Raw genomic sequence first — 113,595 nt, forward strand, 5'->3', positions numbered from 1 at the left:
CCGCGCACCCGGACGACATCGAGTTCTGCGTCAGCGGCACGGTCATGCGGTGGATCGAGCACGGCACCCGCGTCACGTACTGCATCGTCACGGACGGCGACGCGGGCGGTTACGACGCACGGCTCCCGCGCCAGGCGATGGCGGACCTGCGCCGCGCCGAGCAGGTCCACTCCGCGAAGCTCAGCGGCGTCGCGGACGTCCGCTTCCTCGGCTACCCCGACAGCTTCGTGGAACCGAGCGTGGAGCTCCGCCGCGACCTGTGCCGGGTCATCCGCGAGGTGCGCCCGCAGCGGGTGATCATCCCCTCCCCCGAGATCAACTGGGCCCGCGCGGCGGACCTCCACCCGGACCACCGCGCGGTCGGCGACGCGGGCCTCCGCGCGGTCTACCCGGAGGCCCGCAACCCCTTCGCGCACCCCTCCCTCCTCAAGGAGGAGGGCCTGGAGCCGTGGACCGTCCACGAGCTGTGGCTGATGACGGGCCCGACGCCCAACCAGTACGTGGACGTCACCACGGTCTTCGACCGCAAGGTGGAGGCCCTGCGCATCCACACCTCGCAGACGGCCCATTTCGACGACCTGGCGGGCCTGTTACGGACCTGGCTCGCCGAACACGCGAGGGCGGGAGGCCTGCCGCCGGGCCGGACGGCGGAGGCCTTCCAGATCGTCCGCATCGACTGAGCGACATCTGTCACGACCAGGCCAACCCGACCCGACAGGACGCAGAGCGGCTGTACCGGCCCGGTAAGGTGCTCGCTGTTGTTTTGGCGAGAGACGGTGCCGCGGGGGGATGCCAGGTGAGCGGGACACGACACATATCGGGTGATCGGCGTACGGCCGGAGGGGCGCTGAGGGCCTTCCTGACCGGCTCGGCGGGGAATCCCGGTGACGAGTTCGGCCTGGCGCGCGTCGAGGACGGCCTGGTGAGCCGGCTCCAGCTCGCCCGGACGATGCTCGGCCTGGCCGCGGCCGTCGGGCTGTTCGTGGCGTACCCCCTGAGCAGCGACGGGGAGGACTACGTGCTCGGCAAGCTCCTGGAGCTGGGGCTGGCCTGCGGGATCCTGCTGGTCGGGACCGTCATCGGCATCACGGTGTTCCTCGCCGCGAGCACCCGGGACAGGCGCCGCCACTTCGCGGCGCGGCTGCACACCCCGATCCTGTCGGCCCTCGCGCTCGCCCTCGGCCCGTTCGCGCTGTGGGTGACCTTCCTGACCCTGAAGGGCGAGACGATCAACGGTGAGGACCTGAAGGGCTTCTTCGAGTCGATCACCGGCCCCGGGTGGATCTCCACGATCCTGTCGTTCCTGGTCCTGGTCGTCGGCGCGCTCGCGGCCCTCGTCGTGCTGATCGTCTCGATCCCGTACACGGTCGTCGTCGCCTACGGCTGCGTCGCCACCTGCTTCCGCGCCTCCGACGTGCACCAGCTGCTGCCGGCGCTGCTCGCGCCGCTCCTCGTCTGGTCGCTCTTCGCCTTCCAGCTGTTCAGCGGCCCGGACATCGCCGCGCCTCCGGAGGTGCTGTACGCGTTCATGGTCGGCGGCCCGCTGTCGGTGACCGCACTGTCGGTCTGGGAGGTACGGCGCCTGCGCAGCCGCCACGGCATCACGCTGCGGGTGGCGCTGGGCCGCGCGTGACACGCTCTGCGCATGCGCGTGCGTCGTGTGAAGCTGGAGGTGGGGGCCGGCGCGACGCACTCAGGCGAGGCAGAAATGACAGCGTCCGAGCAACGCAACACGACTGACATCATCCCGGAGGAGTTCGGCGGCCTGCTCGCGGAATTCCGCGGCCTGCTCGAGAAGTATCCCGATGCGGACCAGCACTTCTCGCTCGCGTACCACCCCACGGGCAAGGGCGACGACGCGGGAACGACGACTCTGACCACGACGGCGGGAAGCCATCAGCCGGTCTTCGAATGCCCGGAGATCGAACCCGGCTTCGTGGTGTGCGAGCGCGTCGACAAGCAATGACCGCCGCACTCTCCCTCTGGTCCCGGGACTCCGTCCTGTCCATCGGCTCGGTGGGCTCGGTCCTGTCCATCGGCTCCGTGGGCTCGGCACTCTCCATCGGCTCGATCGGCTCGGCCGCGTCCGTGGCCTCGGTCGGCTCCTGGCTGAGCGCCGGCTCGCTCCTGTCCGCCCAGTCCTGCTGGTCCGTCATGTCCTGGCGTTCCCGCGGCGGGGTCATGGCGGCGGGCGCGCTCACCCTCGGCGCCGCGCTCCTGCCGGCCTCGCATGCGCGGAGGCGGTGAGAGCGACGGGGAGTCTCAGGCCCCGCCCATGTACTCCACGGCGCTGTTGGCGTCCGGGCGGTTGTCCCGACCCGGCTTGCCGAGAAATCCCCAGGCGGTCTGATGGACGTCCGCGCCCACGTCGACCTGGACGCGCCTGGCCCACTCGCTCAGGGTGAGCGGACCCGAACGGGAGAAGACGGGGTCGATGACCAGCACCCCGTCCGCGGTCGTCACCGAGGCCGCGACGTGGTGGTTCCACTGGTGATCCGTGTGCAGCCGGGCCCCCGACGAGGTGGCCCAGTGCTTCGAGAGGTGGTGGGCGGCGAACGCCGGCGAGGCCTCGGCGAACGCCAGACAGATCGCGTGGGCCCGGTCCTCACAGCCGTCCTCGCCCACCTGGGCGCCTGCGCCGCCGAAGGCGGGCTGCAGTTCGGACCAGAGCGCCTGGACGTTCTCCTCGGTCGGAAGCTCCTCGGACGGGAACTCCTGCGCGAGATAGCCGAGCTGGGCGTCGAGCCTGCTCAGGTAGTTCTTCTTCGAAGGACTGTCGGGCTTCGCACTGATGAGCCGGATGGCCTCGTTCACGGTCTCCACCGACATCATGGGGGCCAGGTTCCGGAGGAGGCTGATCATCTCCAGCTTGTCCTCGGCGGCTCTCACGACGCGCTCGGGGGCGCCCTTCTCGTCCATCTCCTCGAGGAGCCCCATGGTCTTGCTCTGCTGCCTGCCGAGCAGTTCGACGTACTCCGCCGAGAACTGCTCCTCCCACTCCTCCTCGGAAGAGGACTCCATGTCCTCGGAGGAGGACTCGGCCTCCCGCAGGTGCTTCGGCTCCTCCTGCTCCTCCGCCGACGGGGACACCCTGCGCTTGCGCCCCTGCGGCGCCTCCATGCGCTGGACCGCCGCGGCGACCGCCGCGTTCCCCCAACTGCTCTGCAGCGGAGACAGGTCCGCGGTACGACCGGGCTGCAGGAGCCCCGGCCCCGCGGTCACGGCCTCCGCGCGGTCCGCGGCACGCGACGACTCGGGCGCCGTCCCCGGCTTGCGCCGCTCGTTCCGAGCCGACCTGCGCATCGACCGCTCCTTCCTCCGCCCCTTCGACAGGGGGCCTCACCATCCTCACCGCCTACGGCGGTGCGTGTCGCCGCCCGCGAGGGCAGACCTGCGGGCAATCCGGCTTCCTGCGGGCGTCAGTTCCGGCGGTAGAGGTCGACGGCACCCTCTCGGCCCAGGGCGATGGTCCGGCCGTCGGGGCTGAGGGCCACCGCCTCGGCCCTGGCCGCCTCCTTGATCATCTGCCGCTCGGTACGTTTCACGGGGTCCCACAACTGGAGCCGGTCGCCGGCCGTGACCGCCACCGTTCCGTCACTGCTGAACGCGACGGCTCTGGCGAGCAGACCGAAGCCGGTGAAGGCGGTGCGCTTGCGCGTGGCGATGTCCCACTGTTCGAGATCCTGGGCAGCGAGGCCGTACAGCTTCGTGCCGTCAGGGCTGAACGCCAACCCCTCCATCCAGCCGTCCCTGTCTTCCGGGGCGTCACGCAGAACGACCGGCGGCTTGCCCGGCACCAGGTCCGACAGCATGACGCCTTCGTCGTACGTGCCGATGGCCAGGGTCTTGCCGTCGGACGAGAACGCCAGCGCCGTCACCCCGCCGCCGTCGAACCCGTCGAGGGTGGCGACGAGTTCGCGGGTTCGGACGTCCCAGAGCCACACCGCACGCGTGGCCCCTCCCCCCGTGGCGAGCATGGCTCCGTCCGGGCTGAAGGCGAGGGTCGACACGTACTGGCTGAGGCTCTCGGGAATCAGCGGTGCCTTCGGGACCGTGAGTGTCGCGCGCACCCGTTGAGTGGTCGTGTCCCACAGCCGGATGGTGCGGTCGTTGCCCGCGGAGGCAAGGGTCGCGCCATCGGGGCTGAAGACGACGGCTCCGGCGTTGTAGGTGCCCGTGTCGAGCGTGTCGGCCACGGGGGCGGTCGCGAAATCGGGGCTGGTCCAGAGATGGACGGTGCCTTCCGCCGCCCCTGCGGCGATCGTCCTGCCGTCGGGGCTGAAGGCCAGCGACTCGATCCGCTCCTGCGGGCCGCTGAGGGTGAGGGAGGGGGTCGTCGCGAACAGCCCCTCACCGGCCTTCCCGTCCTTCCCCGCGTCTCCCTCGCCGCCCCGGTCCACGAGTTCCGCGACCGCGGGCCCGCCGACACCGACGACCACCGCGAGCCCGCCGATCAGCAGCCTGCGACGGCTGGGAGTGGACACCGAAGCGCGGGCGGGCGCGTCGACCGGCTGATCCAGCACGGTCGGGGTCCGGTTGACGGCTCTCGGGGCGTCCGGCGTACGCGGCCTCTTCAGCCTCTCCAGCCACTCCGCCGTAGCCGCGGCGTCCGGACGCTCGACGGGCGACTTCGCCATCAGCGCTGCCAGCAGCTCGGCCAGCGGGCCCGCGTGCACGGACCGGGGCGTCGGCTGGGTGAGGACGGCCACGATGATCGCGGTCAGCGACGGCCCGTCGAAGGGCGGGCGCCCCTCCAGCGCCGCGTACAGGGTCGCGCCCAGCGCCCACATGTCCGCCGGCGGCCCGACCGGTTTGCCCTCAAGCTGTTCCGGCGGCATGAACTGCGGGGTGCCGATGACCGTGTTCGTACGGGTCAGCTGTTGCGTGGAGTCCAGGACCCGGGCGATCCCGAAGTCCGTGATCACCGGCCGGCCGTCACCGCCCAACAGCACGTTGTCCGGCTTGAGGTCCCGGTGCACGACCCCGGCCGCGTGCGCGTGTCCCAGCGCGTCCACCAGCGTCGCGGCGATCTCCGCCGTGCGCTCCCACGACAGCCGGCCCTCACGGGCGAGCAACCCGGCCAACGAAGGCCCCGCCACGAACTCCATGACGATCCAGGGCGCGCCCTCGTACTCCGTCACGTCGTGGACCGTCACGATCCCCGGATGCCGCAGCCGGGCCGCGGTCCGCGCTTCCCGCTCCGTACGGGCGATCAACTCGGCGCGCAGCTCGGGCGGTACGGCCTCGAAGAGGACCTCCTTGACCGCGACCTCACGGTCGAGGACCTCGTCACGGGCCCGCCACACCCGGCCCATGCCTCCGCGCCCGACCGCCTCGACCAGGCGATAGCGCCCGCTGACCAGCTGACCCGCAGCCCCCGGCATGCCAACTCCCCCGTACGCAAAAGGATATCGACGGTATCCTTCCAGAGGTGCCCTGATCCGGTCAGCTCACCAAGTGCACCGCCAGGCCCGCGATCAGCGTGCTCGACACCAACGCCGTCGCCAGGCGGCCCCTCGGTCCCGTCAGGCCGCGACCGAGGAGTGCGCCGCCGGAGGCCAGGAACAGTTGCCAGCTCGCGGAGGCGACCAGGGCCGCCAGGACGAAGACCGTACGGTCCAGGGGGGTCGACGGGCCCTCCGGGCCGGTCGCCAGGATCAGGGCCGCGAAGTAGATCACGGTCATCGGGTTGAGGATCGTGATCCCCAGGAAGGTGGCGTACGCCCTGAGGGGGGTCAGGCCCCGCTCCTCGGTTCCGGCCGCCTGGGTCTGTGCCCGCGCCCTGTACGCCCGTACCGCCGTCCACGCCCCGCGCGCCGCCAGAGCCACCAGGACCACCGCCGACGCCCAGCGCAGCGGGGTCGTCACCGGGGCGAGCAGGGGGACCAGGGCCGAGCCGCCCAGGACGGCCACCAGGGCGTACACGCCGTCCGCGGTCGCCACCCCGAGGGCCGCGCCCGCTCCCGTGCGCCAGCCGGTGCGTGCCGTGACCGCCACCAGGTAGGCGCCCACCGCGCCGACCGGGATGGCGATGCCGTAGCCGGCCAGCAGGCCGGCCACCAGCGCGGCGCTCACGCCACGGCGGGGATCGTGCCTCCGGGGGAGCCGGGCTGCTGCTGGGAGGGCTTGAGGGCCCGGCGATAGGCGGAGCCGTCCCTCGTACGGGAGAGTTCGCCGCCGGTCACGAGGTAGCGGCGCAGCGCCGGGAAGTCCTCGTGGACGGTGAGCAGCGCCTCGTTCACCTCGCGCTCGCTGTACGCGCGCGACGGGTCGAAGAGCGCCTCCGCCAGGTGCGCGAGGAGCTGCGCCCGGCGCGGGGCCTTGCGCGGGATCGCCTTCAGGCGTCCTTCGGCGGAGAACAGGTCCGCCACGGAGGGGGCGGAGGGGGAGGCATGGGAAGTCATGCGGTGAAGGGTGGCCTCCGGCGTCCCGGCCCGGCAATGGATTTTCCGGGGCCCGCCGCTACCTCGTGATCACGTTCACCGCGTCCTGGACCTTCGGGATCGCCGTCGGCATCCCCGCCGACTGGAAGATCGGCATCGCCTTCTCCGTGAACGCGACGAACGACTCCCGCGACTCCCAGAAGTCCACGACCCGCCAGCCGCCACTGCCGTCCGGGCCCGCCGCGTGGGCGATGAAGCCCTCGGCCGGCCACCAGGGCGCCGCGTCGATCTGGGCGTTGACCTGCTCGTACATCTGCTGCGTGGCGCCCGGGAACTCGACCGTGACGATGACCGGCATGCTGGTGCTCCCGTTCTGCGTGGGCGTGGGTACTCCTCAGTCGAGCAGGACCCGCCGCCCTCCGCATCGTGACCGGCGCCGAAAGGGCTACCGGTAGATCAGCAGCTCCTGCTCCGTCGCCCCCGTCAGCTCGTACCGCGTGCCGACCAGGGGGCGGCCCGAGTAGATCCGTACGAGCGTCGCCGCGTCGCCCCAGTAGTGCGCCGGGGTGCGGCCCTCCACCGGGCCGCCGAGGACGAGCGGCTCGGCCCGGCCCGTCAGGGTGGCCACGAGCGCCGGGGTGTCCCGGCGGCGACTCGTGACCGCCAGCAGGGGCAGGGCCAGGTCCAGGGTCGCCGCCCCGCCGTACGCGCCCGGTTCGCCGAAGGCCTCCCGTACGTCGCCGGCGTGGACCCACTCCCCCAGCGCCACGGCGTCCAGCGTGCCGTCCTCCGTCGCCGCGATCACCGGGCCGGCCTCCGTGAGGCCGCGCTCCAGTTCGTCGAGGATCCGGGCCGGCGGCCACTCCTCCCGCTCGGCCACGTCGGCCGCGTTGGCCTCCGGCAGGAAGACGCCCTCCTCCAGGCGGCCCTCGACGATCCGGACCAGGGCCGCCGCGCAGTGCGCGAGGACCTGCCGGGCGGTCCAGCCCGGGCAGGCGGTGCGCAGCTCGAACACTTCCTCCGGCGTCCGGCGCAGCAGCGGCATCAGCGCGTCCCGTTCCGTCCGCAGCAGCCGGTCCGGGAGCCATGGGTCGGCGCGCATCAGTAGCGGTAGTGGTCGGGCTTGTACGGGCCGCTCACCGGCACCCCGATGTATGCCGCCTGCTCGGGGCGCAGTTCGGTCAGCCGCACGCCGAGCGCGTCCAGGTGGAGCCGGGCGACCTTCTCGTCCAGGTGCTTGGGGAGGACGTAGACGTCGGTCGGGTACTGCTCCGGCTTCGTGAAGAGCTCGATCTGGGCCAGGGTCTGGTCCGCGAACGAGTTCGACATCACGAAGGACGGGTGGCCGGTCGCGTTGCCCAGGTTCAGCAGGCGGCCCTCGGAGAGGACGATGACGACCTTGCCGTCCGGGAACGTCCACGTGTGGACCTGCGGCTTCACCTCGTCCTTCACGATCCCGGGGATCCGCCCGAGCCCCGCCATGTCGATCTCGTTGTCGAAGTGACCGATGTTGCCGACGATCGCCTGGTGCTTCATGCGGGCGATGTCCGACGCCATGACGACGTCCTTGTTGCCCGTGGTGGTGACGAAGATGTCCGCCGTCTCCACCACCTCCTCCAGCGTCGTCACCTGGTAGCCGTCCATCGCCGCCTGCAGCGCGCAGATCGGGTCGATCTCGGTGACGATCACGCGGGCGCCCTGGCCGCGCAGCGACTCCGCGCACCCCTTGCCCACGTCCCCGTACCCGCAGACCACCGCCGTCTTGCCGCCGATCAGCACGTCCGTCGCCCGGTTGATGCCGTCGATGAGCGAGTGGCGGCAGCCGTACTTGTTGTCGAACTTCGACTTCGTCACGGCGTCGTTCACATTGATCGCCGGGAAGAGCAGCGCGCCCGCGCGGTGCATCTCGTACAGGCGGTGGACGCCCGTCGTCGTCTCCTCCGTCACGCCGCGAATGCCGGCCGCCAGGGCCGTCCAGTCCAGCTTCGTGTTCTTCAACAGATCGAGGACCACGCGCAGTTCGTCGTTCTCGGCCGTCGAAGGGTCCGGGACCTCGCCCGCCTTCTGGTACTCCACACCCTTGTGGACGAGCAGCGTGGCGTCACCGCCGTCGTCCAGGATCGTGTTCGGGCCGCCGGTCGGCGAGTCCGGCCAGGTCAGGGCCTGTTCCGTGCACCACCAGTACTCCTCCAGGGTCTCGCCCTTCCAGGCGAAGACCGGGATCCCGGCCGCCGCGATCGCCGCCGCCGCGTGGTCCTGGGTCGAGTAGATGTTGCAGGACACCCACCGGACCCGGGCCCCGAGCGCGACCAGCGTCTCGATCAGGACGGCCGTCTGCACGGTCATGTGCAGCGAGCCCGTGATCCGCGCCCCGGCCAGCGGCCGGCTCGCGGCGAACTCCCGGCGGATCGCCATCAGGCCGGGCATCTCGTGCTCGGCGAGGGTGATCTCCTTGCGGCCGAACTCCGCCAGGGACAGGTCCGCGACCTTGAAATCAGGCATGAAACAGAACTCCTCGAAGTCAGAAGAGAAGAAGACGGAAAGGGAAGGGGGTCGTCTGCGCCGTCAGCGTCTGCCGCCCGCGTTGAAGTAGCTCGCCTCCGGGTGGTGCACCACGAACGCGTCCGTCGACTGCTCCGGATGCAGCTGGTACTCCTCCGACAGCTCGACCCCGATCCGCTCGGGCCGCAGCAGCGCCGCGATCTTCGCCCGGTCCTCCAGGTCGGGGCAGGCGGGGTAGCCGAGGGAGTAGCGGCAGCCCTGGTACTCCGTACGGAACATGCCGGCCATGGCCTTCGGGTCCGCGCCGCCGATGCCCCACTCGGCGCGCACGCGCGCGTGCCAGTGTTCGGCCAGGGCCTCCGCCAACTGCACCGACAGGCCGTGGAGTTCGAGGTAGTCGCGATAGGCGTCGGCGGCGAAGAGCCGTGCCGTCTCCTCGCCGATCCGGGAACCGACCGTGACGACCTGGAGGGCCACCACGTCCACCTCCCCGGAGTCCTCGGCGCGGAAGAAGTCGGCCAGGCAGAGGCGGCGGCCCCGCTGCTGGCGGGGGAAGGAGAAGCGGGTCCGCTCGCCTCCGTCCTCGTCCAGGACGATCAGGTCGTCGCCCTTGGACACACAGGGGAACCAGCCGTACACGACGGCCGCTTCGGTCAGGGCCTCCCGCTCGACCCGGTCCAGCAGAGCCGCGAGCCGGGCCCGGCCCTCCGACTCGATCGTCGCGGGGTCCTTCAGCCCCCACTGGCCCTTGAACAGGGCGCCCTCGTCCAGCCAGGGCGCGTACGCGGTGAGCGGGATGCCCGTGACGACGCGCGTGCCGAGGAACGGCGGCTCCGGTACGGGGTTGTCGACGGCCACGTCCGAGCGGCCGACCGGCTCCGGCTCCCGTACGTCGAGCACGGGCGCGGCCCGCTTCGGCACCCTGCGCTGTTTCAGCGCCGGCAGTACGGCCCCGGGCACGCCCCGCTTGACCGCCATCAGCGCGTCCATCAGGCGCAGGCCCTCGAAGGCGTCGCGGGCGTAGCGCACTTCGCCCTCGTACAGCTCGTGCAGGTCCTGTTCGACGTACGCCCTGGTCAGCGCCGCGCCGCCGAGGATCACGGGGAACTTCGACGCGAGGCCGCGGCCGTTCAGCTCCTCCAGGTTCTCCTTCATGATCACCGTGGATTTCACCAGCAGACCGGACATGCCGATGACGTCCGCGCGGTGCTCCTCGGCGGCCTCCAGGATCGCCGAGACCGGCTGCTTGATCCCCAGGTTCACCACGTCGTAGCCGTTGTTGGACAGGATGATGTCGACGAGGTTCTTTCCGATGTCGTGGACGTCTCCGCGCACGGTGGCCAGGACGATCGTGCCCTTGCCGTCCGCGTCCTCGTCGGAGCGTTCCATGTGCGGTTCGAGATACGCCACCGCCGTCTTCATGACCTCCGCCGACTGGAGCACGAACGGCAGCTGCATCTGCCCCGAGCCGAAGAGCTCGCCGACCGTCTTCATGCCGTCGAGCAGCACCTCGTTGACGATCTCCAGGGCCGGCCGTTCCGCCAGAGCGGCGTCCAGGTCGGCCTCCAGGCCGTTCTTCTCGCCGTCCACGATCCGGCGCTTCAGCCGCTCCTCCAGCGGCAGCGCGAGCAGCTCCTCGGCCTTCCCGGCCTTCAGGGACTTCGCCGTCGCGCCCTCGAAGAGTTCGAGGAGCCGTTGCAGCGGGTCGTAGCCGTCCCTGCGCCGGTCGTGGATCAGGTCGAGCGCGACCTCCACCTGCTCCGGCTCAAGGCGGGCGATCGGCAGGATCTTCGAGGCGTGCACGATCGCCGAGTCGAGGCCCGCCTTCACGCACTCGTCGAGGAAGACCGAGTTGAGGACGATCCGCGCGGCCGGGTTCAGGCCGAAGGAGATGTTGGAGAGCCCCAGGGTCGTCTGGACGTCCGGGTGGCGGCGCTTGAGCTCGCGGATCGCCTCGATGGTGTGGACGCCGTCGCGCCGGGACTCCTCCTGGCCGGTGCAGATCGTGAACGTCAGACAGTCGATCAGCAGGTCCGACTCCCTGAACCCCCACGTCCGGGTCAGCTCGGTGATGATCCGCTCGGCGATCGCGACCTTCGCCTCGGCCGTCCTCGCCTGCCCCGCCTCGTCGATGGTCAGCGCCATCAGCGCCGCCCCGTGCTCCTTGGCGAGCGCCGTGACCTGCGCGAACCGCGACTCGGGCCCGTCACCGTCCTCGTAGTTGACCGAGTTGATCACGGCCCGCCCGCCGAGCTTCTCCAGGCCCGCGCGGAGCACCGCCACCTCGGTCGAGTCGAGGACGATCGGCAGGGTGGAGGCGGTGGCGAAGCGGCCGGCCAGCTCGGCCATGTCGGCGACACCGTCCCGGCCCACGTAGTCGACGCACAGGTCGAGCATGTGCGCGCCCTCGCGGACCTGGTCGCGCGCCATCTCGACGCAGTCGTCCCAGCGGCCCTCCAGCATCGCCTCGCGGAACTTCTTCGAGCCGTTGGCGTTGGTCCGCTCCCCGATCGCCAGGTACGCGGTGTCCTGCCGGAACGGCACATGGCCGTAGAGCGAGGACGCGCCGGGCTCCGCGACCGGGGTACGGGCCGGGACGGCCGCGCCCCGCACGCGCTCGACGATCGCGCGCAGGTGCTCCGGGGTCGTACCGCAGCAGCCGCCGACGAGCACGGCGCCGTACTCCCGTACGAACCGCTCCTGCGCGTCTGCCAGTTCGGCCGGCGAGAGCGGGTAGTGGGCGCCGTCGGAGGTGAGCACGGGGAGCCCCGCGTTCGGCATCACCGAGAGGGGGATGCCCGCGTGCCGGGACAGGTACCGCAGGTGCTCGGTCATCTCGGCCGGTCCGGTGGCGCAGTTGAGGCCGATCATGTCGATGCCGAGCGGCTCCAGGGCGGTCAGCGCCGCCCCGATCTCCGAGCCGAGCAGCATCGTCCCGGTGGTCTCCACCGTGACCTGCACGATCAGCGGCAGGTCGAGCGCGCACCACTCCAGGGCCCGGCGGGCGCCGATGACGGCCGCCTTCGTCTGGAGCAGGTCCTGCGAGGTCTCGATCAGCAGGGCGTCGGCGCCGCCCCGGATCAGCCCCTCGGCGTTCTGCTGGTACGCCTCGCGCAGCGGCTCGTACGCGATGTGGCCGAGGGTCGGCAGCTTCGTCCCCGGACCCATGGAGCCCAGGACCCAGCGGGGCCTGCCGTCGGCCGCGGTGTGGGCGTCGGCGGCGGTACGGGCGATCCTGGCACCGGCCTCGGACAGCTCGTAGACCCGTTCCTCGACGCCGTACTCCGCGAGCGCGGCCAGGTTCGCCCCGAAGGTGTTGGTCTCCACGCAGTCCACGCCCACGGAGAAGTACGCGTCGTGGACGGCGGCGACGATGTCGGGCCGGGTCACGTTCAGGACCTCGTTGCAGCCCTCCAGGCCCGTGAAGTCGTCCATCGTCGGGTCGGCGGCCTGGAGCATGGTGCCCATGGCGCCGTCGGCGACGACGACCCGGCGCCCGAGCTCCTCCCGCAGGGAAGACGTCACGACAACCCCCTCAGGTGGACCAGGAGTTCGGCGGTGCAGCCGAGCCCGTACGTCGTCCTGATCCGGTCGAGGAGCGGCTCCCGGTGCAGCCGGTACTCCTGCGTCCCCACGTAGTCGAGGACGGTCGCCGCCACCGCGCAGCCCAGCTGCGCCGCGCACCGCTCGGGCACGCCCCAGGCCGTGCCGGCGAGGAACCCGGCCCGGAACGCGTCGCCGACCCCGGTCGGGTCGACCACCCCGGGCACCTCCACCGCCGGTACGGACAGGGTGTCCCCGTCCCCGTCCTCGCGGCGGATCCGGACGCCGGACGCGCCGTGCGTGGTGACCCAGGCGCCGACCCGGCGCAGGATCTCCGGCTCCGACCAGCCCGACTTCTCGCCCAGCAGGGCCGTCTCGTACTCGTTGGTGAACAGCCACCGCGCGCCCTCCACGAGCCCCCGCACCTCCTCCCGGCCGAGCCGCGCCAGCTGCTGCGACGGGTCGGCGGCGAACGGGATCCCGAGCTCGCGGCAGGTGCGGGTGTGCCGGAGCATGGCCTCGGGGTCGTCCGGGGAGACCAGGACCAGATCCAGACGCCCGGTCCGGGCGACGACCTCCCGCAGATCGATCTCGCGGGCCTCGGCCATCGCTCCGGCGTAGAAGGTGGCGATCTGGTTCTGCGCCCGGTCGGTGGTACAGACGAAGCGGGCGGTGTGGAGGGCGGAGCTGACCCGCACCGAGTCGGTGTCGACCCCGTGGTCCTTCAGCCAGACCCGGTACGGCTCGAAGTCGGCGCCGACCGCGCCCACCAGGACCGGGCGCAGCCCGAGGACACCGAGCCCGAAGGCGATGTTCGCTGCCACTCCGCCGCGTCTGACCTCCAGGTTGTCGGCGAGGAACGACAGGGAGACCCGGTCGAGCCGGTCGGCGAGCAGTTGCTCGCTGAACCAGCCGGGGAAGGTCATCAGATGGTCGGTCGCGATGGACCCCGTGACAGCGATCCGCATCCCTACACCCCCGCGGCTTTCCCGAGACCCGCGGCCTTCTTGAGCGCTTCCACGCGGTCCGTGCGCTCCCAGGTGAACTCGGGGAGCTCGCGCCCGAAGTGCCCGTACGCCGATGTCGTCGCGTAGATCGGCTGCTTCAGGTCCAGGTCGCGGATGATCGCGGCCGGCCGCAGGTCGAAGACCTCGCTGACGGCGTCCTGGATCGCCGCGTCCGGGAGCGTGCCCGTGCCGAAGGTCTCCACGAACAGGCCGACCGGCTCCGCCTTGCCGATCGCGTACGCCACCTGCACCTCGCATCGGCGCGCGAGTCCGGCAGCGACGACGTTCTTGGCGACCCAGCGCATCGCGTACGCGGCGCTGCGGTCCACCTTCGACGGGTCCTTGCCGGAGAACGCGCCGCCGCCGTGCCGGGCCATCCCGCCGTACGTGTCGATGATGATCTTGCGGCCGGTGAGGCCCGCGTCGCCCATCGGCCCGCCGACCTCGAACCGGCCGGTCGGGTTCACCAGGAGCCGGTAGCCGTCGGACTCCAGGTTGACGCCCTCCTCGGCGAGCGCCTTCAGCTCGGCCTCGACGACGAACTCCCGTACGTCCGGGGTCAGCAGCCCCTCCACGCTGATGTCCGCCGCGTGCTGCGAGGAGACCACGACGGTGTCGAGCCGGACCGGACGGTCCCCGTCGTACTCGATGGTGACCTGCGTCTTGCCGTCCGGCCGCAGGTACGGGACGGTCCCGTCCTTGCGGACCGCCGTGAGCCGGCGCGCGAGCCGGTGGGCGAGGGCGATCGGCAGCGGCATCAGCTCGGCCGTGTCGTCGCAGGCGTACCCGAACATCAGGCCCTGGTCGCCGGCGCCGCCGGTGTCCACGCCCTGCGCGATGTCGGGCGACTGGGCGCCGATGGAGACGGAGACCCCGCAGGAGGCGCCGTCGAAGCCCTTCATGGACGAGTCGTAGCCGATGTCGAGGATCGCCTCGCGCACCAGCTTCGCGATCGGCGCGTACGCGGTGGTGGTCACCTCGCCCGCGATGTGGACGAGACCCGTGGTGAGCAGGGTCTCCACCGCGACCCGGGCGTCCGGGTCGTCGGTGAGGAGCGCGTCCAGGATGGTGTCGCTGATCCGGTCGGCGATCTTGTCGGGGTGGCCCTCGGTCACCGACTCGGAGGTGAAGAGCCGCCGGCTGCTCATGCCTTCACCTGGGCCTTGAAGAAGTGCTCCTCGATCGCGGCGAGGGTACGGATGGAGTCGACCTCCAGGGTCTCCATCTGGATCGCCCTCCCGCACTGCTGCTCCAGGAGGAAGACGAACTCGACGAAGGACAGCGAGTCGATGAGCCGGTTCTCGATCAGGTCGAGGTCGTCGGCGATGTCGGACCGCTCGGGGTGCCGGTCCAGGATCCAGTTCTTCACCTGCTGCAGGCCGTCGGACATGGTGCTTCTCCTTCTAGGTGTGGGTGGGGGCTGCGATGAGCGGGGCGGCGACCGCCACCGCGTAGTCGACGTCGTGGCTGATGGACACCGTGATCTCGGTGATGCCGGTCTCGGCGGCCATCTCGGCGGCGCTCCGCCGCAGCTCCACCAGCGGCCAGCCGCCTTCGGAGCGCCGTACGACGATGTCCGTCCAGGGCAGGAACCTGCCGCGGACCCGGAGGGTCTTGAAGGCCGCCTCCTTGGCCGCGATCCGCCCGCACAGACTCAGCACGTCGAGTCCGGAGGAGGTGCGGCAGTCGGCGAGTTCGCCGGGGGTGAGCATCCGCTCGAAGAACGTCTCGCCGTACTCGGCGAGCAGCCGGCGGACGCGGGTGACGGACACGATGTCCATGCCGAGGCTCGGCAGGGCCAGGCCGCCCGCCGGCGGGGCGACGGGACGGGCCGGCACGTCAGCTCACCGGCCCGACCGCGGTACGTGCCTCCGCCACGGCCCGGGTGGCCGTGGACCAGTCGCCGTGGCGGCGGGTCAGCGCGGACAGCCAGCGTTCGAGGCCGAAGGCGACGCAGCTGGTGAACGCGGGGCCGCCGGTGGACTCCAGGGTGATGGCGCAGCGGTCGCCGAAGAAGTTGCGGTGCGTGTTGACGGAGGCGATCGCCAGGTCCTCGTACAGGAACTCGTGCTTCACCGGGGTGAGGCGGGCGAGCACCGCCTTGGAGCCGCCCTTGTCGAAGAACGGATCGCAGGCGGCCTCCTTGCGCAGCGGCAGGTCGAGCGCCGCCGCGAAGGCGTGGATGCGCTCGGTGAAGTCGCACAGGTGCGTCTCGGCGTGCTCGCGCGTGCCGATGGCGACGATCTCCCGCATACGGAAGCCGAGTTGGCGCCGCATGCCTTCGTAGTGGGTCTCCTTGCGGAAGCACCAGGAGCAGACGGTCACCAGCGCGTCGTCGGCGACCTGCCGGCCCTGGTGGTCCAGGTAGACGGCGTAACAGGACGCCGAGGGCAGGCCGAGCGCGGCGGGCTGGAGCGCGTCGCAGGGGAAGCAGCCGTTGTCGTCGCAGGAGATGCCGGAGGCCTCGCGGCGCTCCAGGGAGAGCGGGGCGGCGACGACGGCCTGGTGGGGGAAGTTGTCGTAGTAGTCGAGCCGGGCCAGGTCGGCGACCGGCAGGAGCGGGGGCATGGTCATCGGGCGGGCGCCGGCGGCCACGCCCCAGCTCTCGAAGGTGTCGTCGAGGAGCCGCAGCAGGGCGGTCGCCTCGGGGCCCAGGGAGGGAAGCCCCCTGGTCTCCCCGGCGGTCGCGGGGGCGGTCACGGTCATGATCGGTGCACCTCTCGGGTGGGAGGGCTCTGGGATGTCTGGGATGCCTGCGAGGCCTGGGCGACGCCTGTGGCACCTGGGCGATGCCTGGGCGGCCTCAGACGACGGGCAGGGTGTCGTCGGAGAAGATCCCGGTCTTCAGGAAGAAGGCGAGCGGCTTGCGGATGGCCTTGCGCTCGTACGGGCGGCGGCGCTCGTCGGCGACCAGCGCGTTGCGCAGGGCCAGCGGGTCGGCGATGCCGGCGTCGCGGTAGACGTGCGGGTTGTAGAGGGAGTTGACGCTGTAGACGACGTACCGCTTGAGGTACGCCTCGACCTCCGCGACCCGCGCCGCGGAGACCGACTCGCGCATCCGGGTGAAGAGCAGCGAGACGAGCTCGCGGCCGAAGGCGATGTGGCGGGACTCGTCCTGGTGGTGGATGCGGTTGACCTCGCGGATGGTGTGGCAGAGGGACTCGTCCTGCGCCATCCGGGTGTTGTAGTGGTCGACCAGCTCCTCGAAGAAGAGGATGCGGGCGAAGACGAGGAAGTTCTCGACCTCCGGCTCCCACGCGGAGTCGGCGCGCATGGCGGTGGAGCCGTAGATCTTGTGGCCGTAGCGCCGGCAGAACTCGGCGAAGAACCACATGTGTTCGTTCTCCTCGCCGATGAAGTGGTGGAAGAAGTCGGAGGGCACCTCGAAGCCGGGCATGTGGATCCGGCCGACGACCTCGATGAGCAGCTCGCGGATGCCGTGCACGTTGAGGCTGTAGAAGTTGATCGACTCCCACTTCGACAGCCTCTGGATCGTCTCCTCACCCAGCTCGTCGAAGTGCGGGGTGCCGTACACGGTGAGCAGCTCGGGGGTCATCCACAGCTGCTTCTCCTCAAGGTGGTCCGGCCAGTCGAACTGCTGGTAGGGGTTGTAGTACTCCTCGATGGAGCGGGAGCTGAGCCGCTCCAGGACCTCCATGAACCGGTCGGTGACGGGCAGGGGGGCGCTGACGCCCATGGGAACTCCTCGCTGAGGGTCGGGGGTGGGCCTTGTCCGGTGCGGTTACGGCCGGACTTCGTAGACCGCGTTGACCGGGGTCTCGGTGGCGCGCCGCCAGCGGGTGAAGCCGGCCTCCTCGGCGATGGCGCGGAAGGCCGTCTCGCCGGAGTGGTTGCCGAGCGCGTGCGGGCCGCGCTGGGCGACGGCCACGGGCAGGCACATCACGGCGGACAGGGCCATGAACATGCGGGCGGCGGGGGTGCGGGTGTCGATGTCGGCGGGCGAGACGTTCGACTCGACGAGCATCCAGGTGCCGTCCCCGTCGAGGGACTTGTGGACGTGCTGGGCGGCGGCGACCGGGTCGCCCATGTCGTGCAGGGCGTTGAAGAAGGTCACCAGGTCGTAGCCGGAGCCCGGGTAGTCGTCGGCGGCGGCGACCTCGAAGACGACCCGGTCGGAAAGGCCGGCCTCCTCGGCGAGCTGCCGGGCGATCGAGACGGCCTCCTCGGAGTAGTCGAAGCCGTGGACGGTCGCCGCCGGGAAGGCCTTGGCGATGAGGAGGGTGGTGTGCCCGACACCGCAGCCGACGTCGGCGACGGTCCCGCCGCCCGCGAGCTTCTCGGTGACCCCGTGCAGCGCCGGCAGCCAGTCGCGGACGAGCTTGTGCTCGTACGTCGGCTGGAAGAAGGAGCCCATGCCGGTGTCGAGGGCCGCGTCGTGCTCGGCCCAGCCGACGCCGTCGCCGGTGCGGTACGCGTCGACGAGCAGGTCCTCGGTGGCGTACAGCGCCTTGAGGGCGGTGAAGAACCCGGCGGCGAAGGTGACGGCCTTCGGGTCGGCGAGCACGGCGACATGATCGGCGGGGAGCGTGTACGTACCGGCGCTCGGGTGGCGCTCGACGTACCCGGCGGAGAGCTGGGCGTGCAGCCACTCCTCGATGTAGCGGGGGTTGGTGCCGGTCTTCTCGGCGAGCCGGGTGGCGGTCGTCGGGCCGTGTGCGGCGAGGGCCTTGTAGAGGCCGAGGCGCTCGCCGAGGGCGACGGTCAGGCCGCGGACGGCGGCGCCGGCGTCGGTGATGACCTGCTGGTGGAAGTCGTGGGCGCTCATGAGGCCTCCTCCTGTCCTTGAGTCGGGAGGTCGCAGGTGAAGAGGAAGGACCGCGGTACGCGCGGGACGGTGCGGGCCGGGACCTGGTAGGGCCAGCGGCCGAAGTCGGCGCCCTCCTCTCCGGGCTGCCTGACCTCCCGTACGTCCCAGCCGCAGTCGGCGAGCAGCGCCTCGGGCTCCTCGGTGCCGAAGAGCCAGGGATTGCCGTCCTCCTTCAGGGCGTTGAGGAAGGGGCGGGAGAGCGGGTTGTCCAGGGCGGCGCGGGAGATGACGTCGCCGAGCAGCACGGAGCCGGGCGCGGCGTGCGCGGAGAGCGTCGAGATGAGGGTCCGTACGGCCTGCTCGGGCAGGAAGAACAGCAGCCCTTCGACCACCCACAGGACGGGCTCGTCGCTCTTCCAGCCCGCCTCCTTCAGCGGTCCCGTCCAGTCCTGGGTCAGGTCGACGGGGACGGTGACGCGGGTCCGTCCGGCCGGGCGGGGCTCGTCGGCGAGCATGGCCGCCTTGGCGTCGAGGAGGGCGGGGCGGTCGAGCTCGTAGACGGTGACGCCGTCGGGCCAGGGCAGCCGGAAGAAACGGGTGTCCATGCCGGCGGCGAGGAGGACGACCTGGCGGATGCCGCGCTCCTCGACCGCCTTGACGACGGCCCGGTCCAGGTAGGTGGTGCGGATCGCGAGGAACGGCACGGTGCCGGCCCCGGCGTAGCGCTCCAGGAGCTCGAAGCCGATCCGGTCGGCGACGGTGCGCGCGTAGGGATCGGCGAAGAGCCGGTCCTCGCGCTCGGTCTCCAGGGCGCGCGCGGCGGCGGTCCACTGGGCGGTGCGGGATACGGCCTCCACAGGAGGTCCCCCTTCACTTGGCGGTTGGGAGAGGATGCGGACGGCCGTGCTCAGGCACTCACGCGCGCACAGGCGACGGGATCCTCGGCCGCGGGCATCGACGACAGACGTGCGGCCTCGGTACCGGCGGGACGGCGCCGGAAGATGCTGTGCAGGATCATGCTGAACACGGCCGTCCCGTCGGCGGCCACGAGCGTGCACCGCGGCTTGACGGTGCCGGTGGCGGGGTTGAACGGCGACGGGGTGGAGCCAAGGATCTCCACGCGGGCGGTGAGCACGTCTCCCGGGCGGACGGGCCGCAGATAGCGGACCTCGTCGATGCCGGGCGACCCCAGGCAGGCGCTGTAGGCGAGCAGTCCGTCCACGTAACGGCGCATGAAGAGCGCCTGGGTGTGGAAGCCGCTGGCGATCAGGCCCCCGAACGAAGAGTTCTTCGCGAGCTCCTCGTCCGTGTGGAAGGGCTGCGGGTCGAAGCGCCGGCCGAACTCCAGCACCTCGTCCGTCGTGACGGTGACGGTGCCCAGTTCATGGACGTCGCCGGGCCGGAAGTCCTCGAAGTAGCGCATCGCGCTTCCCCCTTGACCTAGGAGAGATCGTTCCCTGGCAACACCCAATTTACGAATGGCTCGTTCTTTTTGTCAACCCAAAAGAAGCGCTCCAGGGTCGGCCCGTCGGTCCAGGCCGCTCCGCGAGAACCCGCTCGAAGTCCCCCCACAGGTCCTCGACGTCCTCGATCCCGACGGAGAGCCGTACGAGCCCCGGCGCTATCCCGGCCGCCGCCAACGCCCGTGCGTCCAGCTCGCGATGGGAGGTGGAGGCGGGGTGGGCGACGAGGCTCTCGACCCCGCCGAGCGAGAGCGCGAGCCGGGCGACCCGTACCCCCTCGATGAAGGCCCGCCCCGCCTCCCGCCCGCCGGCCAGCTCGACGGAGAGCAGCCCGCCGCCCCCGGAGAGCACCTTGCGCGCGGTGTCGTACGAGGGATGGCCCGGGAGCCACGGGTAGTGGACGGCCGTGACGCGCGGATGCGCGGCGAACCGCTCGGCGAGCACGGCGGCGTTGGCACAGGTTTCGCGCATCCGCAGCGGGAGCGTCTGGATCCCGCGCAGGGTGAGCCAGGCGGCGAACGGGTCGGCGCAGGCGCCCAGTTCGACGGTACGGGGCCAGATCCGGCGCCGTAGCCCGTCGTCGGCGAAGACGGCGGCGCCGCCGAGGACGTCGGAGTGCCCGGAGAGGTACTTGGTCGTGGAGTGGACGACGACGTCGGCCCCGAGCTCCAGGGGGCGGCACAGGACGGGCGAGGCGAGGGAGTTGTCGACGACGGAGGTGATCCCGAGCCGACGGGCGACGGCGAGCAGCGCGGGCAGGTCGGGGACCCGGCCGGTGGGGTTGGCGATGGTCTCGAGGAGGAGGAGCGTGGGGACCCTTCCGTCGGCGGCCCGGCGCTCGACCTCACCCGGGTCGTCGCCGTCGACGTAGGCGACCTCGATCCCGTACCGGGCGGAGAGATCGGAGAGGACGGCGTACGTCCCGCCGTACAGGCAGCGCTGCGCGAGCACCCGGTCGCCGGGCCGCAGCAGGGCGAGGAGGACCCCGCTGATCGCGCCCATGCCGGACGCGAAGGCGAGCGCCCCGGCCCCGCCTTCGAGCCCGGCGAGGGTCTGCTCCAGGGCCCGTACGGTCGGATTGCCGCGCCTGCTGTACGCGTACGGCCCGTCGGGCCCCGACATGGCCTCGGCGAGCGCGTCGGCGGAGTCGAAGGCGAAGGCCGAGGACTGCACGAGCGGCACGGAGAGGGGCCGACTGCCGGGCGGGGGCGGGTCGTTGACGACGTGGACGGCGCGGGTGCTGATGTGGTGGTGGCGCACGGCGGGTGCTTCCTTCCGGTACGGGGAAGGGGCCGCCCGATGAGATCGGACGGCCCCTGGAGGTGTTTTTCGTAGCGCCGTATCAGGCGGAGACCTTGTCGCCGCTGGGGGCGGACTCGGCCGGGGCGCCGGCGGCGAGGGCCTTGTCGCTCTTCATGACGAGGAGGGTGACGACACCGCCGACGGCGGCGATGACGGCGGCGCCGATGAAGGCGGCGGAGAAGCCGTCGGTGAGGGCCGGGAGGTTGCCGAGCTGGTCCGCGCCCTGGGACATGGCGAGGGCGGTGAGCGCGGCGAGACCGAGGGCGGAGCCGACGTTGTAGGTGGTGTTGACGATGCCGGAGGCGAGACCGGCCTGCTCCTGCGGGGCGCCGGACATCGCGGCGATCATCGCCGGGATGTAGGCGAGGGACATGCCGAGCGCGGCGACCAGCGAGGCGGGCAGGACGTCGACGAGGAAGGTGCCGGTCGGCGGGACGGCGGCGAGCCAGACGAGCCCGGCCGCGAGGACCAGCAGACCGCCCGCGATCAGCGGCTTGGCACCGTAACGGCCCATGAGGCGGGCGGTGATGGCCGTCATGAAGATCATCAGCAGGACGGTCATCGGGAGCAGGGCCGCGCCGGAGGCGAAGGCGCCGTAGCCGAGGACCTGCTGGAGGTAGAGGTTGAGGAAGTACCACATCGGGATCCACGCGGCACCGAGCAGCGTCATCGCCAGGTTGGCCGAGCCGAGGCGCGGGATCCGCCACACGCCGAGCGGCATGAGCGGCTCGCGGACGGACTTCTGGATCACGAGGAAGAGGACGAGCAGGGCCGCGGCGCCGACGAGCTGGAGGACGGTACCGGTGGAGCCCCAGCCGACCTCGGGGGCGCGGACGACGGCGAAGACGGCGAGCGCGAGACCGGCGGTGACGGCGACGGCGCCGAGGACGTCGACGGAGCCGCGGCGGGACTCGACGGGCGGGAGGACCTTGGTGGCGGCGAGGGTGGCGAGGCCGATGGGGATGTAGATGATGAAGACCCACTGCCAGCTCATCCACTCGGTGAAGACACCGCCGAGGAACACACCCGCCGTACCGCCTGCGGGGGCGGCGGCGCCGTAGAGCGCCATCGCCTTGCCGAGCTCCTTCGGGTCGTGCATGAAGAGGATCATCAGCAGGGTCATGGCGGAGGGCGCGATGAGCGCGCCGCCGACGCCCTGGACGGCACGGCCGGCGATCTCGACCCAGGCGGTCTGCGCGGCGGCGGCGAGCACCGAACCGGCGATCATCACCACCCAGCCGGTGACGAAGATCCGGCGGGCGCCGAGCAGGTCGGAGAGCCGGCCGCCGAGCAGCAGAAGACCGCCGAAGACGATGACGTACGCGTTGAAGATCCACTGCAGCTCGCTCTGCGAGAAGCCCAGGTCCTTCTGCATCTCGGGCAGCGCGACGCCGATGATCGAGGTGTCCATGATGACCATGAACTGAGCGGCGGCGAGCACGACAAGTGCCCACCAGCGCCGGGGATTGACGGTTGACATTGCCCTGCTCCTTCGCTCGACGCATACCCCTAGGGGGTACCTTCGCGGAGCACCGTAGCATACCCATGGGGGGTATGTAAGACGGAGCGGATCCGAGGGATGATCCCCCCATGACCGCAGACGTGGACCCCGCACTCCTCGCACGCTGGACCTCGACCCTGCTGGCGGCTCGGGGCTCGGACCTCCCGCCGGCGGAGCCGTACGGCAGGAACCTGCTGACGCGCTGGTCGGAACCGCAGCGCAGGTACCACACGGTCGACCACCTGCGGGCGGTCCTGGACCGCATCGACGAACTGCCGCACGTCGGCGGCGACGTGGAGCTGGTCAGGCTGGCGGCCTGGTTCCACGACGCGGTCTACCGCCCGGACCGCTCCGAGAACGAGGAGCGCTCGGCGACCCTGGCCGAGAAGGCCCTGACGGAGGCCGGCTTGGACGCGCACGAGGTCGCGGAGGTGGCCCGCCTGGTCCGCGTCACGGTGACGCACGACCCGGCGGAGGGCGACGCCAACGGCGAGATCCTGTGCGACGCGGACCTGGCGATCCTGGCGACGGACGAGGGTACGTACGGGGGGTATGTGCGGGCGGTCCGCGAGGAGTACGCCTTCGTCCCGGACGACGCCTTCCGCCAGGGCCGCGCGGCCGTCCTCCGCCAACTCCTCGCCCTGCCACGGCTGTTCCGTACGGAGTACGGGGCGACGCACTGGGAGGCGCGGGCGCGACGGAATGTGGAGGGGGAGCTGGCGGGGCTTGAGGCCTGACGAAACCGCGCCCGATCTTCGTACAACTTTCCGCCGTTTCGTGAGTCTCCTCAGGTGGCGCATGGTTCGCCAGCACATTTCTGTTTCATCTGAGGGGGAACCTCACGTGCCTCACGCACGCTCGACCCGGCGTCGGCTCCTGGCCGCCGCCACCACCGTCCTGGCCGTCACGCTCGGGGCGGGCACGCTGACCACCCTGCCCGCGAGCGCCGCGACCGCCGCCGACCCGGCGACCGGCGGGACGGCTTCGCGGACGGATGCCACGAACGCCGCGGCGCCGATCCCCTTCCCCAAGGACGCCGTGTTGACGGACGCCGGACTGACCGGATTCCTCTCGCGCGCCAAGGGAACCTCCGACCAGCTCTGGACGCGCTACGCGGACGGTTCCTCGCGGGGCCTCGGATGGTGGAACCACCTGCGCTCCTCGCGGACCACGGACTACCTGGTCTCCGACGAGCAGAGGATCGTCACGCTCAAGAACCTGAGCACCGACGCCACGCTCAAGGTCCGCGTGGGGCTCGAAGCCGACGGCATCATGTACGCCGGCTCGGCGGGGCATGCGGCCTTCACCAAGTCCGCGAAGGGCACGAACCTCCGGATGCACCGGCTCGACACGGAGGGCGGCGCGGTGAACGTGACCGGCCTCCCGGCCGACGCGACCGGCATCTACGTCGCCCCCGGTACGCCCGAGGACGCCCTCGTCACCTTCACCGACGGCACGACGAAGAAGTGGGGCCTGCTCGACCTCGCCACCGGCGCCGTCGACGAGATCCGCAACCGTACGTCCGGCTCGCTCAAGGGCGACGTCGCCGTCTCGGAGACCCACGTCGCGTGGACGGACGGCGACGACCTCGACATGCCCGCGATCCACCTCCTGGACCGCGCCACGGGCACGGTCCAGCAGATCCCGATCGCGAACGGGTACGCGAGCGACGTCCAGATCGGCCTGGTCGGCGGCTGGGTGGTGTACGGCGAGCCGGGCGGCATCTCCAACGGCAACACGAGTTCGCTGTACGCCCTCACCGCCTACGACCCGGCCACGAAGGCACAGGTCAAGCTCCTCGACCACCTGACCTCGTCCGCCGCCGCCCCGGACGGCCTGTACGTCCGAGGCGGCACCGTCGCCCAGGGCGAGGGCCTCTACAAGCTCGTGCCCGGTGCGGCCGGCGCGGCTCCGGTCGTCACCCTGGTGGCGAGCACCGGCGAGCCCACCCACGCCGTCATCGGCGGCAACGACATCCCCGCCACCGTCGACCTCGACAAGAACGGCGGAAGGGCGAGCTTCACCTGGCAGGTCTCCCGGACCAGCGTCGAGGCGACGATCACCCTGCGCCACGTCCGGACCGGACAGACCCGTGAGTTCGTCCGGAGCCACCCGTACACCCCGAGCGTGACGGTCGACTGGGACGGCCAGATCGGACCGGCCTTCACCAGCGCGTACAACGGCGACTACACCTGGCACATGGCCGTGAAGCCGCTCAACGGCATCGGTCCGGCCACCTCCGCCTCCGGCAGCTTCAAGGTCGTCCGGAAGACGGTGCCGCACGACTTCGACGACAACGGCAGCGCGGACGTCCTCTTCCGTGACACCTCGGGCAAGCTGTGGCGGAGCGACACCACCTACTACCGGGAGTTCAACCAGCTGACGGCCGACTCGCGGCAGTCGCTCGGCGGCGGCTGGAACATCTACGACAAGATCGAGGCGACGGGCAACCTCGGCGGCTCCGCCGTCGGCGACCTCGTGGCCCGGGACAAGGCCGGTCTGCTCTGGCTCTACCAGGGAACCGGCACGGGCGGCTTCGCCACCCGCGTGAAGGTCGGCACCGGCTGGCAGATCTACGACAAGATCGCGGCCGGCAGCGACCTGACCGGGGACGGGCGTCCCGACCTCGTCGCCACCGACAAGGCCGGCGCGCTCTGGCTCTACAAGGGCACCGGCTCCGCGACCGCCCCGTTCTCCGGGCGGACGAAGATCGGCAGCGGCTGGGGGATCTACAACGACCTCGTGGCCGTCGGCGACATCGCGGGCGGACCGGCGGGCGACCTGTTCGCCCGGGACAAGGCCGGTGTCCTCTGGCTGTACCTGGGCAAGGGCGACGGCACCTTCACGGCGCGTACGAGGGTCGGCGCGGGCTGGGGCGCGTTCAGCCAGCTCACCGGCATCGGCGACGGCGACCGGGACGGCCGCCCGGACCTCCTGGCGACGAACCCGTCGTCGCAGAAGTTCTACCGGGGTACGGGCGACTGGCGCGCGCCGATGCGCGGCGGCCTGTTGGCCTCCGTGCCGTGGGCGAGCGACGCGGGCAACCTCGTCTTCTGACTCTGAGACCACCGGACGCCGGTCCCACCCCCGCGGGGGCGGGGCCGGCGTCTTCGTCCGTATCGCGAGACACTCCTCCCCCGGGGAATGACAGGGGTGACCTGCGGGTTGACGCATGTCATGCCGTCAACCCCCGCCGAGCCCACCGTCCCCTCCCCCGCGCCTTCCCCCGGGCCCTCCCCCACCCCCACCGCCGCCACCCGCATGCCGCTGGCCGTCTACATCCTCGGCCTCTCCGTCTTCGCGCTCGGCACCAGCGAATTCATGCTGTCCGGGCTGCTGCCGCCCATCGCCGACGACATGAACGTGTCCATACCCCGGGCGGGACTCCTCATCTCGGCCTTCGCGATCGGCATGGTCGTCGGCGCCCCGCTACTCGCCGTCGCGACCCTCCGGCTCCCGCGCAAGACGACGCTCGTGACCCTGATCACGGTCTTCGGCCTCGGCCAGGTCGCCGGCGCGCTCGCGCCGAACTACGCCGTCCTCTTCGCCTCGCGGGTCCTGAGCGCGCTCGCGTGCGCCGGCTTCTGGGCGGTCGGGGCGGCGGTCGCCATCGCGATGGTGCCGGTGAGTTCGCGGGCCCGCGCGATGGCGGTCATGATCGGCGGCCTCTCCATCGCCAACGTCCTGGGTGTCCCGGCGGGCGCCTTCCTCGGCGAGCACCTCGGCTGGCGGGCCGCGTTCTGGGCGGTCGGCGTGGCCTCGGCGATCGCGCTGGTGGGCGTGGTCACCCGGATCCCGCACATCCCGCTCCCGGAGACGAAGCCGCGCCTCAAGGGGGAGCTGGCGATCTACCGGGACCGGCAGGTACTGCTGTCGATCGTGATCACGGCGCTCGCGGCGGGCGGCGTCTTCTGCGCGTTCTCGTACCTCGCGCCGGTCATCACGGACGTGGCCGGGATCGACGCGCGCTGGGTCTCCGCGATCCTCGGCCTCTTCGGCATCGGCGCGCTGATCGGTACGACGATCGGCGGCCGGGTCGCGGACGCGCACCTCTTCGGGGTCCTGCTCAGCGGCGTCACGGCCTCGACGGTCTTCCTGGTCGCCCTGGCCCTCTTCGCCTCCAGCCCCGTCGCGGTGATCGCGCTCTCGTTCCTGCTCGGCGTCTCGGCCTTCTACACGGCCCCCGCCCTCAACGCCCGCATGTTCAACGTGGCCGGCGCCGCCCCGACCCTCGCGGGCGCCACGACGACGGCCGCCTTCAACCTGGGCAACACGGCGGGCCCCTGGCTCGGCGGCACCACGATCGACGCGAACCTCGGCTTCGCCTCGACGGCCTGGGCGGGCGCGGCGATGACGGTGGTCGCCCTGGGCACGGTGGCCCTCTCGCTCCGGCTGACCAAGTCCCGCCCCTCCCGCGTCGTGTTCGGCGCCTCCGCGCAGGAGCCGGAGAAGACCCGCGTATCGTCACGCTGATCCCGACCGACGGGGTCCACGCACACGGGACCGGGGAACTCAGTGATACGCAGCAGGACGTGGGCGGCGGGAAAGACCGCCGGGGCAGCGGCGGGGGCGGTCGTGTTCGCCTTCGCGGGAACGGTGTCCGGCGCGGCGCCCGCCACCGCCGCGTCGGCGGACTTCACGTACGAGGTGACGCGGAACGCCGACACGTACAAGGACGTGCCGGGCACCGAGATCGCGTTCAGCGCGGCCGCGGGGGAGAAGTCGTACCTGTGGTCCCGGTATTTCTCCGTCGACCCCGTCGACACGCTCTCGGCCGGTGACAACATCGGCAACACCTTCGCGATCCGTTGCCGCGACGCGGACGGGACCGCGCTGCCGACCGGCACCGAGGGCGGGGCCTACTGGGCGGCGAATCTGGTGCCGCCGATCGAGGCCTCGCTGACCGCCTCCCTGCGCTGGGTGTTCGTCGCGCCCGCGGACGGCGACTACACCTGCCGTCTGTCGGTCGTCTCGTACTCCTCGATCATCCAGGGCAGCCGTACCGTCACCATGCGCGTGCCGGCCGGCGCGGAGCTGGCCCGCAAGACCACTGCCGACTACCCCACCATCGCCCGCTGGACCCTGCTCCAGGGGACCGGCGTCACGGTCGCCCGGGCCACCACCGCCACCACCCTCGGCTACACCGTCACCCCGACGGGCGCCCCCACCATCTCCCTCTACCAGGACGCCGCGCTTTCGACCTGCGCGGCCGGCTCCTCGATCTGCTCCGGCGGGACCAGCGCCTACACCGGCACCACCGTCGAGACCTGGGTCGAGGCCCAGCCCCGCAACCCCGACGGCTCGCTGTGCGGCGGCCCGATCACGGGTCCGGTCGCGCGCTGGAACATCTCCAACGCCAAGCACCACCAGACGGCGGCGAACACGCTCACGCTCACCACCGCGCAGCTCGGCGGCTGCAGCCAGGTCCGTACGACGCTGAAGGTACGGAACGTCGACGGCAACCCGGTCAAGATCCACGACGGGCACGCCACGGACGCACTGACGGCCACGCACGGGGCGGCGATCACCTACTGAGTACGAGCCCGGCGGGGGCGGGGGCGGGTCCGGGCCGGGCGCTGTACGGGCCGGGCAGGGCTCTGTACAGGGCCGAGCCCGTCAGGCCTCCGCAGGCCAGTCCTCCGGGCGCCCCTTCGGCCGCCGCAGGCCCGCCTCCGTGATGAGGCGTACGAGTTCCTTCGAGCCGACCTCGACCGCGCCCGCCGCCACCGCGTCCGCGTAGCGGTCGGACGGGATGTCGTAGTGGTCGCGCTCGAAGGCGCGGGGCGGGGCGCCGATCGCGGCGGCGAAGGCGTGGAGTTCGTCGTGGGAGACGTCGCTGACCAGGTGGGACCACATGCGGCCGTGGCCGGGCCAGGTCGGCGGGTCGATGTAGAGGGTCACGTCAGTCCGCCCACCGGGGCGACGACCACGCCGGCCTTGCCGCAGACCCAGTGCGGGTCGGGGCCGAGTTCGGGTTCGACGTCCAGGGCGTGCGGGTCGCCCGTGGGGCAGACGGGGCAGAGGGGCCAGCGTCCGTACCGTTCCAGGAGGGCGTCCTGGACGTCCTGGGCGACGAGGCCTGCGACGTACTCGGTGCCTTCGGGCCACTGCTCGACCCACCAACGGCGGTGGGTGACGGCGTCCTCGACCAGTGACACGACCTCGGCGGCGGCCACGTCGCGCGCCGCGAGATCGGCGAGGACCAGGGCTCGGGCGGCGTGCAGCGCCTGCTCCAGAGGGTCGATGTCGTCCATGCGCACATTGTCACCCGACAAGCCTCAGGGGCGAAGGTCCCGTCCGCATCCGGGACCGTACGGGGACTTCCGGGGACTCATGGGGTCTTGACGCCTCCCGCGCTCGAAAATATCTTTCAGGTGTGACCAATGACGTGAAGGAAAGTTTCAGCGGCCAGGTGCCCGCGCCCGGGGCCCCGACCTCAGGGCCGCCCTCCACCGCGTCCACCCCCGCCCCGGCGCAGGTCCGAGGCACCGGCTCCGCACCCACCCCGGGCCAGGCCCTCGCCGAAGCCGCCCCGCCCGCGCCCGCCGCGCTCGCGGCCAAGGTGCGGACGCTCGCGCCCTCCATGACCCGCTCGATGCAGCGCGTCGCCGAGGCCGTCGCCGGGGACCCGGCCGGCTGCGCCGCCCTCACCGTCACGGGCCTCGCCGAGCTCACCGGCACCAGCGAGGCGACCGTCGTCCGCACCGCCCGCCTCCTCGGCTACCCCGGCTACCGCGACCTGCGCCTCGCCCTCGCCGGCCTCGCCGCGCAGCAGCAGTCCGGCCGGGCTCCCGCGGTCACCGCCGACATCGCCGTGGACGACCCGATCGCGGACGTCGTCGCCAAGCTCGCCTACGACGAGCAGCAGACCCTCGCCGACACCGCCGCGGGCCTGGACACCGTCCAGCTCGGCGCCGCCGTGGCCGCCCTCGCCGGCGCCCGCCGCATCGACGTCTACGGCGTCGGCGCCTCCGGCCTCGTCGCCCAGGACCTCGTCCAGAAGCTCCTCCGCATCGGCCTCCTCGCGCACGCGCACAGCGACCCGCACCTGGCCGTGACCAACGCCGTGCAGCTCCGCTCCGGCGACGTCGCCATCGCGATCACGCACTCCGGTTCGACCGGCGACGTCATAGAACCCCTCCGCGTCGCCTTCGACCACGGCGCCACCACGGTCGCGATCACCGGCCGCCCGGACGGGCCCGTGACGCAGTACGCCGACCACATCCTCACCACCTCCACCGCCCGCGAGAGCGAACTGCGCCCCGCGGCCATGTCGTCCCGTACCAGCCAACTCCTGGTCGTGGACTGCCTGTTCACCTGCGTCACCCAACGTACGTACGAGACGGCGGCCCCTGCCCTCGCGGCCTCGTACGAAGCCCTGGCCCACCGCCACTCCCCCCGCACCCGCTGACCAGAGCCCCGCCAGAGCCCCGAAAGAGCCGCACGTGTCTTCAACTTCCTCAGCTACGTACTCCGAACTGCGCGCCCAGCTGGCCACCCTCGCCACCGAGGCGTTCCGTCCCGAACTCGCGGAGATCGACCAGCTCCCGACGCTCGAGATCGCCCGCACGATGAACGCCGAGGACCAGACCGTCCCGGCCGCCGTCGCGGAGCGGCTGCCGCTGATCGCGGCCGCGATCGACGCCACCGCCGCCCGTATGGCGCGCGGCGGCCGCCTGATCTACGCGGGCGCGGGCACGGCCGGCCGGCTCGGCGTCCTCGACGCCAGCGAGTGCCCGCCCACGTTCAACACCGACCCGTCGGAGGTCGTCGGCCTGATCGCGGGCGGCCCGTCGGCGATGGTGAAGGCGGTGGAGGGCGCGGAGGACTCGCGCGAACTCGCCGCAGCCGACCTCGACGAGCTCGGCCTCACCCCGAACGACACGGTGGTGGGGATCTCCGCCTCGGGCCGCACTCCGTACGCCATCGGCGCCGTCGAACACGCCCGAGCGGCGGGCGCGTTGACGATCAGCCTGTCCTGCAACGCGGACAGCGGACTGGCGGCGGCGGCCGAGCACGGCATCGAGATCGTCACGGGCCCCGAACTCCTCACCGGCTCGACGCGCTTGAAGGCGGGCACGGCCCAGAAGCTGGTCCTCAACATGATCTCGACGATCACGATGATCCGGCTGGGCAAGACGTACGGAAACCTGATGGTGGACGTCCGCGCCTCCAACGACAAGCTCCAGGCCCGCTCGCGCCGGATCGTCTCGCTCGCGACCGGCGCGCCGGACGAGCAGATCGAGAGCGCGCTTGCCGAGGCGGACGGCGAGGTGAAGACCGCGATCCTGATGATCCTGGCAGACATCGATGCCAAGACGGCGGCCGAACGCCTCGACGCCTCAAAGGGCCACCTCCGAGCAGCCCTGACCCCGTAACACCCGCCCCCTGTACGTCCCCCACTCCCCGCACAGCAAGGCACCACCGCACATGAGCACAGACGACAAGAACCGCGCCATCGCCGCCGCGATCCTCCCGCTCGTCGGCGGCCCCGAGAACATCGACTCGGTGGCTCACTGCATGACCCGGCTCCGGCTGGGTCTGCGGGACCGCTCCCTGGTCCAGGACGACGCCCTGCGGGCGCTGCCGGCCGTGATGGGCGTGGTGGAGGACGACACGTACCAGATCGTGCTCGGCCCGGGCACGGTCGCGCGGGTGACGCCGGAGTTCGAGGCGCTGGTGGCGGCGGCGCCGAAGCCGCCGGCGGACGACCTGGCGGCGCAGGGCGCGGCGATCAAGGCGGCACAGAAGGCGCGCAACTCCACCCCCTTCAAACTCTTCCTCCGCAAGATCGCGAACATCTTCGTCCCCCTGATCCCGGCACTGATCGGCTGCGGCATCATCGCGGGCCTGAACGGCCTCCTGATCAACCTGGGTTGGCTGCCGGGCGTGACACCGGCCCTGGCGGCGATGGCAAGCGGCTTCATGGCCCTGATCGCAGTATTCGTAGGCTTCAACACCGCGAAGGAATTCGGCGGAACACCGATCCTGGGCGGCGCGGTGGCAGCGATCATCGTCTTCCCGGGGGTGGCGAAGATCGACGCGTTCGGCCAGACGCTCTCGCCGGGCCAGGGCGGAGTACTGGGCGCGCTGGGCGCGGCGGTACTGGCGGTGTACGTCGAGAAGTGGTGCCGCCGCTGGGTCCCGGAGTCGCTCGACGTCCTGGTGACGCCGACGCTGACGGTCCTGGTGTCGGGCCTGGTCACGATCTTCGGTCTGATGTTCGTGGCGGGCGAGATCTCCACGGCGATCGGCGACTTCGCCAACTGGCTGCTGGCCAACGCCGGCGCGGGCGCGGGCTTCGTCCTGGGCGGCCTGTTCCTCCCCCTGGTGATGCTGGGCCTGCACCAGGCCCTGATCCCCATCCACACCACCCTCATCGAGCAGCAGGGCTTCACGGTCCTGCTCCCGATCCTGGCGATGGCGGGCGCGGGCCAGGTCGGCGCGGCGATGGCGGTCTACCTCAAGCTCCCCCGCAACGGCTCCATCCGCCGCACCATCAAGTCCGCCCTCCCGGCCGGCTTCCTGGGCGTGGGCGAGCCCCTGATCTACGGCGTCTCCCTCCCCCTGGGCCGCCCCTTCGTCACGGCCTGCGTAGGCGGCGCCTTCGGCGCCGGCTTCGTCGGCCTCTTCAACATGCTGGGCACCAAGGTCGGCTCCACCGCCATCGGCCCCTCGGGCTGGGCCCTCTTCCCCCTCCTCGACGGCAACAAGGGCCTGGCCGAAACGATCGCGATCTACGCGGCGGGCCTCCTGACCGGCTACGCGGTCGGCTTCGTAGCCACGTACTTCTGGGGCTTCAGCCCCCGCCTCCTGGAGGAACACAACGTGAACACGGACCCGGTCGAGACCCCGGTGGCAGCGGCCGGCACCACTCCCCCGACCACGACCCCGGAACCGCAGCCGCTGAAGGTCTGACCAACGGCGCCACACAAACGAAGGGCCGCCCCCGGCGCAAAGCCGGGGGCGGCTAATTTCGTGGCCGCCCCGCCTCGCGCGCCCCTACGCTGCCCCCATGGGACACGCCAAGACCTCGTACGTCTGTCTGCCGTGCCGCGCCTCGTACAAGCAGCCGTACGACAAGGACCGCGCACGGCGGTGTCCGCGGTGTGCACGCGAGATGATCCACGCCGGTTCCGCCTTCGCCACCCCGCCCCGCCGTGACAGGGCCGCCTGGCGGACCCTCACACTGCTCCTGAACGCCGGCGTCGGCTTCCACAAGTCCTGCTGCGGCGGCCCGGGCTACCGCCCCCGCGAATTCCGCGAAGCCCGCACCTGGCTGGCCACCCGCCGCCCCACTCACTGAAGCCCGCCGCCCCACAGGATGCCTCGCTGGGCGGCGAGCCTTACCAGGTCGTCAACGGCTGCCACCCCACGCAGGCGGGCCGCTTCCCGCCAGAGGCCACAAACTCCCGCGCTGCGCGACGGAACCCACTTGGCGATCGTTGCTGTCGCGCCCTCCGACGTCAAAACCCAGCGGCCCCACCAGACAAAGATCCAGTGGGGCCGCTGGGGCATTCTGGAGCTTCCCCTATCCGCGGTGTTTACTCGGGACCGGTGGTGGGGTCACTTTCGGGGGAGGAGCCAAACCCCATACATCCGACCACTTTGAGCGGTTGCGGATCAAGGTAGAGACGAAAGAGGTATCCGCCTCGTTCGCGATCGTCCACGTTGGCCACAAGAACGCCCTGCTCACCCTTTTCGGCAAGACCCGCAAGGCATTCCGTGATCCCGACAACCGGCTTACCGCGCCGCTGCAGACTTCCCACCCTCCCGCGAAGGATGCCCCGAAGCATCGACGCTGGAAGAGGTTTGAGCCAGATCTCGAAAGGCGCTCCGGAAAGCAATGCATTCTTGGCCTGAATGCTGGCATCGGAGTCGGACTCGAATGCAGCGAGCAGTTCACTCGCGGATACCTCGTTCACCTCATCGCCGCCCGACTGGTGTCCAGGTTCGCCCGAAGTCGAAGCTGATGTCGTCGGCCAGGATTTCACCAACGATGAGATGCTCGTCTTCGAAGAACCTTTCATAGGGACCGCCGTGGATCTGGATGTTTCTCGACGGCCCTATGGCGGGATCGATGCTTGCCACCCTGATGCGCAACATCACACCTCTCCCAATCCACTCGTCTCCCCGATTCTGGGCAAAGAACTCGGCACTTTCGAAGTCGTCCGACCACGACGTGAAGATGGTATCCGTGCCATCTCCACCCGAGTGGTCGTTCATGTCCGAGCGGGTTCCGCGGGGCACCGCACGGCCTTGCGCAGCGGTGTCATAGCTATGGTGCCCCTCGACGACACCGCGGTAGTAGTACCCATCAACGTTCGCTCCACAGTTGTGGACCAAAACCGGGGCGCTACCCGCCGCAACATAGTACGTGTGGACATCCGAGACGGTCAGGTTGTGGACCGTCGCGCCCTGCGACGTCCAACGTTCGACCGCACCGATCTGGACCCACGTGCCCGTGCTCGTCCGGAGCCACTGGCCCGGCTTCAGGTCCGTGGCGTCGAGCCACTTGCCGAGGTCCGGGACCCAGAAGGGGTGGCCGTCCGTCGCCGTGATGTCGGACGTCTTCGTGCCCGACTTGCCGTCGACGTCGATCGTGACCTTGACCAGGTGCTTCAGGCCCTGACCAGTGATTTCGGCCGTGACCGTCTCGACGCGGGTCTCGCCCGTCTTCGGGTCGGTGGCAACGACCTTGTCGCCGGTCTTGACCTGCTCGATCGGCTTCGTGGAGCCATCGGCCATCAGGACCTTCGTACCCGGCACAAAGCTGTTGCCTGGCGTCTTGCAGGAGCCGCCGGACGAGCCGCCGTTGCTGCGGGACGAGCCGCCCGACGAGCCGCCGGCCTTCTGCGTGCTGACCTTGCCGCCGCCTCCGCCGCCCTTGCCCTTGCCCGAGCCGGCCGCCGACGAGGACTTCGGAGCCGCCTTCGCCTGCGCCTGCTTCTGGACCGGGTTACCGGTCTTCTTGGAAGTGTTGACCGCCTTGTTGCTGGTGGTGTTGACCTTCTCCGGCGGCTTCTTCTTGGCCGCTTGCGCGGCCTTCTTGGCCTTCTCGATCGCCGCCTTCTTGGCGTTGAGCGCCGCCGCCTCGGCCGCCCTGGCGGTCTTGAGGACGATCTCAGCCGCCTTCTTCGCTGCCCTGAAGGCCTGGATCGCTCCGATCGTGCGGTCGATGGCCCTGATGACGCCCGGAATCTTGAAAGCCTTCGACCACGGGATCAGGTCGAAGATGAAGCTTCCACAGCCCCAAAGGTCACCACCGAAGCAGGCAACGGCGTCATCCAGCGAGGGGATGAACTCGCTCAGGACAGCCCAGGCGGCGCCCAGGATCACCGAACTCAGCGACTTGCCCATCGTCGCCTGGGCCTGCGCGACCTCAGCCGCCGAAAGGCCGGCGCCCATCAACGCCGCCGCCTTCTCCGACGCCGTCAGGCTGATCGCCAGACCCGTCGGATCAGAGTGCGTCACCGGATTGTTGTGCGCGTACGCGTACCCGTTCGACTGCAGAGGGTCGTTCAGGTCGAGCACCGGGTCGACGGACAGGAAGCGGCCGACCACCGGGTCGTACAGACGGGCGCCGAGCGGCGTGTAGCCGGACGCCGAGTCGTCGGTCTTGCCCAGGAAGCCCTTGTGCGTCTCGATGCTGGCCGCGGCCTTGTCGATGCCCCGGCTGTTGCCGAACGGGTCCTGCTTGCGGATCAGTACCGGCTGCTTGTCGAAGAGCCCGACCTCCGCGTACGGCGTTCCCTGGTGGTCCATCGTCACGGCGCGGAGCCTTGACCCGCCGGTGCCGTACGCGACGCGCACCACCGCACCCCCCGGGGCGGCGTAGGTGCGCTGCGTGCTGACGAGGACGCCGCCGCGCTGGGCGATCACCTCGGCCTCGCCCAGGTGCAGGGTGGCCTGCTTGCCCATGATGGTCAGCAGTCGGCCACCGTCAGGACCGTAGATGTGACGGGTGTCGTTCTGCGCCGCCCACAGCTGGGCCGCAGCGGTGCCGTTACAGGTCGCGAGCACGACCGGCGTGCTGTTGGCGCTGAGCCCGTCCTTGACCGCCAGGCACAGACCGGACGCGACGTGCGTCAGCTGGCCTGCCGTGTTCCGGCGCAGTTCCTGTGCGGCCGAACCGTCGCACTTCTGGACCTGCACATCCGAGCCGACCGTGTTCGCCACCGGCCGGACACACCACGTGTCCTGTACCGACAGCGTGCCCAGGTTCGGGTCGGGCTGAGCCCCCTCTCTCGGAGCGGGCTTGGGGGTGAACCGGAAGTTCTGCGCCCCCGAGGCGTTGCAGACGTACAGCTGGATGGCCTGCCCGGCCGCGGCGCGTCCGGACCTGAGGTCCAGGCACTTGTCCGCGAGCCCGACGTACTGCGTCTTGCCGCCGCTGCCCTGGCCGGTGATCCGGTCGATCTGGCCGTCATGGGTCCAGGACAGCTCCTGCTTGTCGCCGTTCTCGATCGAGGTGACCGTCTTCGTCTCGCCGGTCAGCTCGTACAGACGCGTGGCCTCCGCCTTCACGGCGGCGCCCGCGGGCGTCGTGTACGTCTTCGACACCTTGGTCAGCGTGCTCGGCTGGCTGCCGTCCGCCTTGCCGTAGGTGTAGGTCGTCTCGGCGTCCTTGGCCGTGACGCCGCCGAGGTCCTTCTCGGTCAGCTTGGTGCGGTTGCCGAGCAGGTCGTACTCGTACTCCTGCCAGTAGCCGGAGCCGTCCGTGCCCGCGACGGCGTTGATCGTGCCGTCGGTGTTCTTCGGACCGGCGGAACACGAAGTCGCACCCTTGTCGGTCCACGCCTGCTTCAGCTGGCCCAGCGGGTCGTACGAGAAGCACTGGCGCTCGTCGATCCCGGTGGAGTGCTCCTTGATCCCGGTGACGTTGCCCGCCGGGTCGTAGGTGTACGAGCGGTGCGAGACGAGGTTGCCGCCGACCAGGGACGTGTCCCCGGTGTTCTCGCGGTAGGCGTACTGGTCCTTCAGCTCACCGCTGGCCTCGTCGAAGGTGTTCTGCGTCCACACCCGGTACGGCTGCGCGCCCAGGGTCGAGCGCATGACCTGGCCGTACGGCGAGTAGACCGTCTCCGAGCCGTACCAGTCCTTGCCGGAGATCGAGAGCGGCAGGCCGTCCTTGTTGTAGCGGACCACCAGCTTCTCGGCGGCGAGAGCGCCGACCGCCGGAAGAGAGGCCTCCTCCAGCTGGCCCGTGTCGGAGTACGTGTAGCCGTACGTGTACGAGCTCTGCAGACCCCAGGTGTCGGCGATCGACTGCGGCAGGGTCAGCGTCGTCGACGTCGGCTGGTACTCCTGGTTGTAGCCGTTGACCTGCTGCTTGTACGGCAGTCCGTCGGTGTAGCGGGTGACGGTGGCCGGAAGGCCCTTGGCGCCCGCGACGGTGTCGTACGTGAACTCCGACAGGAGCGTGCCGTCGGAACCGCCCAGCTTCTGCTGGACCGGCCGGGACAGCTCGTCGTAGCCGTTCCACACGGTCTTGCCGCGTGCGTTGGTGACGGTCACCGGCCGGTCGCGGTGGTCGTACTTCGTGCTGCTGGTGCCCGAGTTCGGGTCGGTGGACGAGTCCATCCGGCCGCGGTGGTCATAGGTCCAGGAGTATGTGTGCCGCTCGTCGGCGGCGTTGACCGCCTTCACCAGCTGGCCGCGGCTGTCGTACTCGTACTTCATCGACGTGAACCCGCCGGGAGCCGCCGGGTTGAAGGTGTCCACGCGGGACGTGCGGCCCAGCGCGTCGGTGAAGATCCGGTACGAGGCCGCACCCTGCGGGTTGATGACCTTCGACCAGTCCTGGCCGTACTCGTAGCGGGTCGCCCGCTCCGGGAACGCCTTCGACGTGGCTCCCTCGGACCCCGGAGCCTCGTACTTGAGCCACGGGGTCTCCTGCACCACGCGGCCCAGGCCGTCGTACGTGTACTTCGTGGTGTTGGGGACGGCCGTGTCGGCGTCCGGGGTGAACAGCTCGCCCGGCTTGGCCTTGTGCGTGAGATAGGCGTTGTTGGTCTGGTAGACCTCACCCGCGCTGTTGTACAGCGTGTCCGTGATGAGGTGGCCGCGACCGCCGGTCGCCTCCTCCTGCGTCTGCCGCTCCCGGCCGAGGCCGTCGTAGATGGTGACGGACGTCTCGATCCGGTCCTTCTGGCCGCGTGCGTACGTGGTGACGTACGGAGGCTTACGGATCGTGTGGGTCGGGTCGTCCGGGTGGGGCTCTTCCTCGGGAATGGTGTACACGGCCCTGAAGTCCGGCACAGCCGTCGGCGTACGGCCCGGCCCCCACGCCTTGGAGAGCCGGCCCAGCGGGTCGTACTCCGCCTGGCTGACCCGGCCGTTGAGGTCCGTGGTCTTGACGCCCACGGACCGGCCCGGCTCCAGCTCCTGGATCTGCTCATGACCGAGGGAGTTGCGCTCGGTCACCTTGAAGACCTGGCCGGTGGGCGGGTCGTAGGTGATCGTGGAGGACTTCTGGTCCGGGTCGGTCTTGCGGATGACTCGGCCGATGCCGTCGAAGCCGGTGGTGCCGTTGGTCTGGAACCCGGTGCCCTCGCCGTTCAGCGACCAGGACTCGGTGGCCAGGCCGCGCGTGGTGCCGGCGAGCGGCGCACCGTAGGCCGCACCGTCGTACGCCGTGCGCGTGCCGCCGCTCAGGGACTTCAGATCGCCGAAGTCCGCGTTCCCGCACAGAGAGGGCGAGGTCAGGGCCTGCTTGGTGAGACCGATGATGTTCTTGTCGATCTCGTGCACGTACTCGAGCTTCGAGCAGCTCTCGTCACCGGTCCTGCCGGTGTCACCCAGGAACTCGACCAGAGCGGGCAAGCCGTAGGTCGGCTCGTACATCGTCTTCGTCTCGACGATCCGCTCGGTGCGCTTGTCGTCACCGGTGCCGGAGGACTTGGTGTACGACAGGGTCCGAGGCTCGGTGACGCGCCAGGCCTTGAGGTCGCTCAGGCCGTCGTCGCGGTCGCGCTTGGCGAGTTCGGTGGCTTCGGGGACGGTGATGGAGCGGGTCAGCCAGTCCGTGTCCGCGTCGCCGCTGTCGGAGTAGGTGAGCTCCTCGGCGATGCGGCCGGCGAAGGGCTCCTCGTCCTTGGCTATCTCCTGGCCGTGGATGTCCTTGACCGGGACGGTGCTGCCCATGCCGCGGAAGTAGCGGACCACGGACTTGGTCTTGGGGTTGTTAGTGGCCGGGCTGTCCCCGGAACCCGCACCGTCGTCGGTGACGTTCCGGTCCACGCCAGTGATCGTGGTGGTCTGCTCGACCCCTGCGAACTGGGAGTACGTCCGCGTCGACTTCTTGGTGAACTCCGCCTCGGCGAGCCGCCAGCCGGGGTTCATGTACGCGTACTGCGTCGTGGTCGGGTACGAGTCGGTGACGTTGGGGAGTTCCTCGATGGTGTCCACGACGTACTTGTGGAACCAGTCGATGTCCTCGACCTCGGGGTCCGGGTGCCAGAACGCCGGGTAGCAGAGCCGGTTGTTGGCCTTGAGCGCGGCCGTGTCGTTCTTGCCGGGCAGTCCGGTGCCGGTGGCGCAGTCGCCGGCCGGCTTCTTGTAGGTGACGACGGTCTCGCCGCCGTACTCGTTGATGACACGCGCGATCCGGAGCCGGGAGAAGCCGGGGGCCGCGTCGTCCTTGACGCGGTTGGGCATGTCCTCCGGGTTGTGCTCGAAACGCACCGCGTTGAGCGGCGTCTTCTCGCCGGTGTCTCCCTGCGGCCCGAAGCCGGTGCGCTGGATCGACTCCAGCCACAGGGCGGTGTTGGTACCCGTCCTGTGGACGGGGAAGTTCTGGTGCAGCGTGTAGGCGTCGACTTCCTGGCGGGCGGTCGAGCCCTTCTGGCGCTGGGACTCCGTCGTGATCGATGCCAGGCGCTTCCGGGACCAGAAGGTCGGGCCCGCGTTCCAGCAGGGCTTGGCCTTACGGCAGTTCAGGTCGGCCGGAGTGTCGTACCAGATCCGGTAGGCACCCGGGTCCTTCGAGGTGAAGTTGGCCTCGGAGCAGGTGAGGGATCCCTCGGTCTTGCACCGCTCGTCGACGGCGAACGTGACCCGCGCCGGGGCCTCGGCGGTGAAGATGCTGTCCTTGCGCTGGCCGTAGTCGATGTGCGACAGGTAGCCGTCACGGTGGTACTGGACCGGGGTGTTCCACTGGAAGTTGCGCGCGTAGTAGTTCGTGTCGCGCTTCCACCACAGGGACATGGCGTTGCCGTGGACGTCCTCGACGTAGTCGAGGTTCCAGCGCCAGGCCTGGTCGCAGCCGGACTTCGGCCAGTCGCCGGCCTTGTAGCAGGGCTCGCCGGGGTGGTTGCCGTACACCGGAACCGCGAGGACGGAGTTCGTGTAGTCCTTGCCGTCGGTCCAGCCCGGCAGCTTGTTCAGGCCGAAGTGGTACTTGGTGCCGTCCTTGGTGGTGACGACCCAGTACTCACCGTCCTCGTCCTTGATGTTCCCGTCGCCGGTGCGCGGGTCCCGGGAGGTGTCCTTCTTCAGCTCGATCGTGGAACCGTCACCGTTGGCGGTGAACCACTTCTCCTTCGTGGCGTCCCACACCAGCTCGGTGGTCGTGCCACCGAGCGAGAGGGTGGCGTTCTCCGAGCCGTAGCAGAGGTCCGCGGTGCGGTGCGTGGGGTTGTTGGACCCGGGCTTCTTCGAGTCCTGGCGGCATCCGGCGTACGTACGGGTGATGGAGCCGGGGTTGTAGTCCCAGCCGTCACCGATCCACGAGGCCTGGTTGTTCGTGCCCGAGGTACGGCCGTCGACGGACTGCGAGGAGTAGGAGAGGGCGACCTTCGGCATCAGGCCGCCGGCCGTCTCCGGGGTCTGCACCTGGTACGCGTACGTGAAGGCGCCCGACGAGGCGCCCGCCGACCAGGAGCCGGAGGACAGCAGCGGCGAGGCCGTGAAGTCGCCGGACCGGGAGGCGCCGGTGTCACCGACGGCGACGGTGGAGCTGCCCGAGGCGCTGACCACGGGGAGCGCGGCGGTACGGACGGAGGCACCGGTGGGTGCGGGGGCGGCCTCGCCGCCCATCAGCTTGCCCACGGACACGGTGCCGGTGACGATCTGACGCTGCGGAGCGTTCTTCGCGACCCTGCTGCCGGTCGGAGCCTCCGACGCGGGCACCGTCTCCACCGAACTGGTCAGCTGCTCGAACGAGTCCGAGGCGTCGCCGCCCGACATCGGCTCCGTACCGCCGCCACCGTCCGCGCAGTCGCCGGTCGTGGGTGCCGAGAAGACGCAGTCGGGCACGACCATGATGCCGAAGCGTTCGGATGCCCGGGGCCCGTAGAGGTCCTCGAAGCCGGCGGTGTCCACGCTGAGCGTGATCTCGCCGTTCGGATCGGCGTCCGCCGGCGGCGTGATCTGCATGACCAGACCTGCCAGCCCGGCCTCCTGGGACGTCGACTGGGGCGCCAGATCGACCTTCCACTGACCGTCCACGTCGGTCGGCAGCGTGCCTTCGGCGACTCCGATCCCGACGGGCAGCCCGTTGCTGACCGGGGCCGTCTCTCCGACGGGTACGGCTGCCGGGTCGGCGGTACCGAGGCCCGCCTGCCAGGGAGTGAGGGCGGTCGGAGCATAGGGTTCGACCGGATCGACCTTGGCCGTGGACAGTTCCTTCGGCGCCGTGACATCCCCGTCGAGCGGCGCGTCCGGGGGCAGTTCGGGCAGCTTGACCTGCGCCGCGTCCTCCTCGCGGCTCATGCCGGGACCCGGTGCCGCCCACGCCTGCGCGCTCAGGCTCGTCACCGACAAGGTCGAGGACAACAGAAGGACGATCGCCGTGCGGCCGAGCCGCCGACGTCGTCGTTGTGACTCCGTCATGGCTGGGCGTCCCCGCCCCAGCCATGACAGCGGACCTGAAGCACGCATACGCGCCGACTCCCACTGAGGCAACCCAGACAAAAACCGATGAGGTGCGGAAACACCAAAGGGCGCACGCCTGCTCCAGGCGCACGCGTGTGCACCCTCTGTCATGAACGCCGCGCGATTCAAGATCAGACAAAGCCACGGAACGTAAGGCACGTGAGCTGCGCCACCACCCATATCCGCGCGAATTCCACCACCGGTGACCCTTCAGGCGGATTGCCCTATTTGCCGGATGTTGCTCCTAATGGGTCATCAAAAAGCCTCACAGCAAGCAGAAATGGTCACTCAGCGCGCAACCTCCGTCACAACATCACAACTTCACAACTTCCTTATCTGTGGACAGACCGTGAAAGCCATGTGATCGTTTGCGCGCCTGTGCCCCGCGGTCCGCCGTCCGGGGCTGTCTGTGCTGTCCCCATTCCGCTTGGTCCCTACGGGAGTAGACCGCCGTGACCGCGCCCCGCCTGCTCAGCCCCTTCGTGCGCACGCGCACCAGGCTGGCCTGCACTCTCGGCCTCGTTCTGGCCGCACTCACCGCTGCCCTGTTGCCCTGGTGGCAACCGGAAGCTCCCCCAACGGCCCAGCGGACCCAAGGGACCGAGGCGAAGCCCGCCTCGACTCCCCTGCGCGACGAGCAGGCCGCCATGGCCCAGGCGCGACGCACGGGCAAGCAGGTGCTCGTCGAGACGGCGACGACCGCGACCGAGCTGACCTGGGCCCTGCCGAACGGCCGGCTCCGCTCCCAGATCCACGCCCTCCCGCAGCGGGCGAAGAACGCCCAGGGCCACTGGGCACCCATCGACAACACACTCAAGCGGACCGAGAAGGCTCCGCGCGGGCTCGGCGTCCGGCCCGTGAACGTGCCCCTTCCGGTGCGGTTCTCCAGCGGCGACGCCGAGACCTCCCGCGCCGACCGCTCGTACGCCCGGGCGCCGCAGCCCGGTGACACCGTGCTCGCCGAGATGGACATCGACGGCCACACCGTCGCGTACACCTGGCCCGGCGCCCTGCCCGAGCCCGTCCTCGACGGAGCGCGCGCCCTCTACCCCGAGGTCCTGCCGGGCGTCGACCTGCTCCTGGTCGCGCGCGAGGAGGGCGGCTTCGCCCAGGTGCTCGTCGTCAAGACACGTGAGGCCGCACAGCAGTCGGCGCTGAAGGACGTGACGTACGGACTGCGTTCGGACACGGCCCTGTTCAAGTACGTCGAGGCCGGCACGCGCGTACAGATCCTGGACAAGTCGGGCAAGGAGATAGGGAATCTCCCCACCCCGTTCGCGTGGGACTCCAACGGACGCGAACCCGGCAACCCCGATTCCGCGCTCCGCACCTCGGTCGCCACCTCCGCGGACGTGCTGAAGCTGTCGGGTCTGAGCGGCATCGAACCCGGCGCCAAGCAGGCTCCGGTACCCGTCAGGCTGGACGGCGAGGGCACCGGCAACGCGCGCCTGCGACTGCAGGCCGCCGCCACGGGCCTCTTCACGGACAAGGACACCCGCTTCCCCGTGTTCGTCGACCCGCCGATGAACACCGCCTGGCTGGCGTGGACGACCGCCTACCGTCCCTACCCCAACACCAGCTTCCACAACGGCACCAACTTCAGCTCCGGCACCTCGGACGCCCGCGTGGGGTACGAGAGCCAGACCGGCGGCCTGGGCCGCTCCTTCTGGCGCATGAACTTCACCAAGATCACAGGCGCCACGGTCTACTCCGCCTCGTTCAAGGTCCTGAACAACCACGCCTGGTCGTGCGATCCCATGGAGTACAAGTTCTATCTCACGGGTTCCATCTCCACCGGCACGACATGGAACGCCCAACCGGCCTGGGCCGACTACCTGCAAGGGAAGTCCTTCGCCCACGGCAATCTCACCTACGGCTGCAAGGACGAGTACGAGGCGTTCAACAACGCCAACGTCAAGGCCGCCGCGCAGAAGGCCGCCACCGCGGGATGGACGAACCTCACCTTCGGCCTGCGCGCCACGAATGAGAGCAGCACCCACTCCTGGCGCAAGTTCCGCGCGACCTCGGCCACGTTCGAGGCGGAGTACAACCGCAATCCGTCGGAACCGACGGGCGGGACCAGCACACCTGGCGGCGCATGCGTGCAGTCTCCGGGCGCCCGGACCATCGCGAAGTCGAGCGTGACCCTGTCGGCGAACGCGAAGGACGCCGACGGCAACCTGAAGCAGCTCCGCTTCCGCGTCACGAAGGTGGGAGAGCCCTACAAGGACTACGTCGGGACCACCAACGCCAGCGGCACCGCCTCCGCGATCGTCCCCAACCTGGTGCACGGAGCCACGTACACCTGGGTCGTCCGGGCCGAGGACCACATGAACCCGCAGGGCGCTTCCAGCTGGTTCCCGCTCGGCAACGAGGTCTGCCAGATCAAGATCGACACCACCGCGCCCACGGCGCCGGACGTGACGAGCACCGACTTCGCGGAGGCCACCTCCGACGGCCAGACCTGGGCCAAGGTCAAATTCGGCGGCACGGGCGCCATCACCTTCGAATCCGCGGAAGCCGCGAAGTTCCGCTACAGCTTCGAGGGAGTGGGCTCCACCGAGGTGGCCGCGACCAGCGGAAAGGCGACGATCGCCGCGCTGAAGCCGCCGCACGCCGGCCCCAACGGCCTCCAGGTCTGGGCCCTCGATGCCGCGGGCAACATCAGCGCGCGCACGGACTACGCCTTCTACGTCCGCCCCCGCGACACGGGCGACGGTCCCGGTGACGTGGGCGGCGACGGCATCGTCGACCTCCTGATCATCAACGCGGCCGGCCAGCTGGAGTCCCTCTCCGGCGGCCCGGAGGGCGAGCTCTACCAGGGCATGCCCGGCTCCTACGTCCTCAAGCCGGAGGACGACGACCCCGAGAAGCTCAAGGCGGTGGACCCGCCGCTCGGCTACTGGTTCAACCCCACCACCGGCAAGGCCGCGCTGATCTCCAAGTACCAGGACGTCTTCCCCGGCGACGGCAGCACCGACCTGTTCTCCGTGGCCCCGGACGGCACCTTCTGGCTCTACCCGGGCGACGGATACGGCACCTTCAACGTCGACGACAGGGTCGACATCCGGCTGCCGGCCGGCACCCCGGCACCGTCGACCTGGACCCAGATCAAGGCGGTCGGCGACATCACCGGTGACAAGTACACCGACGTGGTCGTGCGGGCGGGTGCCGACTTCTGGACCCTGTCCGGCTACACCGGCGGCACCTTCCAGTCGGTCACCCGCATGAGCGGCGACAACTGGACCAGCCGGGACATCGTCAACCTCGCCGACATCGACAAGGACTCCACCCCCGACCTGCTGTGGCGCGACGTCAGCACCGGCGTCATGTACATCCGCCACGGCAAGCCCGGTGCCGTCGCCGGCAGCGTGGACCTCAACTCGCTGATGACCTCGGCGAAGTCCCGCCAGGGTGACGTCCAGTACGGCGTGGCCTGGACGGCGACCAACGTCTCGATCGCCCTGGGCATCCCCGACGTCAACAACGACCAGGTTCCCGACATCTGGACCCGGGTCGGGGCGACCGGATACGTGAACATCTACCACCCGTCCACGACGAACACCAACGCTGCGGTCAAGCCGGTCCTCAGCGTCGACTGGCGGAACGTCAAGGCGTTCGGCTAGGGGAGCGTTCGGCTGGAGACGCAGGCAGACGGCGAGGCGCCGCCCACCATCCCGGTGGGCGGCGCCTCGCCGTCCTTTCCGGATCCCTAGCCGCAGTACGCGTCCCCCGCTGGCCGCTCCCCCGTCTTCAGGAACGTCGTCACGGCCGCGTTCCCGCACGCGTTGCCGTTGCCCAGGTACATCCCGTGGCCGCCCTTGTCGACGGTGACCAGCCGAGCGCGGGCGCCCAGGGCATCGCGCATCTTCAGGCCGCTCGTGTACGGCGTGGACGGGTCGCGGAGACTCTGGATCATGAGGATGTTGGAGGGGCCCCGGTCGGTGATCCGGGTCGGCTTCTCCGCCGGGGGCTGCCAGAAGGAGCAGGGGGTCATGTTGACCGGCATGCCCGCCGTCAACGGGTGACGGGCGCGGTCGACGGCCACGGCGCGTTCGTGCGCGCGGACCGATCGGGGCCACTTCACGTCGTTGCAGATCACGGCGACGCTGAGCGCCGCGTCCGAGTCCGGCATCGCGGCGGAGGACTGTGCGGGGAGGGCGGGCGTACTCTTCGGGTCCCTGGCCGAGATGACCAGTTCCGCGAAGGGCGCGAAGGCGGTGTCGGAGTAGAGGGCGTTCTGCAGGGCCTGCCGGAGAATGTTCCCCGTCAGCGGGACGCCCGGCGTCGTCGACTCCTTCGGCTCGTTGTCGAGGTCAGTCGCCAGGGCCAGAATCAACGGGCGTACTTCCGAGGGGCGTTCGGCCAGGCGCGAGTCGCCTCGCGCCGGGTCCGCCGCCCACCTCGCGAAGTCCGGGAAGCGGTCCTCCGCACCCTTCGCCATGTCCGCCAGCCAGCCCCGCGCAACCCGCTCCGGATTCGGGTCGGCGCTGCTGTCCAGGACCCAACGGTCCGTGCGGTGCGGGTACTTCGTCGCGTACACCGCCCCCACGTACGTCCCGTACGACACCCCCCACGCCGAGAGCTTCTCCTCCCCGAGCGCCTGCCGGAACCGGTCCAGGTCCCGGGCCTGGTTCGCCGTGGTGAAGCTGCGCAGGCGCTCGCCGCCGTTGCGCAGACAGGCCTCGGCGGCCCGCCGGGACCGTTCGACGTTCTCGTCGATCGACCCGTCCGCAGCCGGCCAGGACCGCAGGGTCACCATCCGCCGGTCCTCCGGGTCGAGCCCGCAGTTCGCCGTCGAACTCCCGCCGACCCCACGCGGGTCGAAGGCAACGAGGTCGTACGCCCCGCCCAGCTCCTCCCCCAGCGCCGCACCCTTCTGCGACAGCCGCTGCACCCCGGAACTTCCGGGCCCTCCCGGGATCACGGCCAGCGTCCCGCGCCGCGCCTCGGGCCGCTCGCTGCGGATCCGGGAGACGGCCAGGGAGAGCTGGGGCCCGGCCGGCTTGGCGTAGTCCTGCGGTACGGAGAGGGTGGCGCACTCCTGGCCGAGGCCGGCCGGTCCGCAGGGCTCCCAGGAGAGGCCGGGCAGGGCGGCCGCCGACGCGGTGGCGCCGGGGGCCACGGTGAGGGTGGCCGCGACGGCGGCGGCCGAGAGGGCGAGAACCAGGCTGGTGCGTCCGTAAGTCGTCATGGGTGAAGCCTCTTCGATCAGGCGCGCATGCCCCATCCGGCCGGCAGGCGGACCGGAGGTGGGGTCAACCCCACCTGGCAGCGGGGCACTTCAGGGCAGTCGCCCGTCACGGTTGATCGCCCGCACCCGGGCCCGGAGCACGTCCCCGGGCGGTGCGGGACTGAGCAGCTCGGCCGGACAGTCCCACTCCCGCCCGCCACCGGGCGGCCTCAGCTGCACATGAGGCCCTACGCACCCCATGACCCGCCCGATCCGCCCGTCACGCGCGTCCACGACGTACGCCCCGACGTTCGCCTCGCGGTTCACCGACGGACCTCGTTCAGTACGGCCGCGAGCCGCAACGCGGTGTCGACGTTGCACCGCCCCAGCTCGACCAGCGGATACGCCTCCCCGGTCCCGGCCATCGTGAGCGGGTCGACCCCGAGGGAGGGCAGGGCGACGCCGAGGGCGTCGAACTCACCCTTGAGCTGACTGACGACTTCCTGAACGGCTTGCAGACGCTCAAGCGAAGTAGGCATTTTAGGGGCCTTTCCACTCTGTGTATCGGTTTCGACTACACCGAGTGTCCGGATGGAGAAGACTGGGGAACAGTGGTGCAGCCCCAACAACCCCAGATGTGCAAGCGGGAGTTGATGACCATGGCCATGGCCGGACAGAGGAAGCCAGACCCGTCGAGCTCACCCAGGGCGATAATCGGCGCCGAACTGCGCCACGCGCGGGAACGGAAGGGCCAGAGCCAGGAGGCGCTGGGCGAGTTGCTCTTCGTGAGCGGCTCGTACATCGGCCAGATGGAGGCGGGTACGAGACGGATCCGGCCGGAGATCGCGTCCCAACTGGACGAGGTGTTGGGGACGGGCGGGTTCTTCGTCCGGAACTGCCGGGCGGCGAACAAGTCGCGCTATCCGGACCACTTCGCGGAGGCGGCGGAGGCGGAAGCGATGGCGGAGGCCATCAAGGAGTTCGCACCGCTGCTGATCCCCGGCCTGATGCAGACACCGGCGTACGCGAGGGAGGTCTTCCGCGCGTACCAGCCGACGGCCCTGGACGAGAAGATCGACGAGTTGGTGGCGGCGAGGCTGGACCGGGGCCGCCTGCTGGACGACCCAACAAAGCCGTTGTTGTGGGTGGTGTTGGGTGAGGCGGTACTGAGACAGGAGGTGGGCGGCCCGGCGGTGATGGCGGAGGCGTTACGGCATGTGGCGGGCCTGGCGAGGAAGCACAGGGTGATCGTGCAGGTGCTGCCGTTCGGGGCGGGGGCGTACGGCCCGATGACCGGCTCAATGAAGTTGATGACCTTCGAGGATGCCCCGCCCCTGGTCTACCTCCAGGGCCTGGGCACAGGCCGCCTTGAGGACGACCCGGCCGCGGTCGCGCGCCACTCGCTCACCTACGATCTGCTCGGGGCCGCGGCGCTACCACCCCGTGAATCCCTGGCCCTGATCGAGTCCGTGGCGGAGGATTACGCCCATGAAGATCAACAGTCCTGAGTACGACTTGAGCTCGGCGATCTGGTTCAAATCCAGCCACAGCGACGGCAGCGGAGGTAACTGCGTCGAAGTCGCCACCTGGCGCAAGTCCTCGTACAGCGGTGGCGACGGCGGCGACTGCCTGGAGGTCTCCGACGACCACCCCGGCATCGTCCCCGTACGCGACTCCAAGAACCCCGACGGCCCGAAGCTCGCGTTTCGGACCGCCGCCTGGGCCACGTTCATCGAGGGCGTCACGGGACCCCGCTGAGTGAACCGAGTCGGGGACCAACCGGTCGGCCGGCACGCGCACAGCCGACGCGCACCCCCGGTTGGTCTCTGACCATCCTCGGCGCTGACCACCCCCGCGAGCCTCTGGCGGGGCCGCCCTCTCTCCGAGTGTGGCGGGTTCCACCGGCGCCTCAAGGGCGCTCCCTACGGTCGCGTCGCTCCGCGATGGCCTTCGGCCACCCTTGACCCGCCGCCTCCACCCGCCCTTTCACACTCGGAGGGCGGCCCGGGGCGTGGCCACGCGGGCAGGCCGGGCATCGCTCCGGCGGCAGGGCGAGCTGCGGCCCGGTGGGGTGGGGGCCGGGCATCGCTTCGGTCGGACGGGGCTCTCTCGCCCGGTGGGTGGGGGCTCGGTTTGGGGCCAAGGAGGGAAAGCCGGTGCCGGTCGGCTCGGGGTGCGCGGCAGTGGCATGGGGCGGTGGCGGCACCGGCTCAGCGGCGGACGGCCGTCGTGGGGCCGGGATTCATGCCCCGCCGGTAGCCGCCCGGTGGGGGTGCGCCACACTCACGTGAACCGACCGCCCAATTGCAAGGATCACGGTGGAATCGACGGCACGGAACCCCCGGAAGCGCGCACGCGGCCTTGCGCTGGCGGCGGCACTCCTCGCCCTGGCCGCGTTGGCCGGCTGGTGGTGCAGCCAGGACGGCGGTCTGGTGCTGGTGGCGAAGCTGTTCCATCACCCGTTGCTGTTCGGCGTGCTGGTCGTGGGACTGCTGACGGCGGCCGTGTTCGTCGGGGTGCGCAGCCTGGTCGTCCGCATCCTCACCGGCATCGCGGCCGGGCTCGCGCTTGTCGCGGCCTTCCCCTTCTTCCTCTTCGCTTCCATCCCTTCGGAGACCTCGGACAGAACGGCCCCCGGCCGACCCGACCGGCACCTCGTGATCGAGGAGGGGTCGGCGATGATCGACCCGCTCTGGTGGGTCTACGTCGACGAGGGCTGGGGCCCGGCCCAGCGCCGCTGGAAGGTGGGTTACTTCAACGGCGACGCCTTCACCAACGGCCTGCACGAAGCCTCTTGGACGGGCCCCAACCAGATACGCCTGGTCACCGGGGACTCGACCGAGTCTCAGGTCCATCTCATCGACCTCGACCCCGAGACCGGCAAGCCTCTGCGCACCCTGACGATGGGCTAGCCGCCAGACGTCCCTAACTGCCCCCAACTCCGCCCCCAGGTGCCGAATCAGCACTCCGTGCCCGGAATATCCAGAGCGTTACCGCGAGTCCGCTGCACTTACTGCGACACACACCATTCCGGGAACCGCACGCCGTCCACGGGCGGCGAATAATGCGTTGACGCTCCTGGGAGGTGCCTTGTTAGCCTCAAGGGGTCGTTCTGATTCGTTCTGGGCCTGTGTGCCCTGGAAAAGAGTGTTTGATGCCCCGGCCCGCGCCGAGTGCGCCTCGCCGTACCGCGTAACCGTCCGCCGCCTTGCGCTGCCTGCTTCTCCGGGTGGCTGCCGGACGTGTCCTCCGGTGCTATGACCTGCCCGTTTGCCGTTCTGCGGCATTCTCGGGCTGCCTTCTGACGAGGCCACTCGGCCTGCTCTTGCTGTCCTGATCGACTTCCAGCAAGGAGCACCCGGGTGTCCAGCAACACCACCAATACCTTCAGCCTCAACACCTTCACCTGCGCCTGGTGCGGGCTGACCGCGTCCGCGTACGCCTCCGACGGGGCGCCGCGCAACCACTGCCCGTCCTGCCTGCACTCCCGGCACGTCCTCGACCACATCGAGGGCGGCGCCAGCGACTGCGAGGGCCGGATGTCCCCGATCGCCGTCGCCGTGCTCCGCACCGGCGACTGGAGGGTGATCCACCGCTGCGTACGCTGCGACGAGCTCACCTCGAACCCCGTGTGCGCGGACGACAACCAGCTCATCTTGATGCGCATGGCCGTCCGCCCGTTGGCCCAACCACCTTTCCCGCTCGAAGCGTTCGGAACCCTCTGACCGCCCGACAGGAAAGGAGCACCACCATGCCACGCAACACGAGCAGTCGTCGGCGGCTCCGTCCGCAGCGACACAAGGACGTCCTCCACACCCAAGGAGGACACCGGGCGAACGACTTCCGGTGCACGTCCTGTCGGCTCGACGTGTCCCTGGACGCACCCGGCACCGCGCATCGCAACCACTGCCCCAACTGCCTGGCCAGCCTGCACGTCGACCGGAAGATCCCCGGTGACCGCGACGCGGACTGCCGGGGGCGGATGGAGGCGCTGGGCATGTCCGTCCGCCCGGACGGCGAGTGGATGATCATCCACCAGTGCGTCTCGTGCGACGAACTCAGCGCCAACCGCATCGCCGGCGACGACAACCCCCTCGCCCTGCTCCGCCTCGCCCTCAGGCCCCTCGCCGACCCGACGCACGCCGACCGCGCCCTGCTCACCCTGTGATCCCACTCTGGCGGCCGGCGGCGGGGCCCACCATCACCGCCCTCGGCCGCACCCCCACCGGACAGTCACCGGCGGGGCATGAGCCTCGGCCGCCCACCAGCCGACGGCCGCCGAGCGCAGCCGGGCCGCCCCACGCCACTGCCGCGCACCCCACCCAACCCGCACCAACTCCCCCACTCCCCGCCGCAAACCAAGCCCCCACCCACCGGCCGGAATCCAAGCTCCCGACCGGAGCGATACCCGGCCCCCCACCCACCGGGCGGCAGGCCGGACTCGTGACCGCAGCGATCCCCGGCCTCCCCCGTGGCCACGCCCCCGGCCGCCCCCCGAGTAGAAACCGGCGGCCGGAGGTGGTGGGTCAAGGGTGGAGCGCAGCGGAATCGGCGCAGCCGACGCGACCGCAGGGAGCGCCCTTGACGCACCGCCGGAGGTCGCCACACTCGAAACGAGGGCGGCCGCACCAGAAACCCGCGAGAACCCCATGCCAGCCACCCCAGAGACCCGAAGCTCAAGCTCCGAGCTTCGAGCCCTCTTCTACGGAAGGGGTATGGGCTCGGTAATCAACCCGCCCACCCACCCCCGGAGTTGACTCTCCGCGAGCAACTTGCCACCCAGCGTCATATGCCTCTACGGTGAGTGAACACGTCCATAAGACGGTCCATAGGACATAAGAACGGCCCCCGCCGGTGCGCCAACACCTGCGAGGGCCTCACCAACCAGATCGAAAGCGAAGTTCTCGATCGATGGCTAACGCCGAGCTTAGTGCTGAGCCCCACCCCCTCGCCAACCCCGGTTACGGCAAGCGTGCCGCGCCGTACGAACGCCCCCGCACCGACACCGACTTCGCGCACCTCCGGCCCCGCGAGGCCGCCATCGCCGCCTACATCGACCGGTTGGCCGACGGCAGCGACATCTCCGTAAAGACGCTGGCCAAGCACCTCCCCTACGGACAGTGCGCGCTGCGCACCGCCCTCACGCGCATCACACGCGCCGGCCATCTGCGCCGGGGTCGCGAGTGCCTCGACGGTCTCTGGATCACCCGAACGTGGTGGTCCCGTACGGCCCGCGACGACGCGTGGTGGTCGGCCTTCCAGCGCGGCGACGTCCCGAAGCAGCGGCCCACCCGTTCCCGCGCCTACGTCCTCCTCGCCGCCCTCGGCCGTACGAACTCCGCGATGTCCCTCTCCCACGCGGAGTGTCAGGCCCTCGCGCCCCTGGTCGACGAGTGGTTCGCCCGGGACGCCACCGAGGACCACGTCACCCGCGCCCTCACCACCGGCCTCCCGACCCCCGTCCACCACCCGGCTGCCCTCGCCCGCACCCGCCTGACGGCGAAACTCCCACCGGAACCGATCCGCCGCCACGACCACCGCGACCGACCACCCCTCCGCCTCCTGGAGTGCGCCAAGTGCGGCGCCCCCGCCTACGCCGACCTCCTCCGGGACGGCGAATGCGGCCCCTGCCGCGGCGAGCCGGCGCCGAACCACCGCACCGTCCTCCCCGCCGCCCGCGTCCGCGCCCACGCGGCGGCCATCCGCGCCCGAGAAGGGACTCAGCCATGACAGTTCAGCTCAGCCGCACCGACGACGGGGCACGATGGAGGGGAGGAGGCGACGCCATGACCCCCAGCCCCGCCGATGACCGCCCGGACGACATGTCGATCGAGGACTTCGAGGAACTCGCCGACCGCGCTCCCGAAGGCGTGAAGCTCGAGTTCCTGAACGGCCGACTGGTCGTCAAGTACGGGCCGATCGACGTCGAGGACTTCAAGGAACTCGCCCGAGTTGCCCCTGAGGGCGTCACCCTCGAACTGATCAACGGAGAACTGAGGGTCAAGCCCATGCCGGACGGCGATCACGCGGAGATCTACATGTGGCTCATGCGCCAGTGCATGCAGCACCGTCCCGACCTCGGCCTCTACCCGGAGTCGGGCATCGCGATCAAGACGTACCGCAAGGGTTGCGTGAAGCCGGACGGAACCCTGGTCCCACTCGGACACTTCGCGGCCAAGGGGGAGTGGAGCGACCCCGACGGGGTTCTCATGGTTGTCGAGATCACCTCTTACGACTCCGACACCCACCGCCGCGACCGCATCGAGAAGCGCGACGGCTACGCCGCCGCCGAGATCCCCGTCTATCTCCTCGTCGACCGCGACGCCGGCTCCGTCGTCGTCTTCAGCGAACCCCGCCACGGCGTCTACCAGCACCGCGCCGCGTACCCCTTCGGCGACACCGTCCCCCTCCCCGGCCCCGTGGGCATCGTCCTCGACACCGAGAAACTCAAGGACTACGCCCACTGAGGTGCCCTCCCCGGCCGACCTCAGCCCAGCTCCGCCCCCGACCCGACCACCACCCCGTACAGGTCACCGATCGTCGCCAGCGCACTGTGGTGGAGCTGCTCGGCGGCAACGATCGCGGCCCCCGCGGCCCCTGCGACCCCCGTACGCAGGGGTCGGGTCGCGCAGGCGTCGGCGACGACGGTGGGGCGGTTTCCGCGCAGGAACGCGCCTTCGGCGGTGAACGTCACGCACATGTGGGTCATGAACCCGGCGATGACGACGTCCTTGTGACCTGCCGCGTCGACGTGCTCGGCCAGGTCGGTGTTCACGAACGCGTTCGGGACCTGCTTCACGACGACGGCCTCGCCCTCGACGGGTGCCACGCTCGGGTGGATCGCGCCGATCTCGGCCCGGATGTCGTACGGGGTGCCCTCCCCGCCGTCGTTGACGACGTGGATCACCGTCGCGCCCGCCTCGCGCGCCCGCCCGAGCAGCTCGGCCGCCGCTTCGAGCGCGGGCTGCCAGCCGTCCAGCTCCATCACGCCGCGCGTGTAGGTGTTCTGGTAGTCGACGAGGATCAGCGCCGCGTCGGCGAGTGACGCGGGCGTGTTGTCGAAACCGTTCAGCTCGCGGAGTGTCGTAGACCCACCAGTGGTCGCGGTCGTGGTCGTACCCATCGAAGTAGCCCCTCTCTCAGCGGTATTCGCTTCGTCTGAAACGCTATGGCCGACCACGACACGTCGGCAATGTCACCCAACTTGCAGATACGGACATCGAGAGAGAGCCCTCGCGCATGAGCCCCAGCCCAACCCCCGTGGAGCGCCTCATCGTCATCGTCCTCTTCGACGGCGTCGACCTCCTCGACGTCACCGGCCCGCCCGAGGTCTTCGCGCTCCTGCGCCGCGAGACGGAGGACGCGGCCGGCTACCGCGTGCTCCTGGCCGCCGAGACCATGGACCCGGTGACGACGTCAGCGGGGGTACGGATCCTCCCCGACGTCACCTTCGACGAGGCGGCCACCCGTAGGACGGACACCCTCCTCGTCCCCGGCTCCGTCGAGGTCCAGACCGACGCGGACGGTCAGCGGCGCGTGCACGCCCTCGCCGACCCGGCGGTCGTCGACCGGGTCCGTACCCTCGCCGCACGCACCCGCCGCGTCACCTCCGTCTGCGTCGGCGCGCACATCCTCGCCGCCGCCGGACTGCTCGACGGCAAGCGCGCCACCACCCACTGGTCGACCGCGCGCCAACTCGCCGCCGAGCACCCGCTGGTCGAGGTCGACGCCGACCCGATCTTCATCCGCGAGGGCGACGTGTGGACCGGCGCCGGGATCAGCGCCTGCCTCGACCTCTCGCTCGCCCTCGTCGCCGAGGACTTCGGCGAGACCGTCGCGCTGCGCGTCGCCCGCCAGCTCGTCATGTACCTCAAACGCCCCAGCGGCCAGAGCCAGTTCAGCGTCCCGCTCGAACCGGTCTCCACGACCCGGCGCGTCGAGGACCTGCGCCACCACATCACCCGCCACCTCGCCGAACCCCTCACGGTCGACGACCTCGCCGCGTACGCGAACGTCAGCAGCCGCCAGCTCACCCGGATCTTCAAGGACGAACTCGGCATGACCCCGGGCGTCTACATCGAGGCCGCCCGCGTCGAGCGCGCCCGCGCCACCCTCGAAACCTCGGACGACACCCTCGAACGCATCGCGTCCACCTGCGGCTTCGGCACGACCGACACCCTGATCCGAGCCTTCCGCCGCCGCCTCGACACCACCCCGACCGAATACCGCCACCGCTTCCGTACAGAGCCGAGGGCGGAGCCTACGGGTGCATCCGCGCGCCCTTGAGCGCCTTGTCGACCGCGTTCCGCGGGCCGTACACGGCGAGTCCGACCACGTCGAGGCCGGCCGTCGGGACCGCGCGCACCGCGGCCCGGTTGTCGCGGTCGTTGCCGGTGGCGAAGAGGTCGGCGGTGAAGACCGCGCGGGGCAGGGCCCGCGACAGAACGCGGGCGTGCGCGGCGGTCAGTGTCTCCTTCGACCCCTCGAAGACGAGGACCGGCTGCCGGAACATCGGCAGATACGGGACGTCGTCGGCGTCGGCGTACGGCTCGCCGATCACCTCGGGCAGCTCGGTGCCGAGGCCGCTGACCAGGAACGCGGTGACGTTCAGCCGCTGCCAGGTCTCCAGGTCGTCCCGCAGCAGCACGGCGATCTTGTTGTCGAAGCGTACGGGCGGGTTCGTGTCGGTGCTCGTGTCGGTGCTCGTGTCACTGTTCATGCTCTGAGACTGCCCGTCGCCCCTCGGGCCGTTCTTGTACGTTCTTGGCATGGTGGCAAGGTGACGCGTGAAACGGTGACCGCTTGGCGCCCGCGGATCCCCGGGGTCGTCGAGGTCTTCCACGCCCACTTCACCGAGCACGCGTACCCGATGCACGTCCACGACGCCTGGACGCTCCTGATCGTCGACGACGGCGCGGTCCGCTACGACCTCGACCGGCGCGAGCACGGCACCCCGCACGACACGGTCTCGCTGCTCCCGCCCCAGATCCCTCACAACGGCTCCCCCGCCACCGACCACGGCTTCCGCAAGCGCGTGCTCTACCTGGACCTGACCCAGCTGGACGAGAGCTTCATCGGCCCGGCCGTGGACGGCCCCGACCTCGCCGACCCGCGGCTCCGCGCCCGGGTCGCGCGGCTGCACGCGACGCTGGCGCACCCGGGCGACGAGCTGGAGGCGGAGAGCCGCCTGGCCCTGATCGCCGAACGCCTCCGCGGCCACCTGCGCCCCCGCCTCACCCCCGCCCCCACGGTCGCCGCACGAAGCGTGGCGCACACCCTGCGGGAGCTGCTCGACGCCCGGCTGGAGGAGGGCGTGAGCCTGGAGGAGGCCGGGCGGCTCCTGCACGCCCACCCCACCCACCTGGTCCGGGCGTTCACCACGGCCTTCGGCATCGCCCCGCACCAGTACGTGACGTCCCGCCGCGTCACCCGGGCCCGCGGCCTGCTCCTCGCCGGCCGTCCCGTCGGGGAGGTGGCCACGGCGACGGGCTTCTACGACCAGTCGCACCTGACCCGGCACTTCAAGCGCCATGTCGGCACGACACCGGGGCGGTTCGCTCGGAGCACGCTCAGAACCCGCTCGCGCAGCTGAAGCCGCCCCCGCTGTACCCGCCCGACCCGCTCGTCCCGCTCCCGCCCGTGCTCCAGCGTGAGGGGGAAGGGGGCGGCGGGGGCTCGGTAAGGGTGCGGTAGTTCTCGTAGAACAGCTCCTGCCACCAGTTCCGGAACGCCACGCCCACCTCCCGCCGTGCCTCCCGCAGCGCGGCGCGGTCCCAGACGACGTCGGGCAGGTTCAGGTCAAGGAGCGCCCGCCGCAGCCCCGCCAGGTCGACGCGCGCGCCGTCCCCGCCCCGGGCCTCGGCCGGCAGCTCGACGCTGCGGACGTCGTGCCGGAAGACGTGCACCGTGCGCCGGCCGTCCCCGGCGCCCACCACGCACCAGCCCCACACCGCCCGCTCCGCGAGCCGCGCCCGCCGCCCGCGCTCCTCCGCCCTCAGCCGCTCCCGCTCGCGGATCTCCGCCGCCACCCGCTCCTGCTCGGCCTGCACCACCGCACGGATCTCCTCGCCGACCGGCGCGTACGCCGCGAAGGCCTCCTGGAGCAGCCGCTCGTACCGCCCCCGCGCCTCCTCCCAGGCGTCGAGGGCGCGCCGCAGGGCCAGCGGCCTCCGCCACGGGAGGGCGACGACCCGGGCGTGCGCGGCGCGGAGTTCGGCGCTGATCGCGTCCACGGTCCTGACGTGGACGACGGCGGCGTTCACCCAGCGGCGGCACTCCTCCGGGGTGCACGGGACGACCGCCCCCGTGGCGTCGCGGAGGCCCGGGGTCCGTACGGAGAAGTAGGGGCCTTCGAATCTCTCGGTCAGGAGATAGTCGGGAAAGTTCTCGTAGACATGGACCTTCCCCTCGACCCGTACGACCTGGTCCACACCGTCCTGACGGCCTGACAGCTCCCAGTAGTGGGAGAGGTGCGGTAACTCCGAGCGACGCATCGGCTCCACCCCCGCGGGTCCGGTTCCCCCCTCCCCTTACCCAGGGCGGCCCGCCCGCACCCGCCCGTACATCACCATGTCCCGCCGCTCGCCGCCCACTTCCTGCCAGGACCGCAGCAGTCCCTCCCGTACGAACCCGGCCCGCTCGGCCGTCTTCACCGACGCCTCGTTCCACGGTTCGAGGAGCAACTGAAGCCGGGGGATACCCAGTTCGCCCTGCGCCCAGGCGCTCACCGTCGTCAGCGCCGCCGCCGCGGCGCCCTCGCCCCGGCAGGAGGGGACGATCCAGTAGCCGAGGGTCGCGCGGCCCTCCGGCAGGTCGCGCAGCCAGAGGCCGATCATGCCCGCCGGGCGGGCGTCGCGGCGGCGGACGACCACGAAGGAGTAGCCCGCGCCCGACTCCGCGCGGCTCCACTGCCGGCGTACGAACGCCTCGCCCTCACCCTCCGAGTACACCGGCGGGACCGTGTTCGTCAGCGGGATGTACGGGTCCGTCGACGCCTCCTCCACGAGCGGCAGGTCCGCCCGCTCCCAGGCCCGCAGCTCGTACGGCCCCGCGTCGAGGCGCGGCACGTCCAGGCTCACATCATCTCCAGGTACACCGCGAGCCGGTCGTACTCCTCCTTGATCCCGGCCTCCATGCCCGTCGCGAGCGCCTGGTCGCGGATCTCCGTCGACGGCCAGATCGAGGTGCTCGTGAGCGCCGTGCCGCCGTCGGGGGTGTCGTCGAAGGTGAGGGTGACGTGCACCGCCGGGCCCGGCATCAGCTCGAAGACCTCGGTGTAGACGAGGCGCTCGTTCGGCAGGATCTCCTCGTACGTTCCGGAGAAGACGATCTCCCGGCCGTCGGGCGCCTTCTGGCCCCAGCGCCACGCGCCGTCGACCCGCAGGTCGATGTCGCAGACGGTCGTGGGCATCGCGGCCACGCCGTACCACTGGCGGACGTGCTCGGGCCGGGTCCACGCCTCCCAGACGCGGGCGGGCGGGGCGTCGAAGGTGCGGGTGATCACCAGCTCGCGCTCGGTCGGTGTCGTCAGCAGCGTGATCATGGCTCGCTCCCACCTTCCGTAGGCCTTGCGCAGACCTTCCGTAGGCCTTCCCTGGACCTTCCGTAGCCCGTGCGCCGCCCCCCACCCCACCAGCATCACCCCGAACGCCCGAGGGCGGCACCCCCAGCAGGGAGTGCCGCCCTCAGTCGCGTACAGCGAGGAGCTACTGAGCCGAGGCTCAGAAGTCCATGTCACCGCCCGGCATGCCGCCCGGAGCGGCCGCGGAGGCCTTCTCCGGCTTGTCGGCGATGACGGCCTCGGTGGTCAGGAACAGCGCGGCGATGGAGGCCGCGTTCTGCAGCGCGGAACGCGTCACCTTCGCCGGGTCGATGATGCCCTCGGCGATGAGGTCCACGTACTCGTTGGTCGCGGCGTTCAGGCCGTGGCCGACGGGCAGGTTGCGGACCTTCTCCGCCACGACGCCGCCCTCGAGGCCGGCGTTGACGGCGATCTGCTTCAGCGGGGCCTCGAGCGCCAGCTTGACGATGTTGGCACCGGTGGCCTCGTCGCCCGTCAGGTCCGCCTCAAGCTTCTCGAAGACGTTGGAGGCCTGGAGCAGGGCCACGCCACCACCGGCGACGATGCCCTCCTCGACGGCCGCCTTCGCGTTGCGAACGGCGTCCTCGATGCGGTGCTTGCGCTCCTTGAGCTCGACCTCGGTCGCGGCACCGGCCTTGATGACCGCAACACCGCCGGCGAGCTTCGCCAGGCGCTCCTGCAGCTTCTCGCGGTCGTAGTCGCTGTCCGAGTTCTCGATCTCGGCGCGGATCTGGTTGACGCGACCGGCGACCTGGTCGCTGTCACCGGCACCGTCGACGATCGTGGTCTCGTCCTTGGTGATGACGACCTTGCGGGCGCGGCCCAGCAGGTCCAGGCCCGCGTTCTCGAGCTTGAGGCCGACCTCCTCGGAGATGACCGTGCCGCCCGTGAGGATGGCGATGTCGTTCAGCATGGCCTTGCGGCGGTCGCCGAAGCCCGGAGCCTTGACCGCGACGGACTTGAAGGTGCCGCGGATCTTGTTGACGACCAGGGTCGACAGGGCCTCGCCCTCGACGTCCTCGGCGATGATCAGCAGCGGCTTGCCCGACTGCATGACCTTCTCCAGGAGCGGGAGCAGGTCCTTGACCGAGGAGATCTTGGAGTTGACGATCAGGAGGTACGGGTCGTCCAGGGACGCCTCCATACGCTCCATGTCGGTGGCGAAGTACGCCGAGATGTAGCCCTTGTCGAAGCGCATACCCTCGGTGAGCTCCAGCTCCAGACCGAAGGTCTGGGACTCCTCGACGGTGATGACGCCTTCCTTGCCGACCTTGTCCATCGCCTCGGCGATGAGCTCGCCGATCTGGGTGTCGGCGGCGGAGATGGAGGCCGTGGAAGCGATCTGCTCCTTGGTCTCGACATCCTTCGCCTGCTCGAGCAGGGCGCCGGAGACGGCCTCGACGGCCTTCTCGATGCCGCGCTTGAGGGCCATCGGGTTGGCGCCGGCCGCCACGTTGCGCAGGCCCTCGCGGACGAGCGCCTGGGCGAGGACGGTCGCGGTGGTCGTACCGTCACCGGCGACGTCGTCCGTCTTCTTGGCGACTTCCTTGACCAGCTCGGCGCCGATCTTCTCGTACGGGTCCTCGAGCTCGATCTCCTTGGCGATGGAGACACCATCGTTGGTGATCGTGGGGGCGCCCCACTTCTTCTCGAGGACGACGTTCCGGCCCTTGGGGCCAAGGGTGACCTTGACGGCGTCGGCGAGCTGGTTCATCCCGCGCTCGAGACCGCGCCGTGCCTCCTCGTCGAACGCGATGATCTTGGCCATGTGAAGTGGTCCTCCCGGACATGGGGTGGATAACGCTCCAGGACCGCGCCGACGCCCGCGACGGACGGCCTGCGTACCCGGCGGTTCCTTGCCCCACCTGGCCGCGGACCTCGTCTGCCCGATCCTCGTAAGCACTCTCACCTTCAGAGTGCTAACGCCAATGATTAGCACTCGGCCCATGCGAGTGCAAGCGACTCCCACAGATCGAGAGACGGCCCTTGCGCACCCGGCCACGCACGCGCGGGCCCACCGACGCACCCCGCACACGCACGAGGGGTCCGCATCCCGGTCAGGATGCGGACCCCTCGGCGTGAGAACGCGTGAGTGCGTACGTGGTGGCCGATCGCGCCGTGCTCAGACGGCGAGCTTGACCATGTCCGCCTGCGGACCCTTCTGGCCCTGCGAGATCTCGAACTCGACCCGCTGACCCTCTTCGAGGGTGCGGTATCCGTCCATCTGGATCGCGCTGTAGTGGACGAATACATCCGCACCACCGTCGACCGCGATGAAGCCGTAGCCCTTCTCCGCGTTGAACCACTTGACGGTGCCCTGAGCCATGCCTAACTCCCCTATTACTGGCCCTTGCGCGGGACCCGCACTTCGCGGACCCGGGTCAGACCCTGCGCCGGAACGCGTCGACCGCGGCTGAATGTATCTGCCCAACTGCCCTCTGCAACAGGTCAATCGGACGAGAATTCTGGGCACGGCGTAAAGGAGAATTCCGGAGAATTGAATGAATTCCGGGGCAAGTCGGGCCCGGCAAAGCGCGCAGAAGGTACAGATCGTTCGCGTACTTTGGCTGCTTCTTGTCGCGTGCGGACGCATTCTCATATGCGGCTGGCACGGAGCAGCGCGGCGAAGCCGGGGGGACTTCCCCAACTCTACCGCGTTCAACCATGCAGAATTGCCCCCTCCGCTTCTCTCGCGGAGGGGGCAATTCGGTTACTCCGGGTAACTTAAAGGCGGATCCAGAGCGGATCCGACGGCTCAGCAGCCGCCGGCGACCGCCGGGATGATGGAGACGCCCGCGCCGTCCGGCGTCGCCGTCTCCAGGCCCTGCTCGAAGCGGACGTCGTCGTCGTTCACGTAGACGTTCACGAAGCGGCGCAGCTTGCCCTGGTCGTCCAGGACGCGGGCGGCGATGCCCGCGTGGTTCTTCTCCAGGTCGGAGATGACCTCGGACAGGGTCGCGCCCTCCGCCGGAACCTCGGCCTGGCCGCCCGTGTAGGTACGGAGGATGGTGGGGATACGGACCTTGACGCTCATGTGCTGCTGCCTTCCGTGAACGGACGAGTGGGGGTCAGTGGGCCAGGCCGGCGTCGCGGAACGCGTCCAGGCTCGGCTTGATGGTGGCGGTCGCCTGAGAGGTGTCGGCCACCGCGTCGAGGGTCTTGAGGCCGTCGCCGGTGTTGAGCACGACGGTGGTGAGGGTCGGGTCGATGAGGCCGGCCTCGACCAGCTTCTTCGTCACGCCGACCGTCACGCCGCCCGCCGTCTCGGCGAAGATGCCCTCGGTCCGGGCCAGGATCTTGATCGCCTCGACGACCTGCTCGTCGTTCACGTCCTCCACGGCGCCGCCGGTGCGGCGCGCGATGTCGAGGACGTACGGGCCGTCGGCCGGGTTGCCGATGGCGAGCGACTTGGCGATGGTGTGGGGCTTCTGCGGCCGTACGACGTCGTGACCGGCCTTGAAGGCGGCGGACACCGGCGAGCAGCCCTCGGCCTGGGCGCCGAAGATCTTGTACGGCTTGTCCTCGACCAGGCCCAGCTTGATGAGCTCCTGCAGACCCTTGTCGATCTTGGTGAGCTGCGAGCCGGAGGCGATCGGGATGACGAGCTGGTCCGGGATGACCCAGCCCAGCTGCTCGCAGATCTCGTACGCGAGCGTCTTGGAGCCCTCGCCGTAGTACGGCCGCAGGTTGACGTTGACGAAGCCCCAGCCCTCGCCCAGCGGGTCGCCGATGAGCTCGGAGCAGAAGCGGTTGACGTCGTCGTAGTTGCCCTCGATGCCGACGAGCTCACCGCCGTAGACGGCGGCCATGACGACCTTGCCCTGCTCCAGGTCGTGCGGGATGAAGACGCAGGAGCGGAAGCCGGCGCGGGCGGCGGCGGCGCCGACGGCGCCGGCCAGGTTGCCGGTGGAGGAGCAGGAGAGCGTGGTGAAGCCGAAGGCGCGGGCGGCCTCGAGGGCCTGGGCGACGACGCGGTCCTTGAAGGAGTGCGTCGGGTTGCCCGAGTCGTCCTTGACGAAGAGCTTGCCGGGCTCGACGCCCAGTTCGCCGGCGAGGTTGTCGGCCTGGACGAGCTTGGTCCAGCCCGGGTTCAGGTTCGGCTTCTCGGCGACGTCGGCGGGGACGGGCAGCAGCGGGGCGTAGCGCCAGATATTGGCGGGGCCGGCCTCGATCTGCTTGCGCAGCGCCTCGGGGTCACCGACGGGAAGGTCGTACGCGACTTCGAGAGGGCCGAAACACAGCTCGCAGGCGAAGATCGGGCCGAGTGCGAAGACTTCGCCGCATTCCCGGCAGGAAAGGCCGGAAGCGGGACCGAGATCGACCGTCCGAGCGGTGTCGGCGGCGGTGGTGTCGGGGGTAGCAGTCTGTACAGCCATGGAGGCGAGGCCCTTTCTCCTCATCTTTCCCATGACGAACATCGCCATGAGACGGATTTGGCACCTTCCCTAGCCGGGAGCCTCGCGGGCGCAGTGCTGACGACTGCGGACGAGTGACCGACTGGAGGGTTGCCGGGGCTTCAACGGGCCGTTTCCCTCTGCCCCTCTGGATGAGCGGTATTCGATTGTGTGACGCGGGTGGCACCCCGACATGCATCGGGCATCCGCGTTGTTCAAGACTGTAACCGAAGGCCCGGAGGGTTGAACCTGCCGTCCGAACCGCGAGATGGAGATCACGTGCTGGAGGAAGTGGAGCGCTGGCTGGGTCGGCGGTCCTGGTCCGTGGCGGACCGAAGACTCGACCGCGTCCTGGCGGCGAAGCACGGGACGACGGTCAGCGTCGTGCTGCCCGCGCTGAACGAGGAGGCGACGGTCGGCGAGATCGTCTCCGTCATCCGGCGCGAGCTGATGACCGAGGCCGTTCCGCTCGTGGACGAGCTGGTGGTGATCGACTCCGGTTCCACCGACCGTACGGCGGAGGTGGCGGCGGCGGCCGGGGCGCGGGTGGTGGCGCGGGACGCGATCCTGCCCCGGATACCCGCCGTGCCCGGCAAGGGCGAGGTGCTGTGGCGGTCACTGATGGTGACCGAGGGGGACATCGTCTGCTTCGTCGACGCGGATCTGCGGGACTTCTCCGCGGACTTCGTCACCGGCATCGTCGGCCCGCTGCTCACCGACCAGGACGTCGACTTCGTGAAGGCGATGTACGACCGCCCGCTCGGCGACACCCCAGGTCAGGGCGGTCGGGTGACGGAGCTGGTGGCGCGGCCGCTGCTCAATCTGCACTGGCCGCAGCTGGCCGGGTTCGTGCAGCCGCTGGGCGGCGAGTACGCGGCGCGCCGCTCGCTGCTCGAACGGCTGCCGTTCCCGGTCGGTTACGGAGTGGAGCTGGGCCTGCTCGTGGACGCGCTGCACACGGTCGGTCTGGACGCCCTCGCGCAGGTGGACGTCGGGGTCCGCAAGCACCGGCACCAGGACGGCCAGGCGCTGGGCCGGATGGCGGCGGCGATCTACCGGACGGCGCAGCTGCGGCTCTCCCGGGGCCATCTGGTGCGGCCGCGGCTCACCCAGTTCGAGCGCGGCGAGGAGGGCTTCACGCCGCACACGTACGCGGTGGACACGGAGGAGCGGCCGCCGATGGTGGAGATCGCGGAGTACGCGCACCGCCGCGTGGCGTAACGCCGAATGATGGTGATTTTTGCCTATCTTCCGTTTCATGCGGTTCAAGAATCGGATGACCATGTCGCTGGCGGCGCTCGTCCTCGCCGCCGGCTCACTCGGCTCGCTCTCCCTCGCCGTGGCCGGTCCCGCCGCGGCCGACGTGGTGGAGCCCTTCGGCAAGCGCTACGACGAGTCGCTGTACGGCGACTTCACGACCATCGGCAACACGGTCATGGGCTGCCCCACGGCCCCCGCCGACCTGGCCGCGCGCTGCGCCGGCGCCGCCTCCGGGCAGGGGCGCGACAACAACAACACCTTCGTCATGAAGCGGATCAACACCGCCTCCATGGACGCCGGTTACGGCTCCAGCACCGGCCATGTCGTCGTGCCGGCCGGGGCGAAGGTCGCGTACGCCCGGCTGTTCTGGGGCGGCAACGACGGCACGTACAAGGGGCCGAGCGGGGCGCAGCTGAAGCGCTGCGACGTCTCCGGCGCCGATGTGGTGACCTCGCCGGGCGACCACGCCACGACCGCGCCGCACATCAGGGTCGGGGCGGGGCCGGAGACGGCGGTCTCGATCGACAGCATGGTGACGGACCCGGCGGACACCAGCGGCCCGCACTACTACACGGGCGAGTCGGACGTGACGTCCGCGTTCGAGGACGTGACCGGCACGGACGCACAGATCTCGGTCGGCGGCATCTGGGCGCCGGACGGCAAGGGCTGCGCGGCGGGCTGGTCCCTGACGGTCGTCTACGCGTTCCCGGGCCCCGACCCGACCCACGCGCCTGACCGCCGCAACGTGTACGTATACGGCGGGCACGTCCTCCAACGCTCCACCTCCCCCGCGACCACGATCACCGTCGACGGCTTCCACCGGACGACGGGCAAGGCGCGGGCGAGCGTGACGGCGTACGAGGGCGACTGGAACACGCCCGGTGACACGTTCCTGGTCGACGGCAAGAACGTCACCGAGGCGCACACGGGCAACACCGACAACTTCTTCGTCAGCGAGGACGACGGCGCCGTCGCGCCGAAGCTGACGAACAACCTCTCCATCGACGCCAAGGCCTTCGACATCCCGGACGGCGCGATCCCGGTGGGCGCGCGGTCGGCGGAGCTGACGTTCACGACGACGGGTGACACGTACGTGCCCTCGGGCCTGGCCTTCTCCGTGCCCGTACCGGACCTGGAGATCACCAAGACGGCGAGCCCGGCGAAGGTGAGGCCGGGCGACACCCTGACGTACACGGTCACCGCGAAGAACATCAGCCGGCTGGACTACCCGAACGCCAAGTTCAGCGACGACCTGACCGGCAACCTGGACGACGCCGACTACCTGGGCGACGCGGAGGCGACGATCGGCAAGGTCACGTACGACGCGCCGAAGATCGGCTACGTCGGTGACATCCCGGCCGGGAAGACGGCGACGGTCACGTACTCGGTGAAGGTCCACGACCCGGTGCGCGGCGACGGCAGGCTCCGCAACAGCGTCGAGGTCGAGTCCCCGCGCTCGAACTGCGGCGAGGGCAGCGAGGACCCGGCGTGCGCGGTGACCCCGGTCCTGGATCCGCCGAAGCCGAGCCCGAAGCCGACTCCGTCGAAGCCGGAGCCGGAGCCGTCGGCCCCCGTGGATCCCACCCCCACGGAGTCGGAGGTGGCACCGACCCCCGCACCGACCACCCACCAGCCCCGCCCGACCCCCCACCTCCCGGACGGCCCGGACATCCCGCAGGGCCCGCACGGTCCCGGCGGCTCGATGGCCGACACCGGCTCCAGCGGTGAGCGGCTCTGGCTGCTCGGCGGCCTCGCGCTCGCCCTGGCCGCGACCGGACTGGTGGCGAAGGCGGCCCTGCGCGGACGCCGCGACCTCTGAGCCGTGACGAGGGGCGAGGATTCGCCAGAGTCGTATACGTACGTTTGAGCGTTTACGTGACGGGCTAGGTTCGCCACATGGCTTCTGTGCTCGTGGCGTCCAACCGGGGTCCTGTCTCGTACGCCCTCGCCGCCGACGGCACACTCAGTGCCCGGCGCGGCGGGGGCGGTCTCGTCTCGGGACTGAGCGCGATCTCCTCCCAGGACAGCGTGTGGGTGTGCGCGGCCCTGGGAGAAGGCGACCGGGAGGCGGTCAGGCGCGGGGAGTCCGAGCCGGGCGTGCGGATGCTGGACATCGACCCGGAGGTGTACGCCGACGCGTACAACGGGATCGCGAACTCGGTCCTGTGGTTCCTCCACCACCACCTGTACGAGATCCCGCGCGAGCCGGTCTTCGACGCGGAGTTCCGCCGCCGCTGGGAGTCGTACCGCGCCTACAACCGGGCCTTCGCCGAGGAGCTGGCGGCGCGGGCGGACGAGGGCGCGGCGGTCCTGGTGCAGGACTACCACCTGGCGCTGGTCCCGGGGCAGTTGCGCGAGCTCCGCCCCGACCTGCGGATCGGCCACTTCACGCACACGCCGTGGGCGCTGCCCGAGTACATGCGGATGCTGCCGGAGGACGTCCGCGAGGAGCTGCTCTGGGGGATGCTCGGCGCGGACGAGCTGGGTTTCCACACCTGGGCGTGGGCGCAGGCGTTCATCACGGGCGCGCACATCCACGGCCCGGCGGGCGAGGCCGACGGCTTCTGGCGCGGCGACGACCCCTGGCGCGGGGTGGAGCACCGCAGGGCGGGCGGCGAACCCCGGCGCACCCGGGTGCACGTCTTCCCGCTGGGCGTGGACGCCGACGACCTCCGGTCCCTCGCCCACACCCCCGAGGTCGACGACCGGCTGGCCGCGCTGCGGGCCGAGATCGGCGACCGCAGGACGATCGTGCGGGTGGACCGCACGGAGCTGTCGAAGAACATCGTCCGCGGCCTGCTGGCGTACCGGGAGCTGCTCCAGGAGCACCCGGAGTGGCGCGGCAAGGTCGTCCACATGGCCTCGGCGTACCCCTCCCGCCAGGACCTGGAGGTCTACCGCGCGTACACGGCGTCGGTCGCGGAGCTGGCGGAGCGGATCAACACGGAGTTCGGCACGGCCGACTGGCAGCCGGTGCTCCTGTCGGTACGGGACGACTTCCCCCGCTCGCTCGCCGCGTACCGCCTCGCCGACGTGGCCCTGATCAACCCGGTCCGCGACGGGATGAACCTGGTCGCGAAGGAGATCCCGGTGGTCTCGGAGGCCGGCTGCGCCCTGGTCCTGTCGACGGGCGCGGGCGCCTACGAGGAACTCCACGAGGACGCCCTGACGGTCAACCCGTACGACATCTCGGAGACCGCCCGCGCCCTCCACCGCGCCCTGACGATGCCCCCCGCCGAACGCGCGGACCGCACGAAGCGCCTGGCCGCCGCGGCGACGGCGCTGCCGCCGCAGCGGTGGTTCCTGGAGCAGCTGGAGGCGCTGCGGGCGGGTTCCTAGGGCCTGAGCCCCAGGAACCCGCCCGCCGCAGGCCTCAGGCGCCCGCGCCCTCCCGTACCGCCTCCGCCAGGTCCGTCAGGAAGCGGACCACGCCCGCCGGGCCCGAGACCGACAGGTCGGCGCGGTCCGAGAGTTCCTGGACCTCCGTCGAGCCGCTGCAGACGAGCAGGCCCGGGGTGCCGTCCGAACGGAGTTTCTCGACCGCCGCGAAGGCCGGCAGGTCGCCCAGGTCGTCGCCCGCGTACAGGACTGAGCCGGCGCCCACCTCCCGTACGTACTCCGCGAGCGCCACGCCCTTGTCCATGCCCGGGGGGCGCAGTTCGAGGACCATCCGGCCGGGTTCGAGGACCAGGCCGTGGCGGGCGGCGAGGTCGCCGAGGGGGGCCTTGAGGGCCTCGAAGGCCGCCTGGGGGTCGGTGGAGCGGCGGGTGTGGACCGCGACCGCGCGGCCCTTCTCCTCGATCCAGGTGCCCGGCCAGGCGCCGACGCCGTCCAGGACGCCGGGCAGCTCGGCCCGGACCGCGGCCACGCCCGGGTGGACGGCCGAGGCCTGGACGGTGCCGGTGACCGCGTCCCAGCGCTCGGCGCCGTAGTGGCCGAGGACGACGAGGTGTTCCAGGCCGGGGACGCCGGCGAAGCCGCCGTAGCGGACCGCCACGCCCGCCGGGCGGCCGGTCACCACGGCGACCGAGGCGATCTGCGGGGCCAGGGCGGAGAGCGCGGGGACGGCGCCGGGGTGGGCGCGCGCCTGTTCGGGGTCGGGGACGATCTCGGCGAGCGTCCCGTCGAAGTCGAGGGCGACGACGGCCTTCTCCGGCCGCGCGAGAAGCGCGGCCAGACCGTCGCGGCCTGCGGATGTGGTCGGGTGCGGAAGGCTGCTGACCATACGACGACCCTACCGACGCGGCCTCAGCGGCGCTGCTCCTTCTCCGCACGGACCCGGCGCAGTCGGTTGACCGTCACCGGGTCGTGCGCGAGGGCGCGCGGGTCGTCGAGAAGGGCGTTGAGGAGCTGGTAGTAGCGGGTCGCCGAGAGGCCGAGCCGCTCACGGACGGCCCGCTCCTTGGCGCCGGGGCCCGGCCAGGCGCGGCGTTCGAGCGCGAGCACGGCCCGCTCCCGCTCCCCGAGCCCGGTGTCGCCGCTCGGGGCGTCGTCGGGTCGGGGATCGCTCGCGTCGGTCATACGAACAACCTATTACTCCGCGCTCTCGGCCGCCGTCGCCTTGCGGGCGATCCCGCCGAGCACCTCGGCCGGCTTCCCGCCCGGGGTGACGGCCTTGCCGATGTTCTGCTTGATGGTGTCGCTGACCTGGGCCCAGGAGGTCTTGCCGACCGGAGGGAGCTGCGAGTTCGGCAGCTCGGCGAGGAACTCGTGGAGGTCCTTGTGCTCCGGGTCGTTCTCCATCCGGGAGTACGCGCTCACGGTCGGCGGCAGCAGGTCGTTGTCGCCGGCGAACTTCAGCACGTTCTCGTCGCTGAAGACGAAGTCGAGGAAGTCGCCGATCTGCCGGCCGTGGCCGTTCTGCTTGAAGCCCATGATCCAGTCGGCGACGCCCATGGACGCCTTGGACTTGCCGTCCGCGCCGGGCAGCGCGACCTTGCCGACCTTGACGCCCTTCTTCTGGGCCTCCTGCATCAGCGAGGGGTGGCCGTTGAGCATGCCGACCTCACCGCGGGAGAAGGCGGCGAAGGCGTCCTTGCGGTTGAGCTTGCCGGGGGCGACGGGGCCGGTGAGCTCCTTCTGGACCAGCTCGGTCTTCAGCCACTCGAACGTCTTGACGTTCTGCTCGGAATCGATGCGGTAGCGGTCGGAGCCGTCGGTGTAGCCGTCGCCGCCGCTGAGCAGCCACATCATGGTCTCGGCCTGCGCCTCTTCGGGGCCGAGCGGCAGCGCGAAGGGGTACTTCACGTCCTTGGCCTTCAGCTTCTTCGCGGCCGCGGCCAGCTCGTCCCAGCTGGCCGGCGGCTCGCTGATGCCGGCCTTGTCGAAGAGGTCCTGGTTGAAGAAGAGCAGCCGGGTGGAGGCGGCGAAGGGCAGGCCGTACTGGGTGCGCTTGTTCTCGCCTGCCGCGACGAGCGGGGCGAGGAAGTTGGCCTGGACGGGGATGGAGAGCAGCTCGTCGGCGGAGTAGAGCTGGCCCGCGGCGGCGTAGTCGGCGTAGGCGCCGATCTGGGCGATGTCGGGGGCCTGGCCGGCCTTGACCATCTCGGCGACCTTGCGGTCGACGTCGTTCCAGGACTCGACCTGCACCTCGACCTGGACGCCGGGGTGCTCGGCCTCGTAGGCGGCGGTGAGCCCGTCCCAGTACTTCTTGGTGCTGTCGCCGCCGTTCAGGTCGTAATCGGCCGCGACCAGCTTGAGGGTCACATCGCCGGCGGCGCTCTCGGTGAGCCCGCAGCCGGACAGACCCGCGGTCAGCCCCAGCGCGGCGATCGTCGCGGTCAGTCCTATGAATCGCCGCTGCACAGCGTCGCCCCACCCTCTGCTCGTCGTTGAGCTGTGATTTTCACAGGAGAGGAAGCATAAGGTCTACACCACTTGGGTAGATCTTCGGCCTACGGGTGAAGACCTTGTGAAGGCCGTCACCGCTGGTCGCACGCGCCATCACTCGAATTTGTATCCCACCGCAACAATATCGGTCAGTGGACTAGACCTTTCGGGCAGGAACGGGCGAGACTGTTCCCGTGAGACACGTCATCGCCCTCGATGTGGGCGGCACCGGCATGAAGGCCGCCCTCGTCGGGGCGGACGGCACCCTGCTCCACGAGGCACGGCGCGCCACCGGGCGCGAGCGCGGCCCGGACGCCGTGGTCGAGACGATCCTCGACTTCGCCGCCGAGCTGCGCGCCCACGGCCTCGACCAGTACGGCGAGCCCGCCGCGGCCGCCGGGGTCGCCGTCCCCGGCATCGTCGACGCCGCCCGCGGCATCGCCGTCTACGCCGCCAACCTCGGCTGGCGCGACGTGCCCATGCGCGCCCTGCTCAGCGAGCGCCTCGACGGCATCCCCGTCGCCCTCGGCCACGACGTCCGCACCGGCGGCCTCGCCGAGGGCCGGATCGGCGCGGGCAACGGCGCCGACCGCTTCCTCTTCGTGCCGCTGGGCACCGGAATCGCGGGCGCCATCGGCATCGGCGGCGCCATCGAGGCCGGCGCCCACGGCTACGCCGGCGAGATCGGCCACATCGTCGTCCGCCCCGGCGGCGCCGAGTGCGGCTGCGGCCAGCGCGGCTGCCTGGAGCGGTACGCCTCCGCCTCCGCCGTCTCCCAGGCCTGGGCCGCCGCCTCCGGCGACCCGGACGCGGACGCCGCCGACTGCGCCAAGGCGGTCGCGGACGGCGACTCCAGGGCCGTCCAGGTCTGGCAGGAGGCCGTCGACGCCCTCGCGGACGGCCTGGTCACCGCGCTCACCCTGCTTGACCCCCGCACGCTCATCATCGGTGGCGGGCTCGCCGAGGCCGGGGAAACCTTGTTCACACCACTGAGGGCCGCCGTGGAGGAACGCGTCACGTTCCAGAAGCTGCCCGCCGTCGTACCGGCAGCCCTCGGGGACACCGCCGGATGCCTGGGCGCGGGCCTCCTCGCCTGGGACCTTCTCTCCCTCGACTCGGAGGTATCCGCCTGATGGCCGTATCCACAGTTCTCGCCGGGGCCCGTGTGGTGCTGCCGACCGGCATCGTCGAGAACGGACGGGTGATCGTCGACGGCGGTCGCATCGCGGGCTCCCCGCCCGCCGACGCGCCGGCGCTCGACCTCACGGGCCACTGGGTCGTCCCCGGCTTCGTCGACATGCACAACCACGGCGGCGGCGGGGCCTCCTTCACCTCCGGCACCGTCGACGAGATCCTCACGGGCGTCCAGACCCACCGGCTGCACGGCACGACCACCGTCGTCGCCTCCTTCGTGACCGGCGAGATGGACTTCCTCGGCAGACGCGCCGGACTGCTCTCCGAACTCGCCGAGCAGGGCGACATCGCCGGCATCCACTTCGAGGGCCCGTTCATCGCCCCCTGCCGCAAGGGCGCGCACGACGAGACGCTGCTGCGCGACCCCGACCCGGCCGACGTCCGCAAGCTCATCGACGCGGCGCGCGGCCAGGCCAAGATGGTCACCCTCGCCACCGAACTCCCCGGCGGCATCGACTCCGTACGCCTGCTCGCCGAGCACGGCGTCGTCGCCGCGATCGGCCACACCGACGCGACGTACGAGCAGACCGTCGAGGCCATCGACGCGGGCGCCACCGTGGCCACCCACCTCTACAACGCGATGCCCGCGCTCGGCCACCGCACCCCCGGCCCGATCGCCGCGCTCCTGGAGGACGAGCGGATCACCGTCGAGCTCATCAACGACGGCACCCATCTGCACCCGGCCGCCCTGGAGCTGGCGTTCCATCACGCGGGGCCCCGGCGCGTCGCGTTCATCACGGACGCCATGGACGCGGCCGGTTTCGGCGACGGCCTCTACTCGCTCGGCCCGCTGGCCGTCGAGGTGAAGGACGGTGTCGCGCGGCTCGTCGAGGGCGGCTCCATCGCGGGCTCGACCCTCACTCTGGACCGCGCGTTCAAGCGCGCGGCGACCGTCGACAAGCTGCCCGTCGAGTCGGTCGTCCAGGCCATCTCCGCCAACCCGGCCCGGGTCCTCGGCATCGACGACCGCGTCGGCTCCCTGGAGCCCGGCAAGGACGCCGACCTGGTCGTGCTCGACGCGGACTTCGACGTCAAGGGCGTGATGCGCAAGGGCACCTGGGTGGTTGAGCCCAAGCTGACCTGATATCGCCCCGACAGACGCAAGGCGGTTGGCCCGGGGACTGGGCCAACCGCCTTCTGTTTGGCATGATCGGGGCGCGAACTCGGGACGAGGTACGGGGGTACGGCAGGTGATTCTCACGGTCACCCTCAACACGGCGCTGGACCTCACGTACCGCGTCCCCGCCCTTGTCCCGCACGCCTCGCACCGCGTCACCCAGGTCATCGAACGCCCCGGCGGCAAGGGCCTCAACGTCGCCCGCGTCCTGGCCGCCCTGGGCCACGAGACGGTCGCCACGGGCTTCGCGGGCGGCTCGACGGGCGAGATCCTCCGCACCCACCTGGCGGGCGGCCCCGTGGTCGACGCCCTGGTCCCGACCGCCGGAGCCACGCGCCGTACGGTCGCGGTCGTCGACGCCACGACGGGCGACACCACCCAACTGAACGAGCCGGGCCCGACGGTGACCCCCACGGAGTGGACGGCCCTCACCACCCGCTACACCGCCCTCCTGGCCGACGCCGAGGCCGTGGCCCTCTGCGGCAGCCTCCCGCCCGGCATCCACGTCGGCGCGTACGCGGAACTGATCCGGCTCGCCCGCTCGGCCGGCGTCCCCGTCCTCCTCGACACCAGCGGCGAACCCCTCCGGCGCGGCATCGCGGCCCGTCCCGACGTGGTCAAGCCCAACGCCGACGAACTCGCCCAGCTCACCGGCTCCCGCGAACCCCACCGCGCCACCCGCGACGCCCGCCGCCGCGGCGCCCACGCGGTCGTCTCCTCCCTGGGCCCGGACGGCATGCTGGCCGCCACCCCGGACGGCTTCTGGCACGCGAGCCCCCCGGCCGCCGTGAAGGGCAACCCGACCGGCGCGGGCGACTCGGCCGTGGCGGGCCTCCTCTCGGCCCTGGTCGACAAACTCCCCTGGCCGGAGCGACTGGCCCGCGCGGTGGCCCTCTCGGCGGCGACGGTCCTCGCCCCGGTCGCGGGCGAGTTCGACCGCACGGCGTACGAGGACCTGCTCACCCGCGTGACGGTGACGGAACAGCCGGCGGCGGCCTAACCAAGCGGCAAGCGGCACACCGTAACGAGAAAGCCCCGCGGAACCGAGAGGTCCCACGGGGCTTTCCGAGGTCTGCCGATCAGAGGGTGCTGATCTTCACCCAGTCCAGGATCACGTCGCACTGGTTCCCCTGCTCGCAGGAGAGCATGATCGTGTTCTTGCCCTTCTGGAGCGAGACCTGGGACCACGTGGTCTGCCAGTTCTTCTCCAGGTTCGGGTCCGACGAGCCGATGAAGTTCTTCAGGTTCATCGCGTTCGTGTTCGCCTTGCCGTTGACGGTCACGGTGGCGTTGGCGTCCTTGGCGGGGATCGAGTAGCGCACTTCCATCTTGTAGTCGCCGGCCGCCGGGACGTCGGTCTGCCAGGTGGCGGAGGCGCCGACCGTGTTGAATCCGGTCACGTACGCGCCGCCGGAGGACTGCGCGTTCTTGATGGACTTGTCGAGATACGCCGAGCCGCCCAGCTTGAGCGTGGCCGCGTCCTGCTGCGGCAGCGGGGCCTGGGTCGGCTTGTCGCTGGGCGCCTCGGACGGCGTCTCCTGGACCTGGGTGGACCCGTCGGTCGGCTTGCCGCCCGCGGTGCCGCCGTTGCTGTCGTCGCCGCCGGAGTTGTTGATCACGGCGGCCGTGATGCCGATCACGACGACCGCGACGACCGCGATCGCGCCGATGAGGAGACCCTTGGTGTTCGGTCCGCGACCGCCGCCACCGCCACCGCGCTGGTGCGGGATCGGCGACTGACGCGTCTGCTGGCCGCCCGGGTACGTCTCGGGCGCCGCGTACTGCGGGTGCGGCTGGCCGTACCCGGGCTGGTTCGGGACCTGCTGCCCGGGCTGCGGCGGGTAGCCGCCGGGGCCGCCCTGCGGACCCTGGCCGTAGCTCTGCTGACCGCCGTACTGGCGCTCGCCGACCGTTCTGACCTGGTTGTACGAGGTCCGGGGCACGCCCGGCTGCGCGGCCGGTCCGGGGTAGCCGTAGCCACCGCCCTGACCCGGCGGCTGGGCGCCTGCCGCCTGGCCGTCCGCGTACAGGTAGCCGAACGGATCGTCGTCCTCGGGCGTGTTCGCGCCGTCGTTACCGGCAGCCATCCCTGGTCACTCCTATCCATGCTCGCCAGCCGTCGCCGACCGGCCGAGCCTACCCCGAACGGGGAACCCGGCGATCCGGACCTTGACAGGCGAGGGGTCCGCGCACCCCTATCCGGCGCGGCGGTGGACCTTGGCCCGGGACCGCTTCTCGATGTACATCCGCTGGTCGGCGGAGTTCAGGACCTCTTCGACGGTCATTCCGCACTCGGCCCAGCCGATGCCGAAACTCGCCCCGACCCGGACCGCCCGCCCGTCGACCCGGATCGGCGGAATGATCGCGTTGCGCAGCCGCACCGCCAGGTCGGCCGCGTCGGCCGCGCCGAGGCCGTCGGCGAGGACGACGAACTCGTCTCCGCCGAGCCGGGCGACGGTGTCCCCGTCCCGTACGCCGGTGGTGAGCCGCCGGGCGACCTCGATGAGGACGGCGTCGCCGGTGTGGTGCCCGAAGCGGTCGTTGATCGACTTGAAGCCGTCGAGGTCGCAGAAGAGGACCGCGAGCCCCTTCGTACCGTCGTCGAGGTCACCGCCGGCCGGGGCGACGGTGTGGACGTGGTGGTCGTAGGGACCGCCGGCGCCGGGCCCGGCGTCGAAGCCGAAGCCGTGCTCGTTGCCGTACGGGGTGTCGAAGTCGGTCTCCGGCGTCGCGTGCGGGCGCTCACAGAGCCGGGCGCTGAGCCGGGAGCGCAGCTCGGCGCTGTTGGGCAGGCCGGTGAGGGCGTCGTGCGAGGCGCGGTGGGCGAGCTGGAGCTCGTGGCGCTTGCGCTCCTCGATGTCCTCGACGTGGGTGAGGAGGAAGCGCGGGCCGTCGGCGGTGTCGGCGACGACGGAGTTGCGGAGGGAGACCCAGACGTACGTGCCGTCGCGGCGGCCGAGGCGCAGCTCGGCGCGGCCGCCCTCGGCGGAGGTGCGCAGCAGAAGCCCTATGTCCTCGGGGTGGACGAGGTCGGCGAAGGAGTAGCGGCGCATCACGGAGGCGGGCCGGCCCAGCAGGCGGCACAGGGCGTCGTTGGTGCGCAGCAGGCGGCCGTGCTGGTCGCCGCCCATCTCGGCGATGGCCATGCCGGAGGGGGCGTACTCGAAGGCCTGCCGAAACGACTCTTCGCTGGCGCGCAGGGCCTGCTGCTCGCGTTCCAGGCGGACGAGGGCCCGCTGCATGTTTGCTCGCAGCCGCGCGTTGCTGATCGCAATCGCCGATTGGGAGGCGTACATCTGCAGGGCTTCCTGGCCCCAGGGTCCGGGGTGCCGGCCGTTGCGGGGCCGGTCGACGGAGATGACGCCGAGCAGTTCGCGTCCGGTGCGCGGTGGGGGTCCCCCCGCGCGAGCGGAGCCGAGCGTGGGGGAGTACATGGGGGCGTAGAGGCGGTCGTGCGGGTGCCACTCGTCCTCGAAGCGGGGGGCGGGGCCTTCGGTGTGCCACTGCGGGACGTCGTCCTCGATGAGGACCCAGCCCTCGGTGTGCGGGATGAACCGCAGGTCACCCCAGGCGACGCCCATGGAGAGGCGGCGTTCCCAGGAGGCGCGGGAGCCGACCCGGCCGGTGATCAGCGCTTCGGCGGCGGGGCTGCCGGCGAAGGCGGCGACGACCAGGTCACCGTCGGGGCGGACGAGGTTGACGCAGGCCAGCTCGTAGTTGAGACCGGCGACGATGCCGTCGGCAACGGTCTGCAAAGTGTCTGCCAGGCTGCGGGCTGTATTGAGGTCGGCCACGACCTGATGCAGCTGCCGCAGGGTCGCAAGACGGACGTACGGCTCCGACTCGGTCTCCATCGCTCGCTCTCCCCGAGACCTCGACAGCAACTCCAGGGGTTCTCATCGGCTCTCATGCTGCATTGTCCCCGCCACTGAATCACAGCGAGCTGTGCACCCGGTACACAGGGTCAACAAATACTGCACTCTGTGACTCAAGTCACAAGGGGCGGGTGGAGTCTCGGGAGGCGCCCGGAACGCGCCTCCGCGCCTTCGTGAACGCAAAGTGAACACGGCCGTACGATCCCGGGGGCGATGGTCCTAGGACCGGCGGGGGTGCTTGGCCTGGTCCCGGGGTCCGATGTAGGGGGGCGTGCGCCGGGGCTAGCGTGCGGGTGTGCTGACGACGACGCCTTCCCCGCCCCCCACCTCGGATCTGGCGATCCCTCATGCTGAGGGGGTGAGCAACGACGAGTTCCGGGCGGCGATGTCCCGCCTGGCGGCGGGCGTAGTCCTGGTGACGGCGCACGATCCGGACGACGGCCCGCGCGGTGAGGACGTCGGGATGACGGCGACCGCGTTCATGTCGGTCTCCCTGGACCCGCCGCTGGTCCTGGTGAGCCTGCGCAACGGCTCCCGCATGGACGACCTGCTCGCCGAGGTCCCGGTGTGGGCGGTCTCGGTCCTTTCCGAGCAGCAGCGCCACATCGCGGGCCGCTTCGCGATGAAGGGCCGGGTGAGCGACCGCCTGCTCTTCGCGGACGTCCCCACGATCCGCGGCGAGGAGAGCGGCGCCCCGCTGCTCGCGGGCGCCCTCGCGACGCTCGAATGCCGTACGGAGAACCGGGTGGTGGCGGGCGACCACACCCTGGTGGTGGCCCGGGTCCTCACGGCGAACGTCCCGACGGCGACGGAGGACAACCCGCTCACGTACTTCCGGGGGAAGTACCGCCGGCTGGGGTGACCCCGGGCAGTCGTTCCGCCGGGGCGTGGGGGTCACCCCCAGCCGCGGCCCTGGCGGCCCCGTTTCGTCTCCGCGCGCTGCTTCTTCACCCGGAGCCGGCGCTCGTTGATCCCGCGCGGGATCTTCGTCGCCCGCCGGGGCTTCGGCGGCGGGGCCGTCGCCTCCGCGAGCAGCGCGGCCAGGCGGACGGCCGCCGTCTCGCGGTTGCGCCACTGCGAGCGGTGCTCCGACGCGCGGACCGTCACCACCCCACCGACGAGCCGCGAGGCGAGCCGTTCGAGCGCGCGCGCCTTCCAGACCTCGGGCAGCGCCTCGGTCGACGCGAGGTCGAAGCGGAGCTCCACCTGCGAGTCGCTGGTGTTGACGTGCTGCCCGCCCGGCCCCGACGACCGCGAGAAACGCCACATGAGCTCGGCCTCGGGCAGCGAGACGGAGCCGCGGATCAGATAGGGACCGGACATGCGTCCATGTTCCCCGGACGGGCTCCCGCACGTCATCCTGTTTTCGTATGGATTCCGCAGCATGGAACCGGCGGGGCATCGTCCGCGTTATCCCGGGTGACGAACGCAGGACCACATGAAGCACGAAGAAAGGGACTTCCCATGGCTGTAAGCCTGTCCAAGGGCGGCAACGTCTCCCTGACCAAGGAGGCTCCGGGCCTGACCGCCGTCACCGTGGGCCTCGGCTGGGACGTCCGCACCACCACCGGCACCGACTTCGACCTCGACGCCTCCGCCATCGGCGTCGACGGCGCCGGCAAGGTCGCCTCCGACGCGCACTTCGTCTTCTTCAACAACAAGGCGACGCCGGACCAGACCATCGTCCACACCGGCGACAACCGCACGGGCGAGGGCGGTGGCGACGACGAGCAGATCAACGTCAACCTCGCGGCCCTCCCGGCCAACGTCGACAAGATCGTCTTCCCGGTCTCCATCTACGACGCGGTCAACCGCTCGCAGAACTTCGGCCAGGTGCGGAACGCATACATCCGCATCATCAACCAGGCCGGCGGCGCCGAGATCGCCCGCTACGACCTCTCCGAGGACGCCGCCGTCGAGACCGCCATGGTCTTCGGCGAGCTGTACCGCAACGGCCAGGAGTGGAAGTTCCGCGCGGTCGGCCAGGGCTACGCCTCCGGCCTCGAGGGCATCGCCCGCGACTTCGGCGTCAACCTCTGACGTACGGATCGACCCGACGATCACCCAGGGAGCCCCGGTGCGCACGGCGCGCCGGGGCTCTCCCCTGTCCGCGCACCGTCCCCGCCCCCGCGTCCGCGAGCGGAATGTCGACCTCTGGTCCTGACTCCGTAACGGTCGCCCGGGCCACGGATGCCCCCGATGCCGCCCGGGCAGAGGATCGGTCGAGCACACGATCCAGCCAAGCGACGTACACGGGGGCTACTCATGGGCACTGCTCGCTCAGCCAGATGGAAGACCTGCACGCTCGGGTTCGTGGCCGCCGCCGCGCTCCTGACGACCACGGCCTGTCAGTCCGACGACCCGCCCGCCGACGCCAACAAGCCCACGGCGTCCGCCACTCCGTCGTCGGCCACGCCGCCGGCCACTCCCTCGTCGGCCGCCCCGCCGACCACGACACCGCCCACCACGCCCGCTCCCCCGCCGAGCGAGCCGGGTGACGGCGGTACGACGACCGCCCAGGCCTGTACCGACAACGACCTGTCGATCGTCACCTCCGCCTGGCGGCAGGACTCCGGCCAGCACCTGCTCATCACGGCCACCAACTTCACCGACAAGCCCTGCACCCTCTACCACTACCCGCGCATCGGCTTCGGCGCCACGATCGACGGCCCGATCCCTCCGACGGGGCCCAAGGCGAAGGCGATCGCCACGATCGGGCCGAAGCAGAAGGCGTACGCGGGCCTGGTCCTCTTCAAGGGCGGTGAGCAGACGGTCGCCGTGGAGGCGGTCTCCATCGGCTACCAGGACCGCGTCCTCGGCAGCAACGACGACGTGGCGATGCTCGACGTCTCGTTCCCCAAGGAGCTCGGCTCGGGGAACGTCGGCCCCAACCCCAAGACCACGTACTGGCACCGCGACCAGCGCACGGTCGAGGACATCCTGTTCCGGTCGGGCGCGAGCGGGTCGTAGCCCCGGGGCTCAGTCCGGCTGCGCCGGCTTCCCGTCCCCGTACAGCCACACGTCCCACACGTCGTCCAGGTCTTCGCCCGCCACGTCCTCCACGTAGGCGGTGAAGTCGGCGGTGGAGGCGTTGGCGTGACGGTGGGTCGCCGGCCAGCCGGCCAGGATCTCGGAGAACGTCTCGTCGCCGACCCGCTCCCGGATCTTGTGGATGACCATCGCGCCCCGCTGGTAGATCGGCGGGTCGAAGAGGTTCTCGGCCGAGGGCGGTTCGGCGGGCGGGAAGGCCCAGTTGGCGTCGGACTCGAACGCCGCCTCGAAGCTGGTGCGCGCGGGGACGTCCTCGAAGTCCTCCGCGTACAGCCACTCCGCGTACACCGCGAAGCCCTCGCTCAGCCAGATGTCCTGCCAGGTCTCGGGCGTGACCGAGTTGCCGAACCACTGGTGCGCCAGCTCGTGCGCGAGGATCTCCGGCGTGAAGGCGTCCATCGGGAAGACCGGCCGGGTCTGGGTCTCCAGGGCGTAGCCCGCGTCGCCGGTCCGCTCGACCACCGCTCCGGCGGCGGAGAAGGGGTACGGGCCGAAGTTCTTCTCCTGCCAGGCGAGGAGCTCGGGGATACGGTTCAGCAGCTGCTCGCTCCGCGCGGCGACCGTCGGGTCGGCGGCGGTGAGCACGGGCAGCCCGGACGGGGTCGCCGACAGCTTCGTCGTGTACTTGCCGATCCCCACGGTCGCGAGGTAGCTCGCCATCGGCTCGGCGACGTGCCAGACGGTCGTGGTCCGGCCGTTCGCGGTCCGCTCGGAGGTCCGTACGCCGTTGGCGACGCCCTGCGTGCCGACCGGGACGGTGAGCGTGATGTCGTACGCCGCCTTGTCGGAGGGGTGGTGGTTGCCGGGGAACCAGGCCATGGAGCCGGTCGGCTGCCCCAGTGCGAGGGCGCCGTCGGCGGTCCGCAGCCAGCCCTCCCGCGAGCCGTCCGGGTCGGTGATCGTCTCGGGTACGCCGGAGTACGTGACCTTCGTACGGAATTCCTCGCCCTTGTCGATGTCGACGCGGGGCCGGAGCGTCAGCTCGTTCCCGGCGCGGTTGACGGCGGCCGGGGCGTCGTCGACGGAGGCGGAGTCGACGGTGAGACCGGCGAGGTCGAGGTTGAAGGCGCTGAGGTTCTGGGTCGCGCGGGCCGTGATCATGGCCGTCGCGTCGAGGCGGCCGCGCTTCGGGTCGTAGCGGAGGTCGAGCGCGTAGTGGCTGACGTCGTAGCCGCCGTTGCCCAGCTTGGGGAAGTACGGGTCGCGCAGCCCGGCCGCGCCGGGCGTGCCCTGCACCCCGCCGATGTCGATGCCGCCGCTCCCGCTCGCGCCGACCGTGCCGCCGGTGCAGCCGACGAGCACGAGCAGCCCGGCGACGGCGGTCGCCAGGGCGGTTCGGCTGCGTATGTCCACGAATCGATCTTAGGCGGGGGTACGGCGAAGGTGCCGCCCGGCGGGGGTCCGGGCGGCACCTGTCGTACGACTCGCAAAGGCGAGCCGAGCCTTACCTACCGAGTCCTACTTGGCGAGCGCCGCGGCGCCGGCCTGCGCGAACTTCTCGTCCAGGTCGCCGGTCGGGGCGCCGGCGACACCGATGCCGGCGATCGGGGCGCCCTTGGCGGTGACCGGGACGCCGCCGCCGAGGAACAGGGTGCCGGGGATGTCCTTCAGGTTCGGGGCCTGGGCGAGACGGCCGGCGAGGACGGAGGTCGGGGCGTTCCAGGAGACGGCCGTGAACGCCTTGCGCTCGGCCGACTCGTAGGACTGCGGGCCGGCGCCGTCGCCACGGAGGGTCACGATGGTGTTGCCGTTGCGGTCGACGACGGCGACCGAGACGCGCTGGTTCTCGTCCTCGGCGGCGTCCAGGGTGGCCTGCGCGGCCTTGGTGGCGGCCTCGATCGTCAGGTGCGTGGACTGCTGCAGGTTCTGGTTCGACGCGTCGGCCTTGACGGCGGCGGCGGGCGCGGCGGCCGGGGCGGAGGCGTTCGCGGAGACGGCGCCGAAGGTACCGGCGGCGACGACGGCGGCGGTGGCGGCACCGAAGACGATCTTCTTGTTCATGGCGGGCTCCTCTGGAAAGGCCGGGGGTATCGCGTGGGCAGTGGTCGAGGCGGTCGGTGCCGTCCGGTGGGGGCCGGCGGTTCCTTCGCTCTGCCATCGATCCTCCGGCCGTTTCCGGGCCCGTACGGTCCACGGACCGGCTGCCGCCGTCGCGCATGATGGACGACGGGGGTGTCAGCCGATCGGTTGATGGCCCTCTGGTCCTCCTGGGCCAGGATGGGTACGTAGCCCCAGGTCAGAGGAGTTTCGAGTGACGGCGCACGACCCGGCCCCGGACGACGACCCGGACGACGGCCGCCGGTCCGACCCGGACGACGACGGCCACCGGTCCGACGCGGACGACGACCACCGGTCCGACCCGGACGCGTACTGGCTGGCGCGGGTCATGCACCTCGCGTTCTTCCTCCTCCTCGGCGCCTCCCTGGTCCGCTTCCTCCTCCGGCACCCGTGGGAGGACCGCAGCCCCTGGATCGTCGCCCTCTCCGGCGCCCTCGCCGCGCTCTACCTCCTCGGCCCCGTGCTCGGCACCCGCGCCACCCCGCGCCGGATCGCCTGGCTCTTCACGGTCGTGGCGGTCTGGATGGTCCTCGTCCTCCTCGCGCCGAGCTTCGCCTGGTGCGCGGTGCCGCTCTTCTACACCGGGCTGCGCACCCTCCCGCCCCGGGCCGCCCTCGTCCTCGTCGCCCTCCTCACCGCGTTCGTGGTGATCGCCCAGGTCCAGCTCTCGGACGACGGCTTCGACCCGAACCTGGTCTTCGCCCCGCCGGCCGTCGCCGCGATCGCCACCGCCGTCTTCGTCCACGCGCAGCGGCAGGCGGAGCGGCAGCGCGCCCTGATCGACGACCTGATCCGCACCCGGCGCGAGCTGGCCGCGACCGAGCGCCGCGAGGGCACCCTCGCCGAGCGCCAACGGCTCTCGATGGAGATCCACGACACCCTCGCGCAGGGCCTGTCCAGCCAGCAGATGCTGCTCCAGGCGGCCGAGCGGACCTGGGACAGCGACCCGTCGACCGCCCGCCGCCACGTCCGTACGGCCGAGTCCATTGCCGAACGCAACCTCGCCGAGGCCCGCCGCTTCGTCCACGACCTCGCCCCCGCCGACCTCGCCGAGGGCGGCGGCCTCCAGGAGGCGCTGCGTACGGTCGCGGGGCGCGAGTCGGCCGCCTTCCGGGTCGACGGCGTACCGGTCCCGCTGCCCGAGCGCGTGCAGTCGGCGCTGCTGCGCATCGCGCAGGGCGCGCTCGCCAACGTCCGCGAGCACGCCTCCGCCACCTCCGCCGCCGTGACCCTGACCTACCTCGACGACCAGGTCGTCCTCGACATCGCCGACGACGGGCGCGGCTTCGAACCGCCGGCGCCGGACCGCGCGCAGAGCGGTGTCCGCGGCCACGGGCTGCCCGCGATGCGCGTGCGGGCCCAGCAGCTCGGCGGCACGCTGACCGTGGAGTCCACCCCCGGCGAGGGCACGGTCCTCTCCGTCGCCATCCCCCTGTCCACGACCCTGGAGGCCGGTCCATGACGGTACGGATCCTGCTCTGCGACGACCACGCCGTCGTCCGCGCCGGGCTGCTCGCGCTGCTCGGCAGCGCCGACGACATCGAGGTCGTCGGCGAGGCGGGCAGCGGCGAGGAGGCGGTCGCGATGGCCGCCAAGCTCCGCCCGGACGTCGTCCTCATGGACCTCCAGCTCGGCCCCGGGATCGACGGCGTGGAGGCGACGCGCCGGATCGCGCGGGCGCGCTCCGGCGTGCACGTCCTGGTCCTCACGACGTACGACACGGACGCCGACGTCACCCGCGCCATCGAGGCGGGCGCGACCGGGTACCTGCTGAAGGCGGAGCGCCCGGAGGAGCTGTTCGCCGCGATCCACTCCGCCGCCCAGGGCCGTACGACCCTGTCGCCGCCGGTCGCCAGCCGGGTCATGGACCGGATGCGCGGCGCGGCGGGCCCCACGCTCACCGACCGCGAGCGGGACATCCTGGGCCAGCTCGCGCACGGTCTCGGCAACCGCGAGATCGCCCGCGCGCTCTTCATCAGCGAGGCGACCGTGAAGACCCACCTGGGGCGGATCTACGCGAAGCTCGGCGTGGACACACGTGCGGGCGCCGTCGCCGTGGCGAAGGAACAGCGCCTCCTCCCCTGAGACTGCTACCCTGCGTAGCCGCTCCGTCATGGAGCGTTGTCGAGCTGTGTCGAGCGTTGTCGAGTGGGAGCGCGCGTGAAGATCGCCTGCGTCGGCGGTGGGCCCGGCGGCCTGTACTTCTCGATCCTGATGAAGCGGCAGGACCCGTCCCACGAGATCACCGTCTACGAACGGAACCCGGCCGGCTCCACGTACGGCTGGGGCGTGACCTACTGGGCCGGGCTCCTCGACAAGCTGCGGGCGGGCGACCCGGAGTCGGCGGACGCGATCGGCGCGGCCTCGGTGACCTGGACGGACGGCGTCGCGATCGTCCGCGACGAGCGGACCGTCCACCGGGGCGACGAGGGCTTCGGCATCGGCCGCCGCCGGATGCTCAACCTGCTCGCGGAGCGGGCGGAGGCCCTGGGCGTACGGATCGAGTTCGAGCACGGGATCCCGGGCCCGGACGCCCCGGAGCTGGCGGACGCGGACCTGGTCGTCGCGGCGGACGGGGTCAACAGCGCGCTGCGCGAGGCGTACGCCGGGCACTTCGGCGCCGAGATCGCCTCGGGCCGGAACCACTACATCTGGCTCGGCACGACGAAGGTCTTCGACTCCTTCAGCTTCGCCTTCAAGGAGACGGAGCACGGCTGGATCTGGTGCTACGCCTACGGGTTCAGCGGCGAGCAGTCGACGTGCGTGGTGGAGTGCGCCCCGGAGACGTGGACGGGCCTCGGCCTGGACCGGATGGGCGAGGCGGACAGCCTGAACGTGCTGGAGAAGCTGTTCCACGACCTCCTGGACGGCCAGCGGCTCATCGGCCGCGCGCAGGAGGACGACGCGGCGCAGTGGCTGAACTTCCGCACCCTGACGACCCGCGCCTGGCACCACGGCAACCTGGTCCTCCTCGGCGACGCCGCCCACACCACCCACTACTCGATCGGCGCGGGCACGACGCTGGCCCTGGAGGACGCCCTGGCACTGGCTGAAGCGCTGCGGGGCACGGGCGGGGACGGTACCCCGGGCGACTCCCTCGACGCCGCGCTCACCCGCTACGGCAGGCGGCGGCGCGCCGAGCTGCTCTCGGCGCAGAGCGCGGCCCGCTACAGCGCACGCTGGTACGAGAACCTCCCGCGCTACATGCGGCTGCCCCCGGGCCAGATGTTCGCGCTGCTCGGCCAGCGCCACTCGCCCCTGCTCCCGCACATCCCGCCGCAGCTCTACTACCGGATCGACCGCGCGGCGGACGGCCTGGAACCCCTCCGCCGCCTGAAGCGCTGGCTGGGCCCCCGCCTGGCCCGCACCCTCCACGCCCGCTCTCGGGGCTGAGGGGGGGGGAGGGGCCCGCCACGGGCGAGCCGACGTCCGGACGCGTGGGACCATCGTCTGTGCTCGACATCGGCTACTCCCTCTCGCGTCGCTTCCCCGACCCCCCGCAGACCGACTACCGGCGCGCGGACGTCCACGCGCTCCGCCACGATCTGTTCTGCGGAGACGTGTACCTGGCCGACCCCAAGTCCGACCGCGAGGTGTCCACAGCCTGGGGATGGGTGCCGGTGCTCGACTTCGCGTGGGCGCTGTGCGACATCGTCGAGCAGCTGGACCGCGACCCGCGCGGCAGCCGCTCCTCGAAGCGCCAGTACGCCGAGCTCGACTTCACCGAGTCCTCGGACCTGATGCTCTTCGAGCGCCGCTTCGGCTGGGTGGACGTGGAGGCCGACTGGATGCCGGGCGACGAGCCCCCGCTCACCTTCGGCCACCGCGAGCTGCGCCGCGAGGCCCGCGACTTCCTGCACGACCTGGTCGCCGACCTCACCGACATGCACGAGGGCCTGGGCGACAACCCGGTGATCTGGGACCTCCAGGCCCGCTTCCCCCGCGTCCCGTAACGTCGCGTCCCGTAACCCCGCGTCCCGTAACGCTCCCCCTCATCCCTGGTCCTCCACCCGCACCCCCAACTGGGCGGCGAACAGCGGCGCGAGGTCCAGCAGTTGCCCCGTGCTGATCACGGCCCCCGCGAGCGCGTCCACCCCGCGCGCGATCTCGATCCGCTGCACCGTCCGCAGGTCGACGTCCGTCATCCGGACCCCGCTGAAGTCCACCCCCGTGACCGCACAGTCCCGGAACTCCACCCGCTCCAGGACCGCACCCCCGAAGTCGGGCTCGGCGAGCACGCAGCCGTCGAAGACGACGTCCTTCAGCTTCGCCTTGCGCAGATTCAGATAGTCGATCTTCCCTCCCCGCACCAGGACCCGCTCCAGGACCGACCCGTGCAGCTGCGTCCCGCCGAGCCGCGCGTCCACGATCTCCACGTCGCGCAGCGACGCCCCCGCCAGATCCGTACCGACGCCCCGGATGCCGCCCAGGACGGAGTCCATGAAGCGCGCGCTGCGCAGGCGCGTCTCGTCCAGCGCGCAGTCCCGCACCGCGCAGTCCAGGAACCGCGCCCCGGTCCCGCTCTGCCCCGCCAGATCGAGCCCCCGGAACTCCAGCCCGTCGTAGTCCCCGTCCGGCGCGAGCTCTCCCCCCTCGTACGCCTCCAGCGGCGGCAGCCGCACCTCCGCCCGCCGCGCTGCCGCGATCTTCTTCTTCCTGCCCGTCGTCATGGATCCATGGTGCCGGGCACCACTGACAACGGCCCGATGTCACAGCCGCGGCCCCTCCGCGCGTCTCCCCGGTACCACCGACACCACGAGGGAGAAGGAGAACAACGGGATGCAGCGCACCATCACCGTCATCGGCGGCGGATTCGCCGGGCTCGTCGCGGCGATCACCGCCGCCGAGGCCGGCGCGACGGTCACCCTCCACGAGGCCCACGCCACGCTCGGCGGACGGGCCCGGACGGCCGAGGGCCCGTACCGCACCAACGAGGGGCCGCACGCGCTCTACCGCCGCGGCCCGCACTGGACCTGGCTCGCGCAGCGCGGCCTCGTCGGCCCGCTCGCGCCCCTGCCGCCGCGCGAGGCGGCCCGCTTCCGCTTCCACCACGCGGGCGCGCTGCGCCGCACCCCGCCCCTGCGCTTCCTGCGCCACACGCTCCGAACGGCCGAGCAGGCCCCCGTCGACACCGACTTCCGCACCTGGGCCACGCGGGTCGCCGGCCCCGAGGCGGCCGCTCAGGCCGCCGCGTACAGCGGGGTCGCCCTCTTCCACCACGACCCCGGCGCGCTCTCGGCCCGGTTCGTGCAGGAGCGGATGCACCGGGCGGCCGCGCTGCCGCCGGAGGCGACGTACGTCCGGGGCGGCTGGGGCAGGCTGGTCGAGCGGCTGGCGGGGCGTGCCCGGGAGCTGGGCGTACGGATCGAGACGAGCTCCCGCCTCACCGAACTGCCCGTCGCCGACGGCCCGGTGGTGGTGGCGACGTCGCTGGCGGCGGCCTCGGGGCTGCTGGGGGACGCGAGCCTGCGCGGGGAGAGCGGCCGTACGGTCCTCCTCGACCTGGCCCTGCGCACCCGCAAGGGCGACCCGTTCATCGTCTCGGACCTGGACGCGCCCGGCTGGATAGAACGCTTCACCGCGCAGGACCCGTCCCTCGCCCCGGCGGGCGAGCAGCTGATCCAGGCGCAGTTCCCGATCGCCCCGGAGGCGTCCAAGGCGGACGGCGTGGCGCATGCCGAGCGCCTGCTGGACCTCGGCTTCCCGGGCTGGCGCGAGCGCGAGGTCTGGCGCCGGGAGGCGGTCTCCGGGGGCCGCACGGGGGCGGTGGACCGCCCGGGCACGACCTGGCGCGACCGCCCGGCGGTCGACCGGGGCGACGGGGTGTACCTGGTGGGGGACGAGGTGGCGGCGCCCGGGGTGCTGTCGGAGGTGTCGTTCACGAGCGCGGTGGAGGCGGTGTCGCTGGCGCTGCGGACGAGAAGGCTTGACCTCAAGTCCACTTGAGGTCAGAGGCTGTACGCGTAGCCACACACCAGCCACCCAAAATCGGGGAGTTCACCATGCACGCGATCCGACTCCACGCCTTCGGCCCGGCCGAGAACCTCACGTACGAGGAGGTCGAGGACCCGGCCCCCGGCCCCGGCCAGGTACGGATCGCGGTCGCCGCCGCGGGCGTGCACCTCCTGGACACGGTCCTGCGCATGGGCCACACCGGCCCCTTCCCGGCCCCGGCCGAGCTGCCCACGATCCCGGGCCGCGAGGTGGCCGGCACGGTGGACGCGCTGGGCGAGGGCACGGACCCGTCGTGGCTGGGCCGGCGCGTGGTGGCCCACCTGGGCATGGCCCCCGGGGGCTACGCGGAGAAGGCGGTCGTCGACGCGGCGAAGCTGCACGCCCTGGCGGACCACGTGGGCGAGGCGGAGGCGGTCGCGATGATCGGGACGGGCCGTACGACGCTCGGGATCCTCCGGTTCACGGAGCTCGGCCCGGAGTCGATCGCGATCGTCCCCGCGGCGGCGGGCGGCATCGGCACCCTCCTCGTCCAGTACGCGAAGAACGCGGGCGCCACGGTCATCGGCCTCGCGGGCGGCCCGGAGAAGGTGGCCCGGGTCCACGAGAACGGCGCCGACCTGGCCGTCGACTACAAGCTCCCGGACTGGCCGGACCGGGTCCGCGCGTTCCTGGGCGCCAGGACGGCGACGGTCGTCTTCGACTCGGTCGGCGGCGACACGGGCCGCGCGGCGGTCGACCTCCTGGGCAAGGGCGGCCACCACCTGGTCTTCGGCTGGTCCAGCACGGGCCTCCAGGACGGCGAACCCCTCACGTTCACGGACGAGGAGCTCGCGGCCAGGGGCATCACCTCGGAGTCCGTCCTCGGCCCGACGATGCTCCAGAAGGCGGGCGGCGACATCCGCAACCTCGAAAGCGCCGCCCTCGCCGCGACCACCGAGGGCACCCTCCGCCCGGCCGTCCACCCCTTCCCCCTGGCCGCCGCGCCGGAGGCCCACCGGGCGCTGGAGACCCGGGGGACGATCGGGAAGGTGGTGCTCATCCCGTAGCGGAGGGCAGGCCGCCGACGGAGACGGCCGGCCCTCGGCAAGGGGTACCGGGGGCCGGCCGGATGGGCGCTGCTCAGGCGTCGTCGCGGAGGGCCAGCCTCATGATCGCGGCCCACAGTGCCTTGACTGCGAGTGCGACTGCGAACCGTGAGGCCAGTTCCTTGATCCAGGACTCCTTATCCTTTGCGGCCATCTTGCAACCTCCTCGTCCGGGCGTACGGCGAGCTGACGCTCACCGCCGAGGTGGCAGGGGAACCACCCCGAACGAGGAGGGGGACACCGGCCCCGGCGAGGCCCCCTTCGCCTCCGCCGGGGCCGGGCCCCCTATACACCCGGATCAATGAGGTTGCATGGATCCAGGCTACTCGTCGACGGCCCGTAACTCTCCTTACAAGCAAGTCAGTTGGCGCAAAATCACTACCCGCCCGTACCCAGCCTGTGGAGGGCGTCGTCCGTGAGCCGGTTCACCGTCCACTCGTCCATGGACACCGCGCCGAGCGACTTGTAGAAGTCCAGTGCGGGCTCGTTCCAGTCCAGGACCGACCACTCCAGGCGCTCGTACCCGCGCTCCACGCAGATCCGGGCCAACTCGGCCAGCAGCGCCTTCCCGTGGCCGCCGCCGCGGCTCGACGGGCGGACGTACAGGTCCTCCAGGTAGATGCCGTGGACTCCGCGCCAGGTCGAGAAGTTGAGGAACCACAGGGCGAAGCCCACCGGTTCGCCCTCGGGGGACTCCGCGATGTGGGCGTAGGCGGCCGGCTGCGGGCCGAAGAGGGCCTCGTGGAGCTGCTCGGGGGTCGCGCGGACCTCGTGCGAGGCCTTCTCGTACTCCGCGAGTTCGCGGACCATCGCGTGGATCACGGGCACGTCGGCAGGTGTGGCGGTACGAATCATGCCCCCAGCCTGCACCGCGTCAGCGTGCTCGTACCACCCGTCCGGCTACCGCCCGTCCGGCTACCGCCCGCCACCCGTCATCAGGCTCCGGGCGATCACGACCTGGTCCGGGTCGAGGGCCGGCTCGCCGTCCTCCACGTCCCACAGCCCGTTCTGCAACACCCGCCCCAGCGTCCACGCCAGCGCCCGCTCACGATCGAGCCCGAGCCGCTCCGTCAGCAGGTCGAACCGCCACCGCGTCACGACCGCCGGGTCCGCGCCCTCGTCGGCATCCTCGCCCCAGAGGTCCGTCAGCGCGGGAAGCAGATCGAACCCCGGGTCCCCGGCCAGCGGCTTCGGGTCGATGGCCAGCCACGGCTCGCGGTCCGCCGCGAGGATGTTGTCGTAGTGCAGGTCCCAGTGGAGCAGCCGGTCGCCCGGCTCGCCCATGACCTCCCGTACCGCCGCCGCGCAGTCCCGCAGCAGCGCCGCGTCCTCCGCGCCGAGCCGGGCCGCCGCGTCCGGGGTGTCCGCCACCATCCGCGCCGCGATCTCCCCGAGCCCCCGCAGGCCCTCCGGCGCGGGTACGGCGACCAGGCGGGCCAGCAGCTCCGCGAGGATCCGTACCGACTCCCGCGCGTCCCCCAGCGTCGACAGGTGCCGGCCCTCGTCGAGCCGCTCCAGCAGCATCGTGCCGGTCCCTGCGTCCTCCGCGAGGAGCCGTACGGCCCCGGCGCCGTCCCAGATCCGCAGCGCCTCCGCCTCGCCCGCGCTCTCCTCGTCGAGGAGCTGCATCTTCAGCGCCGCGCGCGTAGCGTCCGCGCTCCGGATCACCGGCAGCACCAGCGAGGCGACCCCGTACATCGAGGGCCCGGTCACCCGCAGCCCCCACCGGTCGAGGAACTCCCTCGCCCGCCCGGGCAGGGCCGCGACGAACGCGCGGCCGGCCTCCCCGTTGTACTTCGCCTGGGACACTGCCAGTTCAGCGGGAATCTCGATCACAGGACGAAGCTACACACGCGCGTGCGGAGGCACACCCGAGTAAAGCCCGCCCTCAGACACCCGCGTCCCGCAGCACCCGAGCGAACGCGTCCTGGTCGTACAGCGCGTCGCCGCCCACGCCCACCTGCCGGCCGTCGAGCAGCACCGTCGGCGTGCCGCCGACCCCCGAGTCCTCGAAGGCCTTCTCCGCCGAGGCGACCCAGTCGTGGTACGTGTCCTCCCGTACCGCCCGGTCGAACTCCGGACTCCGCAGCCCGTCCACCCGGTCCGCGACCTTCAGCGGGTCCTCCGCGCCGCCGCCCGCGAACAGCGCGGCCTGGAACTCGGCGAACTTCCCGGCCTCCGCCGCCGCCCGCATCGCGTTCGCCGCGCGCGCCGAGGCCGTACCGCCGGAGCGTGCGTCGAGGAAGGACGCGACGACGTACTCGATCCGTACCTTCCCCTCGGCCGCCGCCTGCGCGAGCGCCACGGCGCCGCCCTCCTCGAACTTGGCGCAGTAGCTGCAGCGCGGGTCGAGATAGACGGTGGCGGTGTGCGGCGCCTTCGCCTCCCCGACGATGATCTTCGGCCCCTCGACGACGGTCGTCAGGCCTGCTCCGACAACGGTCGTGGGCTCGGCGCCGTTCTCCGCGACCGACGCGGACGCGGACGTGGCGGAGGACGAACATCCCGCCCCGGCCAGCGCGACGGCCCCGGCCGCGGCCAGGGCCACGGCGACGCGAACAGTCCTGCGTACGGGCATGAAAGGGTCCTTTCGGAACGGCGTGGCGGCAACGAAATCCGCACCCTCGAACCTAGGCGCGACCCGCACCCCACCCACCGCGCCGAAAGACCCTGATCCGAGGGTCCAAGGCCCCCATCCCATCCAGTACCCTCCCGCCCATGGTCAGCAGGAGCAGCGGCAGCAGCACGATCAACGGCGGCATCTCGTTCTGGTACGCGCAGGAGGGCGCCCCCGCCCCGCGCGAGCCGCTGCCCGGGGACGCCACGGCGGACGTATGCATCGTCGGCGGCGGCTACACCGGCCTGTGGACGGCCTACTACCTGAAGAAGGCGGTGCCCTTCCTCAACATCACCGTCCTCGAGGCCAAGTTCTGCGGGTACGGCGCCTCAGGCCGCAACGGCGGCTGGCTCTACAACGGCATCGCGGGCCGCGACCGCTACGCCAAGCTCCACGGCCACGAGGCGGCGGTCCGCCTGCAGCAGGCGATGAACGCCACGGTCACAGAGGTCATGGAAATCTGCAGGACCGAGAACATCGAAGCGGACATCCACCAGGGCGGTGTCCTGGAGGTAGCGCACTCGCCGGCCCAACTCAGCCGCCTCAAGGCCTTCCACGCGGTGGAGATCGCGTTCGGCGAGAAGGAGCGCGAGCTGTACGGCGCCCGGGAGACGGCGGACCGCATCCGGGTCGCGGGCGCGGTCGGCTCGTCCTGGACACCGCACGGCGCGAGCCTGCACCCGGTGAAGCTGGTCAAGGGCCTCGCGGCGGCGGTCGAGGCGCTCGGCGTGACGATCCACGAGTCGACCCCGGTCACGGAGATCAAGCCGAAGCACGCGATCACCCCGTACGGCACGGTCCGCGCGCCGTACGTCCTGCGCTGCACGGAGGGCTTCACGGCCTCCCTGGCGGGCCAGCGCCGCACGTGGCTCCCGATGAACTCCTCAATGATCGCGACGGAACCGCTCACCGACGCCCAGTGGGCGGAGATCGGCTGGCGGGGCGGCGAAACCCTGGGCGACATGGCGCACGCGTACATGTACGCCCAGCGCACGGCGGACGGCCGCATCGCCCTGGGCGGCAGAGGCGTCCCCTACCGCTACGCCTCCAAAACGGACAACGACGGCCGCACGCAGCCCGAGACGATCGAGGCCCTGCGCGACATCCTCACCCGCTTCTTCCCGTCCCTCACGGGCATCGGCATCGACCACGCCTGGTCGGGCGTCCTGGGCGTCCCCCGCGACTGGTGCGCGACGGTCACCCTCGACCGCTCGACGGGCCTGGGCTGGGCGGGCGGCTACGTGGGCTCGGGCGTCGCCACGACGAACCTGGCGGCCCGCACCCTGCGCGACCTGATCCAACAGGACTCGGGCCAGTCGGGCCCCACCGACCTGACGGCCCTCCCCTGGGTCAACCACAAGGTCCGCAAATGGGAACCGGAACCCCTCCGCTGGCTCGGCGTCCAAACCATGTACGCGGCCTTCCGCCACGCCGACCACACCGAATCCACCACCCACACAGCAACCACCTCCCACATCGCCACCCTGGCCAACAGACTGTCGGGCCGCTGACACCGAACGCGAGGGCACACTGAAGGCCCCGGACCTCCACCAGGTCCGGGGCCTCTCGCCCGGAGCCGCTACTCCACCTCGATGCCGAAGTCGCCCACCAGCTCCGCAAGGCCTCCGCCGTAGCCCTTGCCGCCCAGAACGAAGTCCCAGTCACCACCGGCCCGCCGCCGGAACGACCCCAGCACCAGAGCGGTCTCCCCCGCCCGTCCGTCCGACACGTCGAGCCTGTCCAGCTCGGACCCCGAGCCGTCCCGCAGCCTGATCCCCGCGTCGACGAACCCCGCGAGATCCGCATCCGGGTTCACCTCCGGATCGACCGCCGCGACCAGCACCAACCGGTCGGCCCGCGCGGGCAGAGCCTCGAACGCGACCCGGACAGCGGCCTTGTCACCCCACAACGCGGGCACCATCCGCACCGCACCATCCGGTGTCGAGACGTTGTTGAAGAACACGAAGTGCTCCTCCCCCAGCACACTGCCTCCCTCGCACACCAACGCGCACACATCCAGAGCCACCGACCCCGACCACACCATCCCCAGCACGTTGACGTCCTCGTCTGCCCCAGGCGGAGCCGGCTCATCGGACACGACCGTCGGGACCTGCGACGCTCCCGTCCCCAGCCGGCCCCGCAAGCCGTGCTGATGCAGCAAGTCCACCAGCTCCGCACCCGAGATAAGCGTCAGCGGCTTGCCGTTGGCGAACGTGTACGACCCCGGCCCGAACCCTGACGTCGTCACCAGCACGCCCTTGTTGGCTCCCGCCCCCTGCACCGTGCCGTACAGATCACGCACCGCGCTCGGCGGCACCGTGTTCCGGTACCGCTTCGCCTGCACGATGATCGACCCGCCACTGATCGGATCCGGATCCAGTGCCTCCACGTCCACACCACCGTCGTTCGACCGCCGCGTCGTCACCGCCTGTAGCCCCCGCGCGCGGAACAGTTCGGCAACCAGACCCTCGAACGCGATCGGATCCATCGCCAGGAGATCGGGCTCCTCGCCCTCCCCGTGCAGCACCACGTCCGAGCCGACCTGCGCCGGCGCCGACAGAGGCGGCACCGCCACCCGCGCGTCCGGCTTCGCGGACAACTGCCCCGACAACGCCCCTGTCAGACAGTCCACCGCACTGACGAGCTCCAGATTCAGCTCGTCGAAGACCGTCCGCTCCACCACGACCGAAGCCAGACAGAGACGTGCGGCCAGCCCCGTCGCCGGATCCACACCATCCACGAATCCGTTCAGCGCCACGCTCCGCAAGGCACCGAAACGGTCGGCGGCGAAAAGCTCCCGCACCGCGAGCAGCACACACTGCGCCACCACATCTCGGTACAGCGCCCGCCGCTGCGTCACCGGCCGCGGGACCTCCTTCTCCTGGTCCGTACTGGGCAGGTACTTGACCCCCTTGGCCTCGGGCACCACGTCGTACCCTGGCAGATCCCAGTCCAGCACCAGCCCCCGAGCCCCACGGCCGTACGCGGCCGACACCTGCCGCGGAAACCCCTCCGGCCACGCCGTCGACGCGTACAGCACGGCCGAGAAGAACTCGACCACCGTCTCCGGGTCGCCAGCCCTCAGCGACTCCACGATCCCGGCGATCCCGCTGTTGTGCGCGCGGATCTCAGCCAACCGCCCCGCGGCCCACTCCTCGTACTGCGCCCGGTATACGGCCAACTGCTGCTGCCGCTGAGCCTCCGCCCCCTGCGCCGCGTACCAGTCCCGTTCGAACCTCGCCCGAGCCTCGCGCTCCGCCTGCGCCCGCCCCGACGCCGTCCAGGCGGCCTGCGCCTGGTAGTGCCGCTGATCCGGCATCGCCATCGGTTGCGCGAGCGGCCCCGGCGCGAACGGCTCGATCTCCTCCGACCACCGCATCGACTCCACACCGAACGCCGCAGCTCGACACCCCCGCGCCAACAGCCCCGACAACACCTCGACCCGCTCGTCCAGCTCCCGAGTCCGCCGCAACGCATCCGCGTCACGATGCTGCCGGTACGCAGCCCGCTGCTCCCGCTGCATGCTCGCCACATCACGCTCATGCGACCGCTGCGCCCGTTCCACGTCCCGCTGCTGTCGGAGCACCGCCTGCAGCTGCCCCTCCCGCTCCCGCTGTGCCAAACGCTGCGCCTCGGCCCACGCACCGATCAGCCCACTGGAACGCCGACTCATCCGCCGCACCCCTCCCCAGAACACCCCAGCCAGATACGCCCCCGTAACGCACAAGTGTCCCGGACCTGAGTGGTCCGGGACACGAGATTGGTGGAGCCCCCTGTCGGATTCGAACCGACGACCTGCTGTTTACAAGACAGCCGCTCTGGGCCGGACTGAGCTAAGGAGGCATTGCTCACGCGCGAGGCTCCCACTCTACACAGCACCGCGAACGACCAGCCAAGAACTTCACGACCGCCGTAACCAGCCGCCCACACGTTCGTTGATCGGACTGGAGTGCCGTTCCGACTATCGGACAGCAGGACGCGGAGGGGTGATGGCGGAGCCATCGGAAGGAGCACCGGTGCGGGTCGTCGGCGCCGAGGCCAAGCGCGTGAAACGTGAGGTACTGGGCATCGGCGAGCGGCGCAAACACCAGAGCCGCACAGCTGTCCCCGTACAGCGCCGCGCCAAGGAGGCCGGCACTCAGCAGCGGGTCTACCGCTACCGCTTCTACCCGACCCCCGACCAGGCCGAGCAGTTGCACCAGACCTTCGGTGCCTGCCGGTGGGTCTACAACGAAGGGCTGGCGCTGCGGTCGGGCGCCTGGGAGCAGCACCGGGTGTCCGTCGGGTTCGCTGAGACGTGTCGAGCGCTGACCGGATGGAAGCGGGCCGAGGGGAGGGAGTGGCTGCGGGACGTGTCGTCGACGGTGTTACAGCAGGCCTTGCGGCATCTGGACGGGGCGTTCTCGCGCTTCTTCAGGAGGTCGGCGAAGTATCCGAAGCGGAAGAAGAAAGGCCGCTCGCGGGATTCGGCGACGTACGTCCGGACGGGATTCCGGTGGGTGGAAGATCCGGAGCGGCCCGGTACGGGGTTGGTGACGCTGGCGAAGCAGTCGGCGCCCCTGGATGTGCGCTGGTCTCGGCCTCTGCCCTCTGGGTAGCTTCCTGTGCGCCTGAACGTGACGCGTGATCGTGCCGGCCGGTTCTTCCTCTCGGCGGTGGTCGAAGAGCGGATCGAGCCTCTGCCTCCCGTGTTCCGTCCCGGTGGCTCCGAGCCGAAGGCTGTGGGGCTCGACCTGGGTCTGGCAGCGCTCGTAACACTGGACGACGGCTCGGTGCTCGATCATCCGCGGCTGTTGAAGAAGTACGGGGATGAGCTGGCCCGTCGGCAGCGGGCGATGCATCGGAAGAAGCGAGGCTCGAAGAACCGGGGGAAGGCCAGGGAGCGCATCGCGCGTCTGTACGCCACCATCAGCGATGTCCGCAGGGACCTCCTGGATCAGTTCACCACCCGCCTCGTGCGCGAGAACCAAGTGCTCGTGGTGGAGGATCTTTCGATCGCCAATCTCATGCGCCGGGCGAAGCTCCGGGGGCGGCGCGCCAAAGCAAAACTCAATCAGTCGATCGCGGATGCAGCGTGGGGCGAGCTGCTGAGACAGCTGCGCTACAAGTGCGAGTGGTACGGGCGGACGCTGGTGATCGTGGACCGTTACTTCCCGTCTACACGACGCTGCTCGGACTGCCATGCGAAGGGTCCGCACCTGGATCTGTCCGTACGGAACTGGACGTGCCACGAATGCGGCTCGGGACACGACCGCGACGTCAACGCGGCAGTGAACCTGCGGGACGAAGGCCTGCGTCTCTACTGGCCTCTGGCGATGACGCTGCCACCCGGCGAGCAGCTGCCTCCAGTGATCAAGGTCCCGGCAAACGCAGTCGCCCCCTTTGCGTAGGTCGTGTCATTACGGACCGGCGGGCCGCCGGCCGTAACGCCTGTGGAGTCCGCGTAAGACCGGCCGGGTGCGCCCCCAGGGGCCGCACGACAGAGGGCGGCGGACGCTGATGCAGGAAGCGCTGTTCGCGAGGACAGTGGCCGCTCCGGGCATCTGGAGTGGAGAGGTCAATCGGATCGTCCGCACGTGCCCAACCAGGCAGCAGGCGAAATCACACCACCCGGAGCTACTGACAGGCACTCCCCCTGCCGGGTACCGTCACCCAGAGTCCACTCAGGTGGACTAGACCTGAACACACCTTCCACTCGGATCGTCCGGCACGTTCCTGCCGGTGAAGGGACACACCACCATGGCTTCTGTCACGTTCGACAAGGCGACCCGGCTCTACCCGGGTTCCGACAAGCCCGCCGTCGACCAGCTCGAGATCGAGATCGAGGACGGCGAGTTCCTCGTCCTCGTCGGGCCCTCCGGCTGCGGCAAGTCCACCTCCCTGCGCATGCTCGCCGGGCTCGAGGACGTCAACGGCGGCTCCATCCGCATCGGTGACCGCGACGTCACGCACCTGCCGCCCAAGGACCGGGACATCGCCATGGTGTTCCAGAACTACGCGCTCTACCCGCACATGACCGTCGCCGACAACATGGGCTTCGCCCTCAAGATCGCCGGCGTGAACAAGAGCGAGATCCGCGCCAAGGTCGAAGAGGCCGCCAAGATCCTCGACCTCACCCCGTACCTGGACCGCAAGCCCAAGGCGCTCTCCGGCGGTCAGCGGCAGCGTGTGGCGATGGGCCGCGCCATCGTGCGTGAGCCCCAGGTCTTCCTCATGGACGAGCCGCTGTCGAACCTCGACGCCAAGCTCCGTGTGTCCACCCGTACGCAGATCGCCTCGCTCCAGCGTCGGCTCGGCATCACCACCGTGTACGTCACCCACGACCAGGTCGAGGCCCTCACCATGGGCGACCGCGTCGCCGTCCTCAAGGACGGTCTCCTCCAGCAGGTCGACTCGCCGCGCAACATGTACGACCGCCCGGCCAACCTCTTCGTCGCCGGCTTCATCGGCTCCCCCGCCATGAACCTGGTCGAGGTCCCGATCACCGACGGCGGCGTGAAGTTCGGCAACAGCATCGTCCCGGTCTCCCGCGACGCGCTCTCCGCCGCCTCCGCCAAGGGCGACACGACCGTCACGGTCGGCATCCGCCCCGAGCACTTCGACGTCTCGGGCGCCACCAGCAAGGAAGGCCTGGCCGTCTCCGTCAACGTCGTCGAGGAGCTCGGCGCCGACGGTTACGTCTACGGCTCCGCCCGCGTCGGCAGCGAGGACAAGGACCTGGTCGTCCGCGTCGGCGGCCGCGCCGTCCCGGAGAAGGGCTCCACGCTCCACGTCGTGCCGCGCCCGGACGAGCTGCACGTCTTCTCCACCTCCACCGGTGAGCGGCTCTCCGGCTGACCCCACCTGAACCGCTCAACGGCCCCGTATCTCCTGTAGATACGGGGCCGTTCGCGTCGTCATTGGGTATGTCGACAAATACCCCGGCAGAGCGCTCAATTCGGGCACCTCGTCAACACCCGATTCGAAAAGCCGCCTCGAACCATCCCCCGCGAGAGTGACTAAATGTCGCCATATCATCACCGGCCGCTACGCTCGCCTCCGTGACGCACACTGCCCGCCGTATCGGCCGCTCTCTCGCCCTCGTCCTGCCCGTCGTCCTGGTGCTCTCCGGGACGCTCGCGGTCTCCGCCGTCCCGTGGGCCGGCAAGGGCTCCGACACCCAGATGCTCACCGCATCCTCCGAGGACGTCTCCGTCCCCGCCAAGTCCCGTGCCCCGCAGGATATTCTGCGCGACCGCCTCCTCGCAGAGCTTCAGGAGAAGGACCCCGGCACCGCGTTGACGCACCTCCAGCGCGAGATCGAGAACACCCCCTCCCTCGCCAAGCACTGCATGTCCATCGCCCGCGCCCTCGGCAAGGCGGCCGTACGCCACTACGGCCCCACCCGCGCCCAGTCCTACTCCCGCCCGGTCTGCGACACCTCGTTCGCGACCGGCGTGATGTACGCGAGCTGACCCCGCGACGCTGAACGGCTGCCTCATCCGGTGCGCATATCGTTCGCGGTATGGAAACCTCCCCGACGCAGGCCGTGGTCCTGGCGGGCGGCCAGGGCTCGCGCCTGCGCCCGTACACCGACGACCGCCCCAAGCCGATGGTCGAGATCCCCGGCACCGGGACCCCGATCATCGGCCATCAGCTGTCCTGGCTCGCCGCCGAGGGCGTGACCGACGCCGTCGTGTCCTGCGGCCATCTCGCCGAGGTGCTCCAGGACTGGCTCGCCTCCGCCGATCTTCCGCTGCGCGTGAAGACCGTCGTCGAACCCGAGCCGCTCGGCCGTGGCGGCGGCCTCAAGTACGCCGCCGCGCACCTGCCCGAGCCCGCACAGCCCTGGTACGCCACCAACGGCGACATCTGGACCCGCTTCTCCCTGCGTGAGATGGCGGCCTTCCACGCCGAACGCGACGCCACCGCCACCCTCGCCCTCGCCCGCCCCCGCATCCCGTGGGGCGCCGTCGAGACGGACACCTTCGGGCACATCACCGACTTCATCGAGTCGCCGCCGTCGCCGTACCTCATCAACGCGGGCGTGTACGTCTTCTCCGCCGCGTTCACCGAGCTCCTCCCCGACCGGGGCGACCACGAGCGCACCACCTTCCCCCGCCTCGCCCGCGAGCGCCGCCTCGCCGGCTTCCCGCTGCCCCAGGGGGCCTACTGGCGCGCCATCGACACCGCCAAGGACCTCACCGAGGCCGCCAAGGAGTTGGCCGCCCAGCGTGCCGTGTAAGAGCTCCTGAGTACGTACGCCGAAGGGCGGCACCGCCTTTGCTCGCGGTGCCGCCCTTTGTCCTGCGTACGCCTGCCCTCAGCCCAGCAAGCCGCCGATCGGGTTCCTGTTCCCCCCGCTGCCGCCCGAGGACGAGCCGCTCGTCGGCTCGCTCGTGCCCGTGCCGCCGCCGCTGCCGCCGTTCGAGCCGCCCGAGCTCGTCGGGCCCGAGCTGGTCGACGGCGGGGCCGCCGGCCTCGACTGGGTCGGGGTACGGGTGCCGGTGCCCTGCGTCGAGGTCGGCCGGCTCCCCTCCGCCCGGCCGGTCTCGCGGGCGGACTCGGTCGGCTCGGCCGTCTCGTCCTTCTCGCTCTCCCCGCTCGCGCCCTGCGTCGCCGACGGCTTGGGCCGCGTGGAGGCGGACTGGGACGGGGTGCGCTCGCCGGGCTCCGCGGGGAGCGTCCGGCCGGGCAGGTGGTTGATCGGGTCGTCGTTCGGACCGGGCACGGTGACCATCTCCGCCGACCGCACCGCCCCGCCGAGCACCGAACCGGCGAGCAGCGTCAGACCGACGACGACCGAGGTGACGAGCGCGCCGCGGCGCAGGACCCGGCGGCGCAGCTCCCACAGCTCCGAGCGCGGGCCGAGCGTGCGCCAGGCCTCGCCGGCCAGGCGGCCGTCGATGGAGTAGACGGGGGCGCCGGCGATGATCAGCGGGGACCAGGCGGCGAGGAAGATGATGTCGGCCGAGTCGTAGACCGGGACGGTCTTCCAGCTGACCGTCAGGAGCAGGGCCGCCGACAGCAGGGCGCCGATGACGGCGCCGACCCGCTGCCAGAGGCCGAGGACGGTGAGGACGCCGACGACGACCTGGAGGAAGGCGACGGTCAGTCCGGCGCCGACGGGGTGCTGGAGGGCGAAGTCCCGCAGCGGTTCGGCGAGGGCCCACGGGTTCAGCGAGTTGAGCCACTTGACCATGGAGCCGCGCTCGCCGCCGTCGAAGTAGACGGGGTCGCAGAGCTTGCCCATGCCCGCGTAGATGGAGATGAAGCCGAGGAAGACGCGGAGCGGGAGGAGGACGACGCCGAGGTTCATCCGGCGCCCGGGGTAGTAGGCGTGCCGGACCGGGTCGGCGCCGTGGCGCTGCGACGCGCGGGCGCCGAACTCGTCGCCGTCCGCCCCGTCCCCGTACCCCGCGTCTCCGTACGAGCCCCGGCGCGACAGCTCGTACGGAGCCTCGTACGGCTGGTCGAAGGCGCCTTCGGCGCGGCGCATCGGGGGGAGCAGCGGCGCGTCGGCGGGGACGACGGGCGTCGGCATCGTGTCGTCGATCCGCGGGATGGCCTGCGTGGCGCCCGCGTCGAGGTGCCCGGGGGGCTCCATAGTGGAGACCGACGACTCCCGGACGGCCTGGAGCAGTCCGGTGGCCCCGGGTGAGGACTTGCCGGTCCACACGACGGGGCGGCGGCGCCCGGCGGCCCCGCCCGCCGCTGCTGCCACTCCGGCGAGGGCCGGACCGCGAGAGGCGGCGGCGAACTTCGGCTGCTGGGCCGGCGCGAGCCGCACACGGAAGCTGGCGTGGTTCACGATGACCTGCGCGGGATCGGAATCCACCTTGAGCATGCTCAGCGCGGGCTGATCGTCGAACCCCGGCCGGGGCGTTCTGGTGTCCACACTCATCTAACCGAGTGACGGGGGGTTTGGACACTGCCTTGACGGGCTCGGAATGTCCGAGACCCGTCAAGATCGCGCCATTCGTACCGGTGTACGGGAAGACGTACGGGAAGACGTACGTGAGGGATACGGGACGGCTACGGGAAGGCGTACGCGAAAGGCCCAGCTCAGCGAGCTGGGCCCTTCCCTGAGTGCCGTGCCGACGTCACTTCGCGCGGCGGCGGGCGACCTCGTAGAGGACGATGCCCGCGGCGACACCGGCGTTCAGCGACTCGGCGCCACCGGGCATCGAGATGCGGACGCGGTAGTCGCAGGTCTCGCCGACGAGGCGGCCGAGGCCCTTGCCCTCGCTGCCGATGACGATGACGACCGGGCCGTCCAGCGCCTCCAGGTCCTCGACCGTGTGCTCGCCGTCGGCGGCGAGGCCGACGACTGTGAGGCCCTCCTTCTGGAAGCCCTCCAGGGCGCGCGTCAGGTTGGTGACGCGGGAGACCGGCGTACGGGCGGCGGTGCCGGCCGAGGACTTCCAGGCGCCCGCGGTCATCCCGGCCGCGCGGCGCTCGGGGACGACCACGCCGTGACCGCCGAAGGCGGAGACGGAGCGGACGATCGCGCCGAGGTTACGGGGGTCGGTGACACCGTCGAGGGCCACGATCAGCGGGTCCTCGTGGGCGTCGTAGGCGGCCGCCGTGAGGTCCTCGGGGTGCGCGTACTCGTACGGCGGGACCTGGAGGACGAGGCCCTGGTGGTTCAGGCCGTTCGTCATCCGGTCCAGCTCCTGGCGCGGGGCCTCCATCAGGTGGATGTTGCCCCGGTCACCGGCGAGCTTCAGCACGTCGCGGACGCGCTCGTCGTTGTCGATGAACTGCTGGACGTACAGCGTGGTCGCGGGCACGCCGTCGCGGAGCGCCTCGAAGACCGGGTTACGGCCGACGACCATCTCCGAGGTGCCCTTGGGGCCGCCGCGGCGGGGCGCGGGGCGGCGCTTGGCGGCCTGTCGGGCGATGGCGTTGGAGACGCGGAACGCCTTGTGGCCCTTGCGGTCCTCGGCCTTCGGCGTGGGGCCCTTGCCCTCGAGGCCCTTGCGCCGCTGGCCACCGCTGCCGACCGTCGCGCCCTTCTTGTTGGACGTGCGGCGGTTCCTGCGTTGGCTGTTCCCGGCCATGACTACCTAATCCTCGGTGTTGCGTGCATAGGTCTGTAAGTGAAGTGTGCCGCCCGGCTCCCCGCGCGGCACATCATCAGCGGCTGCCCAGCGTCCAGCGGGGGCCTTCGGGGCTGTCCTCGATGGCGAGGCCGGACTGGGCGAGCTGGTCGCGGATCGCGTCCGCGGTGGCCCAGTCCTTGCGCTCGCGGGCCGACTCGCGCTGCTGGAGCACCATGCGCACGAGGGTGTCGACGACGCCGTGGAGCTCCTCGCCCCGGTCGGTCTCCTCGGCCCAGTGCGGGTCGAGGGGGTCGAGGCCGAGGACGCCGAGCATGGCACGGACCTCGGCCAGGCGGGCGATGGCCTCGTCCTTGTCGTCGGCGGCGAGCGCGCTGTTGCCCTGGCGGACGGTGGTGTGGATGATCGCGAGCGCCTGCGGGACGCCCAGGTCGTCGTCCATCGCCTCGGCGAACGCGGGCGGCACCTCGGGGGCGGGCGGTACGGTCTTGCCCGCCTTCTCGGTGACGCGCTGGATGAATCCCTCGATGCGCGCGAACGCGGCCTCGGCCTCGCGCAGCGACTCCTCGCTGTACTCGATCATCGAGCGGTAGTGCGGGGTGCCCAGGTAGTAGCGCAGGACGATGGGGCGCCAGTTCTTCACCATCTCGGAGACGAGCACCGAGTTGCCGAGCGACTTCGACATCTTCTCGCCGCTCATGGTGACCCAGGCGTTGTGCACCCAGTACGAGGCGAAGTCGTCGCCGAACGCCTTGGCCTGGGCGATCTCGTTCTCGTGGTGCGGGAAGATCAGGTCGAGGCCGCCGCCGTGGATGTCGAAGGCGGAGCCCAGGTACTTGTGCGCCATCGCCGAGCACTCCAGGTGCCAGCCGGGCCGGCCGCGCCCCCACGGCGTCTCCCAGTCGGGCTCGCCGGGCTTGGTCGCCTTCCACATGGCGAAGTCGCGCGGGTCCCGCTTGCCGGAGACGCCCTCGTCGGGCTGGCGCAGGTCGTCGATGTCCTGGTTGGAGAGCTGGAGATAACCGGGGTACGAGCGGACGTTGAAGTACACGCTGCCGTCGGCCTCGTAGGCGTGGCCGCGCTCGATGAGCCCGCGCATCATCTCGACCATCTCGGTGACATGGCCGGTGGCGCGGGGCTCGTAGGTGGGCGGCAGGCAACCGAGGGCGTCGTAGCCGGAGTTGAAGGCGCGCTCGTTCTCGTAGCCGATGGACCACCAGGGGCGGCCCTGGTCGGCGGCCTTGGCGATGATCTTGTCGTCGATGTCGGTGACGTTGCGGACGAACGTGACGTCGTAGCCGCGGTACTCGAACCAGCGGCGCATGATGTCGAAGTTGAGGCCCGACCGGATGTGCCCGATGTGCGGGGCGGCCTGCACGGTGGCACCACAGAGGTAGATCGAGACGGTGCCCGGTGTGAGCGGGGTGAAGTCACGGATCTGCCGGGCGCTGGTGTCGTACAGGCGAATAGTCACCACTCCAGGGTAGTGGGCGTGTGGTAGTGCCCCGCGACCGATCGCCGGTCGCGGGGCGAGATTTTCGTCGGACGTCAGGCGGTACGGCAGCGGTACGTCGGGCCGTACGTCGGGCCGTACGTCGGGCCGTACGTCAGGCGGTGCGGTACACCAGCGCGGTCGCGAGGGCGGCCAGGCCCTCCGCGCGGCCGGTGAGGCCGAGGCCGTCCGTGGTGGTGCCGGAGACGGAGACGGGGGCGCCGACGGCCGCGCTCAGCGCCTTCTGCGCCTCGTCGCGGCGCTTGCCGACCTTGGGCCGTACGCCGATGACCTGGACGGCGACGTTGCCGATCTCGTACCCCTCGGCGCGGACGATCCGGGCGGCCTCGGTGAGGAGGGTGACGCCGGAGGCGCCCGACCACTCGGGGCGCGAGGTGCCGAAGTGGGCGCCGAGGTCGCCGATGCCGGCGGCGGAGAAGAGCGCGTCGCAGGCTGCGTGGGCGGCGACGTCACCGTCGGAGTGCCCGGCGAGCCCGTACCCGTCGTTCTCGGGGCCGTCCCAGAGCAGACCCGCGCACCACAGTTCGCGGCCCTTCTCGAAGGCGTGGACGTCGGTGCCGATGCCGGTCCGCGGGATCAGGGGCGGGTTCAGCGGCTCAGAAGCCATCGTTGGCCCTCCGGCGGGCGAGTACGGCCTCGGCGAGTACGAGGTCCAGCGGGCGGGTCACCTTGAACGCCTCCTCGTGGCCGGGCACGACCACGACGGGCGCGCCGAGCCGCTCGACCATGCCGGCGTCGTCCGTGGCGCCATCACCGGTGAGGGCGACGGTCGCGTGCGCGTTGACGAGGGTCTCGTAGTCGAAGCCCTGCGGGGTCTGGACGGCGCGCAGCCGGGAGCGCTCGGGGGTCGCGACGACGCTCTCGGGGTCGCCCTTCGTCGCCGCGGGCTCGACCTCCTTGACGGTGTCGGCCACCGGCAGGGCGGGGACGACGGCGACGGCCCCGTCGCGGACGGCCTCGATGACCGAGTCGACGGTGTCGACCGGGACGAGCGGGCGGGCCGCGTCGTGGACGAGGACGGTGGTGACGCCCTCGGGGAGCGCCGCGAGACCGAGGCGTACGGATTCCTGGCGGGTGTCACCGCCGGGGACGACGAGGTAGTCGGTGCGCTCGGGCAGCGCGTGGTCGTCGAGGAGGTTCTTGACCTCGACGGCGCCGTCCGAAGGAGCGACCACGACGACGAGGGAGACGGCGCGCGAGGCGGCCATCGCCCGGACGGCGTGGATGAGCATGGGGGTGCCGTTCAGCGCGCGGAGCGCCTTGGGGGCGCCCGGGCCGAGGCGTACGCCCCGGCCCGCCGCGGGGATCACCACGGCGGTCCGTGTGGGACGCGTTTCGTCAGTCATCGCTTGCACTCCGGCAGGTTTGTTTCCTCGGCGGACATGGGTATGGCCCTGGGGGTGCCCCCGGCCGACGGCTGGGGGGAGTGCCGGCGCACCGCCTTGACCGGGCCCTTCCGTGACGACGGTCGGGGCGTGGCGCGTGGCACAAGGTCCGTGGGACGCGAGGGGGCTGGGGATACGGGAGTTTCGTGGACGGACGCGTCACGAGACGGACGTCACCTCGTACGCCGCTCCTCGACCACGCGGACGTCACCGGCGCTGAGGACGTCATCGGCACTGCGGACGTCACCGGCGCTCAGGGCTTGAGGCTCCTGAGACGAAACATGCCGCAGCGCCCGGCGGCAGCGCTGTGTGAAACACAGCACGCCAACGGGCACCGCGGCATCGCTTCATTCAGGACGCGAGGACCTCGTCGAGGAGAGCCTCGGCCTTGTCCTCGTTCGTGTTCTCCGCGAGCGCCAGCTCGCTCACCAGGATCTGCCGAGCCTTGGCGAGCATGCGCTTCTCACCTGCGGAGAGTCCGCGCTCGCGCTCCCGGCGCCAGAGGTCGCGGACCACTTCGGCGACCTTGATGACATCGCCGGAGGCGAGCTTCTCGAGGTTTGCCTTGTAGCGTCGGGACCAGTTCGTGGGCTCCTCGGCGTACGGCGCGCGCAGCACCTCGAAGACCCGGTCCAGCCCATCCTGACCGACTACATCGCGAACACCGACGAACTCCGCATTGTCCGCCGGCACACGAACCGTCAGGTCGCCCTGGGCGACCTTGAGCACCAAGTAGGTCTTGTCCACGCCTTTGATCTGGCGAGTTTCGATGGCCTCGATCAGCGCGGCCCCGTGATGGGGATAGACCACGGTGTCGCCAACCTTGAACGTCATGTGACAGGTACCCCTTCCGTGGCTATCCAGGGTAACACGGATACGGCTTCTTCTGAATGGCGTTTTCGCAGGTCAGGGCATATCTCGGGGCTTGACAACAGCGACGGGGACGTGCTGCGGAGGGCTTCCGGAAGGCGGTATTCGCAGGTCGGAGCGGCTGCGCGGACGGAGAGAAACGCGGGCGTCACGCCGGCCCGGGGGGCTCCGGAGGGGGCGGGATGCCCCGTTTTGCGGGGTTCGGAGCGTACAACCTCACGTACTCCGTTCGAGGATCGGCCACCCGTGCGGATGCATCCCGGACCGAATCTCGAATTGATCACCCACAGGTGTGAACCGAGTTTTTCCGTGGGCCGGACGGTGGAATGCGAGGACGGTGCGCGCGCGATCCGAGGACGATCGCCGAATTGATCAAGTCGGTTATGTGAACAGCGCGTCAATGCGACGTGATCAGGCCATCGCGAAGCGGGTCGGGACGGCCGCGGGGATGCTCGCGGGGAGGGGTGCCGGGGCGAGTGCCGGGACGGTGCCGGCGCGGGTGCCGAGAGGGCCGCCGGGAGGGCCGCCGGGAGGGGTGGGGCGTGGGGCCTGATCCGCCGGACAGGCCCTAGGGGCGGGTCGGGTGCGGGCGGGAGAGGGTGGCTCGGTAACCTAAGCCCGCTGACGCACCTTTAGCTCGCCCTTAGCCGGTTGGTCCTGAGCTCGACTCCAGCCGACTCGTCCATGCCTGTTCCGTACGTCCTAGGAGATGCCGCCGCCGTGAGCCGCAGCCTTCGACGCGGCGCCCTCGCCGCCACCGCCATCGTGATCTCGATCGCCTCGCTGTCCGCCTGTGGCGCCGGGAACAACGCGCAGACCCTCGGCGTCCGGCCGGACAACGCCGCCGTCACGGTGGAAGACGTCAAGATCCAGAACGCCCTGGTGATCACCCAGCCGACCGTCGGCGCGGCGGGTCCCGCCGTCGTCTCGGCGACGGTGTTCAACAACGGCAGCACGCCGCAGACGCTCGACTCGATCACCATGCCCGGCTCCTCCGGCCAGGTGAAGCTCAAGCCCGCCACGGGCTCGGGCCCGATCACCATCGCCCCCGGCGGCTCGGTCGTCATCGGTGGCAAGGGCAACGCCTCCGCCACGATCGAGAACGGCCACGAGGCCGTGAAGGACGGCGGCGCGCAGGAGCTCGTCTTCAAGCTGAGCCAGACCGGTGACGTGGCCCTGGAGGCCTTCGTCGTCCCGGCGACCAGCTACTTCAAGGAGTACGGCCCGACCGAGATCCCGCAGCCCCCGGCCGCGAAGCCGACCGGTTCGGCCACCGCGACGCCGACCGGCGAGGCGGGCCACGGCGCGAAGCCCGGCTCCACGGCCACCCCGACGGGCACCGCGACCCCGACCGGCACCGGCACCCCGTCGGGCGAGGCCAGCCACTCGGCCGGCCACTGACCCACACGTACGGAGTACGCCGGAGGGGCGGGCCACTGGATCACTCCAGCGGCCCGCCCCTCCGGCTGTACGTAAGGCTTACGGCTCGAACTTGTAGCCCAGGCCGCGCACCGTCACCAGGTAGCGCGGGGCGCCCGGGTCCGGCTCGAACCCCTTCCCGCGTGCGCACCTCGCACTGCTCGGCCCCAGGGGGCCTCCCAGGCTTCGGCACGCTGTGCCGGCCTCCGTCCGGCCGTGCCGGGCTCGGGCCGGTCTGCGGCTCGCGGTTTACGGCTCGAACTTGTAGCCCAGGCCGCGCACCGTCACCAGGTAGCGCGGGGCGCCCGGGTCCGGCTCGATCTTGGCGCGGAGGCGCTTGACGTGGACGTCGAGGGTCTTGGTGTCGCCCACGTAGTCCGCGCCCCAGACGCGGTCGATCAGCTGCATACGGGTCAGCACGCGGCCCGCGTTGCGCAGGAGCATCTCCAGGAGGTCGAACTCCTTGAGCGGGAGGTCGACCTTGCCACCGGAGACCGTGACGACGTGGCGGTCCACGTCCATCCGGACCGGGCCGGCCTCCAGGGCGGCGGGGGTGACCTCCTCCGGCTCACCGCGGCGGCGCAGGACCGCGCGGATGCGGGCGACGAGCTCCCGCGAGGAGAAGGGCTTGGTCACGTAGTCGTCGGCTCCTATTTCCAGCCCGACGACCTTGTCGATCTCGCTGTCCTTGGCGGTCACCATGATGACCGGGACGTTCGAGCGGCCGCGCAGCTGGCGGCAGACCTCGGTGCCGGGCAGGCCGGGCAGCATCAGGTCGAGGAGGACGAGGTCCGCCCCGTTGCGCTCGAACTCGTCGAGGCCGTCGGGCCCGGTCGCGGCGACCGCGACCTCGAAGCCTTCCTTGCGGAGCATGTACGAAAGGGCGTCGCTGAAGGATTCCTCATCCTCGACGACAAGCACTCGGGTCACGGAAGGACCTCCGGGGCAGGGAGCGGTTCGGTCATGAGATCAGGGGTGGGGGAGGTGGAGTCGGAGGAGCGGCGGTCCCGTACGGCGCCCGCCTCGGGCAGCCGCAGGGTGAAGGTGGAGCCCTGGCCTTCGGTGCTCCAGACCGTGACCTCTCCGCCGTGCGAGGCGGCCACGTGCTTGACGATGGCGAGGCCGAGACCCGTACCTCCGGTGGCACGGGAGCGGGCCGGGTCGACGCGGTAGAAGCGCTCGAAGACCCGCTCTCGGTCCTTCTCGGAGATGCCGATGCCCTGGTCGGTCACCGCTATCTCGATCAGGTCGCCGCCGGGGGCGGCCACGCGGCGGGCCGCGATGCCCACCCTCGTACGGGCCGGGGAGTAGTTGACGGCGTTCTCGACGAGGTTGCCGAGGGCGGCGGCGAGCTGGCCGCGGCTGCCCCAGACGTGCAGGTCGGCGGTGCCGCCCTCCCGTCGCCCACCACCACCCTGTTCGAGCCCTTCGGGCGGCCATACATTCGAGACCATGGTGATCTGCTTGGTGGAGGCCGTGTGTCGGGAGCGGTCGATCGCCTCGGCGACCAGTTCGTCCACCCGTACCGGCTCGGAGTCCTCCAGCGGGTCGTCGTTCTGCACCCGGGAGAGGTCGATGAGTTCCTGTACGAGGTTGGTCAGGCGGGTCGCCTCTATCTGCATGCGGCCGGCGAAGCGGGTGACCGCCTCGGGGTCGTCCGAGGCGTCCATGACGGCCTCGGAGAGCAGGGAGAGCGCTCCTGTCGGAGTCTTGAGCTCATGACTCACGTTGGCGACGAAGTCGCGCCGTACCGCTTCGATACGGCGGGCCTCGGTCAGGTCCTCGACCAGGAGCAGCACCAGGCGGGAGCCGAGCGGGGCGACGCGGGCGGAGACCGCGAGGGCCTCGCCGCGTCCGGTGCCGCGCCGGGGCAGGTCGAGCTCGACCTGCCGTATCTCTCCGTCGCGGCGGGTGTCGCGGGCCATGTTGAGCATGGGCTCGACGGCCAGCTTTCCGCCGCGGACCAGACCGAGGGCGTACGCCGCCGAGCTGGCCTTCACCACCGAGTCGCTCTCGTCGAGCACGACCGCGGAGGAGCGCAGCACGGAGAGCACGGTGTCGACGCCGGGCGGGAGCACGGCGTCGGTGTGCAGGGAGGTCCGGGTGGGTCGCGCCTGGTCGCGCTCGCTCCAGCGGAACGCCAGCATGGCGATCACGCCGGTGCACACCCCGGCGATCGCGGCCAATGCGGCGACCGCCGCGTTCACGTCCATGTCCTCAAGGTTATGCGGCACGAGAGACTCTCTCCCAGCCGTCCGAGTGGCTGCTCGAACAGTCGTCGCCCAGAGTTCACCGTGGGGACTGTGCTGGTTCATTTGGACCGAACGGAGCGGCGGCCCGCGTCGCCCAGAGTTCACCGGGGCGAAAGAGCTCATTCACTTCGGGTGGAGACTGCGGACGCGTAGGGGCCCGAACGTGGGAGCGTGGGGGTCCGAGCCCGACGGGGACCCCGGACATCAGTGAGAGAGGGACATCGATGCGGGACGCGTACCACGAGGAACTTGACTCGATCGGCGAAGGCCTGGTCGAGATGGCCCGCCTGGTCGGCTCCGCGGTCGGGCGCGCCACGACGGCGATGCTCGACGCGGACCTGAAGCTCGCGGAGAGCGTGATCGCCGCGGACCAGAAGGTCGACGACCTGCAGCACGACCTGGAGGCCCGGGCCATAGCCCTGCTGGCCCGCCAGCAGCCGGTGGCCACGGACCTGCGGATCGTGGTGACGTCGCTGCGCATGAGCGCCGACCTGGAGCGCTCCGGCGACCTGGCGCAGCACGTGGCGAAGCTGGCGCGGCTGCGCTTCCCGGACTCCGCGGTCCCGCGCGACCTGCACGCGACCATCCTGGAGATGGGCCAGCTGGCGCAGCGCCTGATGGCGAAGGCCGCCGAGGTCATCATCACGAAGGACGTCGACCTGGCGCTCCAGCTGGAGCAGGACGACGACGAGATGGACCTGCTGCACCGGACGCTCTTCCAGCACCTGATCGACGACCGCTGGAAGCACGGCATCGAGACGGCCGTCGACGTGACGCTGCTGGGCCGCTACTACGAGCGGTTCGCCGACCACGCGGTGTCGGTGGCGAAGCGCGTGGTGTACCTGGTGACGGGCGAGCACGCGGACGAGCTGCAGCAGTCGGACGCCCCGGTCGAGGGCGCGTAGCCCGCGAGGGGTGACCGGCCGGGTGGCGTTCGCACTCCTGTGCGCCGTTGATGCGCCCAGGGGGATGGGCATGCAATGGGGAGAGGCGACGTACGCCTCCGAGGAGGGACCCCATGGCTGATAGCGCCACCACCGACACCCAGCAGGCGATCCCGCACGACGCGGTGCTCCTGCCCGTTCTCGGCCTCAGCGGCTGCGCGTGCGGACCCGGCTGCGGCTGCGGCTGCCAGTCCGGCGGGACGTGCCAGTGCGGGGGCTGCTCCTGAGGCCCTGAGCCCGACGAACGTGCGCGGCCCCGCCCGGAGGAATCCGGGCGGGGCCGCGCGCGATCGACAGCGGGGAGATCTCAGACGTCGAGGACGCCGACGGTCTGCGCGCCGCTGGTCTCCCCGGTCGCACGGAAGCCGAGCCCGAGGTAGAACCCCTCGGGCCCGTCGTCGCCCGGCTCCCAGGTCACGTACATCGACTGCGGCCCGCCGTCGCCGCGCCGCCGTATCTCCTCGCGTACGGCCTCGACGGCGAAACGCCCGTACCCCTTGCCCTGCCGGCCGGCGGCGATGTTGAGCCGCCAGAGTCCGCTGCGGCGGTCGTCCGGGTCCTTCTCCGGGGCCCACTGGATGTCCAGGAAGGCCATCAGGAAGCCGACGATCTCGTCGCCGTCCAGGATGAGCCGGGGCCAGGCGGTCGCACCGAAGGCGTACGCCTCCGCGAGCGAATGCGCGACCGGGGCGACGTTCTTCTCCTGGTGGGGATGGACGCGCAGGGCGATCGCGGCGTCGACGTTGGCGGGGGTGATCTTCTCCAGCCGGATGTTCTCCGGCCGGAGTGCGGTGTCGTGGGGCATGGCACGGAGGTTATCGAGTGGATCTCCGGAGAGCTCTAGATATACGGGCGGGTGATCAGCTCGATCGCGTGACCGCCGGGGTCCTTGAAGTACACCCCTCGGCCGCCGTGCCCGTGGTTGATCTCGCCGGGGAGCCGCATCTGCGGATCGGCCCAGTGCTCGACGGAACCGTCGCAGAGCCGCTGGTACGCGCGGTCGAAGAGCTCGTCGTCGATCAGGAACGCGTAGTGCTGCATCTGGATCTCGATCTCGCCGGGCGGCGTGGCGAACTGGAGCAGAACGCCGTCGGCGAGCTGGACGTTGACGAACGGCCCCCAGGACGGGGCCTCGGGGAGTTCGAGCAGCTCGCGGAAGAAGCGGGCGGACTCGGTGCTGTCCTTGGACGCGATGATGGTGTGGTTGAAGCTGACTGCCATGGGCGGAAGACCTCGCTGTGTTCGGCAGGGTGGGACGAGTGGACTCGGGTGGGGCGCACTGCCCAGGAGGTCCACGTGCCGAACGGTGGGGGTGTCGTACGCACCCCCGCTGCGGGATCAGCCTTCCACCGGCTGACCCATCCGTGTGTGGCGAAGAGTCGCCGATCCGGTGATCACGAACGTGACCTTACGCGATGGTCCGCGCCGCAACAACGGGCTTCTGGAAGGGGAATGGCCCCCTCCGTGGGGAGGGGGCCATTCCGCGCGCGTCGTGCGTTCGCTTCCGCGGGTCCTACGCGATGTTGTCGAACTTGGTGCCCTCGCCCGCGTACAGCGGCGTCGCCTGACGGGTGAAGGGCGCGGTGACGGAGCCCGTGGAGCGGTAGACGGACGTGCCGCCCGCTCCGTACGCGATGAGGTCCGGGCGCCCGTCGTTGTCGAGGTCGCCCGCGCCGACGAGCTGGCTGAAGACCTCCCAGCCGCCGCCGACCCGCACGCGGGGGGCGAAGTTGCCGTGGCCGTCGCCCTGGTAGAGCCAGAGGACGCCTGCGGTGTCGCGGGCGATCAGGTCCCCGGCGGCGGAGCCGGCGATGTTCCCGACGGCGGTGAGCTGGTTGTAGATGCCCCAGCCGCCGCCGACCTTGACGCGGGCGGCGAAGGGGGCGGTGGCGGAGCCCGTGCCCTTGTAGAACCAGAGCGTCCCGGCGGTGTCCGCGGCGAGGAGGTCGGTGCGGCCGTCGCCGTCGAGGTCCGAGCCGCCGGTCAGCTGGTTGTAGATGGCCCAGCCGCCGCCGACCTTGGCGCGGGGCGCGAAGGTGCCGTCGCCCTTGCCGAGGTAGTGCCAGAGCACACCGGAGCCGTCCATGGCCACGAGGTCGCCGGCCCGGTCGCCGGCGAGGTCGCCGACGGCCTCGATCTGCTTGAACATCTCCCAGCCCCCACCGACCCGGCTGCGCAGCGCGGGCTTGACCTGCCCGCTCCCCGGCCGGTCCCGCAGATCGTCCCGCCACAGCACGCCGGCCGCGTCGCGGGCGAGGACGTCGGTGGAGCCGTTGTCGGTGTAGTCGTGGGGGTTGTACGTCCGGCTGACCGTCATCTCCGAGCCCTGGCGGGCGGGCTCGCCGACGCCGTCGAGCGACGTCGCCTCGGCCTCGATCGCGTACCTGCCGTTCGGCGCGTCGACGCCGTCGATGGTGCCGTCCCACGTGTAGGTGAACAGGGAGCCGGTGGCCGGGGCGTCGGCGGTCGTCCGGAACTGCCTGCCCGTGGCGACGTGCGTGAGGGTGAGGTCCAGGCGGGCGTCGGGCCGGGAGAGCGTCCAGCCGAGCGTCACCTCGCCGCCGGTCTTGTCGAGTTCAGCGACGTCGGGGACGTCGACCTGCTCGATCTTCAGAGCGGGCGGCACGGCCACCTGGCCCGTGGCGGCCACCTTGGTGACCGTCGGGGTGCCGTCCTGCGCGGCCGTGATCCGGAACAGGCCGTCGCCGTCGACGGCGTGCTTGCCGTACACCACGCCGGTGTCGTTGCCCGCGGCCGCCGCCGCTGAGCCGGAATCCAGGAGGTCGCGGATCTCGCCGGTGGTCAGGGAGACGGCTCGGACCCGCGTGGTGGGGTTGCCGTAGATCAGCCACTCGCCCACGAGCGCGGTGTACCACTCGGCGGTGTGGGCCCCCAGGACGGTCCGCTTCACCTCGCGCGTCCTGCGGTCGACGGACCGGATGATCCCCCCGGTGCCGGCCTCGTACTCGTACCAGAACACGTGCGAAGGGGAGAACTCCAGGGTGCGGTACGCGTACCAGGACTCGGTGGCGGAGTACGTCTCCGTCACCGTCGCGGTCGCCAGGTCGATCACGGCCCGGCCGCCGGTCCGGCTGTCGGCCGGCCCGGTCGCGTAGCCGACGACGACCGAGCCGTCCAGGGGCCCAGGACCGAAGTACTCGTCGGCGTCCGCGGGCAGACCCTCGATCTTGCGGGTGGTCGTCGTGCTGCCGGCCTTGGTCACGATGTGCAGTTCGGACGCGCCGTCGTCCTTGGTGAGCTGGGCGAGCACGCTCGTCGGGCCCAGCACGGACACGGAGCGGGCGTTCAGAGCGCCGAGGTCGAAGTCCACGGTCGGGGCGGCCGGATCGGCCATGTTCCGCAGGGTGAGCCCGCGCGTCTCGTCGGCCCCTCGGTGGAGGCTGACGATGTCGCTGCCCGACGCGTACCAACCTCCGTCCTCGGAATCCTGGAACCGGGTCGGGGCGCTGCCGTCGTACGGCGTCCAGACCAGCTCCCGGCTGCCGTCCAGGGCGAAGGAGTACGTGAGGAAGCCGGAGGGGCCCGCGCCTGCCAGGTCGCTGCCCTTCGGGTAGACCGGAAGCGCGGCGGCCGGGTCGTCCGAGACCGGGCCCGACACGGCAACCGGGGCCGCCG

The 113,595-nt window shown here is 71.1% G+C and carries 104 protein-coding genes, 1 tRNA gene, 1 pseudogene and 1 riboswitch (2 of these 107 only partly in view); of the genes and pseudogenes, 46 read left to right on the top strand and 60 right to left on the bottom strand.

The features are described 5' to 3' along the window. From AB0F56_RS12380 to AB0F56_RS12395, 4 genes are all read left to right on the top strand, one after another. A protein-coding gene (locus tag AB0F56_RS12380; RefSeq protein ID WP_362007424.1) for a PIG-L deacetylase family protein crosses the window boundary here: on the top strand, positions 1 to 680 show its 3' portion. It extends 46 nt beyond the left edge of the window; the window shows 680 of its 726 coding nt (coding positions 47–726); its start codon lies beyond the left edge, outside the window; the stop codon is at positions 678 to 680. A 116-nt stretch (positions 681 to 796) separates the two neighbouring features. Next, positions 797 to 1,633, top strand: a complete 837-nt coding sequence (locus AB0F56_RS12385) for a hypothetical protein (protein WP_362007426.1) — start codon at positions 797 to 799, stop codon at positions 1,631 to 1,633. Between the two features lie 12 nt (positions 1,634 to 1,645). Continuing rightward, positions 1,646 to 1,966 (top strand): hypothetical protein, encoded by a 321-nt coding sequence (locus AB0F56_RS12390; protein WP_362007429.1) that lies wholly within the window; start codon positions 1,646 to 1,648, stop codon positions 1,964 to 1,966. Further along, positions 1,963 to 2,247, top strand: a complete 285-nt coding sequence (locus tag AB0F56_RS12395; protein ID WP_362007431.1) for a hypothetical protein — start codon at positions 1,963 to 1,965, stop codon at positions 2,245 to 2,247. The genes AB0F56_RS12390 and AB0F56_RS12395 overlap by 4 nt, the downstream gene beginning before the upstream one ends. 15 nt (positions 2,248 to 2,262) lie before the next feature. On the opposite strand, the gene AB0F56_RS12400 is transcribed toward AB0F56_RS12395, so the two are convergent. From AB0F56_RS12400 to AB0F56_RS12490, 19 genes are all read right to left on the bottom strand, one after another. After that, positions 2,263 to 3,303, bottom strand: coding sequence for a protein-glutamine glutaminase family protein (locus tag AB0F56_RS12400; RefSeq protein ID WP_362007433.1), 1,041 nt, complete (start codon positions 3,301 to 3,303; stop codon positions 2,263 to 2,265). A 116-nt stretch (positions 3,304 to 3,419) separates the two neighbouring features. Continuing rightward, entirely contained in the window at positions 3,420 to 5,384 is a 1,965-nt protein-coding gene (locus tag AB0F56_RS12405; protein ID WP_362007435.1) for a serine/threonine-protein kinase, read from the bottom strand. Positions 5,385 to 5,445: 61 nt separating this feature from the next. Next, positions 5,446 to 6,075, bottom strand: a complete 630-nt coding sequence (locus AB0F56_RS12410) for a LysE family transporter (protein ID WP_362007437.1) — start codon at positions 6,073 to 6,075, stop codon at positions 5,446 to 5,448. After that, positions 6,072 to 6,404: a DUF2087 domain-containing protein gene (locus AB0F56_RS12415; protein WP_362007440.1), complete on the bottom strand. Its 333-nt coding sequence runs from the start codon at positions 6,402 to 6,404 to the stop codon at positions 6,072 to 6,074. Before AB0F56_RS12415 ends, AB0F56_RS12410 begins: the two co-directional genes overlap by 4 nt. Before the next feature lie 58 nt (positions 6,405 to 6,462). Next, a complete protein-coding gene (locus tag AB0F56_RS12420) occupies positions 6,463 to 6,741 on the bottom strand; it encodes a hypothetical protein (protein WP_362007442.1) in 279 nt (92 codons plus the stop codon). 87 nt (positions 6,742 to 6,828) lie between these two features. After that, positions 6,829 to 7,485 carry a maleylpyruvate isomerase family mycothiol-dependent enzyme gene (locus AB0F56_RS12425; protein WP_362007445.1) on the bottom strand — a complete coding sequence of 219 codons (657 nt, stop codon included), beginning with the start codon at positions 7,483 to 7,485 and terminating at the stop codon, positions 6,829 to 6,831. Further along, the gene (gene ahcY / locus AB0F56_RS12430) at positions 7,485 to 8,885 is read right to left on the bottom strand and encodes an adenosylhomocysteinase (RefSeq protein WP_362007446.1); all 1,401 of its coding nucleotides are present in this window, start codon (positions 8,883 to 8,885) and stop codon (positions 7,485 to 7,487) included. The genes AB0F56_RS12425 and ahcY overlap by 1 nt, the downstream gene beginning before the upstream one ends. 63 nt (positions 8,886 to 8,948) lie before the next feature. Beyond that, positions 8,949 to 12,410, bottom strand: coding sequence for a methionine synthase (metH, locus tag AB0F56_RS12435; protein ID WP_362007448.1), 3,462 nt, complete (start codon positions 12,408 to 12,410; stop codon positions 8,949 to 8,951). After that, complete coding sequence (locus tag AB0F56_RS12440) at positions 12,407 to 13,396, bottom strand: carbohydrate kinase family protein (RefSeq protein WP_362007451.1); 990 nt, start codon at positions 13,394 to 13,396, stop codon at positions 12,407 to 12,409. The genes metH and AB0F56_RS12440 overlap by 4 nt, the downstream gene beginning before the upstream one ends. Before the next feature lie 2 nt (positions 13,397 to 13,398). Next, positions 13,399 to 14,583: a methionine adenosyltransferase gene (gene metK / locus AB0F56_RS12445; protein ID WP_362007454.1), complete on the bottom strand. Its 1,185-nt coding sequence runs from the start codon at positions 14,581 to 14,583 to the stop codon at positions 13,399 to 13,401. Continuing rightward, on the bottom strand, positions 14,580 to 14,825 hold the full coding sequence (locus tag AB0F56_RS12450) for an acyl carrier protein (protein WP_362007457.1): 246 nt from the start codon (positions 14,823 to 14,825) through the stop codon (positions 14,580 to 14,582). The genes metK and AB0F56_RS12450 overlap by 4 nt, the downstream gene beginning before the upstream one ends. A gap of 13 nt (positions 14,826 to 14,838) precedes the next feature. After that, positions 14,839 to 15,273 carry a holo-ACP synthase gene (gene acpS / locus AB0F56_RS12455; protein ID WP_362007459.1) on the bottom strand — a complete coding sequence of 145 codons (435 nt, stop codon included), beginning with the start codon at positions 15,271 to 15,273 and terminating at the stop codon, positions 14,839 to 14,841. 1 nt (position 15,274) lies between these two features. After that, complete coding sequence (locus AB0F56_RS12460; protein ID WP_362007461.1) at positions 15,275 to 16,141, bottom strand: hypothetical protein; 867 nt, start codon at positions 16,139 to 16,141, stop codon at positions 15,275 to 15,277. 97 nt (positions 16,142 to 16,238) lie between these two features. Next, a complete protein-coding gene (locus AB0F56_RS12465) occupies positions 16,239 to 17,132 on the bottom strand; it encodes a diiron oxygenase (protein WP_362007464.1) in 894 nt (297 codons plus the stop codon). A gap of 45 nt (positions 17,133 to 17,177) precedes the next feature. Further along, the gene (locus AB0F56_RS12470; RefSeq protein WP_362007467.1) at positions 17,178 to 18,221 is read right to left on the bottom strand and encodes a class I SAM-dependent methyltransferase; all 1,044 of its coding nucleotides are present in this window, start codon (positions 18,219 to 18,221) and stop codon (positions 17,178 to 17,180) included. After that, on the bottom strand, positions 18,218 to 19,060 hold the full coding sequence (locus tag AB0F56_RS12475; protein WP_362007469.1) for an SAM-dependent methyltransferase: 843 nt from the start codon (positions 19,058 to 19,060) through the stop codon (positions 18,218 to 18,220). The genes AB0F56_RS12470 and AB0F56_RS12475 overlap by 4 nt, the downstream gene beginning before the upstream one ends. A gap of 50 nt (positions 19,061 to 19,110) precedes the next feature. Beyond that, a complete protein-coding gene (locus tag AB0F56_RS12480; protein ID WP_362007472.1) occupies positions 19,111 to 19,626 on the bottom strand; it encodes a MaoC family dehydratase in 516 nt (171 codons plus the stop codon). A gap of 49 nt (positions 19,627 to 19,675) precedes the next feature. Beyond that, a complete protein-coding gene (locus AB0F56_RS12485; protein ID WP_362007474.1) occupies positions 19,676 to 20,926 on the bottom strand; it encodes an aminotransferase class I/II-fold pyridoxal phosphate-dependent enzyme in 1,251 nt (416 codons plus the stop codon). A gap of 82 nt (positions 20,927 to 21,008) precedes the next feature. Then, positions 21,009 to 22,448: an MFS transporter gene (locus tag AB0F56_RS12490; protein WP_362007477.1), complete on the bottom strand. Its 1,440-nt coding sequence runs from the start codon at positions 22,446 to 22,448 to the stop codon at positions 21,009 to 21,011. Between the two features lie 110 nt (positions 22,449 to 22,558). On the opposite strand from AB0F56_RS12490, the gene AB0F56_RS12495 reads away from it, so the two are divergent. From AB0F56_RS12495 to AB0F56_RS12510, 4 genes are all read left to right on the top strand, one after another. Further along, the gene (locus tag AB0F56_RS12495; protein WP_362007478.1) at positions 22,559 to 23,206 is read left to right on the top strand and encodes a hypothetical protein; all 648 of its coding nucleotides are present in this window, start codon (positions 22,559 to 22,561) and stop codon (positions 23,204 to 23,206) included. A gap of 106 nt (positions 23,207 to 23,312) precedes the next feature. Then, a complete protein-coding gene (locus AB0F56_RS12500; RefSeq protein WP_362007480.1) occupies positions 23,313 to 25,526 on the top strand; it encodes a VCBS repeat-containing protein in 2,214 nt (737 codons plus the stop codon). Positions 25,527 to 25,730: 204 nt separating this feature from the next. Further along, a complete protein-coding gene (locus tag AB0F56_RS12505) occupies positions 25,731 to 26,942 on the top strand; it encodes a Cmx/CmrA family chloramphenicol efflux MFS transporter (protein ID WP_362007882.1) in 1,212 nt (403 codons plus the stop codon). Positions 26,943 to 27,044: 102 nt separating this feature from the next. After that, positions 27,045 to 28,004: a hypothetical protein gene (locus AB0F56_RS12510; protein ID WP_362007482.1), complete on the top strand. Its 960-nt coding sequence runs from the start codon at positions 27,045 to 27,047 to the stop codon at positions 28,002 to 28,004. A gap of 81 nt (positions 28,005 to 28,085) precedes the next feature. Here AB0F56_RS12510 and AB0F56_RS12515 read toward each other — a convergent pair whose 3' ends face one another. Together AB0F56_RS12515 and AB0F56_RS12520 are read right to left on the bottom strand one after the other, a co-directional pair. Then, the gene (locus AB0F56_RS12515; RefSeq protein WP_362007484.1) at positions 28,086 to 28,370 is read right to left on the bottom strand and encodes a DUF4031 domain-containing protein; all 285 of its coding nucleotides are present in this window, start codon (positions 28,368 to 28,370) and stop codon (positions 28,086 to 28,088) included. After that, positions 28,367 to 28,723, bottom strand: a complete 357-nt coding sequence (locus tag AB0F56_RS12520; protein ID WP_362007487.1) for a hypothetical protein — start codon at positions 28,721 to 28,723, stop codon at positions 28,367 to 28,369. Before AB0F56_RS12520 ends, AB0F56_RS12515 begins: the two co-directional genes overlap by 4 nt. A gap of 308 nt (positions 28,724 to 29,031) precedes the next feature. Here AB0F56_RS12520 and AB0F56_RS12525 point away from each other — a divergent pair, with 308 nt between their 5' ends. The 4 genes from AB0F56_RS12525 to AB0F56_RS12540 all read left to right on the top strand — a co-directional run bounded on the left by AB0F56_RS12525 (position 29,032) and on the right by AB0F56_RS12540 (position 32,775). Beyond that, on the top strand, positions 29,032 to 29,880 hold the full coding sequence (locus AB0F56_RS12525; RefSeq protein WP_362007885.1) for a MurR/RpiR family transcriptional regulator: 849 nt from the start codon (positions 29,032 to 29,034) through the stop codon (positions 29,878 to 29,880). A gap of 34 nt (positions 29,881 to 29,914) precedes the next feature. Continuing rightward, entirely contained in the window at positions 29,915 to 30,847 is a 933-nt protein-coding gene (gene murQ / locus AB0F56_RS12530) for an N-acetylmuramic acid 6-phosphate etherase (RefSeq protein WP_362007489.1), read from the top strand. Positions 30,848 to 30,899: 52 nt separating this feature from the next. Continuing rightward, on the top strand, positions 30,900 to 32,387 hold the full coding sequence (locus AB0F56_RS12535) for a PTS transporter subunit EIIC (RefSeq protein ID WP_362007491.1): 1,488 nt from the start codon (positions 30,900 to 30,902) through the stop codon (positions 32,385 to 32,387). A gap of 97 nt (positions 32,388 to 32,484) precedes the next feature. Further along, entirely contained in the window at positions 32,485 to 32,775 is a 291-nt protein-coding gene (locus AB0F56_RS12540) for a deoxyxylulose-5-phosphate synthase (RefSeq protein ID WP_362007493.1), read from the top strand. Between the two features lie 40 nt (positions 32,776 to 32,815). Here the strand turns inward: AB0F56_RS12540 and AB0F56_RS12545 are convergent. The 3 genes and pseudogenes from AB0F56_RS12545 to AB0F56_RS12555 form a co-directional block, all read right to left on the bottom strand. Then, positions 32,816 to 32,893 (bottom strand): annotated as a pseudogene (locus AB0F56_RS12545) (hypothetical protein); the annotation flags it as partial. 120 nt (positions 32,894 to 33,013) lie between these two features. After that, on the bottom strand, positions 33,014 to 33,394 hold the full coding sequence (locus AB0F56_RS12550) for a hypothetical protein (protein WP_362007496.1): 381 nt from the start codon (positions 33,392 to 33,394) through the stop codon (positions 33,014 to 33,016). A 1-nt stretch (position 33,395) separates the two neighbouring features. Next, positions 33,396 to 41,183 (bottom strand): ricin-type beta-trefoil lectin domain protein, encoded by a 7,788-nt coding sequence (locus AB0F56_RS12555; protein WP_362007888.1) that lies wholly within the window; start codon positions 41,181 to 41,183, stop codon positions 33,396 to 33,398. 614 nt (positions 41,184 to 41,797) lie between these two features. On the opposite strand from AB0F56_RS12555, the gene AB0F56_RS12560 reads away from it, so the two are divergent. After that, entirely contained in the window at positions 41,798 to 44,971 is a 3,174-nt protein-coding gene (locus AB0F56_RS12560) for a hypothetical protein (protein ID WP_362007499.1), read from the top strand. Positions 44,972 to 45,057: 86 nt separating this feature from the next. Here the strand turns inward: AB0F56_RS12560 and AB0F56_RS12565 are convergent, their stop codons facing one another. Then, positions 45,058 to 46,539, bottom strand: a complete 1,482-nt coding sequence (locus AB0F56_RS12565; RefSeq protein WP_362007500.1) for an alpha/beta hydrolase — start codon at positions 46,537 to 46,539, stop codon at positions 45,058 to 45,060. A gap of 302 nt (positions 46,540 to 46,841) precedes the next feature. Then, positions 46,842 to 47,057: a hypothetical protein gene (locus AB0F56_RS12570; protein ID WP_362007503.1), complete on the bottom strand. Its 216-nt coding sequence runs from the start codon at positions 47,055 to 47,057 to the stop codon at positions 46,842 to 46,844. Between the two features lie 126 nt (positions 47,058 to 47,183). Between AB0F56_RS12570 and AB0F56_RS12575 the strand changes: the two genes are divergently transcribed. The 7 genes from AB0F56_RS12575 (at position 47,184) to AB0F56_RS12605 (ending at position 52,985) form a co-directional block, all read left to right on the top strand. Next, the gene (locus AB0F56_RS12575) at positions 47,184 to 48,026 is read left to right on the top strand and encodes a helix-turn-helix transcriptional regulator (RefSeq protein WP_362007505.1); all 843 of its coding nucleotides are present in this window, start codon (positions 47,184 to 47,186) and stop codon (positions 48,024 to 48,026) included. Beyond that, on the top strand, positions 48,007 to 48,276 hold the full coding sequence (locus AB0F56_RS12580) for a DUF397 domain-containing protein (RefSeq protein ID WP_362007507.1): 270 nt from the start codon (positions 48,007 to 48,009) through the stop codon (positions 48,274 to 48,276). Before AB0F56_RS12575 ends, AB0F56_RS12580 begins: the two co-directional genes overlap by 20 nt. 560 nt (positions 48,277 to 48,836) lie before the next feature. Continuing rightward, complete coding sequence (locus AB0F56_RS12585) at positions 48,837 to 49,430, top strand: hypothetical protein (RefSeq protein WP_362007510.1); 594 nt, start codon at positions 48,837 to 48,839, stop codon at positions 49,428 to 49,430. Between the two features lie 450 nt (positions 49,431 to 49,880). Beyond that, the gene (locus AB0F56_RS12590) at positions 49,881 to 50,243 is read left to right on the top strand and encodes an RNHCP domain-containing protein (protein ID WP_362007512.1); all 363 of its coding nucleotides are present in this window, start codon (positions 49,881 to 49,883) and stop codon (positions 50,241 to 50,243) included. Between the two features lie 26 nt (positions 50,244 to 50,269). After that, on the top strand, positions 50,270 to 50,686 hold the full coding sequence (locus tag AB0F56_RS12595; protein WP_362007514.1) for an RNHCP domain-containing protein: 417 nt from the start codon (positions 50,270 to 50,272) through the stop codon (positions 50,684 to 50,686). Positions 50,687 to 51,429: 743 nt separating this feature from the next. Further along, positions 51,430 to 52,248 carry a hypothetical protein gene (locus tag AB0F56_RS12600; protein WP_362007518.1) on the top strand — a complete coding sequence of 273 codons (819 nt, stop codon included), beginning with the start codon at positions 51,430 to 51,432 and terminating at the stop codon, positions 52,246 to 52,248. A gap of 56 nt (positions 52,249 to 52,304) precedes the next feature. After that, positions 52,305 to 52,985, top strand: a complete 681-nt coding sequence (locus AB0F56_RS12605) for a Uma2 family endonuclease (protein WP_362007521.1) — start codon at positions 52,305 to 52,307, stop codon at positions 52,983 to 52,985. A 20-nt stretch (positions 52,986 to 53,005) separates the two neighbouring features. On the opposite strand, the gene AB0F56_RS12610 is transcribed toward AB0F56_RS12605, so the two are convergent. Further along, positions 53,006 to 53,641, bottom strand: coding sequence for a cysteine hydrolase family protein (locus AB0F56_RS12610; protein WP_362007523.1), 636 nt, complete (start codon positions 53,639 to 53,641; stop codon positions 53,006 to 53,008). A gap of 116 nt (positions 53,642 to 53,757) precedes the next feature. Between AB0F56_RS12610 and AB0F56_RS12615 the strand changes: the two genes are divergently transcribed. Continuing rightward, positions 53,758 to 54,804, top strand: a complete 1,047-nt coding sequence (locus tag AB0F56_RS12615) for a GlxA family transcriptional regulator (protein ID WP_362007524.1) — start codon at positions 53,758 to 53,760, stop codon at positions 54,802 to 54,804. Here AB0F56_RS12615 and AB0F56_RS12620 read toward each other — a convergent pair. Then, on the bottom strand, positions 54,779 to 55,237 hold the full coding sequence (locus AB0F56_RS12620) for a DUF2000 domain-containing protein (RefSeq protein WP_362007526.1): 459 nt from the start codon (positions 55,235 to 55,237) through the stop codon (positions 54,779 to 54,781). The two genes, AB0F56_RS12615 and AB0F56_RS12620, sit on opposite strands and share 26 nt — an antisense overlap. A gap of 75 nt (positions 55,238 to 55,312) precedes the next feature. Here AB0F56_RS12620 and AB0F56_RS12625 point away from each other — a divergent pair, with 75 nt between their 5' ends. Next, positions 55,313 to 56,110 carry an AraC family transcriptional regulator gene (locus AB0F56_RS12625; protein ID WP_362007529.1) on the top strand — a complete coding sequence of 266 codons (798 nt, stop codon included), beginning with the start codon at positions 55,313 to 55,315 and terminating at the stop codon, positions 56,108 to 56,110. Here AB0F56_RS12625 and AB0F56_RS12630 read toward each other — a convergent pair. From AB0F56_RS12630 to thrC, 7 genes are all read right to left on the bottom strand, one after another. Continuing rightward, positions 56,088 to 57,011, bottom strand: a complete 924-nt coding sequence (locus tag AB0F56_RS12630; RefSeq protein WP_362007532.1) for a hypothetical protein — start codon at positions 57,009 to 57,011, stop codon at positions 56,088 to 56,090. The genes AB0F56_RS12625 and AB0F56_RS12630 overlap by 23 nt on opposite strands. A 36-nt stretch (positions 57,012 to 57,047) precedes the next feature. Further along, positions 57,048 to 57,596 carry a GNAT family N-acetyltransferase gene (locus AB0F56_RS12635; protein WP_362007534.1) on the bottom strand — a complete coding sequence of 183 codons (549 nt, stop codon included), beginning with the start codon at positions 57,594 to 57,596 and terminating at the stop codon, positions 57,048 to 57,050. Further along, positions 57,593 to 58,060, bottom strand: a complete 468-nt coding sequence (locus AB0F56_RS12640) for an SRPBCC family protein (protein ID WP_362007536.1) — start codon at positions 58,058 to 58,060, stop codon at positions 57,593 to 57,595. The genes AB0F56_RS12635 and AB0F56_RS12640 overlap by 4 nt, the downstream gene beginning before the upstream one ends. A gap of 178 nt (positions 58,061 to 58,238) precedes the next feature. Beyond that, positions 58,239 to 59,867: a chaperonin GroEL gene (gene groL / locus AB0F56_RS12645; RefSeq protein WP_362007539.1), complete on the bottom strand. Its 1,629-nt coding sequence runs from the start codon at positions 59,865 to 59,867 to the stop codon at positions 58,239 to 58,241. Between the two features lie 354 nt (positions 59,868 to 60,221). Beyond that, positions 60,222 to 60,425 carry a cold-shock protein gene (locus AB0F56_RS12650; RefSeq protein WP_005315736.1) on the bottom strand — a complete coding sequence of 68 codons (204 nt, stop codon included), beginning with the start codon at positions 60,423 to 60,425 and terminating at the stop codon, positions 60,222 to 60,224. Positions 60,426 to 60,854: 429 nt separating this feature from the next. Continuing rightward, positions 60,855 to 61,133 (bottom strand): MoaD/ThiS family protein, encoded by a 279-nt coding sequence (locus AB0F56_RS12655; protein ID WP_361960523.1) that lies wholly within the window; start codon positions 61,131 to 61,133, stop codon positions 60,855 to 60,857. A 34-nt stretch (positions 61,134 to 61,167) separates the two neighbouring features. After that, positions 61,168 to 62,475 (bottom strand): threonine synthase, encoded by a 1,308-nt coding sequence (thrC, locus tag AB0F56_RS12660; protein WP_362007541.1) that lies wholly within the window; start codon positions 62,473 to 62,475, stop codon positions 61,168 to 61,170. A gap of 17 nt (positions 62,476 to 62,492) precedes the next feature. Continuing rightward, positions 62,493 to 62,652, bottom strand: a riboswitch (SAM riboswitch). A 120-nt stretch (positions 62,653 to 62,772) separates the two neighbouring features. On the opposite strand from thrC, the gene AB0F56_RS12665 reads away from it, so the two are divergent. The 3 genes from AB0F56_RS12665 (at position 62,773) to AB0F56_RS12675 (ending at position 67,092) form a co-directional block, all read left to right on the top strand. Continuing rightward, positions 62,773 to 63,714 carry a glucosyl-3-phosphoglycerate synthase gene (locus tag AB0F56_RS12665; protein ID WP_362007544.1) on the top strand — a complete coding sequence of 314 codons (942 nt, stop codon included), beginning with the start codon at positions 62,773 to 62,775 and terminating at the stop codon, positions 63,712 to 63,714. Positions 63,715 to 63,751: 37 nt separating this feature from the next. Continuing rightward, complete coding sequence (locus tag AB0F56_RS12670) at positions 63,752 to 65,572, top strand: hypothetical protein (protein ID WP_362007547.1); 1,821 nt, start codon at positions 63,752 to 63,754, stop codon at positions 65,570 to 65,572. 77 nt (positions 65,573 to 65,649) lie between these two features. Beyond that, on the top strand, positions 65,650 to 67,092 hold the full coding sequence (locus AB0F56_RS12675) for a trehalose-6-phosphate synthase (RefSeq protein WP_362007549.1): 1,443 nt from the start codon (positions 65,650 to 65,652) through the stop codon (positions 67,090 to 67,092). A 34-nt stretch (positions 67,093 to 67,126) separates the two neighbouring features. On the opposite strand, the gene otsB is transcribed toward AB0F56_RS12675, so the two are convergent. Genes otsB through AB0F56_RS12690 form a run of 3 tightly spaced genes read right to left on the bottom strand, consistent with a single transcriptional unit; the run spans position 67,127 to position 69,558 of the window. Beyond that, positions 67,127 to 67,978 (bottom strand): trehalose-phosphatase, encoded by an 852-nt coding sequence (gene otsB / locus AB0F56_RS12680; protein ID WP_362007552.1) that lies wholly within the window; start codon positions 67,976 to 67,978, stop codon positions 67,127 to 67,129. A gap of 23 nt (positions 67,979 to 68,001) precedes the next feature. Beyond that, a complete protein-coding gene (locus AB0F56_RS12685) occupies positions 68,002 to 68,274 on the bottom strand; it encodes a DUF3263 domain-containing protein (RefSeq protein WP_362007554.1) in 273 nt (90 codons plus the stop codon). Between the two features lie 12 nt (positions 68,275 to 68,286). After that, positions 68,287 to 69,558, bottom strand: coding sequence for an extracellular solute-binding protein (locus AB0F56_RS12690; RefSeq protein ID WP_362007557.1), 1,272 nt, complete (start codon positions 69,556 to 69,558; stop codon positions 68,287 to 68,289). 218 nt (positions 69,559 to 69,776) lie between these two features. Here AB0F56_RS12690 and AB0F56_RS12695 point away from each other — a divergent pair, with 218 nt between their 5' ends. The 3 genes from AB0F56_RS12695 (at position 69,777) to AB0F56_RS12705 (ending at position 72,893) form a co-directional block, all read left to right on the top strand. Further along, positions 69,777 to 70,715: an ROK family protein gene (locus AB0F56_RS12695; protein ID WP_362007560.1), complete on the top strand. Its 939-nt coding sequence runs from the start codon at positions 69,777 to 69,779 to the stop codon at positions 70,713 to 70,715. Beyond that, positions 70,715 to 71,860 carry an N-acetylglucosamine-6-phosphate deacetylase gene (gene nagA / locus AB0F56_RS12700; protein ID WP_362007563.1) on the top strand — a complete coding sequence of 382 codons (1,146 nt, stop codon included), beginning with the start codon at positions 70,715 to 70,717 and terminating at the stop codon, positions 71,858 to 71,860. The genes AB0F56_RS12695 and nagA overlap by 1 nt, the downstream gene beginning before the upstream one ends. A gap of 106 nt (positions 71,861 to 71,966) precedes the next feature. Beyond that, complete coding sequence (locus tag AB0F56_RS12705; RefSeq protein ID WP_362007565.1) at positions 71,967 to 72,893, top strand: 1-phosphofructokinase family hexose kinase; 927 nt, start codon at positions 71,967 to 71,969, stop codon at positions 72,891 to 72,893. 79 nt (positions 72,894 to 72,972) lie between these two features. On the opposite strand, the gene AB0F56_RS12710 is transcribed toward AB0F56_RS12705, so the two are convergent. Both AB0F56_RS12710 and cdgB read right to left on the bottom strand, forming a co-directional pair. Further along, the gene (locus AB0F56_RS12710; protein ID WP_362007568.1) at positions 72,973 to 73,980 is read right to left on the bottom strand and encodes a CBM35 domain-containing protein; all 1,008 of its coding nucleotides are present in this window, start codon (positions 73,978 to 73,980) and stop codon (positions 72,973 to 72,975) included. Between the two features lie 108 nt (positions 73,981 to 74,088). After that, positions 74,089 to 75,747, bottom strand: coding sequence for a diguanylate cyclase CdgB (cdgB, locus tag AB0F56_RS12715; RefSeq protein ID WP_362007571.1), 1,659 nt, complete (start codon positions 75,745 to 75,747; stop codon positions 74,089 to 74,091). A 316-nt stretch (positions 75,748 to 76,063) separates the two neighbouring features. On the opposite strand from cdgB, the gene AB0F56_RS12720 reads away from it, so the two are divergent. Further along, positions 76,064 to 76,630: a flavin reductase family protein gene (locus tag AB0F56_RS12720; protein ID WP_362007574.1), complete on the top strand. Its 567-nt coding sequence runs from the start codon at positions 76,064 to 76,066 to the stop codon at positions 76,628 to 76,630. Between the two features lie 32 nt (positions 76,631 to 76,662). Here the strand turns inward: AB0F56_RS12720 and arfB are convergent, their stop codons facing one another. Continuing rightward, entirely contained in the window at positions 76,663 to 77,091 is a 429-nt protein-coding gene (gene arfB, locus AB0F56_RS12725) for an alternative ribosome rescue aminoacyl-tRNA hydrolase ArfB (RefSeq protein WP_362007576.1), read from the bottom strand. A gap of 141 nt (positions 77,092 to 77,232) precedes the next feature. Here arfB and AB0F56_RS12730 point away from each other — a divergent pair, with 141 nt between their 5' ends. Together AB0F56_RS12730 and AB0F56_RS12735 are read left to right on the top strand one after the other, a co-directional pair. After that, positions 77,233 to 77,808: a TerD family protein gene (locus AB0F56_RS12730; protein ID WP_362007578.1), complete on the top strand. Its 576-nt coding sequence runs from the start codon at positions 77,233 to 77,235 to the stop codon at positions 77,806 to 77,808. 273 nt (positions 77,809 to 78,081) lie between these two features. Next, positions 78,082 to 78,738: a DUF4232 domain-containing protein gene (locus tag AB0F56_RS12735; protein WP_362007581.1), complete on the top strand. Its 657-nt coding sequence runs from the start codon at positions 78,082 to 78,084 to the stop codon at positions 78,736 to 78,738. A gap of 9 nt (positions 78,739 to 78,747) precedes the next feature. Here AB0F56_RS12735 and AB0F56_RS12740 read toward each other — a convergent pair whose 3' ends face one another. Together AB0F56_RS12740 and AB0F56_RS12745 are read right to left on the bottom strand one after the other, a co-directional pair. Then, positions 78,748 to 80,121 (bottom strand): M1 family metallopeptidase, encoded by a 1,374-nt coding sequence (locus AB0F56_RS12740; RefSeq protein ID WP_362007891.1) that lies wholly within the window; start codon positions 80,119 to 80,121, stop codon positions 78,748 to 78,750. A gap of 156 nt (positions 80,122 to 80,277) precedes the next feature. Then, on the bottom strand, positions 80,278 to 80,820 hold the full coding sequence (locus tag AB0F56_RS12745; protein ID WP_362007584.1) for a heme-binding protein: 543 nt from the start codon (positions 80,818 to 80,820) through the stop codon (positions 80,278 to 80,280). A 385-nt stretch (positions 80,821 to 81,205) separates the two neighbouring features. Here AB0F56_RS12745 and AB0F56_RS12750 point away from each other — a divergent pair, with 385 nt between their 5' ends. From AB0F56_RS12750 to AB0F56_RS12765, 4 genes are all read left to right on the top strand, one after another. Then, on the top strand, positions 81,206 to 82,339 hold the full coding sequence (locus AB0F56_RS12750; protein ID WP_362007893.1) for a sensor histidine kinase: 1,134 nt from the start codon (positions 81,206 to 81,208) through the stop codon (positions 82,337 to 82,339). Further along, positions 82,336 to 82,962: a response regulator transcription factor gene (locus tag AB0F56_RS12755; protein WP_362007586.1), complete on the top strand. Its 627-nt coding sequence runs from the start codon at positions 82,336 to 82,338 to the stop codon at positions 82,960 to 82,962. Before AB0F56_RS12750 ends, AB0F56_RS12755 begins: the two co-directional genes overlap by 4 nt. Before the next feature lie 75 nt (positions 82,963 to 83,037). Next, positions 83,038 to 84,270 carry an FAD-dependent monooxygenase gene (locus AB0F56_RS12760; RefSeq protein ID WP_362007589.1) on the top strand — a complete coding sequence of 411 codons (1,233 nt, stop codon included), beginning with the start codon at positions 83,038 to 83,040 and terminating at the stop codon, positions 84,268 to 84,270. A gap of 59 nt (positions 84,271 to 84,329) precedes the next feature. Then, the gene (locus AB0F56_RS12765) at positions 84,330 to 84,830 is read left to right on the top strand and encodes a hypothetical protein (protein ID WP_362007896.1); all 501 of its coding nucleotides are present in this window, start codon (positions 84,330 to 84,332) and stop codon (positions 84,828 to 84,830) included. 39 nt (positions 84,831 to 84,869) lie between these two features. Here the strand turns inward: AB0F56_RS12765 and AB0F56_RS12770 are convergent, their stop codons facing one another. Next, positions 84,870 to 85,547, bottom strand: coding sequence for a pentapeptide repeat-containing protein (locus AB0F56_RS12770; protein ID WP_362007591.1), 678 nt, complete (start codon positions 85,545 to 85,547; stop codon positions 84,870 to 84,872). A 109-nt stretch (positions 85,548 to 85,656) separates the two neighbouring features. On the opposite strand from AB0F56_RS12770, the gene AB0F56_RS12775 reads away from it, so the two are divergent. Continuing rightward, positions 85,657 to 86,823, top strand: coding sequence for an FAD-dependent oxidoreductase (locus AB0F56_RS12775; protein WP_362007593.1), 1,167 nt, complete (start codon positions 85,657 to 85,659; stop codon positions 86,821 to 86,823). 56 nt (positions 86,824 to 86,879) lie between these two features. Beyond that, positions 86,880 to 87,878 carry a zinc-binding dehydrogenase gene (locus tag AB0F56_RS12780; RefSeq protein WP_362007596.1) on the top strand — a complete coding sequence of 333 codons (999 nt, stop codon included), beginning with the start codon at positions 86,880 to 86,882 and terminating at the stop codon, positions 87,876 to 87,878. 417 nt (positions 87,879 to 88,295) lie between these two features. Here the strand turns inward: AB0F56_RS12780 and AB0F56_RS12785 are convergent, their stop codons facing one another. The 3 genes from AB0F56_RS12785 to AB0F56_RS12795 are packed head-to-tail and all read right to left on the bottom strand — an operon-like array spanning position 88,296 to position 90,495. After that, positions 88,296 to 88,772, bottom strand: a complete 477-nt coding sequence (locus tag AB0F56_RS12785; RefSeq protein WP_362007598.1) for a GNAT family N-acetyltransferase — start codon at positions 88,770 to 88,772, stop codon at positions 88,296 to 88,298. 60 nt (positions 88,773 to 88,832) lie between these two features. Then, positions 88,833 to 89,753 (bottom strand): aminoglycoside phosphotransferase family protein, encoded by a 921-nt coding sequence (locus tag AB0F56_RS12790; RefSeq protein ID WP_362007600.1) that lies wholly within the window; start codon positions 89,751 to 89,753, stop codon positions 88,833 to 88,835. Positions 89,754 to 89,805: 52 nt separating this feature from the next. Beyond that, positions 89,806 to 90,495 carry a thioredoxin domain-containing protein gene (locus tag AB0F56_RS12795; protein WP_362007603.1) on the bottom strand — a complete coding sequence of 230 codons (690 nt, stop codon included), beginning with the start codon at positions 90,493 to 90,495 and terminating at the stop codon, positions 89,806 to 89,808. Positions 90,496 to 90,635: 140 nt separating this feature from the next. On the opposite strand from AB0F56_RS12795, the gene AB0F56_RS12800 reads away from it, so the two are divergent. Further along, positions 90,636 to 92,045, top strand: coding sequence for an FAD-dependent oxidoreductase (locus AB0F56_RS12800; RefSeq protein ID WP_362007605.1), 1,410 nt, complete (start codon positions 90,636 to 90,638; stop codon positions 92,043 to 92,045). A 68-nt stretch (positions 92,046 to 92,113) separates the two neighbouring features. Here AB0F56_RS12800 and AB0F56_RS12805 read toward each other — a convergent pair whose 3' ends face one another. Then, positions 92,114 to 94,207: a restriction endonuclease gene (locus AB0F56_RS12805; protein ID WP_362007608.1), complete on the bottom strand. Its 2,094-nt coding sequence runs from the start codon at positions 94,205 to 94,207 to the stop codon at positions 92,114 to 92,116. A 91-nt stretch (positions 94,208 to 94,298) separates the two neighbouring features. Then, positions 94,299 to 94,377: transfer RNA gene (locus AB0F56_RS12810), tRNA-Thr, on the bottom strand. Between the two features lie 173 nt (positions 94,378 to 94,550). Between AB0F56_RS12810 and AB0F56_RS12815 the strand changes: the two genes are divergently transcribed. The 5 genes from AB0F56_RS12815 to AB0F56_RS12835 all read left to right on the top strand — a co-directional run bounded on the left by AB0F56_RS12815 (position 94,551) and on the right by AB0F56_RS12835 (position 98,758). Then, a complete protein-coding gene (locus AB0F56_RS12815; RefSeq protein WP_362007611.1) occupies positions 94,551 to 95,132 on the top strand; it encodes a transposase in 582 nt (193 codons plus the stop codon). Between the two features lie 6 nt (positions 95,133 to 95,138). Beyond that, on the top strand, positions 95,139 to 95,924 hold the full coding sequence (locus AB0F56_RS12820; RefSeq protein WP_362007614.1) for an RNA-guided endonuclease TnpB family protein: 786 nt from the start codon (positions 95,139 to 95,141) through the stop codon (positions 95,922 to 95,924). A gap of 349 nt (positions 95,925 to 96,273) precedes the next feature. Then, positions 96,274 to 97,371, top strand: a complete 1,098-nt coding sequence (gene ugpC / locus AB0F56_RS12825) for a sn-glycerol-3-phosphate ABC transporter ATP-binding protein UgpC (RefSeq protein ID WP_362007617.1) — start codon at positions 96,274 to 96,276, stop codon at positions 97,369 to 97,371. Positions 97,372 to 97,574: 203 nt separating this feature from the next. Continuing rightward, complete coding sequence (locus AB0F56_RS12830; protein ID WP_362007620.1) at positions 97,575 to 97,988, top strand: hypothetical protein; 414 nt, start codon at positions 97,575 to 97,577, stop codon at positions 97,986 to 97,988. 50 nt (positions 97,989 to 98,038) lie between these two features. Next, on the top strand, positions 98,039 to 98,758 hold the full coding sequence (locus AB0F56_RS12835) for a nucleotidyltransferase family protein (RefSeq protein ID WP_362007623.1): 720 nt from the start codon (positions 98,039 to 98,041) through the stop codon (positions 98,756 to 98,758). 78 nt (positions 98,759 to 98,836) lie between these two features. Here AB0F56_RS12835 and AB0F56_RS12840 read toward each other — a convergent pair whose 3' ends face one another. The 6 genes from AB0F56_RS12840 to AB0F56_RS12865 all read right to left on the bottom strand — a co-directional run bounded on the left by AB0F56_RS12840 (position 98,837) and on the right by AB0F56_RS12865 (position 105,308). Then, positions 98,837 to 100,417, bottom strand: a complete 1,581-nt coding sequence (locus AB0F56_RS12840; RefSeq protein ID WP_362007626.1) for a DoxX family membrane protein — start codon at positions 100,415 to 100,417, stop codon at positions 98,837 to 98,839. Between the two features lie 199 nt (positions 100,418 to 100,616). Next, positions 100,617 to 101,576 (bottom strand): 23S rRNA (guanosine(2251)-2'-O)-methyltransferase RlmB, encoded by a 960-nt coding sequence (rlmB, locus tag AB0F56_RS12845; RefSeq protein ID WP_362007628.1) that lies wholly within the window; start codon positions 101,574 to 101,576, stop codon positions 100,617 to 100,619. A 76-nt stretch (positions 101,577 to 101,652) separates the two neighbouring features. Then, complete coding sequence (gene cysS, locus AB0F56_RS12850) at positions 101,653 to 103,050, bottom strand: cysteine--tRNA ligase (RefSeq protein WP_362007631.1); 1,398 nt, start codon at positions 103,048 to 103,050, stop codon at positions 101,653 to 101,655. Between the two features lie 133 nt (positions 103,051 to 103,183). Continuing rightward, complete coding sequence (gene ispF, locus AB0F56_RS12855) at positions 103,184 to 103,696, bottom strand: 2-C-methyl-D-erythritol 2,4-cyclodiphosphate synthase (protein WP_362007634.1); 513 nt, start codon at positions 103,694 to 103,696, stop codon at positions 103,184 to 103,186. Further along, a complete protein-coding gene (gene ispD / locus AB0F56_RS12860; RefSeq protein ID WP_362007636.1) occupies positions 103,686 to 104,435 on the bottom strand; it encodes a 2-C-methyl-D-erythritol 4-phosphate cytidylyltransferase in 750 nt (249 codons plus the stop codon). The genes ispF and ispD overlap by 11 nt, the downstream gene beginning before the upstream one ends. Before the next feature lie 390 nt (positions 104,436 to 104,825). After that, positions 104,826 to 105,308, bottom strand: a complete 483-nt coding sequence (locus AB0F56_RS12865) for a CarD family transcriptional regulator (protein ID WP_003953493.1) — start codon at positions 105,306 to 105,308, stop codon at positions 104,826 to 104,828. A 756-nt stretch (positions 105,309 to 106,064) separates the two neighbouring features. Between AB0F56_RS12865 and AB0F56_RS12870 the strand changes: the two genes are divergently transcribed. Further along, positions 106,065 to 106,745, top strand: coding sequence for a DUF461 domain-containing protein (locus AB0F56_RS12870; protein ID WP_362007638.1), 681 nt, complete (start codon positions 106,065 to 106,067; stop codon positions 106,743 to 106,745). A gap of 267 nt (positions 106,746 to 107,012) precedes the next feature. Here the strand turns inward: AB0F56_RS12870 and AB0F56_RS12875 are convergent, their stop codons facing one another. Together AB0F56_RS12875 and AB0F56_RS12880 are read right to left on the bottom strand one after the other, a co-directional pair. Next, entirely contained in the window at positions 107,013 to 107,693 is a 681-nt protein-coding gene (locus AB0F56_RS12875; protein WP_017242433.1) for a response regulator transcription factor, read from the bottom strand. Further along, positions 107,690 to 108,976 carry an ATP-binding protein gene (locus AB0F56_RS12880; RefSeq protein WP_362007640.1) on the bottom strand — a complete coding sequence of 429 codons (1,287 nt, stop codon included), beginning with the start codon at positions 108,974 to 108,976 and terminating at the stop codon, positions 107,690 to 107,692. Before AB0F56_RS12880 ends, AB0F56_RS12875 begins: the two co-directional genes overlap by 4 nt. A gap of 263 nt (positions 108,977 to 109,239) precedes the next feature. On the opposite strand from AB0F56_RS12880, the gene phoU reads away from it, so the two are divergent. Together phoU and AB0F56_RS12890 are read left to right on the top strand one after the other, a co-directional pair. Beyond that, positions 109,240 to 109,920: a phosphate signaling complex protein PhoU gene (phoU, locus tag AB0F56_RS12885; protein WP_362007643.1), complete on the top strand. Its 681-nt coding sequence runs from the start codon at positions 109,240 to 109,242 to the stop codon at positions 109,918 to 109,920. A gap of 113 nt (positions 109,921 to 110,033) precedes the next feature. Next, complete coding sequence (locus AB0F56_RS12890) at positions 110,034 to 110,186, top strand: hypothetical protein (protein ID WP_362007645.1); 153 nt, start codon at positions 110,034 to 110,036, stop codon at positions 110,184 to 110,186. Positions 110,187 to 110,266: 80 nt separating this feature from the next. Here the strand turns inward: AB0F56_RS12890 and AB0F56_RS12895 are convergent, their stop codons facing one another. The 3 genes from AB0F56_RS12895 to AB0F56_RS12905 all read right to left on the bottom strand — a co-directional run. Then, the gene (locus AB0F56_RS12895) at positions 110,267 to 110,764 is read right to left on the bottom strand and encodes a GNAT family N-acetyltransferase (protein ID WP_362007647.1); all 498 of its coding nucleotides are present in this window, start codon (positions 110,762 to 110,764) and stop codon (positions 110,267 to 110,269) included. A 35-nt stretch (positions 110,765 to 110,799) separates the two neighbouring features. After that, complete coding sequence (locus tag AB0F56_RS12900) at positions 110,800 to 111,180, bottom strand: VOC family protein (protein WP_362007650.1); 381 nt, start codon at positions 111,178 to 111,180, stop codon at positions 110,800 to 110,802. 292 nt (positions 111,181 to 111,472) lie between these two features. Next, positions 111,473 to 113,595, bottom strand: the 3' portion of a protein-coding gene (locus AB0F56_RS12905) for a VCBS repeat-containing protein (RefSeq protein WP_362007652.1). It continues 106 nt past the right edge of the window; only the last 2,123 of its 2,229 coding nucleotides appear in the window; its start codon lies beyond the right edge, outside the window — the gene reads right to left on this strand; its stop codon occupies positions 111,473 to 111,475.

Origin of the sequence: Streptomyces sp. NPDC026092 (genome assembly GCF_040638605.1) — a bacterium.
GTDB lineage: Bacteria > Actinomycetota > Actinomycetes > Streptomycetales > Streptomycetaceae > Streptomyces.

Coding starts and splice junctions, on each gene's coding strand:
- AB0F56_RS12390 (WP_362007429.1), top strand. CDS start 1,646: ATGCGCGTGCGTCGTGTGAAGCTGGAGGTGGGGGCCGGCGCGACGCAC.
- AB0F56_RS12395 (WP_362007431.1), top strand. CDS start 1,963: ATGACCGCCGCACTCTCCCTCTGGTCCCGGGACTCCGTCCTGTCCATC.
- AB0F56_RS12400 (WP_362007433.1), bottom strand. CDS start 3,303: ATGCGCAGGTCGGCTCGGAACGAGCGGCGCAAGCCGGGGACGGCGCCC.
- AB0F56_RS12405 (WP_362007435.1), bottom strand. CDS start 5,384: ATGCCGGGGGCTGCGGGTCAGCTGGTCAGCGGGCGCTATCGCCTGGTC.
- AB0F56_RS12415 (WP_362007440.1), bottom strand. CDS start 6,404: ATGACTTCCCATGCCTCCCCCTCCGCCCCCTCCGTGGCGGACCTGTTC.
- AB0F56_RS12420 (WP_362007442.1), bottom strand. CDS start 6,741: ATGCCGGTCATCGTCACGGTCGAGTTCCCGGGCGCCACGCAGCAGATG.
- AB0F56_RS12425 (WP_362007445.1), bottom strand. CDS start 7,485: ATGCGCGCCGACCCATGGCTCCCGGACCGGCTGCTGCGGACGGAACGG.
- ahcY (WP_362007446.1), bottom strand. CDS start 8,885: ATGCCTGATTTCAAGGTCGCGGACCTGTCCCTGGCGGAGTTCGGCCGC.
- AB0F56_RS12440 (WP_362007451.1), bottom strand. CDS start 13,396: ATGCGGATCGCTGTCACGGGGTCCATCGCGACCGACCATCTGATGACC.
- metK (WP_362007454.1), bottom strand. CDS start 14,583: ATGAGCAGCCGGCGGCTCTTCACCTCCGAGTCGGTGACCGAGGGCCAC.
- AB0F56_RS12450 (WP_362007457.1), bottom strand. CDS start 14,825: ATGTCCGACGGCCTGCAGCAGGTGAAGAACTGGATCCTGGACCGGCAC.
- AB0F56_RS12460 (WP_362007461.1), bottom strand. CDS start 16,141: ATGACCGTGACCGCCCCCGCGACCGCCGGGGAGACCAGGGGGCTTCCC.
- AB0F56_RS12465 (WP_362007464.1), bottom strand. CDS start 17,132: ATGGGCGTCAGCGCCCCCCTGCCCGTCACCGACCGGTTCATGGAGGTC.
- AB0F56_RS12470 (WP_362007467.1), bottom strand. CDS start 18,221: ATGAGCGCCCACGACTTCCACCAGCAGGTCATCACCGACGCCGGCGCC.
- AB0F56_RS12480 (WP_362007472.1), bottom strand. CDS start 19,626: ATGCGCTACTTCGAGGACTTCCGGCCCGGCGACGTCCATGAACTGGGC.
- AB0F56_RS12490 (WP_362007477.1), bottom strand. CDS start 22,448: ATGTCAACCGTCAATCCCCGGCGCTGGTGGGCACTTGTCGTGCTCGCC.
- AB0F56_RS12495 (WP_362007478.1), top strand. CDS start 22,559: ATGACCGCAGACGTGGACCCCGCACTCCTCGCACGCTGGACCTCGACC.
- AB0F56_RS12505 (WP_362007882.1), top strand. CDS start 25,731: ATGCCGCTGGCCGTCTACATCCTCGGCCTCTCCGTCTTCGCGCTCGGC.
- AB0F56_RS12520 (WP_362007487.1), bottom strand. CDS start 28,723: ATGGACGACATCGACCCTCTGGAGCAGGCGCTGCACGCCGCCCGAGCC.
- AB0F56_RS12535 (WP_362007491.1), top strand. CDS start 30,900: ATGAGCACAGACGACAAGAACCGCGCCATCGCCGCCGCGATCCTCCCG.
- AB0F56_RS12540 (WP_362007493.1), top strand. CDS start 32,485: ATGGGACACGCCAAGACCTCGTACGTCTGTCTGCCGTGCCGCGCCTCG.
- AB0F56_RS12555 (WP_362007888.1), bottom strand. CDS start 41,183: ATGAGCCGCGAGGAGGACGCGGCGCAGGTCAAGCTGCCCGAACTGCCC.
- AB0F56_RS12565 (WP_362007500.1), bottom strand. CDS start 46,539: ATGACGACTTACGGACGCACCAGCCTGGTTCTCGCCCTCTCGGCCGCC.
- AB0F56_RS12570 (WP_362007503.1), bottom strand. CDS start 47,057: ATGCCTACTTCGCTTGAGCGTCTGCAAGCCGTTCAGGAAGTCGTCAGT.
- AB0F56_RS12575 (WP_362007505.1), top strand. CDS start 47,184: ATGGCCGGACAGAGGAAGCCAGACCCGTCGAGCTCACCCAGGGCGATA.
- AB0F56_RS12580 (WP_362007507.1), top strand. CDS start 48,007: ATGAAGATCAACAGTCCTGAGTACGACTTGAGCTCGGCGATCTGGTTC.
- AB0F56_RS12595 (WP_362007514.1), top strand. CDS start 50,270: ATGCCACGCAACACGAGCAGTCGTCGGCGGCTCCGTCCGCAGCGACAC.
- AB0F56_RS12600 (WP_362007518.1), top strand. CDS start 51,430: ATGGCTAACGCCGAGCTTAGTGCTGAGCCCCACCCCCTCGCCAACCCC.
- AB0F56_RS12605 (WP_362007521.1), top strand. CDS start 52,305: ATGACCCCCAGCCCCGCCGATGACCGCCCGGACGACATGTCGATCGAG.
- AB0F56_RS12610 (WP_362007523.1), bottom strand. CDS start 53,641: ATGGGTACGACCACGACCGCGACCACTGGTGGGTCTACGACACTCCGC.
- AB0F56_RS12615 (WP_362007524.1), top strand. CDS start 53,758: ATGAGCCCCAGCCCAACCCCCGTGGAGCGCCTCATCGTCATCGTCCTC.
- AB0F56_RS12620 (WP_362007526.1), bottom strand. CDS start 55,237: ATGAACAGTGACACGAGCACCGACACGAGCACCGACACGAACCCGCCC.
- AB0F56_RS12630 (WP_362007532.1), bottom strand. CDS start 57,011: ATGCGTCGCTCGGAGTTACCGCACCTCTCCCACTACTGGGAGCTGTCA.
- AB0F56_RS12640 (WP_362007536.1), bottom strand. CDS start 58,060: ATGATCACGCTGCTGACGACACCGACCGAGCGCGAGCTGGTGATCACC.
- groL (WP_362007539.1), bottom strand. CDS start 59,867: ATGGCCAAGATCATCGCGTTCGACGAGGAGGCACGGCGCGGTCTCGAG.
- AB0F56_RS12650 (WP_005315736.1), bottom strand. CDS start 60,425: ATGGCTCAGGGCACCGTCAAGTGGTTCAACGCGGAGAAGGGCTACGGC.
- AB0F56_RS12655 (WP_361960523.1), bottom strand. CDS start 61,133: ATGAGCGTCAAGGTCCGTATCCCCACCATCCTCCGTACCTACACGGGC.
- thrC (WP_362007541.1), bottom strand. CDS start 62,475: ATGGCTGTACAGACTGCTACCCCCGACACCACCGCCGCCGACACCGCT.
- AB0F56_RS12670 (WP_362007547.1), top strand. CDS start 63,752: ATGCGGTTCAAGAATCGGATGACCATGTCGCTGGCGGCGCTCGTCCTC.
- AB0F56_RS12675 (WP_362007549.1), top strand. CDS start 65,650: ATGGCTTCTGTGCTCGTGGCGTCCAACCGGGGTCCTGTCTCGTACGCC.
- otsB (WP_362007552.1), bottom strand. CDS start 67,978: ATGGTCAGCAGCCTTCCGCACCCGACCACATCCGCAGGCCGCGACGGT.
- AB0F56_RS12685 (WP_362007554.1), bottom strand. CDS start 68,274: ATGACCGACGCGAGCGATCCCCGACCCGACGACGCCCCGAGCGGCGAC.
- nagA (WP_362007563.1), top strand. CDS start 70,715: ATGGCCGTATCCACAGTTCTCGCCGGGGCCCGTGTGGTGCTGCCGACC.
- AB0F56_RS12710 (WP_362007568.1), bottom strand. CDS start 73,980: ATGGCTGCCGGTAACGACGGCGCGAACACGCCCGAGGACGACGATCCG.
- cdgB (WP_362007571.1), bottom strand. CDS start 75,747: ATGGAGACCGAGTCGGAGCCGTACGTCCGTCTTGCGACCCTGCGGCAG.
- arfB (WP_362007576.1), bottom strand. CDS start 77,091: ATGTCCGGTCCCTATCTGATCCGCGGCTCCGTCTCGCTGCCCGAGGCC.
- AB0F56_RS12730 (WP_362007578.1), top strand. CDS start 77,233: ATGGCTGTAAGCCTGTCCAAGGGCGGCAACGTCTCCCTGACCAAGGAG.
- AB0F56_RS12745 (WP_362007584.1), bottom strand. CDS start 80,820: ATGAACAAGAAGATCGTCTTCGGTGCCGCCACCGCCGCCGTCGTCGCC.
- AB0F56_RS12750 (WP_362007893.1), top strand. CDS start 81,206: ATGCACCTCGCGTTCTTCCTCCTCCTCGGCGCCTCCCTGGTCCGCTTC.
- AB0F56_RS12755 (WP_362007586.1), top strand. CDS start 82,336: ATGACGGTACGGATCCTGCTCTGCGACGACCACGCCGTCGTCCGCGCC.
- AB0F56_RS12770 (WP_362007591.1), bottom strand. CDS start 85,547: ATGACGACGGGCAGGAAGAAGAAGATCGCGGCAGCGCGGCGGGCGGAG.
- AB0F56_RS12775 (WP_362007593.1), top strand. CDS start 85,657: ATGCAGCGCACCATCACCGTCATCGGCGGCGGATTCGCCGGGCTCGTC.
- AB0F56_RS12780 (WP_362007596.1), top strand. CDS start 86,880: ATGCACGCGATCCGACTCCACGCCTTCGGCCCGGCCGAGAACCTCACG.
- AB0F56_RS12785 (WP_362007598.1), bottom strand. CDS start 88,772: ATGATTCGTACCGCCACACCTGCCGACGTGCCCGTGATCCACGCGATG.
- AB0F56_RS12795 (WP_362007603.1), bottom strand. CDS start 90,495: ATGCCCGTACGCAGGACTGTTCGCGTCGCCGTGGCCCTGGCCGCGGCC.
- AB0F56_RS12800 (WP_362007605.1), top strand. CDS start 90,636: ATGGTCAGCAGGAGCAGCGGCAGCAGCACGATCAACGGCGGCATCTCG.
- AB0F56_RS12805 (WP_362007608.1), bottom strand. CDS start 94,207: ATGAGTCGGCGTTCCAGTGGGCTGATCGGTGCGTGGGCCGAGGCGCAG.
- ugpC (WP_362007617.1), top strand. CDS start 96,274: ATGGCTTCTGTCACGTTCGACAAGGCGACCCGGCTCTACCCGGGTTCC.
- AB0F56_RS12835 (WP_362007623.1), top strand. CDS start 98,039: ATGGAAACCTCCCCGACGCAGGCCGTGGTCCTGGCGGGCGGCCAGGGC.
- AB0F56_RS12840 (WP_362007626.1), bottom strand. CDS start 100,417: ATGAGTGTGGACACCAGAACGCCCCGGCCGGGGTTCGACGATCAGCCC.
- rlmB (WP_362007628.1), bottom strand. CDS start 101,576: ATGGCCGGGAACAGCCAACGCAGGAACCGCCGCACGTCCAACAAGAAG.
- ispF (WP_362007634.1), bottom strand. CDS start 103,696: ATGGCTTCTGAGCCGCTGAACCCGCCCCTGATCCCGCGGACCGGCATC.
- ispD (WP_362007636.1), bottom strand. CDS start 104,435: ATGACTGACGAAACGCGTCCCACACGGACCGCCGTGGTGATCCCCGCG.
- AB0F56_RS12865 (WP_003953493.1), bottom strand. CDS start 105,308: ATGACGTTCAAGGTTGGCGACACCGTGGTCTATCCCCATCACGGGGCC.
- AB0F56_RS12880 (WP_362007640.1), bottom strand. CDS start 108,976: ATGGACGTGAACGCGGCGGTCGCCGCATTGGCCGCGATCGCCGGGGTG.
- phoU (WP_362007643.1), top strand. CDS start 109,240: ATGCGGGACGCGTACCACGAGGAACTTGACTCGATCGGCGAAGGCCTG.
- AB0F56_RS12890 (WP_362007645.1), top strand. CDS start 110,034: ATGGCTGATAGCGCCACCACCGACACCCAGCAGGCGATCCCGCACGAC.
- AB0F56_RS12895 (WP_362007647.1), bottom strand. CDS start 110,764: ATGCCCCACGACACCGCACTCCGGCCGGAGAACATCCGGCTGGAGAAG.
- AB0F56_RS12900 (WP_362007650.1), bottom strand. CDS start 111,180: ATGGCAGTCAGCTTCAACCACACCATCATCGCGTCCAAGGACAGCACC.